This is a genomic window from Pseudomonas sp. NIBRBAC000502773 (genome assembly GCF_006517195.1).
GTDB lineage: Bacteria > Pseudomonadota > Gammaproteobacteria > Pseudomonadales > Pseudomonadaceae > Aquipseudomonas > Aquipseudomonas marginalis.
In genome coordinates this window covers 1198820-1310574 of sequence record NZ_CP041189.1, presented here as the reverse complement: position 1 = coordinate 1310574, position 111755 = coordinate 1198820, and the positions used below count along the sequence as shown (strand labels likewise).

107 protein-coding genes, 8 tRNA genes and 1 riboswitch (2 of these 116 running past the window's edge) are annotated in these 111755 nt (G+C 60.2%); of the genes, 71 read left to right on the top strand and 44 right to left on the bottom strand.

The annotated features are described in order from the left end of the window. Positions 1-183 carry the 5' end (the start) of a TetR/AcrR family transcriptional regulator gene (locus tag NIBR502773_RS05950; protein ID WP_141155634.1) on the bottom strand. 471 nt of this gene lie to the left of the window's left edge, so only the first 183 of its 654 coding nucleotides appear in the window; its start codon is at positions 181-183; its stop codon lies beyond the left edge, outside the window. A gap of 122 nt (positions 184-305) precedes the next feature. On the opposite strand from NIBR502773_RS05950, the gene NIBR502773_RS05945 reads away from it, so the two are divergent. Continuing rightward, entirely contained in the window at positions 306-1523 is a 1218-nt protein-coding gene (locus tag NIBR502773_RS05945; RefSeq protein WP_141155633.1) for an MFS transporter, read from the top strand. A 37-nt stretch (positions 1524-1560) separates the two neighbouring features. On the opposite strand, the gene NIBR502773_RS05940 is transcribed toward NIBR502773_RS05945, so the two are convergent. After that, positions 1561-2622 (bottom strand): SDR family oxidoreductase, encoded by a 1062-nt coding sequence (locus NIBR502773_RS05940; RefSeq protein ID WP_141155632.1) that lies wholly within the window; start codon positions 2620-2622, stop codon positions 1561-1563. 156 nt (positions 2623-2778) lie between these two features. Here NIBR502773_RS05940 and NIBR502773_RS05935 point away from each other — a divergent pair, with 156 nt between their 5' ends. Beyond that, the gene (locus NIBR502773_RS05935; RefSeq protein WP_141155631.1) at positions 2779-3576 is read left to right on the top strand and encodes a DNA/RNA non-specific endonuclease; all 798 of its coding nucleotides are present in this window, start codon (positions 2779-2781) and stop codon (positions 3574-3576) included. A 9-nt stretch (positions 3577-3585) separates the two neighbouring features. Here the strand turns inward: NIBR502773_RS05935 and NIBR502773_RS05930 are convergent, their stop codons facing one another. Genes NIBR502773_RS05930 through NIBR502773_RS05920 form a run of 3 tightly spaced genes read right to left on the bottom strand, consistent with a single transcriptional unit; the run spans position 3586 to position 4973 of the window. Continuing rightward, positions 3586-3765 (bottom strand): DUF1289 domain-containing protein, encoded by a 180-nt coding sequence (locus NIBR502773_RS05930; RefSeq protein ID WP_141155630.1) that lies wholly within the window; start codon positions 3763-3765, stop codon positions 3586-3588. A 33-nt stretch (positions 3766-3798) separates the two neighbouring features. Next, positions 3799-4701 carry a CDF family Co(II)/Ni(II) efflux transporter DmeF gene (dmeF, locus tag NIBR502773_RS05925; RefSeq protein WP_141155629.1) on the bottom strand — a complete coding sequence of 301 codons (903 nt, stop codon included), beginning with the start codon at positions 4699-4701 and terminating at the stop codon, positions 3799-3801. Next, positions 4698-4973 carry a metal/formaldehyde-sensitive transcriptional repressor gene (locus NIBR502773_RS05920; protein WP_027604004.1) on the bottom strand — a complete coding sequence of 92 codons (276 nt, stop codon included), beginning with the start codon at positions 4971-4973 and terminating at the stop codon, positions 4698-4700. The genes dmeF and NIBR502773_RS05920 overlap by 4 nt, the downstream gene beginning before the upstream one ends. A gap of 500 nt (positions 4974-5473) precedes the next feature. Here NIBR502773_RS05920 and NIBR502773_RS05915 point away from each other — a divergent pair, with 500 nt between their 5' ends. Next, positions 5474-6685 (top strand): YeeE/YedE family protein, encoded by a 1212-nt coding sequence (locus NIBR502773_RS05915; RefSeq protein ID WP_141155628.1) that lies wholly within the window; start codon positions 5474-5476, stop codon positions 6683-6685. Position 6686: 1 nt separating this feature from the next. On the opposite strand, the gene NIBR502773_RS05910 is transcribed toward NIBR502773_RS05915, so the two are convergent. Beyond that, a complete protein-coding gene (locus tag NIBR502773_RS05910) occupies positions 6687-6848 on the bottom strand; it encodes a DUF2986 domain-containing protein (protein ID WP_065923882.1) in 162 nt (53 codons plus the stop codon). Positions 6849-7012: 164 nt separating this feature from the next. On the opposite strand from NIBR502773_RS05910, the gene panB reads away from it, so the two are divergent. Continuing rightward, positions 7013-7828, top strand: a complete 816-nt coding sequence (gene panB, locus NIBR502773_RS05905) for a 3-methyl-2-oxobutanoate hydroxymethyltransferase (protein ID WP_141155627.1) — start codon at positions 7013-7015, stop codon at positions 7826-7828. On the opposite strand, the gene NIBR502773_RS05900 is transcribed toward panB, so the two are convergent. The 5 genes from NIBR502773_RS05900 to NIBR502773_RS05880 form a co-directional block, all read right to left on the bottom strand. Beyond that, a complete protein-coding gene (locus tag NIBR502773_RS05900) occupies positions 7816-9204 on the bottom strand; it encodes a PLP-dependent aminotransferase family protein (protein ID WP_141155626.1) in 1389 nt (462 codons plus the stop codon). The two genes, panB and NIBR502773_RS05900, sit on opposite strands and share 13 nt — an antisense overlap. 11 nt (positions 9205-9215) lie before the next feature. Then, positions 9216-10442, bottom strand: coding sequence for an MFS transporter (locus tag NIBR502773_RS05895; protein WP_065940441.1), 1227 nt, complete (start codon positions 10440-10442; stop codon positions 9216-9218). A gap of 206 nt (positions 10443-10648) precedes the next feature. After that, positions 10649-11167, bottom strand: coding sequence for a DUF2569 domain-containing protein (locus NIBR502773_RS05890; protein ID WP_141155625.1), 519 nt, complete (start codon positions 11165-11167; stop codon positions 10649-10651). 80 nt (positions 11168-11247) lie between these two features. Then, positions 11248-12288, bottom strand: coding sequence for an alpha/beta fold hydrolase (locus NIBR502773_RS05885; protein ID WP_141155624.1), 1041 nt, complete (start codon positions 12286-12288; stop codon positions 11248-11250). Positions 12289-12383: 95 nt separating this feature from the next. Further along, positions 12384-14246 carry a methyl-accepting chemotaxis protein gene (locus NIBR502773_RS05880; RefSeq protein ID WP_257228283.1) on the bottom strand — a complete coding sequence of 621 codons (1863 nt, stop codon included), beginning with the start codon at positions 14244-14246 and terminating at the stop codon, positions 12384-12386. Between the two features lie 611 nt (positions 14247-14857). Here NIBR502773_RS05880 and NIBR502773_RS05875 point away from each other — a divergent pair. The 3 genes from NIBR502773_RS05875 (at position 14858) to NIBR502773_RS05865 (ending at position 20770) form a co-directional block, all read left to right on the top strand. After that, positions 14858-15784, top strand: coding sequence for a DUF1837 domain-containing protein (locus NIBR502773_RS05875; RefSeq protein WP_141155623.1), 927 nt, complete (start codon positions 14858-14860; stop codon positions 15782-15784). A gap of 1 nt (position 15785) precedes the next feature. Then, positions 15786-18293, top strand: coding sequence for a DEAD/DEAH box helicase (locus tag NIBR502773_RS05870; RefSeq protein WP_141155622.1), 2508 nt, complete (start codon positions 15786-15788; stop codon positions 18291-18293). Positions 18294-18763: 470 nt separating this feature from the next. Continuing rightward, positions 18764-20770, top strand: a complete 2007-nt coding sequence (locus NIBR502773_RS05865; protein ID WP_141155621.1) for a hypothetical protein — start codon at positions 18764-18766, stop codon at positions 20768-20770. Positions 20771-21002: 232 nt separating this feature from the next. On the opposite strand, the gene NIBR502773_RS05860 is transcribed toward NIBR502773_RS05865, so the two are convergent. Together NIBR502773_RS05860 and NIBR502773_RS05850 are read right to left on the bottom strand one after the other, a co-directional pair. After that, the gene (locus NIBR502773_RS05860; RefSeq protein ID WP_141155620.1) at positions 21003-21347 is read right to left on the bottom strand and encodes a DUF6124 family protein; all 345 of its coding nucleotides are present in this window, start codon (positions 21345-21347) and stop codon (positions 21003-21005) included. Positions 21348-21790: 443 nt separating this feature from the next. Then, entirely contained in the window at positions 21791-22726 is a 936-nt protein-coding gene (locus NIBR502773_RS05850) for an alpha/beta fold hydrolase (RefSeq protein WP_141155619.1), read from the bottom strand. 96 nt (positions 22727-22822) lie between these two features. On the opposite strand from NIBR502773_RS05850, the gene NIBR502773_RS05845 reads away from it, so the two are divergent. From NIBR502773_RS05845 to NIBR502773_RS05830, 4 genes are all read left to right on the top strand, one after another. After that, positions 22823-23404, top strand: coding sequence for an ABATE domain-containing protein (locus NIBR502773_RS05845; protein WP_141155618.1), 582 nt, complete (start codon positions 22823-22825; stop codon positions 23402-23404). A gap of 94 nt (positions 23405-23498) precedes the next feature. Further along, a complete protein-coding gene (gene msrA, locus NIBR502773_RS05840) occupies positions 23499-24005 on the top strand; it encodes a peptide-methionine (S)-S-oxide reductase MsrA (protein ID WP_027604018.1) in 507 nt (168 codons plus the stop codon). Positions 24006-24142: 137 nt separating this feature from the next. After that, positions 24143-24622 carry a hypothetical protein gene (locus tag NIBR502773_RS05835; protein WP_141155617.1) on the top strand — a complete coding sequence of 160 codons (480 nt, stop codon included), beginning with the start codon at positions 24143-24145 and terminating at the stop codon, positions 24620-24622. A 12-nt stretch (positions 24623-24634) separates the two neighbouring features. Further along, on the top strand, positions 24635-24886 hold the full coding sequence (locus NIBR502773_RS05830) for a hypothetical protein (protein WP_141155616.1): 252 nt from the start codon (positions 24635-24637) through the stop codon (positions 24884-24886). A gap of 57 nt (positions 24887-24943) precedes the next feature. Here the strand turns inward: NIBR502773_RS05830 and csx15 are convergent, their stop codons facing one another. Next, a complete protein-coding gene (gene csx15, locus NIBR502773_RS05825; protein WP_141155615.1) occupies positions 24944-25363 on the bottom strand; it encodes a CRISPR-associated protein Csx15 in 420 nt (139 codons plus the stop codon). Beyond that, positions 25360-26886: a triacylglycerol lipase gene (locus NIBR502773_RS05820; RefSeq protein ID WP_141155614.1), complete on the bottom strand. Its 1527-nt coding sequence runs from the start codon at positions 26884-26886 to the stop codon at positions 25360-25362. The genes csx15 and NIBR502773_RS05820 overlap by 4 nt, the downstream gene beginning before the upstream one ends. A gap of 479 nt (positions 26887-27365) precedes the next feature. Here NIBR502773_RS05820 and NIBR502773_RS05815 point away from each other — a divergent pair, with 479 nt between their 5' ends. Together NIBR502773_RS05815 and NIBR502773_RS05810 are read left to right on the top strand one after the other, a co-directional pair. Further along, positions 27366-27668, top strand: a complete 303-nt coding sequence (locus NIBR502773_RS05815; protein WP_115486878.1) for a type II toxin-antitoxin system RelE/ParE family toxin — start codon at positions 27366-27368, stop codon at positions 27666-27668. 1 nt (position 27669) lies between these two features. Then, positions 27670-28059 carry an addiction module antidote protein gene (locus tag NIBR502773_RS05810; RefSeq protein WP_141155613.1) on the top strand — a complete coding sequence of 130 codons (390 nt, stop codon included), beginning with the start codon at positions 27670-27672 and terminating at the stop codon, positions 28057-28059. Positions 28060-28246: 187 nt separating this feature from the next. On the opposite strand, the gene gudD is transcribed toward NIBR502773_RS05810, so the two are convergent. Both gudD and NIBR502773_RS05800 read right to left on the bottom strand, forming a co-directional pair. Beyond that, positions 28247-29572 (bottom strand): glucarate dehydratase, encoded by a 1326-nt coding sequence (gene gudD / locus NIBR502773_RS05805; RefSeq protein WP_141155612.1) that lies wholly within the window; start codon positions 29570-29572, stop codon positions 28247-28249. A gap of 19 nt (positions 29573-29591) precedes the next feature. Next, entirely contained in the window at positions 29592-30953 is a 1362-nt protein-coding gene (locus NIBR502773_RS05800) for an MFS transporter (protein ID WP_115486879.1), read from the bottom strand. A 338-nt stretch (positions 30954-31291) separates the two neighbouring features. Here NIBR502773_RS05800 and NIBR502773_RS05795 point away from each other — a divergent pair, with 338 nt between their 5' ends. The 3 genes from NIBR502773_RS05795 (at position 31292) to NIBR502773_RS05785 (ending at position 35080) form a co-directional block, all read left to right on the top strand. After that, on the top strand, positions 31292-32002 hold the full coding sequence (locus NIBR502773_RS05795) for a FadR/GntR family transcriptional regulator (RefSeq protein WP_115486880.1): 711 nt from the start codon (positions 31292-31294) through the stop codon (positions 32000-32002). 13 nt (positions 32003-32015) lie between these two features. Next, positions 32016-32711 carry a tRNA (adenine(22)-N(1))-methyltransferase TrmK gene (locus tag NIBR502773_RS05790; protein WP_115486881.1) on the top strand — a complete coding sequence of 232 codons (696 nt, stop codon included), beginning with the start codon at positions 32016-32018 and terminating at the stop codon, positions 32709-32711. A gap of 311 nt (positions 32712-33022) precedes the next feature. Then, complete coding sequence (locus NIBR502773_RS05785; RefSeq protein WP_065940407.1) at positions 33023-35080, top strand: methyl-accepting chemotaxis protein; 2058 nt, start codon at positions 33023-33025, stop codon at positions 35078-35080. 153 nt (positions 35081-35233) lie between these two features. On the opposite strand, the gene NIBR502773_RS05780 is transcribed toward NIBR502773_RS05785, so the two are convergent. Then, entirely contained in the window at positions 35234-36355 is a 1122-nt protein-coding gene (locus NIBR502773_RS05780; protein ID WP_141155611.1) for a lactonase family protein, read from the bottom strand. A 126-nt stretch (positions 36356-36481) separates the two neighbouring features. Here NIBR502773_RS05780 and NIBR502773_RS05775 point away from each other — a divergent pair, with 126 nt between their 5' ends. From NIBR502773_RS05775 to NIBR502773_RS05765, 3 genes are all read left to right on the top strand, one after another. After that, positions 36482-37390, top strand: a complete 909-nt coding sequence (locus tag NIBR502773_RS05775; protein ID WP_257228193.1) for a hypothetical protein — start codon at positions 36482-36484, stop codon at positions 37388-37390. 259 nt (positions 37391-37649) lie between these two features. After that, a complete protein-coding gene (locus NIBR502773_RS05770; protein ID WP_115486886.1) occupies positions 37650-38108 on the top strand; it encodes a transposase in 459 nt (152 codons plus the stop codon). A gap of 97 nt (positions 38109-38205) precedes the next feature. Continuing rightward, positions 38206-39978 carry an OPT family oligopeptide transporter gene (locus NIBR502773_RS05765; protein ID WP_257228190.1) on the top strand — a complete coding sequence of 591 codons (1773 nt, stop codon included), beginning with the start codon at positions 38206-38208 and terminating at the stop codon, positions 39976-39978. Between the two features lie 29 nt (positions 39979-40007). Here NIBR502773_RS05765 and NIBR502773_RS05760 read toward each other — a convergent pair whose 3' ends face one another. The 3 genes from NIBR502773_RS05760 to NIBR502773_RS05750 form a co-directional block, all read right to left on the bottom strand. Further along, complete coding sequence (locus NIBR502773_RS05760; protein ID WP_141155610.1) at positions 40008-40634, bottom strand: glutathione S-transferase family protein; 627 nt, start codon at positions 40632-40634, stop codon at positions 40008-40010. 99 nt (positions 40635-40733) lie between these two features. After that, positions 40734-41993, bottom strand: coding sequence for a hypothetical protein (locus NIBR502773_RS05755; protein ID WP_141155609.1), 1260 nt, complete (start codon positions 41991-41993; stop codon positions 40734-40736). Between the two features lie 103 nt (positions 41994-42096). Further along, positions 42097-42477 (bottom strand): cupin domain-containing protein, encoded by a 381-nt coding sequence (locus tag NIBR502773_RS05750; RefSeq protein WP_027604035.1) that lies wholly within the window; start codon positions 42475-42477, stop codon positions 42097-42099. Positions 42478-42619: 142 nt separating this feature from the next. Here NIBR502773_RS05750 and NIBR502773_RS05745 point away from each other — a divergent pair, with 142 nt between their 5' ends. Beyond that, a complete protein-coding gene (locus tag NIBR502773_RS05745; RefSeq protein WP_141155608.1) occupies positions 42620-43342 on the top strand; it encodes a hypothetical protein in 723 nt (240 codons plus the stop codon). A gap of 98 nt (positions 43343-43440) precedes the next feature. On the opposite strand, the gene NIBR502773_RS05740 is transcribed toward NIBR502773_RS05745, so the two are convergent. Together NIBR502773_RS05740 and NIBR502773_RS05735 are read right to left on the bottom strand one after the other, a co-directional pair. Beyond that, positions 43441-43812 carry a hypothetical protein gene (locus NIBR502773_RS05740; protein WP_115486891.1) on the bottom strand — a complete coding sequence of 124 codons (372 nt, stop codon included), beginning with the start codon at positions 43810-43812 and terminating at the stop codon, positions 43441-43443. A gap of 60 nt (positions 43813-43872) precedes the next feature. Continuing rightward, complete coding sequence (locus tag NIBR502773_RS05735) at positions 43873-44826, bottom strand: hypothetical protein (RefSeq protein ID WP_141155607.1); 954 nt, start codon at positions 44824-44826, stop codon at positions 43873-43875. A 192-nt stretch (positions 44827-45018) separates the two neighbouring features. Between NIBR502773_RS05735 and NIBR502773_RS05730 the strand changes: the two genes are divergently transcribed. Both NIBR502773_RS05730 and NIBR502773_RS05725 read left to right on the top strand, forming a co-directional pair. Continuing rightward, a complete protein-coding gene (locus NIBR502773_RS05730) occupies positions 45019-45684 on the top strand; it encodes a hypothetical protein (protein WP_141155606.1) in 666 nt (221 codons plus the stop codon). A 14-nt stretch (positions 45685-45698) separates the two neighbouring features. Continuing rightward, entirely contained in the window at positions 45699-46385 is a 687-nt protein-coding gene (locus NIBR502773_RS05725) for a tetratricopeptide repeat protein (protein WP_177414144.1), read from the top strand. Positions 46386-46523: 138 nt separating this feature from the next. Here the strand turns inward: NIBR502773_RS05725 and NIBR502773_RS05720 are convergent, their stop codons facing one another. Continuing rightward, the gene (locus NIBR502773_RS05720; protein ID WP_141155604.1) at positions 46524-47675 is read right to left on the bottom strand and encodes a hypothetical protein; all 1152 of its coding nucleotides are present in this window, start codon (positions 47673-47675) and stop codon (positions 46524-46526) included. A 223-nt stretch (positions 47676-47898) separates the two neighbouring features. Between NIBR502773_RS05720 and NIBR502773_RS05715 the strand changes: the two genes are divergently transcribed. Then, positions 47899-48132, top strand: coding sequence for a hypothetical protein (locus NIBR502773_RS05715; RefSeq protein WP_074847337.1), 234 nt, complete (start codon positions 47899-47901; stop codon positions 48130-48132). 35 nt (positions 48133-48167) lie between these two features. On the opposite strand, the gene chrA is transcribed toward NIBR502773_RS05715, so the two are convergent. Continuing rightward, positions 48168-49376, bottom strand: coding sequence for a chromate efflux transporter (chrA, locus tag NIBR502773_RS05710; protein WP_141155603.1), 1209 nt, complete (start codon positions 49374-49376; stop codon positions 48168-48170). A 129-nt stretch (positions 49377-49505) separates the two neighbouring features. Between chrA and NIBR502773_RS05705 the strand changes: the two genes are divergently transcribed. The 4 genes from NIBR502773_RS05705 to NIBR502773_RS05690 all read left to right on the top strand — a co-directional run bounded on the left by NIBR502773_RS05705 (position 49506) and on the right by NIBR502773_RS05690 (position 52261). Next, complete coding sequence (locus NIBR502773_RS05705) at positions 49506-50078, top strand: nucleotidyltransferase family protein (protein ID WP_141155602.1); 573 nt, start codon at positions 49506-49508, stop codon at positions 50076-50078. A 68-nt stretch (positions 50079-50146) separates the two neighbouring features. Beyond that, complete coding sequence (locus tag NIBR502773_RS05700; RefSeq protein ID WP_065925072.1) at positions 50147-50587, top strand: TspO/MBR family protein; 441 nt, start codon at positions 50147-50149, stop codon at positions 50585-50587. Then, on the top strand, positions 50587-51513 hold the full coding sequence (locus NIBR502773_RS05695) for an alpha/beta hydrolase fold domain-containing protein (protein ID WP_141155601.1): 927 nt from the start codon (positions 50587-50589) through the stop codon (positions 51511-51513). The genes NIBR502773_RS05700 and NIBR502773_RS05695 overlap by 1 nt, the downstream gene beginning before the upstream one ends. Before the next feature lie 208 nt (positions 51514-51721). Beyond that, a complete protein-coding gene (locus NIBR502773_RS05690; protein ID WP_257228188.1) occupies positions 51722-52261 on the top strand; it encodes a hypothetical protein in 540 nt (179 codons plus the stop codon). Positions 52262-52504: 243 nt separating this feature from the next. Here the strand turns inward: NIBR502773_RS05690 and NIBR502773_RS05685 are convergent, their stop codons facing one another. The 4 genes from NIBR502773_RS05685 to NIBR502773_RS05670 all read right to left on the bottom strand — a co-directional run bounded on the left by NIBR502773_RS05685 (position 52505) and on the right by NIBR502773_RS05670 (position 56551). Next, on the bottom strand, positions 52505-53269 hold the full coding sequence (locus NIBR502773_RS05685; protein WP_141155600.1) for an ABC transporter ATP-binding protein: 765 nt from the start codon (positions 53267-53269) through the stop codon (positions 52505-52507). Continuing rightward, the gene (locus NIBR502773_RS05680) at positions 53266-54270 is read right to left on the bottom strand and encodes an iron ABC transporter permease (protein WP_141155599.1); all 1005 of its coding nucleotides are present in this window, start codon (positions 54268-54270) and stop codon (positions 53266-53268) included. The genes NIBR502773_RS05685 and NIBR502773_RS05680 overlap by 4 nt, the downstream gene beginning before the upstream one ends. Beyond that, positions 54267-55277: an ABC transporter substrate-binding protein gene (locus NIBR502773_RS05675; RefSeq protein ID WP_141155598.1), complete on the bottom strand. Its 1011-nt coding sequence runs from the start codon at positions 55275-55277 to the stop codon at positions 54267-54269. The genes NIBR502773_RS05680 and NIBR502773_RS05675 overlap by 4 nt, the downstream gene beginning before the upstream one ends. A 113-nt stretch (positions 55278-55390) precedes the next feature. After that, a riboswitch (cobalamin riboswitch) is annotated at positions 55391-55585 on the bottom strand. Between the two features lie 36 nt (positions 55586-55621). Then, positions 55622-56551 carry a DNA/RNA non-specific endonuclease gene (locus tag NIBR502773_RS05670; RefSeq protein WP_141155597.1) on the bottom strand — a complete coding sequence of 310 codons (930 nt, stop codon included), beginning with the start codon at positions 56549-56551 and terminating at the stop codon, positions 55622-55624. A gap of 129 nt (positions 56552-56680) precedes the next feature. On the opposite strand from NIBR502773_RS05670, the gene NIBR502773_RS05665 reads away from it, so the two are divergent. Both NIBR502773_RS05665 and NIBR502773_RS05660 read left to right on the top strand, forming a co-directional pair. Further along, a complete protein-coding gene (locus tag NIBR502773_RS05665) occupies positions 56681-57742 on the top strand; it encodes a M4 family metallopeptidase (RefSeq protein WP_027604052.1) in 1062 nt (353 codons plus the stop codon). 14 nt (positions 57743-57756) lie between these two features. Next, on the top strand, positions 57757-58062 hold the full coding sequence (locus NIBR502773_RS05660; protein ID WP_115486901.1) for a protealysin inhibitor emfourin: 306 nt from the start codon (positions 57757-57759) through the stop codon (positions 58060-58062). A gap of 2 nt (positions 58063-58064) precedes the next feature. Here NIBR502773_RS05660 and NIBR502773_RS05655 read toward each other — a convergent pair whose 3' ends face one another. The 3 genes from NIBR502773_RS05655 to NIBR502773_RS05645 all read right to left on the bottom strand — a co-directional run bounded on the left by NIBR502773_RS05655 (position 58065) and on the right by NIBR502773_RS05645 (position 61352). Next, the gene (locus NIBR502773_RS05655; RefSeq protein ID WP_108573820.1) at positions 58065-58421 is read right to left on the bottom strand and encodes a response regulator; all 357 of its coding nucleotides are present in this window, start codon (positions 58419-58421) and stop codon (positions 58065-58067) included. Between the two features lie 23 nt (positions 58422-58444). Further along, a complete protein-coding gene (locus tag NIBR502773_RS05650) occupies positions 58445-59887 on the bottom strand; it encodes an ATPase domain-containing protein (RefSeq protein ID WP_027604055.1) in 1443 nt (480 codons plus the stop codon). Positions 59888-59960: 73 nt separating this feature from the next. Then, positions 59961-61352, bottom strand: a complete 1392-nt coding sequence (locus tag NIBR502773_RS05645; RefSeq protein WP_141155596.1) for an aldehyde dehydrogenase family protein — start codon at positions 61350-61352, stop codon at positions 59961-59963. Positions 61353-61455: 103 nt separating this feature from the next. Between NIBR502773_RS05645 and NIBR502773_RS05640 the strand changes: the two genes are divergently transcribed. Continuing rightward, positions 61456-62328, top strand: coding sequence for a LysR family transcriptional regulator (locus NIBR502773_RS05640; RefSeq protein ID WP_098479026.1), 873 nt, complete (start codon positions 61456-61458; stop codon positions 62326-62328). Here NIBR502773_RS05640 and NIBR502773_RS05635 read toward each other — a convergent pair. Both NIBR502773_RS05635 and NIBR502773_RS05630 read right to left on the bottom strand, forming a co-directional pair. Further along, a complete protein-coding gene (locus NIBR502773_RS05635) occupies positions 62325-62534 on the bottom strand; it encodes a hypothetical protein (protein ID WP_016970937.1) in 210 nt (69 codons plus the stop codon). The genes NIBR502773_RS05640 and NIBR502773_RS05635 overlap by 4 nt on opposite strands. Positions 62535-62635: 101 nt before the next feature. Further along, the gene (locus NIBR502773_RS05630; RefSeq protein WP_027604058.1) at positions 62636-63832 is read right to left on the bottom strand and encodes an amino acid aminotransferase; all 1197 of its coding nucleotides are present in this window, start codon (positions 63830-63832) and stop codon (positions 62636-62638) included. Between the two features lie 343 nt (positions 63833-64175). Here NIBR502773_RS05630 and uvrB point away from each other — a divergent pair, with 343 nt between their 5' ends. The 13 genes from uvrB to NIBR502773_RS05565 all read left to right on the top strand — a co-directional run bounded on the left by uvrB (position 64176) and on the right by NIBR502773_RS05565 (position 75588). Beyond that, positions 64176-66191, top strand: a complete 2016-nt coding sequence (gene uvrB / locus NIBR502773_RS05625; protein ID WP_115486904.1) for an excinuclease ABC subunit UvrB — start codon at positions 64176-64178, stop codon at positions 66189-66191. A 133-nt stretch (positions 66192-66324) separates the two neighbouring features. Next, positions 66325-67806, top strand: a complete 1482-nt coding sequence (gltX, locus tag NIBR502773_RS05620; RefSeq protein WP_005789780.1) for a glutamate--tRNA ligase — start codon at positions 66325-66327, stop codon at positions 67804-67806. A gap of 147 nt (positions 67807-67953) precedes the next feature. Continuing rightward, positions 67954-68029 (top strand) — tRNA-Ala (locus tag NIBR502773_RS05615). A gap of 78 nt (positions 68030-68107) precedes the next feature. Next, positions 68108-68183 (top strand) — tRNA-Glu (locus tag NIBR502773_RS05610). Positions 68184-68233: 50 nt separating this feature from the next. After that, positions 68234-68309, top strand: a tRNA-Ala gene (locus tag NIBR502773_RS05605). A gap of 79 nt (positions 68310-68388) precedes the next feature. After that, positions 68389-68464 (top strand) — tRNA-Glu (locus NIBR502773_RS05600). Positions 68465-68645: 181 nt separating this feature from the next. Continuing rightward, positions 68646-69185 (top strand): TetR/AcrR family transcriptional regulator, encoded by a 540-nt coding sequence (locus NIBR502773_RS05595; RefSeq protein ID WP_115486905.1) that lies wholly within the window; start codon positions 68646-68648, stop codon positions 69183-69185. A 14-nt stretch (positions 69186-69199) separates the two neighbouring features. Continuing rightward, positions 69200-70033 carry an alpha/beta hydrolase gene (locus NIBR502773_RS05590; protein ID WP_141155595.1) on the top strand — a complete coding sequence of 278 codons (834 nt, stop codon included), beginning with the start codon at positions 69200-69202 and terminating at the stop codon, positions 70031-70033. A 39-nt stretch (positions 70034-70072) separates the two neighbouring features. Then, positions 70073-70507 (top strand): thioesterase family protein, encoded by a 435-nt coding sequence (locus NIBR502773_RS05585; RefSeq protein ID WP_115486907.1) that lies wholly within the window; start codon positions 70073-70075, stop codon positions 70505-70507. A gap of 55 nt (positions 70508-70562) precedes the next feature. Next, positions 70563-71522, top strand: a complete 960-nt coding sequence (locus NIBR502773_RS05580; RefSeq protein ID WP_141155594.1) for a tRNA-dihydrouridine synthase — start codon at positions 70563-70565, stop codon at positions 71520-71522. A gap of 488 nt (positions 71523-72010) precedes the next feature. Then, entirely contained in the window at positions 72011-73168 is a 1158-nt protein-coding gene (locus NIBR502773_RS05575; protein WP_141155593.1) for a hypothetical protein, read from the top strand. A gap of 98 nt (positions 73169-73266) precedes the next feature. Further along, positions 73267-74241 (top strand): hypothetical protein, encoded by a 975-nt coding sequence (locus tag NIBR502773_RS05570; protein ID WP_141155592.1) that lies wholly within the window; start codon positions 73267-73269, stop codon positions 74239-74241. A 72-nt stretch (positions 74242-74313) separates the two neighbouring features. Further along, complete coding sequence (locus NIBR502773_RS05565; RefSeq protein WP_141155591.1) at positions 74314-75588, top strand: hypothetical protein; 1275 nt, start codon at positions 74314-74316, stop codon at positions 75586-75588. A gap of 3 nt (positions 75589-75591) precedes the next feature. Here NIBR502773_RS05565 and NIBR502773_RS05560 read toward each other — a convergent pair whose 3' ends face one another. Together NIBR502773_RS05560 and NIBR502773_RS05555 are read right to left on the bottom strand one after the other, a co-directional pair. Then, positions 75592-78870, bottom strand: a complete 3279-nt coding sequence (locus NIBR502773_RS05560) for an EAL domain-containing protein (protein ID WP_141155590.1) — start codon at positions 78868-78870, stop codon at positions 75592-75594. A gap of 66 nt (positions 78871-78936) precedes the next feature. After that, positions 78937-79827, bottom strand: coding sequence for a LysR family transcriptional regulator (locus NIBR502773_RS05555; RefSeq protein WP_141155589.1), 891 nt, complete (start codon positions 79825-79827; stop codon positions 78937-78939). A 140-nt stretch (positions 79828-79967) separates the two neighbouring features. Between NIBR502773_RS05555 and leuC the strand changes: the two genes are divergently transcribed. The 19 genes from leuC (at position 79968) to NIBR502773_RS05460 (ending at position 98917) form a co-directional block, all read left to right on the top strand. After that, a complete protein-coding gene (gene leuC / locus NIBR502773_RS05550) occupies positions 79968-81386 on the top strand; it encodes a 3-isopropylmalate dehydratase large subunit (protein ID WP_027604068.1) in 1419 nt (472 codons plus the stop codon). A 10-nt stretch (positions 81387-81396) separates the two neighbouring features. After that, on the top strand, positions 81397-82041 hold the full coding sequence (gene leuD / locus NIBR502773_RS05545; protein WP_141155588.1) for a 3-isopropylmalate dehydratase small subunit: 645 nt from the start codon (positions 81397-81399) through the stop codon (positions 82039-82041). 130 nt (positions 82042-82171) lie between these two features. Next, on the top strand, positions 82172-82936 hold the full coding sequence (locus tag NIBR502773_RS05540; protein ID WP_141155587.1) for a class I SAM-dependent methyltransferase: 765 nt from the start codon (positions 82172-82174) through the stop codon (positions 82934-82936). A gap of 52 nt (positions 82937-82988) precedes the next feature. Next, entirely contained in the window at positions 82989-84071 is a 1083-nt protein-coding gene (gene leuB / locus NIBR502773_RS05535) for a 3-isopropylmalate dehydrogenase (protein ID WP_017530190.1), read from the top strand. 64 nt (positions 84072-84135) lie between these two features. Next, on the top strand, positions 84136-85248 hold the full coding sequence (asd, locus tag NIBR502773_RS05530; protein WP_027604071.1) for an aspartate-semialdehyde dehydrogenase: 1113 nt from the start codon (positions 84136-84138) through the stop codon (positions 85246-85248). A 247-nt stretch (positions 85249-85495) separates the two neighbouring features. Beyond that, a complete protein-coding gene (locus tag NIBR502773_RS05525) occupies positions 85496-86506 on the top strand; it encodes an aspartate-semialdehyde dehydrogenase (protein ID WP_141155586.1) in 1011 nt (336 codons plus the stop codon). Between the two features lie 163 nt (positions 86507-86669). Continuing rightward, the gene (locus NIBR502773_RS05520) at positions 86670-89231 is read left to right on the top strand and encodes a FimV/HubP family polar landmark protein (protein ID WP_141155585.1); all 2562 of its coding nucleotides are present in this window, start codon (positions 86670-86672) and stop codon (positions 89229-89231) included. Between the two features lie 140 nt (positions 89232-89371). Further along, positions 89372-90196, top strand: a complete 825-nt coding sequence (gene truA, locus NIBR502773_RS05515) for a tRNA pseudouridine(38-40) synthase TruA (RefSeq protein WP_027604074.1) — start codon at positions 89372-89374, stop codon at positions 90194-90196. Between the two features lie 64 nt (positions 90197-90260). After that, positions 90261-90893: a phosphoribosylanthranilate isomerase gene (locus NIBR502773_RS05510; RefSeq protein WP_141155584.1), complete on the top strand. Its 633-nt coding sequence runs from the start codon at positions 90261-90263 to the stop codon at positions 90891-90893. 243 nt (positions 90894-91136) lie between these two features. Then, positions 91137-92057, top strand: a complete 921-nt coding sequence (gene accD, locus NIBR502773_RS05505; protein WP_027604076.1) for an acetyl-CoA carboxylase, carboxyltransferase subunit beta — start codon at positions 91137-91139, stop codon at positions 92055-92057. Further along, entirely contained in the window at positions 92054-93361 is a 1308-nt protein-coding gene (gene folC, locus NIBR502773_RS05500) for a bifunctional tetrahydrofolate synthase/dihydrofolate synthase (RefSeq protein WP_141155583.1), read from the top strand. Before accD ends, folC begins: the two co-directional genes overlap by 4 nt. Then, positions 93345-94004: an SPOR domain-containing protein gene (locus NIBR502773_RS05495; RefSeq protein ID WP_065940368.1), complete on the top strand. Its 660-nt coding sequence runs from the start codon at positions 93345-93347 to the stop codon at positions 94002-94004. The genes folC and NIBR502773_RS05495 overlap by 17 nt, the downstream gene beginning before the upstream one ends. A 259-nt stretch (positions 94005-94263) precedes the next feature. Beyond that, positions 94264-94821, top strand: coding sequence for a CvpA family protein (locus NIBR502773_RS05490; protein ID WP_003192538.1), 558 nt, complete (start codon positions 94264-94266; stop codon positions 94819-94821). Positions 94822-94862: 41 nt separating this feature from the next. Continuing rightward, the gene (gene purF / locus NIBR502773_RS05485) at positions 94863-96368 is read left to right on the top strand and encodes an amidophosphoribosyltransferase (protein WP_027604079.1); all 1506 of its coding nucleotides are present in this window, start codon (positions 94863-94865) and stop codon (positions 96366-96368) included. A gap of 65 nt (positions 96369-96433) precedes the next feature. Further along, the gene (locus NIBR502773_RS05480; RefSeq protein ID WP_141155582.1) at positions 96434-97645 is read left to right on the top strand and encodes an O-succinylhomoserine sulfhydrylase; all 1212 of its coding nucleotides are present in this window, start codon (positions 96434-96436) and stop codon (positions 97643-97645) included. 11 nt (positions 97646-97656) lie between these two features. After that, a complete protein-coding gene (locus NIBR502773_RS05475; protein WP_027604081.1) occupies positions 97657-98421 on the top strand; it encodes an SDR family oxidoreductase in 765 nt (254 codons plus the stop codon). Positions 98422-98528: 107 nt separating this feature from the next. Then, positions 98529-98604: transfer RNA gene (locus tag NIBR502773_RS05470), tRNA-Val, on the top strand. A 55-nt stretch (positions 98605-98659) separates the two neighbouring features. Then, positions 98660-98736 (top strand) — tRNA-Asp (locus NIBR502773_RS05465). A gap of 104 nt (positions 98737-98840) precedes the next feature. Continuing rightward, positions 98841-98917: transfer RNA gene (locus tag NIBR502773_RS05460), tRNA-Asp, on the top strand. A 165-nt stretch (positions 98918-99082) separates the two neighbouring features. Here NIBR502773_RS05460 and NIBR502773_RS05455 read toward each other — a convergent pair. Next, positions 99083-100366, bottom strand: coding sequence for an FAD-binding oxidoreductase (locus NIBR502773_RS05455; protein ID WP_141155581.1), 1284 nt, complete (start codon positions 100364-100366; stop codon positions 99083-99085). A 184-nt stretch (positions 100367-100550) separates the two neighbouring features. Between NIBR502773_RS05455 and NIBR502773_RS05450 the strand changes: the two genes are divergently transcribed. Together NIBR502773_RS05450 and NIBR502773_RS05445 are read left to right on the top strand one after the other, a co-directional pair. After that, positions 100551-100627 (top strand) — tRNA-Val (locus NIBR502773_RS05450). A 163-nt stretch (positions 100628-100790) separates the two neighbouring features. Then, positions 100791-101231 (top strand): hypothetical protein, encoded by a 441-nt coding sequence (locus NIBR502773_RS05445; RefSeq protein ID WP_141155580.1) that lies wholly within the window; start codon positions 100791-100793, stop codon positions 101229-101231. Between the two features lie 30 nt (positions 101232-101261). Here the strand turns inward: NIBR502773_RS05445 and NIBR502773_RS05440 are convergent, their stop codons facing one another. Then, complete coding sequence (locus NIBR502773_RS05440; protein ID WP_257228320.1) at positions 101262-102602, bottom strand: DHA2 family efflux MFS transporter permease subunit; 1341 nt, start codon at positions 102600-102602, stop codon at positions 101262-101264. A 437-nt stretch (positions 102603-103039) separates the two neighbouring features. Here NIBR502773_RS05440 and NIBR502773_RS05435 point away from each other — a divergent pair, with 437 nt between their 5' ends. The 5 genes from NIBR502773_RS05435 to NIBR502773_RS05415 all read left to right on the top strand — a co-directional run bounded on the left by NIBR502773_RS05435 (position 103040) and on the right by NIBR502773_RS05415 (position 106637). Then, positions 103040-103756 (top strand): DUF969 domain-containing protein, encoded by a 717-nt coding sequence (locus tag NIBR502773_RS05435; RefSeq protein WP_065940364.1) that lies wholly within the window; start codon positions 103040-103042, stop codon positions 103754-103756. After that, positions 103753-104703 carry a DUF979 domain-containing protein gene (locus NIBR502773_RS05430; RefSeq protein WP_065927250.1) on the top strand — a complete coding sequence of 317 codons (951 nt, stop codon included), beginning with the start codon at positions 103753-103755 and terminating at the stop codon, positions 104701-104703. Before NIBR502773_RS05435 ends, NIBR502773_RS05430 begins: the two co-directional genes overlap by 4 nt. Before the next feature lie 7 nt (positions 104704-104710). Then, positions 104711-105316, top strand: coding sequence for a pyroglutamyl-peptidase I (gene pcp / locus NIBR502773_RS05425; protein ID WP_141155578.1), 606 nt, complete (start codon positions 104711-104713; stop codon positions 105314-105316). Between the two features lie 63 nt (positions 105317-105379). Next, entirely contained in the window at positions 105380-105826 is a 447-nt protein-coding gene (locus NIBR502773_RS05420; RefSeq protein WP_065927252.1) for an anti-virulence regulator CigR family protein, read from the top strand. Positions 105827-105959: 133 nt separating this feature from the next. Further along, positions 105960-106637, top strand: coding sequence for an HAD-IA family hydrolase (locus NIBR502773_RS05415; protein ID WP_141155577.1), 678 nt, complete (start codon positions 105960-105962; stop codon positions 106635-106637). Between the two features lie 19 nt (positions 106638-106656). Here the strand turns inward: NIBR502773_RS05415 and NIBR502773_RS05410 are convergent, their stop codons facing one another. The 3 genes from NIBR502773_RS05410 to csrA all read right to left on the bottom strand — a co-directional run bounded on the left by NIBR502773_RS05410 (position 106657) and on the right by csrA (position 107705). Next, positions 106657-106953 (bottom strand): hypothetical protein, encoded by a 297-nt coding sequence (locus NIBR502773_RS05410; protein WP_141155576.1) that lies wholly within the window; start codon positions 106951-106953, stop codon positions 106657-106659. A 101-nt stretch (positions 106954-107054) separates the two neighbouring features. After that, positions 107055-107300 carry a hypothetical protein gene (locus NIBR502773_RS05405; RefSeq protein ID WP_141155575.1) on the bottom strand — a complete coding sequence of 82 codons (246 nt, stop codon included), beginning with the start codon at positions 107298-107300 and terminating at the stop codon, positions 107055-107057. A 210-nt stretch (positions 107301-107510) separates the two neighbouring features. Next, a complete protein-coding gene (gene csrA / locus NIBR502773_RS05400; protein WP_003192511.1) occupies positions 107511-107705 on the bottom strand; it encodes a carbon storage regulator CsrA in 195 nt (64 codons plus the stop codon). 263 nt (positions 107706-107968) lie between these two features. Between csrA and NIBR502773_RS05395 the strand changes: the two genes are divergently transcribed. After that, positions 107969-108334: an SPOR domain-containing protein gene (locus NIBR502773_RS05395; protein WP_168209030.1), complete on the top strand. Its 366-nt coding sequence runs from the start codon at positions 107969-107971 to the stop codon at positions 108332-108334. A 30-nt stretch (positions 108335-108364) separates the two neighbouring features. Here the strand turns inward: NIBR502773_RS05395 and NIBR502773_RS05390 are convergent, their stop codons facing one another. The 3 genes from NIBR502773_RS05390 to NIBR502773_RS05380 all read right to left on the bottom strand — a co-directional run bounded on the left by NIBR502773_RS05390 (position 108365) and on the right by NIBR502773_RS05380 (position 110590). Next, positions 108365-109054 carry an endonuclease gene (locus NIBR502773_RS05390; protein ID WP_027604097.1) on the bottom strand — a complete coding sequence of 230 codons (690 nt, stop codon included), beginning with the start codon at positions 109052-109054 and terminating at the stop codon, positions 108365-108367. Positions 109055-109058: 4 nt separating this feature from the next. Next, on the bottom strand, positions 109059-109310 hold the full coding sequence (locus NIBR502773_RS05385; RefSeq protein WP_174562738.1) for a DUF1654 domain-containing protein: 252 nt from the start codon (positions 109308-109310) through the stop codon (positions 109059-109061). A gap of 191 nt (positions 109311-109501) precedes the next feature. Further along, positions 109502-110590, bottom strand: coding sequence for an asparaginase (locus NIBR502773_RS05380; protein ID WP_010209102.1), 1089 nt, complete (start codon positions 110588-110590; stop codon positions 109502-109504). Positions 110591-111143: 553 nt separating this feature from the next. On the opposite strand from NIBR502773_RS05380, the gene NIBR502773_RS05375 reads away from it, so the two are divergent. Beyond that, a protein-coding gene (locus NIBR502773_RS05375; RefSeq protein ID WP_141155573.1) for a sugar ABC transporter substrate-binding protein crosses the window boundary here: on the top strand, positions 111144-111755 show its 5' portion. The gene runs 348 nt beyond the window's last position; the window shows 612 of its 960 coding nt (coding positions 1-612); the start codon lies at positions 111144-111146; its stop codon lies beyond the right edge, outside the window.

The following is a 111755-nucleotide window of genomic DNA, read 5'->3' as shown; positions in this document are numbered from 1 at the left end:
GTCGAACAGCGCCTCCTTGGAACCGAACGCCGCGTAGAAACTCGGCGCGGAGATCCCGCCACCCAAACCCGCCTTGAGCTGGGCCAGGGAGGTGGCGTCGTAGCCATGCTGCCAGAACAGGTGCATGGCCTGTTCCACGGCGTGTTCGCGGTCGAAGGTGCGGGGGCGGCCCATTTGTGCCATGTCAGGTCTCCAGTGGGAAAACGAGATAAATACTAGTCGATACATAAGTCGTTGACAACGCGGGGTGGTCGCCCGCAACATTTATATCGATCAGTATCTAAGTCTTGCCCAAGGAGTTTCCCGTGACCCCCTCACTCAGCTTATCGGCCTCATCCGAGCGCCTGCCCATCGGTGCCTTGCTCGCCCTGGCGATGACGGGCTTCCTCTGCATCGTCACCGAAACCCTGCCCGCCGGCCTGTTGCCGTTGATCAGCGACGGCCTGGCGATTTCGCCGTCGATGGCCGGGCAGATGGTCACCGCGTATGCGCTGGGCTCGGTGCTGGCAGTGATCCCCATGACCATCGCCACCCGTGGCTGGCGCCGGCGCAATGTGCTGCTGCTGACCATCGTCGGTTTCCTGCTGTTCAACTCGATCACTGCGTTGTCGTCTCACTATGGCGTGACGCTGGTGGCGCGCTTCTTTGCCGGGGTGGCGGCGGGGTTGGCCTGGAGCCTGCTGGCCGGTTACGCCCGGCGCATGGTTGCGCCCCACCAACAGGGCAAGGCACTGGCGCTGGCGATGGTCGGCACGCCGATTGCGCTGTCGTTGGGGGTGCCGTTGGGTACCTGGCTCGGTGGCCTGGTGGGCTGGCGCACCACCTTCGGCCTGATGTCGGCCGTGAGCCTGATACTGATCGCCTGGGTGCTGGTAAAAGTCCCGGACTACGCGCCGCAGCCCGCCCATCAACGCCTGTCGCTGGGCAAGGTGCTGACCACGCCGGGGGTGCGCCCTGTGCTGGCGGTGGTGATCAGTTGGATGCTGGCGCATAACATTCTGTACACCTACATCGCACCGTTCGTGGCGCCTGCGGGGTTGGCGGAGCGCGTGGACCTGGTGTTGCTGGTCTTCGGGATCGCTGCGTTGGCGGGGATTTGGATCACGGCCAGATTGGTCGAGCCGTTATTGCGCAACACCGTGCTGGCAAGCCTGGCGAGCTTTGCGCTCATCAGCCTGGTGTTCGGCTTACTGGGAACGATGCCGCAGGTGATTTACCTCGGCGTGGCGGTCTGGGGCCTGAGCTTCGGCGGCGCCGCGACCTTGCTGCAAACCGCCCTGGCGGATGCGGCGGGGGACGGCGCGGATGTGGCGTTGTCGCTGAACGTGGTGGCGTGGAACAGCGCGATTGCTGGCAGCGGCGTGGCAGGCGGTGTGTTGCTGGACCGCTGGGGCGTGGCGGCATTTCCCTGGGCGATGCTGGTATTGATCGGCGTGGCGTTGTTGATCACTGCGGCGGCGCACGCCCATGGCTTCAAACCGGGGGCGCGCAGTACTGGCAAACCGAACGTTGCCGGCCACTGAAAGAAAAACAGCCGCCAGTGAATAGCGGCCAGTTTCTTCAAGGGATCAACCGCGCTTCACGCAACTGATCGAATACATCAAAAAATGCCTGGTCGCTGGCTTGGTAGGCGGTAAACCCCATCTTCCGGCTCTTGGACATATCGGTGACCACCTCGATCGGGCGCCCAAGGTCGGCATCGGTGTGCCAGGGTGAGACCAAGCGCCTGATGTCGGTTTCTTTCAACCCGTGTTTGGCCGCGATCTCGCTCCAGGCCGCCTGATCATCGGCCATCTGGTGCTCAAGCGGCGACGGTTTGGCCGGGAACTCTGCGGGTACAAGGCCAAAATAATCGGCGATCTGGCCCCACATCCATTTCCATCGAAACACGTCCCCATTGGTGACGTTGAACGCCTGGTTGGCGGCAGCGGGCGTAGTGGCCGCCCATAACTGTTGCTGGGCCAACTGCCGCGCATCGGTCATGTCCGTGAGGCTGTCCCATTGCACGCGGGAGCCTGGGAATACAAACGCACGACCGGTGTGTTTGCAGACACTGGCGTAGACGGCGAGGGTGGTCGCCATGTTCATTGCGTTGCCCACCGCCACGCCGGTGACGGTGTGCGGGCGATGCACGCTCCAGGTGAAGCCGTCCTTTTTTGCGGCGGCGAACACTTCGTCTTCCTGGGCGTAGTAGAAGTTCTCGACGTCCAGGCGGCCTTGCTCTTCGCGGAACGGGGTGTGCGGCAGGCTGCCCTTGCCATAGTTTTCGAACGGCCCTAGGTAGTGCTTCAAGCCGGTGACCAGCGCCACATGCTGCACGCTCCCGGCGGGGCGCACGGCGTCCAGCACGTTGCGCACCATGGCGGCGTTGACGCGGATGTTCTCGGCTTCGGTGGCCTGGCGCGACCAGGTCGTGATGAACACATGGGTGGGTTTCAGATCGGCCAGGGCCTGTTGCAGCGATGCCGGGTCCTGCAAGTCGGCGGCGACCGGAATCACCCCCGGCACCTGCGAGGGCTGACGGGACAGGGCTGCAACGTGCCATTGGTGTTCAAGCAGTAACTGGGTGATGGCGCTGCCAACGATGCCGCTGGCGCCCACGACTAATGCGGTCTGGGTCATAGGTTTCTCCCGAGGATGTAGGGTTCTGAGCCCCTGGGCGTAGGAGAGGTTCAACCTTATCCGTGAGTCTCGCGGCACCAAACACACGAATCAGGGTCCATAAGCCCCGCACGAACATTCGCGCTCATCCGTTACCCTCACCATAAGATTTAAAGCATGTACCTACGCACCATCGCAGTCGGGCTGTCGGCCCTTGTTTTGCTTTCTACCGCTGTAGAAGCCCGCAGTCTGGCAAACCCTTACACCCCCACCGAGCAACGCGCCTCATTCGATGGCTGCGCCGATCTCTTCCCTGGCGCTGCGCCGATCAAGACGGCCACCGTCCCGGCGTCGATGAAGCCGCTGGCGCTGTGTTCCGAGACGTTTGCGGTGCTCTACTCACAAACCAGCAAGACCCCACTGGTGGTGGTCGAACGCCTGAACACCAGGCAGTTGAAAAATGCCAAAGGCGAGGAGCGCACCAACCAGTTCTACGCCGACCCACGCATTCCCAAAAGTGGCCGTGCGGAGCTGAGTGACTACCGCAGCCAGCACCCGGCCATGGACCGTGGCCACCAGGCCCCGGCCGCCGACGCACCCAACGCGCGTGCCATGGCCCAATCCTTCGCGCTGTCGAACATGGTGCCCCAGGACCCCACCAACAACCGCAAGATCTGGAGCAAGGTCGAGGCCGACGTGCGCAAGTTCGCGGTGCGCGCGGGCGGTGACGTGTATGTGTTCACCGGGCCGCTGTTCGACCCGGGCTACAGCACCATCGGCGCCAACCAGGTCTGGGTGCCGACGCGCCTGTTCAAGCTGGTGTACGACGCCTCCAGCCAGCGCGCCTGGGCCTACGTGCTGCCCAACACCGAAACGCGCATCCAGAAGCCGATGGACTACGACACCTTCGTGAAAAGTACCGGGCTCAAATTGCTGGGCAACCTTCCGGTATCCGGGTCGGTGGGGCGCTCCTGATCAAGCGGCTTACCTGGCTTTTTTCAACGCTTTCAAGCGTTGGGTTGCACGTTGCACGGCGGCCATTTTCTCGGGGCGTTTCATGCGTTTCCACTTGCGGATCTCGTCCTTGCTGCGGCCACAGCTGACGCACATGTCGCCGCTGAGCTGGCAGGTGGAGACGCAGGGGTTTTCGATGTCTTTAGCCAAGGTGTCACCTGGAAATGGGGTAAAGGGGCGCACTCACGCCGAACGAAACTCAATGGTGAGGTGGCTCACTTCATGCACCGCCTTGAGACGCTCGCGAAGGGTGTCGGCATCCGTGGTGTCCTGGCCGAGCACACTCACAATCGCCGCGTGGGCGTCGGGGCCCACGCGCCACACGTGCAGGTCGGTAATCCTGGCGTCGCCGGGTTGTTCGACCAACGCGCGGATCTCGGCGGCGACGTGCTCATCGGTTTGATCCAACAGCACACCGGCGGTCACCCCCATCAGGCTCCAGGCCCAGCGCGCGATCACAATGGCACCGACGATACCCATCACCGGGTCCAGCCACACCCAGCCCAGGTAACGCCCGGCCAGCAAGGCGGCGATGGCGAGGACCGAGGTCAGCGCATCGGCGAGCACATGCACATAGGCGGATTTGAGGTTGTTGTCGCTGCCGTGGTGGTGCTCGTGATCGTGGTCATGGCTGTGACCGTGGCCCAGCAACAGCGCACTGACGATGTTCACCAACAGGCCCACGATGGCAATCAGGGTCGCGGTACCGAACTGCACCTCGGTGGGTTCCAGCAGGCGGATCACCGACTCGACGCCAATGCCCAGGGCCACCAGCGCCAGGATCAGCGCCGAGGCGAAGCCACCCAGGTCGCCCACTTTGCCGGTGCCGAAGCTGTAGCGTGGGCTGTGCGCGTGGCGTTTGGCATAGGCATAGGCTGCGGCGGCAATGCCCAAGGCGCCGGCGTGGGTCGCCATATGAAAACCGTCGGCCAGCAGGGCCATGGAGCCGGTGAGGTAGCCGGCGGCAATTTCCGCCACCATCATCACCACCGTCAGCATCACCACCCACAGGGTGCGCCTGGCGTTCTCGTCGTGGGCGGCGCCGAGGAACACATGGTCGTGGGCGTGGTGGGTCATGAGCGTCATTTGGCGTAGCGCCGAATCGCTTCGAGCAGTTCTTCGACACCCTTGCTGCGTTCTTCCTCGCTGAGGGAGGGATCGGCCACGTGCGCCCTGGCGTGTTCTTCGATGATTTCTTCCATCAAGCCGTTGATGGCGCCGCGCGTAGCGGCCACCAGGTGCAGGGTCTTGGCGCAGTCGGCGTCCGACGCCAGGGCTTTTTCCACCGCCTGAATCTGCCCGGCGATGCGCTTGACCCGTTTTATCAGGCTGTCTTTGTTGGCTGCGATATGGCCCACGGTATACCCCCCTACCTATAGTGCGGCGGAGTGTGTCATACCCCACCCCCTATACAAGGTGGCCGCAGCGAGAGGTTGTTGTGTAGCCAACTGGGACCCTGTGGTGAGCGGGCTTGTCGAATCGTCGCACCGCCCGCGTTGGGCTGCGCAGCAGCCCCAAAACCAGGCGCGGAGGAGTACCTGATACACCGCATTCATCTTCATCAGGGGCGCTTCGCACCCCAGCGCGGGACAAGCCCGCTCACCACAGGAATTCGGTCAGCCTGAAATTGTTTATGCAAGACTCAAGACTTTTGGTTAAGTTTTAACCCTTAAAAATCAATTGGTTATGTTGAATTTTAGAGGGGTTGTCGAGCCCTGGCGAGGCTGCGATGGCGGTGGCATCGCTTGCATCTACGTTGCCTGACACACCGCTATCGCAGCCTCGCTGAAGATCGACCACGCCCACAGGTTATACTCGCCCCTTCGCAATCACCCCTTCAAATCAAACCGAGATCCCCATGAGCACCTCTCTTTCCCTCACCCCTGCGCGCAAGCCTGTCGCGCCGCTGGTGGCCTTCGTCATCCTGGTGCTGGGCGCCTTGTTCCTGCAAAACAGCGTCGGTTCGCGCGAGGTGCTGTTGCTGGTGGTCGGCGCCGCGCTGGGCTTGACCCTTTACCACGCTGCCTTCGGCTTCACCTCCGCCTGGCGTGTGTTTATCAATGATCGCCGTGGCGCAGGCCTGCGGGCGCAGATGGTGATGCTCGCGCTGGCGGTGCTGCTGTTTTTCCCGGCGCTGGGGGCGGGCACGTTGTTCGGGCAACCGGTGGTCGGGCTGGTGGCGCCGGCCGGGGTGTCGGTGGTGTTCGGCGCGTTTATTTTCGGCATCGGCATGCAGTTGGGCGGCGGGTGTGCCTCGGGCACGCTGTTCACGGTGGGCGGCGGTAATGCGCGCATGCTGGTGACCTTGTTGTTCTTTATCTGCGGTTCGCTGATCGCCACCCACCATGTGGACTGGTGGTTTGCGTTGCCGGCATTCCCGGCGGTGTCCATCGTCAAGAGCTTCGGCGTGGTGCCGGCGTTGCTCGCAAGCCTGACCATGTTTGCGCTCATCGCGGCCGTCACCGTGCGCCTGGAAAAGCGCCGCCACGGCCAGCTTGAAGCCGGCGTGACCAGCGAACACCAAGGCCTGCGCCGCTTCCTGCGCGGGCCTTGGCCATTGGTGTGGGGCGCGATTGGTTTGGCGTTGCTCAACTACGCCACCCTGGCACTGGCCGGGCGGCCGTGGGGGATTACATCGGCCTTCGCGCTGTGGGGCGCCAAGGTGGCAAACGGGTTGGGTGTGGACGTGGCCAGTTGGGCGTTCTGGCAAATGCCGGGCAACGCCAAGGCCCTGGCTGCGCCGGTGTGGGAAGACATCACCAGCGTCATGGACATCGGCATCGTCCTCGGTGCGCTGTTGGCCGCCGGCCTGGCCGGGCGCTTTGCCCCCAGCCTGAAGATCCCGGCCCGTTCGCTGCTGGCCGCGGTGATCGGCGGCCTGCTGCTCGGCTACGGCTCGCGCCTGGCCTATGGCTGCAACATCGGCGCGTACTTCAGCGGTATCGCCTCGGGCAGCCTGCATGGCTGGGTGTGGCTGGTGGCGGCGTTTATCGGCAACGGCGTGGGCGTGCGCCTGCGGCCGTTCTTTTTCGCGGGTGAGCGTCGGCCCGAAGCGCTGAGCGGTTGCTGAGTTAACCCTCGGGGGACATGTCTGGCGCCTGGGCGGCCTCAGCCGCCAGCTTTTCCCGCTCGGCCTTGCTGATGTACTTATCCTTGGATTTCGGTGCCAATTTGGCGCTGGCCTTTTTGGCTTTGGCCTTGAACAGCTGTTGCAGTTTTTTCTGGCGATTCATGGGTTGTTACCTGGCGTGTACGTGCGCGGATGATACCAGCTTAAAAAACCGCGACGGCTGCCTGGGTCGCTTTTTAGCGCCGATCTGTGCATTGAATCGCCGCGCCTTTCGCCAATACTCGGGCCCCGCATTCCCCGAGTATTGAACGCGATAAGGAACACACCATGAGCCTGCACACCCGCACCAAACGCATGACCGTGCCCCAACTGGTCGCCATGAAAGGCCAGCAGAAAATCGTCTCCCTCACGGCGTACACCAGTTCCATCGCCAGGCTGATCGATCCGCTGGTGGACTTCATTCTGGTCGGTGACTCCACGGCCATGGTCGGCTATGGCCGGGCGTCGACCTTGAGCATGCAGCTCGAAGAAATCATCGGCCACACCCGCGCCGTGGTCGACAGCACGCGCCTGGCCTGTGTGATTGCCGACATGCCATTTGGCAGCTATCAGGAATCCCATGAACAGGCGTTCCGCAATTGCGCCCAGGTGTTGGCGCGCACCGGCTGCGACGCGGTCAAGCTGGAAGCCAACCAGGCGCTGGCGGGCACTGTGGCGTTCCTGGTGGCGCGTGGTATTCCGGTGATGGCGCACGTGGGGCTGATGCCGCAGTTCGTCAACGTGATGGGTGGGTTCAAGGCCCAGGGCCTCACGGCCGAAACCGGCGCGGTGATTACCGAAGACGCCCGCGCCAACCTGGAGGCGGGCGCTTTCAGCCTGCTGCTCGAGGGTGTGGCCGAAGGCGTGGCGCGGCAGATTACCCAGGACTCGGACAGGCCCACCATCGGCATCGGCGCCTCACCGGCCTGCGACGGCCAGGTGCTGGTCACCGAAGACCTGTTGGGCCTGGGCGGCGAGCATCTGCCGCGCTTCGTCAAGCAGTACGCCGATGTCGGCGCGGTGATCCGCGAAGCGTGCGGGCAGTTCGCCGAAGACGTGCGTCACGGCCGCTTCCCCGAAGCGCGGCATTGCTACGGGCTTTGACGGATCGCCTGGGCCAACAGCTGCACGGCCTGGGCGATATCCTTGCTCCAGTCGAGGGTGTAGCTCAGGCGCAGGTGATGCGGCCAGTTGCCGTGCAGGCTGAACAACTGCCCCGGAGCGATCACGACGCGCTGGGCCAGCAGGCGCTCGAACACGTGCCCCATGTCGACCGGGCGCCTGGCCTCCAGCCAGAAACTCGCGCCGCCATGGGGTTCGACCACGTGCCACTCGCCGTGCGTTTCCAGCAGGGCTTCCATGCGCGTCATCCGTTCCCGCAAGGCCGCGCGCAGCATCAGCAGGTGCTGGTCGATGCGCCCGGAGGTGAGCAGCTTGGCAATCGCTTTCTGACGGGTCGGCGACAGGCGAAACCCCCGCTCCAGGAACACCCGCTGCAACTGCGGCCCTTGCCCGCGACACAGCACATAAGCGTAGGGCGCCTCCGCGCCGATCACCTTGTCGAAGGTCGAGAACACCAGCAGTTTCTGCGGGTCGGCAAAGTCGCGATAGCGGGCGGCGGGCGGCTCGAAACACAGCTCGCCGTAGGTGTCATTTTCGAACAGCCAGATGTCCCGCTCTGCCAGCCAGCGGCAGATCTGATGTTTATCCTGCGCCGGCATCACGCCGCCCTGGGGCACGTTCACGCTGGATGACAGCACCACCAGGCGGATCGGCTCCCGCTCGAGCAGTGCCTGGAAGGCGGGCAGGTCGAAGCGCCCGCCCGCGCCGAGGGGCATTTCAATCACGCGGATATTCGCCGCCTGCAACTGGCGCAGCACCGCCCACGAACACGGCGACTCCACCAGCGCCAGCGTGCCACGCAACGCCAGGGCGCTGAGCGAGAGGTCCAGCACGCTGTGCAGGTCCGAGCCGATATACACCTGTTCGGCCTGCCAATAGCGGTGGGTGGATTGGGTGTAGCGCGCGGCCAGCGCCGCACGCAACTCGGGCTCGCCGAACGGCAGGTACAGCGGCGTGAGGGCGCGCGGGTACTGGCGGGCCAGTTCGCGCTCCATCATCAACAAGGGGTTTTCCAACGACAGCAGCATCGCCGGGGCGTCGCTGCTCAGGGCCAGCATGCCCGGCTGGCGGGCGTTGGCGAATACCTGGTCGAGCAAATCAGGCGAACCTTCGCTCAACAGCGGCGCCGGCACGGCCTGGGTGAAATAGCCACGCTTGGGCCTGGCCTGGACACGCCCCTCGTCCTCCAGCAGCGCATAGGCGTACTTGGTGGTCGATACCGACACGCCCAGGCGCCGGGCCAACTGGCGCAGGGACGGCAGTTGGCGTTCGCCTGCCGAAGGGCTCGCCTCGATCAACTCGACAAGGTAGCGGTACACCGCCTGATAGGCGAAAGAAGCGTCGTTGGCGGTATCCATGGTCCCTCGGTTTAGCCAGGCTGGGCCGCCAGGCTATTACTGATGTTGCGCCCCAGCACCAGCACTGTAACAAAACCGCAGCCCACCAGTGCCGTGGCCAGGCTCAACAGCACCGAGCTGCCCAGTTGGTCGACGATGCGCCCGCCGAAGAACGAACCCAAGGCAATGATCACCTGGAACAAGGCCACGAACAGCGGCATGCCGCGTTCGACATCCTTGGGCGCCACCACAAACATCCAGATACTGGCACAGGCCGGGAAGGCGCCGAAGGCGAAGCCCCACAGCCCGATCAGCATCGCTGCGCCGGTCATGCCGGTGGCGAAGTGGGGGAACAGCGCGGTGCTGGTGCCGATCATCAGCGCCACCAGCAACAGGGTGTGACGCACGCTGCGGTTGGCGGCGAAACCGGCAAAGATATTGCCGAACACCCCGGCCACGCCGAAGAGCAGCAACAGCGAACCAATCGTCGGCCCGTCGAAGCCGGAACTGTATTTGAAGAACGGCGCCACATAGGTGTAGGCCGCAAAGTGCGCCAGGCCGATCAACAGCACCGCGATCAACCCGATCCGCGCCTGTGGGTTGATAAACAACGCCGGCAGGTCACTGATGCGAATGGCCTTCTCCGGGGTGAGCCGCGGCAGCAGGAACACCTGCGCCAGCAGCACCGGCACGCCCAGCAGCGCGGTGACCAGGAACGTCATGCGCCAGCCCATCAGGCCGCTGAGCCAGGTGCCGACCGGCACGCCGAGCACGGTGGCCAGGGTCACGCCCATCATGATGATCGAGGTGGCCTTCGCCACGTCCACACCCCTGGGCGCCAGGCGCCCACTGAGGGCAATGGCCGTGGCCCAGAACCCGCCGATACTGATGCCCAGCAAGACACGGCCGAACAGCAGCAGGCTGAAGTCACTGGCAAAGGCCACCACCGAGTTGGCGATGATCATGATCAACGTCAGGCCGATCAGCAGGTAACGCCGGTCCATCGCGCCAATGCTCACCGACAGGAACGGCGCAGCGAGGGCGGCCATGATGCCGGGCAACGTCACCATCAGCCCGGCGTGGCCGGCACTGATACCGAGGTCGCTGGCGACGTCGTTGAGCACACCCACCGGCAGGAACTCACTGGTCACCAGGGCGAAAGCGCCCACCGCGACCGAGAGGATTGCCAGCCACTGCTGTTTGACGCTTTGCTGATTATGTTCGGGACGGCCGCTGGGGGCCTGGAGGGCACTTGGCATGATGCTGGGTTCCAAGGGGGATGTCGCCTGTGTCCAGGCGAAGGGGAAGAATTGGGAGGCGATTATAGGAATCGGGCCTGGCCACCCTATAGGCGAGCGGTTCGATAGTAATCATCAGTGCTATCGATGTGAGAGGGGCTGCGTAGTTCAGCGGCATCGCCTTGGCAGCCTGCCAGTCAGCCGGCAGGCGCTCGATGCTCACCGCGTCAAGGGCTGACGATGCCCGGCGCTTGCGCCGCAACCGGCCGGTGTTGGACAAACGTTGCCTTGACCCTTTTGGAGAACAGTATGTAGGGGACCCAGATTGAGGTGGACACCAATCCGCGGACGGTTTCCTTGGTCGTGTTGTAGTCGAATATGGGTTCATCCACCAGAACAAGCGAGCTGAACCATGCATCAAGTGGAACGTAAACAGCCGAGGCGATGAGCGTGACGATATAAACCTTGGGGAATAAATAATGTTCGCAGAAGAACAGGTAAACCAAATAGCCAAAGGCCGCGATAAAGACTGCATTGACGAGGGTTTCTGAAATCAGGATCGCGCCCCACAGGGCGTTAGTCATCGTCGTGCCGGATGAGGTGAGGAGACTGAACGAGCCATCTGCGAATATCGGGTAATACACCGCGATAAGGGCATAACCCAGGCGCGCCAAGGCTATAAACAGGCCCAAGCCAACCACGATCAACCAACCGCCAAGTCCCTTCGGGTGTTTACTTTCTTGCATGTTCGCTCCGCAGTTCAATAGCGTTAAAACGATAAATAGTCAGCCGTGGCTCGACACGTGCTCTAAGGTCGATGCCTGCTTTACTGTCGAAACGATCGGCGTAAAAACTCACTGATCAGCCCCACCACCTGCTGCTGAATCACCGCCCTCGGCCGGGCCCCCTCACCATCGCGGCAAATCATGCCGTCGCCTGGCGAACCCTCCTCAATCAGCGCCATGCCCCCCGGCTTGCAGATCGACATAAAGCTGAAGTGCGTAGCATCGGCGATCTCCACGTACTTCGTCATTGCTTCAGGCAGCCGCTTGACCATGTCGGCGGACTCCAGCTGCGGGTCCATATCCTCCGATGGCACGCCCCCCGCAATCACCAGCGCCGGTACCGGCAATGCAGCCAGGCTGGCGTCGGTGAAGCCGCGGGACAGGCCCAGGTCCAGGGACACGATGGCGGTGACGCGCTTGTCGCTCAAATCAGCGGCCAAGCGCGCTTTACCTTCTGGCGTGCCGGCGGGGTTCATCTCCTGGTAGCCGATGCAACCGCCGAGCTTGGGGTAAACGCTACAGTCGCGGCTGAACAGCTCGGGGTCGAAGCGCGCCCCGGCGATTTCCAGCACGGTCCAGCCGCCCAGGGAATGGCCCACGGCGGCGATCTGGCCTTTCGCGACCGCGCCAAATAGCTTCGGCTGAGCCAACACCGCGTCGATCACGCGGCTCAGGTCGGCCGGACGTTGCCATAACTGCGCGGCGGTTTGCGGGTTACGGTCTTTGGTGGTGGTGCCGGGGTGGTTGACCGCCGCCACGATGTAGCCCTGATGCGCCAGCGCACTCGCCAGCCAAACCTGCTTGCCCCAGTTGCCGCCATAACCGTGGGAGAGCACCACCAGCGGATGCTCACCGGCAGCCGGCGGCGCGTCGGGTACGGCGAGGGCACCGATGAACACCGCGTTGTCGGCGATCAGGGTGGGTTTGGCGGTGGTGGTAGCGGGGTACCAGACGACCAGCTCAAGTGGACGCTTGTCTTGTGCATCGGGCAGGGTGACGGTCTTGAAGCCGACGGGGTTTTCGGCGGCGAGGGCGGGAGCGGTCAGGCACAGCAATAGCAGGGCGGCGAGGGCGTTTTTCACGGTTGTTATCGTCCTTGATATGAGCGACGCATCATGCACTGAATCCCCCGTTCAGTGCCATGAGCCCCGCGCCATTTTTTACCTGCCGTTAGCGCCTACCCATGGGTCAACCCCGTCAACGTATCCGCAATGGTCTTGGTCCGTTGCGCCGTACCCTCCGTTGCTCGGCTCGACGCCTCCAGCACATCCAGCATCTCCCGCAGCGCACCCACCCCGGTGGACTGGTCTTCAATCTGCTGGGCCACCCGCTGGATCTCACTCGACAACAAGTCGATATCCACACCAATTTCCGCCGCATTCTTGCGCGTGATTTCCGCCAGCTTGCGCACCTCGTCCGCCACCACCGCAAAGCCCCGGCCCAGGTCGCCCGCGCGCGCCGCTTCAATCGCGGCATTGAGTGCCAGCAGGTTGGTCTGCCCGGCGATCTGCTGGATCACCTGCACAATCGACTGGATACGCAAACTCGACCCCGCCAGCGTGCGCGCCCCCTGCACCGCGACATCCGCCTGGCTCGACAGCCCCTCCACCGTGGCCCCGGCCTGGGCAAACACGCTGTTCTGCTGGCCAATCGTGCCCACCAGTTCATCCATCGAGGCGTGCAACTCGCCGGAGTAATGCTTGAGCTGCGAAGCGATGTCCTCCTGCTGACGCTCGGCCTGGGCCAACACCAGGCCCAAGTCGGCCAGGCCCTCGAAGACTGGCAGGATATTGCGGTCCAGGCCTCGGGTATTCAGGGTGTCGGTGAAGTCATTGTTCTTGAACGCGGTAATCTGCTTGACCACCACATGGTTCAACCCCGCCAGCTTCTTCACCTGACGCCGTAGGAAAAACGCCTTGAACTCGCCGTAATGGGCGATGAAATTGTCCACGTACTCATCACTGAAACTCGCACCCTTGGCCACCCGAAAGAAGAAAATCGCCGTCAGCGTCTGGTTCAGGTTCAGGCCCAGAATCTCCCCGAAGGTCGAAAACCCCGCCAACGGCACATCCCCAAAAATGCCGGCCATGCTGCCCAGCTCGGCGCCGTTGTTCAGCCGGCGCAGAATGCAGTCATTCAAAATCCCCGCCACCGGCTGGCCACCCTTGCCGCGCAGGAACTGCTCATAGTCCAGGCGCGTCGCCTCCCGCAACGGCGTACGCCGCACCATCACCAACTCCTCGCCCGGCGCCACGTCGCAAAACAACTGCACGATCTGCTGCTCATAATCGATGCGCGCGATAGACCGCACAAACAACTCACTGCCCACCCGAATCGCAAACGAATAATCCGCCAGCTTCGACTCCAACGCCTGGGGCGCGCAACTGAACGCATCACACAGCGCCTGCACCATGCTCTTGATATTGCCGCTGCTGTCGATCACCTGGTCAATGGTGCGGTCCTCCACCGACGCCGTCAGCACACTGAAGGTCAAATCCGCCGCCTTGAAATTCTGGCTCTTGAACACCCCAAACCGCACATGGGCCGCCGTCTTCAGGAACACAATCTGCGCATGGTTCTGATAACTGCGTTGGCCGTCATGAATCATCGTCTTCTGGAAATCCGACTTACCCCCGGCCGATCCCCCTACGAACAAACACGGAAACCGCCCCGACTCATACAGCGCCTCCATAAAAAACGACTCCGACGCCGACAACCCATCGAACACCACATACGCCAAGGTATCGCGATGATCGATCGACGTACGCACCTGCACCCGCTTGATATTCGCCACCAATTTGGCAATCCGCTCCTGCATCCCCAACCGCTTACCGCCACCGCGAATGTCCTCACACTCCAACGGCACCATCACCACCTCGGCCGAGGCGATCAGACTGTCGTCGAACAACTGCAACACAACCCGGTCCCAGCGCTCACCGGTGGCGCAATACAGCGAACCGGGCGCATTGCAGAGCTCGCCGGAGGTGGTGCACAGGCTGAGGGTGGACTGGGGGAAACGGCGCTTGAGCTTGGCGGCGATGGCGTCGATGTCCAGGTGGGGGAGATGAAACCGGTGATCAGGGTGGGGGTGATACGCAGGGCCGTGAGTGCGGCGTCCAGGTTGTTGGCGGTGCTGGTGAGGGTGGTGGTGCCTTGGCGAGCGGGCCGGGATTTTTTCAGGAGGGAGAGTGGGTTCATAGGGTGGGCTCGGTCGGGTGGGGATGCGGGGGTAGGCATGTGGTTAGTAGGGTTATCGGCAGGTTGGGTGGGGGCTGGAGGGGGATGTGACGGATGGACGCGGGTGGGAAGAGTCGGACCATGACATCAAATATGTCATTTGCATTCAGAAGAACGCCTCAACGATTCGATGAGTTTTGTCGATGTACTTGAACGTGAGCTTTGCTTTCGGGCGAGCGGTGATAAAGATCCACAAAAGATCGCTCTTGGTCGACTCCTACACTCACGCATTTGCTGACAAATGGCTGGCGGACTAACAGAAAACGGGATTTACTTGAGATAAAGAATGATGTCACTATGGCACCATTCTGGAGTGATAATCTGGTTTTGCTGTTTCGATTTTTAGCCGATTTGATTTTTTAATTAATGGGAATTAAATAGTAGTCAATATGATTTCCTTATGAGAGACAAGGAATGGTTAAGCTAAAGGATATAAATAATTTTATTGCTGTTGATTTGGAAGATTATAAGCAGTGCCTGGATTCTGTCGAGCATACCCAGGTAACTAAAAGCTTAAAGACAAATTTGAGGTTTCATCATTTAAAGTTTGATGGCAACGGGCGGCCTATGTCAAAGGCCTTAGCGGAGCTACTGTATCAATATATAATCCACTATTGTATTGCCGCTAAAAATAGACCCTCAGCTATTACTGCGAAAGAGTCAGCGCAGCTCATAAAAGAAGCACGCAAGCTCTTTCGGCACCCGGATATTACCGACGATAGTCCAGATAAAACCGGAGAGGCCGGAGAAGCTCTGCTATTCTTCCTTATGGAGGCAATAATCCAAGCTCCACAAATTGTTTCTAAAATGGAGCTTAAAACTAACAGAAAGCTTGAGGCTAATGGATCGGACGGCATACATGCAAGATGGAATGAAAAAGATGAAATCGTAGATTTTTATTTTGGTGAGGCTAAGTTATACCAAAAAATAGATGATGCAATTGCGTCAGCCTTAAAGAGTATTGAAGCGTTTCATGTTGATGAGATATACAAGCACGAATTTACAATGATAACTAAGCATTTTAAGTATGCTGATTCGGAAGTGCAAAAGGCCGTTACTGAGCATATAAAACTTGGCGAGCCTGGGCCGGGTGCGCGAGTCAATCACGCTTGTCTAATAGGTTATAATTGGGATGAGTATGATAACAAAAGTAATAAGAGTAGCAGAGAGCTCGCTCAAGAGTTTAAAGAGAAGCTCAAAGAAGCAACGTCGTTTATAGCGGCGCAACTTGATAAGAAGCTGGAAGGGTTTTCTAGAAAGCACCTTTGCCTAGAAGTGTTTTTTATTCCTTTTCCCTCAGTGCAAAACTTTCGAAATGAATTTAACGAAGCCTTAGATTAATATGGATATTAATGTAGAAGATTTTCAAGAAGATATTAATAAGCTTTTTGCCTATAGCACTCTGCATTTGCTCCCGGCCCGTAATGAGCCAAAGAAAATATCTTTAGCTGAGTCCAAAAGGCTTATAGGTATTGCTTCGATATTATCTATATCTGATGTCTCGGATGAATTGTCTCTTGCGTATGAAATTATAAGTCGGTTAATAGAGTGCGAATCAGATTATGAAGAAAATATAGCTCAGGCGGCAGATATTATTCTTTCAAGAATAGGAAATTTTCCTGGTCGAGATCTTCTAAGGAGCCGTTTTAGAGCTCTTGAGAATTTTTCACCAGCGCTAATTCTCTCTCTGGAAAGGCTCGCCAGGGAAATCGAAAATACGACCGAAGAAGGCGTAAAATTAACTGACTTTCAACATAGATTTTATATGGATCTGGAAAAGCAGAAGTCTCTTAGTATTTCAGCACCAACTTCAGCAGGGAAATCATTTATACTGAATCTCGATTTGGTGAGACGGCTAGGGGCTGGGAAAGAACATAATATAGTTTATATAGTGCCTACTAGAGCACTGATTTCCGAGGTTTCCGCTCGAATAAGAAAAACCATAAAGATTAGACAGATAGCTGGCACAATAGTAAGAACTGCTCCATTTCCTACAAAAGATAGTGCTCAGTTAAAAAGTGTGATTTATGTTCTGACTCCAGAGCGATTGCTAAGTCTTCTAAAACCGGAAAATAATAAGGCGAAAATAACTTCATTATTTGTTGATGAGGCTCATGAGATTCAGAAGGGTAACAGAGGCGTAATTCTGCAGAGTGCCATTGATCTTGCGCTTAGCCTGCATCATGGTGCTTCAGTTTTATTTGCAAGTCCTCTAATAAGTAATCCTGGTTATTTTCTGAGTCTGTTCGGGCGGCAAGGTGAGGGATCTTTTTTTACTGAGACGGTTTCTCCCGTTTCTCAAAATCTGTTACTAATATCTGAGGTCAGGAGTCAGCCAACGAAAATTAGTGTGTCTTTGTTAGTTGCAGATAAAGTTATTGATTTGGGCGTGACACCGATTAGTTTTAAATTTAGAGGGTCTAAATCTTTTCAGCGAGCAAGTTTTGCTAGTGAAATAACCCAAAGAAACGAATCTACTATTATTTTTGCTAACGGTCCCGGGGAAGCAGAGGCTGTTGCGGAAGAGTTAATCGCTATAAATAGAGGCTTTATTGCAACAGATGAAGTAAGGGACTTTATTAATTTTATACGATCTGAAATTCATGAAGAGTATCCTTTGGCTAGGACGCTTGAATATGGTGTTGCTGTGCACTACGGTGATATGCCTTCAATCGTTAGATCAGGTGTTGAAGACCTTTTTAAGTCGGCTGAAATAAATTTTCTATGTTGTACTAGTACTCTCCTGCAGGGTGTTAATCTACCTGCAAAGCACATAGTAATAGAAAATCCCTATAGTGGGAACAGTCCGATGTCGAGGTCGGATTTTCTCAATTTGTCAGGTAGAGCAGGAAGACTTTTACAGGAGTTCCATGGAAATATTTGGTGCATAAGGCCAAGTGAGTGGAGTGAGCAGTCTTACACTGGTGAAAAGCTGCAAGAAGTTAAATCGTCTATGTCCAAATTAATGGACGATGGCGGTAAAATTATTGAACAGCTACTTTCAGGTGGTGTTAGTGAGGAGTTTAAAAGTCTTGCTGAAGCGGGTTTTAGTCGTCTTTATCAAGAAATACAAAGTGAAGGAGAAGAAAAGGTAGTTTTAAAATATGAAACTAAAGAAAATGCTGAAACTTTAGCAAAGAATTTAGAGAGCTTGCGTAATATATCTATCACTCTGCCTCGAGAGTTATTGGATTCACATAGCAGTTTGAGACCAGACCACCTGCAAAATCTATACGACAAGCTTTTTAGCGCAGTTTACACAGAAGAGTTTTCTTTGATAAACCCTTTTATGAAGGGAGGTTATGAAAGAATGAATAACGCAATAAATATCATATCTGATGTTTTTGGCTGGGCTGAAAATCAGAGGTTCAGGAACGCTGTCGTTTATATAGCCCATCAGTGGGCAACGGGAGCGGCTATATCTGCTCTTATAAAAGATCGTGTTAATTATGTAAAAAGAGAAGATGAATCGGCAAGTGTGTCCGTAGTAATAAGGGCGCTCTTAAAGCTAATTGAGACGGAAGTTAGGTTTAAGCTTGTAAAATACTTTAGTGCTTTTGAAGATGTAATTAAATATTGCCTGCTTCAGAAAGGTTTTAGTCAGGACGATGCTAAGCAAGCAGCCTACCATACGTTTCTCGAGTTTGGTTCATGTTCTCCTGTTGAGTTAAGCTTAATGTCACTTGGTTTCTCACGGTTCACGGCCTTGCGGTTAAAAAGTGCTATTAATTGGGGGGATGCTGTCGAGATTGAAGACTATTTACTTCTTCTTGCTAAAGTAAATATTTCAAGTTTGAAAATGCCTAAGGTTTGTCTTAGAGAGATTAGTGATATTCTCGGTCAGCAATAGACGTGTCCAGCGAAAAAAGGAGACGGATTTATTTGATTAATAGATCTGTCACCTTTCACGAACGTTTATGCAGAAAAATTCAGCTTAATCCTCAGCAGTACTTAGGGATAATTAGGGTCAGACCACCATTAATTCAATTGTGGTCTGACCCTGTTTTCCATAAAGCGGACGCACCGCAGTGCTGAGACGGCATTTTTCCTCGAAGAGAAGCTGCTCATGAAAATCCTCGGCACTTTTAGTTAAGGTGCCGTCGCCCTGAAAGGATTAGCTTGCCTATCGAGCGTCACTGAGAGGTAAACAGCCGTACTGATGAATCTCAGCGAATGTTAGATGACGTCGAAGACCTTTTCTTCATGATGGCATTTTGGTGTATGATGCTGGTCTTATGACTACTCAAAGTTTTTATGTAGTTTCCCTAATAAAACCTTAAGTATCGGCCAAACACGGTCGTATTGATAAGATAAGAGAACATGGAAAGTCCACTAATCAACCTTGCACTACTTGAAGCTCTAAAGTCTGAAAAATTTACTGACGAAATTGATCTTTTTTTACCATTCGTCGCTGTAACAATACTAGAACTTGGGATGCCTACGGTTCAAGCTTCAGATATACAGTCGAAGTTGGCTGATTTATTTGGCTTTCGCCCGCCAATTTCCGCAGTTAGAGTATTGATGACCCGAGCAAAAAATAAAAATATTCTAATCAGAGAGAATCACGCTTATATACCTTGTGCAGAAAAAATTCATGAGTGGTCTAATGGATATGCCAAGAAAAAAGAAGACCTTGAAGTCTCACTTGGTAGCTTGAAAAGGGCTTTTGTCGAATTTACAGATGAAAAGTTTCAGAAGGATCTAACCCTGCCTAAAGCGGAGAGTCTGATTTTTCAGTTCATAGAGGAAAATGTTTCAGCAACTGTTAGTCATAGAGCTTACAATAAGGCTGAACTGGAAAATAGCATCAAGAACACAAATCATATTACTGCATCATTCATTAGCTATATACACAAAAAAGAACCTTCGTTGCTGGAGCATTTCGGCAGATGTGTTAAGGGTATGCTGCTTGCGAACTACCTTTATTTTGCGGACAAGCGAACCACAAAGAAGACTTTTGAAAAAATATCGGTATATCTAGACTCCCCGCTCGTGATTGGCTTGTTAGGTTTTAACGGGGCGCTTAATAAACAGGCTAATGAAGAATTCGTAGAGCTTTTGATTTCGCTAAAAATTAAAGTATGCATTTTTGATAAGACATTGGATGAAATTGAACGTCTTCTTTCAGCTTGGAAAAATGATATATCGAGGAAGGTTTTTGGACGTTTTAATACAAAAACGTTAGAGCTTCTAAGGTCCCAAGGTTACGACGAGGCTCGTCTAGACACAGAGATAAAAACCCTTCATCGGACTATTGAGAGTAAAGGGATCAGTGTGGTAATCGGCTTCGCCGCTAAAGAGCGATTCCAGTGCGACGAAGGCGCTCTAGAGCAAGCTATTGCCGAAAACTTTAAGAAGGATAAAAATCTTGAGCATGATACTGTTTGTATCTCACGTATTCATAACATGCGAGAAGGACGTTTTATTAGGGAACTTAGCGATACTTTTTCGGTGTTCGTCACAAGAAATACGGGACTAGCCAAGTTTGCTAATGGTTTTTTCAGCAAGAATAACTACTCCAGTCCTATTCCAGTTGTTGTATCTGAACAATGGATGACAATAATGTTCTGGCTTAAGAATCCTGACATCACAAGTAAGCTGGCTACTGACCAAGTTGTGGCGACTGCTTATAGCCTTCTTTACACGGATGACAAGTTTTGGGAAGCATTCTTAGATCGTCTCGATTCCATCAAGAAACGTGGAGGTATTTCTGAAGAGGATTTCGTGTTAGTTCGCTGGGACTCTGACCTTCTTCGAATGGTGCAAGATGTGTCTGTGGATGTTGGAGATGACTTTTCCGAAGAAGATGTTTTTGATATCGTAGACGGAATAAAACAAAAATACCTAATTGACTCCAAACAAACCATTGCCGAGCTTGAGCGGCTACAGGCCGAAGAAATCCAAAGGCTGCGAGCTCTTGCACTGGTAGAAATAGCTTCCGAGCGAGAAGCCGGAGATGCCGCACGCGCCGAGAAAGACAACATAGTTTTACAGCACAAAGCTCTTGAGAGTAGGATTCGAAAGTTTTCTCGATTCGTAGCGCGTTGCATATCAATCCCGACGTGCGTCACGCTTATAATTCTTCTAATAATTGCGAGTATTCAATCACTGCCCGCAGGAGTCCTCCCTCAATTTATGGAGGATCCAGAACTCGTTGGATTGTTTAAGCTCTCGGCAACTACAATAACTATTACATTTATAACTACCGCTGTCTGGGGAGTGTCAAGTTGGGTTTTCGGCCTGGACGTAAAAAAAATGAATAAAGCTATGGAGGATTGGTTAACAAATCGAATTCTCGCTCTTTTTTTGGGAAGGCCAGATAATTAATTCCAGATTTTCGCCATTTTCCCTCTGCTAGGCCCTCCTGACTATGCTTGGTTTTCTGGCTACGTTATGGAAACGTGACATTATCGCCATTGGTGTATGGTCATTATCGGATGATTAAAATTTAGGAAGTTAAGGTAAATTAAGGGGGCAGATTTATTTACCCCGCAAGACAATCGCCGAGTCGTCGTAAAAGTGGCCACAACGACTCAGCGACCTATCTAGTGGGTGGAGGTTAGCTTCCCGCTCCAGCCCCCTCCCGCTCCATCAATTTATCCACCAACAAAACCCCCAATTCACTCAACTGGTAAATCGCCAACGCCACATCCCGCTGCTTCCCCGTCAACTCATCCGACAGGTCCAGCAACAACGCAGTCACCGAAGAAAAAGTCTCATAGCTATTGGCAATCAGCACTTCACTGCTGACATCGTCCGCAACGCTGAACAGCGTAGTCGAAGGTGGAGGAGGCGGCCCTGGCGGTTCGGCGCCCGCGTTGAGGTAGTGATCAATAGCACGATGCGCCGCCTGATTCAGTTTCAGGTCGGGACCGTTCGGAGGGTTAGGCGTGACTTTGTACATAACGGAATTTCCCTGTCAGGGCCGACACCGTTTCGCTACTAAACGAAAGGGTGGCAGCTGTACGCAGGTTAGTAGACCGGGGAATTCCGCAAAGCCGGCGCACCCGAAGGTGCCCTGCGCACAGCCGCCATCAAGCACAGACGGGAAGTCTGGTGGATGAAGCTTGTGCACTAAGCGAAATTCGACCACGGGCTACTAAACCCGATCACTGAGTTGTCAGCGACCGGGCCACCTTAGAGACGCTCACTCAAGCGCACAAGCCGGCGGATTCTGACGCAACTGTAGGCAATGGAGCAAGGCGCTGCGGCTTGCTGTAGGACATGTCAACAACGTAGGAGCAAGCGTGCTCGCGAAGAATCTTGGAGCGCCGCGGGAAACCAGAGTCGCGGCGTTATCGTTGACGTTTTTCGCGAGCAAGCTCGCTCCTACATACGGTGCGTTGATTACTGGAGGTTCTTGTCCAGGAACGCCCGTATAACCGCAATGATCGCCTTTCCATGGGTTTCCAGCGCAAAGTGCCCGGTGTCATAAAAACGAATATCCGCCTTGGGGATATCGCGCTTCCACGCCTCGGCGCCGGCCGGCAGGAAGAACGGGTCGTTCTTTCCCCACACTGCGAGCAGGGGTGGCTGGTACTGGCGGAAGTACGACTGGAAGGCCGGGTACATCGCGACGTTGGAGGCGTAGTCCAGCACCAGGTCGAGCTGGATGTCGGCATTGCCTGGGCGGGATATTTGCAGCCCTTCCAGCGTGTAGCCATCGGGTGACACCGAGCTTTTGTCGGCCACGCCTTCCAGGTACTGCCACTTGATCGAGGCGGGGGTTGGGAAGTCGTGCAGGGCGTCACGGTTTTGTTGGGTCGGGGCGTGCCAGTAGCGTTGGATAGGGGCCCAGCCGGCGCCCAGGCCTTCTTCGTAGGCGTTGCCGTTTTGGGAAATGATCGCGGTCACTCGCTCCGGATGGGCGACGGCCATGCGCCAGCCTACGGGGGCGCCGTAGTCATGGACCATCAGTGCGTATTTATCGAGTTTGAGCTGTTCGGTGAACTGGCCGATGGTCTTCGCCAGTTGGCTGAAGGTGTAGGCGTATTCGCCGCGCGGCGGGGCTTCGGTGAAGCCAAATGCCGGCAGGTCCGGCGCGATGACGTGGTAACGGTCGGCAAGCTCGGGCATGAGTTCGCGGAACATGAAGGATGAGGCGGCGAAGCCGTGCAGCAGCAACACGGTCGGCGCGCTGGGGTCGCCCGCCTCGCGGTAGAACACCTTTACGTCGCCGACCTGCTCGTAGCGGTAATGCACTGTGTTGTCTGCATGGGCCGCGCCGCTGATCAGCAAGGAGGCGGTGAGCCCGGCAGCGGCCATGGCGTTGGACGTAGTCATGATGTGGCTTCCTGTGTAACCGTTAAAGTTTGTGTTTGAAGGTTATGTCTGGATTTGGTAACCTGTCAAACATATTTTATTGGTTACAGGCTGCCCATGAATCCGAACAGCACTGCTTCAGGCGCACTTTTTCTGGCTGACAACCTTGCCCTCGATTTCATCAACTCCGAGTACGGGGTGAGTGATCAGCGCCATGACTGCTTCGTCGATGATCACAGCGTTATGAGCTGGCTGACCCAAGCGGGGCTGTTGCCCGAGCAGCTTGACCCGAAGGCGCCGAGTGGGCTGCTGGCCCTCGCTCGCTCGCTACGCGCGAGTTCAAGGGCGGTGGTGAATGCGGCAATGACAGGCGTTCCCGTCGATCTCGCGGTGATCAACCAGGTGCTTGAAGCGGGCCGCCCGGTGAGCAGGCTGGAATGGGCGCAGGAGCAGAAGGCATTTCGGCTTGCCACGCGTCCTCGGGACAGCAGCCCGGCCAGCCTGCTTGGGCCGGTGGCTGAGTCGCTGGTGGGCTTGGTCACGAACGATAAGTTTGAATTCGTCCGCCAGTGCGAGGCCCACGACTGTGTGCTGTTGTTCCATGACCTGAGCAAATCACACCGCCGCCGCTGGTGCAGCATGGCGACCTGCGGCAACCGGATGAAGGTCGCGGCGTTTCGTTCGAGGAATAAACCTTGAGTCGATAGGGGGGCAGTTTTTCTTTGATTGAACTTGGTATTGCCCAGCATTGCCCCATAACTACCCCTGTCTCCATTAACCGCAAGGACAGACCATGACCAACCCAACCGAAACCGCCATCCTCGCCGGCGGCTGCTTCTGGGGCATGCAGGACCTGTTGCGACGCTATCCCGGCGTGCTGCAGACGCGCGTCGGCTATACCGGTGGCGATGTGCCGAATGCCACCTACCGCAACCATGGCAACCATGCTGAAGCGATTGAGATCGTGTTCGACCCGGCGGTGATTTCCTACCGGCAGATCCTTGAGTTCTTTTTCCAGATCCATGACCCGAGCACGCCGAACCGGCAGGGCAATGATCTGGGGCCAAGCTATCGTTCGGCGATTTACTACCTGAGCGAACAGCAACGGGAGATTGCCGAAGATACTGCGGCTGACGTGGATGCCTCCAACCTGTGGCCTGGGCCTGTGGTCACGGAAATTGAGCCCGCCAGGGAGTTTTGGCAGGCGGAGCCGGAGCATCAGGATTATCTGGAGCGGATACCCAACGGCTATACCTGCCACTTCATCCGGCCGAACTGGAAGCTGCCCAAGCGGGCGTGAGCGTGAGTAGCGGCGGGGGAAAGGTCGCGACAGGGGAGGTCGGCCTGCCCCCCATTTCCTCATTTCGTTTCTTTTGCCTTGAATCCACTGCCCGCCTTCTAGAGAATCCCCGCCTTTGGCTCGAAAGGAGGCGTGCGATGAAGTTCGAAGGGGCGTTCCAATACATGGGCAATCACGGGATCGTGTTCAACGTTTCGCAGATCACCCTCACCGACAGCGAGCGCGGACGCCTGCGCGAGCTGCATTTTGGCGAGGCGAAAAGTGCCCATTACGAGGTCAACAGCAAGGTCGTCGAGGTGTACGACAAGATGTTGGCCAAGAGCCTGCCGTGCGTGATGATGATCGGCATCTCCAAGCCACTGACGCGGCAACAGGGCGACACCCTCAATGCCCAGCGCACCAGGATCGCCAACCTGGCCGCCAGTGCCTTCGCCGGCGCCACTTCTGCTGTGGCTTCCCCTTACGTGGGTGTTCCTGTTGGCGCGGGTGTGCGCATGTATGCCAATGAAATCCTGCCCACCTATCATGCCGGCGACGTACTGGTCAGCATCGAAGCGCAGGTCAACGGCGGCATCGGCCCGCAACGCAGCGCCTCGACACTGATCATCAAGACCTGACGGGAGAAGCACATGTCTGACATTACCCAGCTGGTCCTGGCCCTGGTGCTGTTTTTTCTGCTCGATCGGTTTGTTAAACCGTACCAGCTTCGCACGTGGCTGGGGGTGCTGCTGGTGGTGGCGGGGGCGGTCGGCTGCGTGGCGGCGAGCCAGGTCCGTCCATGGGGGGCTGACTTGGGGTTGCTGTCGATCTTTGCGGTGGCGTTGGGGGTGGGGTTGTTCCTGAAGCGGCGGCGTCATCGGGGTCGGCTCCCTAAAGCCTGACCCCTCTAACCCCACTAGGGTATGGTCATTGACGGAAGGCGGGAGAGCGCATTTCGATCATTGTTCAGGGGGAACGTTGGGAAGGCCGAGTGATTTCGCCCGTTGTAACCTGAAACGACGTCCCGCCAAGCGGGTTTCTTGTGCGCTGATACCCGTTTCAAATCGCGGTAGGTAAAGGCCGCTGCTACTAAGCTCCAAGTAACATATTCTCGGAAAGTGACCGAGCAAACCATGAAGGAAGCTCACCAACAGAACAGCTAGCGTCGATTGCCCAGGTGGGATGATGGTCACGGCCTTAGTGCCGTCCAAGGTGGCTGGAAGCACAGAGAGGGCACTTTGTATTTGAGCAGTGATGGGCAGGTTGAAATCAAATTCGGGCCACTGACCATCGATTACTTTTTCAAAGTGCAAGGCCAGAACCGCCTCGGCTTCAGTGCTCAGCCGATGACCTGAGAAGTTGATAATTTGACCGGTCATTGCGCTGTCTCGAACATTTGCTCTATTCCTACCTTCATCGACTCGTGAACGATAGAGTCCTGAAATTGCTGTAAGTAATAGGAGGCTCCGCCTGAGCTTTTGGTGTTGTAAATCACTGATCGATCACCAAAAACGTACATTGAGGCTGTGTTTGGAATGCTTTGGGTTTTTTTGATGACAATTGAATCTTCGATTTTTACGGAGTTGCTCAACTGTTGCTTCAGCCAGTCCACTCCAGTTTTTTGTTTGTAGGTGCGATACGATATTATTTTCAGGTCTGTGCCGTCGCTGATTTTGGATTTGAGAAGATTTATTATGCGCTCAAGTTGGGCTTTGTGTTTGGGCTGGAAGTCGTCAGGGTGGTCGAACGAATGTAGGTAGATTCTCGCGTAAGAACAATTTTCGAGTTTTTCAGCGATGTGAGTGAACCATGTGGTGCTGTCTATTTGTTGACGTGCATATTGATCGGGTGATGATGCTTGGATTTTGAGTCTTATGTACTTTGTTTCTTCATACGCATGTTTGCTGAGTGTTGTGTCAAGTTTTCCTTGTTTTACCAGATCGCCAATACTGCTTAGTAGTTTCGCTTGAGCGTCTGTTTTGTCATGGGGGGCTGGAAGTAGAAGGGATACCAAATTGTCTAGAGTTTTTCCAAACTCATAATCCAGCGCCGCCAATATGCGGTTATTAAGTGATTCAATAGCGGCAACCTTCTGTTGCGCCTCCAGTAATTCAGGTGAGGGGGCAGCGCTATGGTTCAATGAGGCTGGGTGCAGGACTTTGGTCAGGAAGTTGCACAGCGCCTTGTGCTGCGGACTATCCTTGCTTTCCGGCTTGGAGATAGTGATATGGTCGGATTCGGGGATCTTCAAGGGATCACCAAAATAGCGATTGGCACTGTAGTAGGTGACAACTTGTTTGAATCTAACCCATTTTTTCGAAGCGAGAAGTTTGTGCTCGATCAGTTCTTTGCCGAAGACTTTTATTTTTGTACGCTCTTTAACGTTGAAGAAATCACTATCAAGACTTTGAAGCCAGTGATTAGATTCAATACTTTTTAAGCTCTGTCCTTGAGAGTGTCCCACTATTTTACTCAAAGGAGCAATGTAATTAGCATAGTGTGATCCGAGGGACGGGGACGCGACGAGAAATAGGCCGATGCTTTTCCCTTCAAAATCAATTTCACTTCTGACAATGCATCTACGTGCGATAATTCCGCCCATGCTGTGGCACACAAATACTATAATTTTGTGATTCTTAAACTTCTGGCTTGTTAAGTCATCCCTGAGCAATTGTGCCGCGTCGTCAATGCTATAATCGCCACTCCAAATATCGGATGGATAGTTGAAGGCAAAAATATCAAAGCAGTCAAATTCAGATTCTTTTGATATTAGCTTTGGCCAATAGACACCTGTTTTACTCGTCCAGCCTTTTTCATTGTTCGATAGCACTCCATGTAAAAATACGATGCAGCGCTCCAATCCGTTGTCTCTGATGGGTTCCAACGTTGGTTTTGTACTCATGCTTCCCTGCTCGTGAGATTAGAATGAGGAGAATCATAAACGGCGGGGCGTATGGATGCTAGCCAAGTGCCCTACCTGAATCATCAGCCTTTCGCCACACCTACCCGCCACTGCGCCGGCGGCAAAATCCCGTGGGGGAAACGGCGGGGCCAAGTGTTCGTAACGCGAGGAGGGCGGTGCACGCCAGATATTCAAAACGGGAGTCGACATGCTATGGACCTTGCAGAAAATGGTTCAGGCGCTGGGGGCCAGTGGTCTGGAGACGTCACCCTAACTCAGGGGAGGGGAGACGTTTTTAATACGAAAAATGGCTATCGATCTGTTCGGTGGTTCTATCGATTGTCCAGGGAAATAAGCGCTCACAGAAGCGCCCGGTTGTGTATGCGGGTGCTGGACTAGGATTTTTTCTTCCGGTTCTCTGCGGAACTAAAAATCCACTGGCATCTACAAAGAGTAGCCAGTAGGCTACAAAAAATTCTGTGACCAATCTGATCGGCAGGACGCCGGAGTTCGATACATGGCTCGACGGCATGAGCGATACTTATGGAAAAACCGCTGTCCTCACACGGTTAGACCGAGCCGAGGAAAATAATTTCGGCGATTGTGCACCCGTAGGCGATGGGGTGAGTGAAATGCGTGTGTTTGTCGGGCCCGGCTACAGAATTTACTTTGTGCGTACGGGCATCACCGCTTACCTGATGCTCTGGGGCAGTGATAAAACCGACCAGAACAGAGGAATCAAACGGGCAAAAGAGATCCTTGATGCCCTGAGAGGTAGATGAAATGAGCGAATCGAAATTTAAACCAGAGGACATGCCGATCCTCGATCTTGATACCTCCGGTACCAGCGTCTATGAAGCGTCGCGCTTCCTCGATAGCCCGGAAACCATCAGCGCTTATCTGGCGCAGAGCATGAAATCTCAAGACCCGCAGGTGCTCATGAAAGCGCTTGCCGAGGTCGCCAAGGCCCAGGGCGTAAACAAGGTGGCGGAGTCTGCGGGGGTTAATCGCGAGAGCCTATATAAGACGCTGAAAGGCGGTTCTAAAACGCGCTATGAGACGATTCAGAAGTTGATGCTGGCGTTAGGCGTGGAACTGACTGTGCAGCCGATTGCGGCGGTGGCAGTCAAGAAAACTGCAAGAGTAAAACGGGCTTTGGCCGGTAAACCCTGACGCGCGGTTTAGCGAGCGACCACAACCCTTGTAAAACACCGAGGACCCATGTGGGAGGGAGCTTGCCCCCGATGGCGGAGTGTCAGTCGATACATGGCTGGCAAACACACCGCAATCGGGAGCAAGCCCCCTCTCACATTGGATTGATGGTGTTCTGGAGACCGAGCCGCCCCCGGAACCCAGCGCTTCAGCGCACCAGGCAAGGCTGCTTGTTGTTATAACGCCACCCCGGAATCAGGAACTGCATCGCCACGCTGTCATCCCGTGCGCCGAGGCCCATGCCTTTGTACAGTTCGTGGGCCTTGGCCACGGCGTCCATGTCGATGTCCACGCCCAGGCCAGGCTTGGCCGGCACTTTCACATAGCCGCCTTCGATTTTCAGCGGTTCGCGGGTCAGGCGTTGGCCGTCCTGCCAGATCCAGTGGGTGTCGATGGCGGTGATGTCGCCCGGGGCGGCGGCGGCCACTTGGGTGAACATGGCCAGGGAAATATCGAAGTGGTTGTTGGAGTGCGAGCCCCAGGTCAGGCCCCACTCATGGCACATCTGCGCCACGCGCACCGAGCCTTGCAGGGTCCAGAAGTGCGGGTCGGCCAAGGGGATGTCCACCGATTGCAGTTGGATCGCGTGGCCCATTTCGCGCCAGTCGGTGGCGATCATGTTGGTGGCGGTTTTCAGGCCCGTGGCGCGGCGGAATTCGGCCATGACTTCGCGGCCCGAGTAACCGTTTTCGGCGCCGCACGGGTCTTCGGCGTAGGCGAGCACGTGGTGCTGGTCGCGGCACAGGCGGATGGCTTCTTTCAGTGACCAGGCGCCGTTGGGGTCGAGGGTGATGCGCGCATCGGGGAAGCGTTCGGCCAGGGCGGTGACGGCTTCGATCTCTGCATCGCCGCTCAATACGCCGCCCTTGAGCTTGAAGTCGTTGAAGCCGTATTTGGCGTTGGCGGCTTCGGCCAGGTGCACCACGGCCTCGCTGGTCAGGGCGGTTTCATGGCGCAGGCGAAACCACGCGTCATCGCTGTCGGCCTCGTTGCGGTAAGCAAGGTCGGTGGCGCTGCGGTCGCCGACATAAAACAGGTAGCCGAGCATTTTCACCGCATCACGCTGCTGGCCTTCGCCGAGCAGGGCAGCCACCGGCACTTCGAGGAACTGGCCCAGCAGGTCGAGCAGGGCGGCTTCCATGGCGGTGACGGCATGGATGGTGATGCGCAGGTCAAAGGTTTGCAGGCCACGGCCTGCCGAATCCCGTGAGGCAAAGGTGCTGCGCATCTGGTTGAGGACGCGCTGGTACTGGCCGATGGGTTGGCCGATCACCAGGCTGCGCGCGTCTTCCAGGGTTTCGCGGATGCGTTCGCCGCCGGGGACTTCACCGACGCCGGTGTTGCCGCTGCTGTCCTTGAGAATCACGATGTTGCGGGTAAAAAACGGTCCGTGGGCGCCGCTGAGGTTGAGCAGCATGCTGTCGTGACCGGCCACCGGGATGACCTGGAAGTGGGTGATGACGGGAGTATTCATGGCTAATTCCTAAAGAGGCTCAGAGAGATTTGCTGATGGCAGCGCCGGTGGGCACGGCGCCCGGCGAGGTCAATGCGGCAGCGGGCGAGGTCTTGGCGAAGAACACCAGGATTGCGGCGAGCACCGAGGTGCCAGCCAGGCCGTAGAGACCGCCCTGGATCGAGCCGGTGGTCTGCTCCAGGAAGCCGAAGGTGGTCGGTGCAACGAAGCCACCCAGGTTGCCGATGGAGTTGATCAAGGCAATCACGGCTGCGGCGATGCGCACGTCCAGGTAGCCCTGTGGGATGGGCCAGAACAGCGAAGACGCCGACTTGAATCCAATGGCCGCAAAGCAGATCGCCACGAACGCGAAGATCGGCCCGCCGGTGGTGGACATGAACATGCCTGCTGCGGCAATCAACAGCGCAGCCGCCACCCAGGCCTGCTGGAACTTGAATTTGCCCGACAGCGTCGCGAAGGCGTACATGGCGATGATCGAGATCAGCCACGGGATCGAGTTGAAGAAACCCACCTGCACATCGCTCAGGTCACCCATCTTCTTGATGATGCTCGGCAGCCAGAACGTCGCCGCGTAGATCGTCAGTTGAATGCAGAAGTACAGGGCGCAGAACAGCAGGATCTGGCGGTCCCTGAGCAGCTTGCCGAGGGTCGGCTTGACGCTGGTCAGGGCTTCACGCTCGCGCTGTTCCTGGTCGATGGCGTTGACCAGCGCATCCTGTTCTTCGCGGGTCATCCATTTGGCGTCGTGGGGCTTGGAATCGAGCCAGAACCACACAAAGAAACCGATCACCACCGAGGCCAGGCCTTCGATGGCGAACATCCATTGCCAGCCGTGGAAGCCGAACCCTTCGATCTGCAGCAGCGCGCCTGACAGCGGGCCGGAGATCAGCGAGGCCACCGCCGAGCCGCTGAGGAAAATCGCAATGGCCTTGCCGCGCTCAACCCCCGGCAGCCAGCGCGTGAAGTAGTAGATCACCCCAGGGAAGAAGCCGGCTTCGGCCACGCCCAGCAGGAAGCGCAGGATGTAGAAGTGGGTTTCGTTCTGGATGAACGCCATCAGCGTGGCGACGATGCCCCAGGTGAACATGATGCGGGTCAGCCAGATTCTGGCGCCGACCTTTTGCAGCAGCATGTTGGAGGGCACTTCAAAGAGCGCGTAGCCGATGAAGAACAGCCCGGCACCGAAGCCATAGGCGGCAGCGCCGATGCCCAGGTCATGTTCCATGTGCGTGCGCACAAAGCCGATATTGACCCGGTCGATGTAGTTGAGGATGAACATGATCACGAACAGTGGGAGCACATGGCCCTTCACTTTACTCACGGCGCGCGCGAGGACCGGATCACTTTCTGGTGCGGCAGATGCATGGCTTGAATTGTTCACAATTCAAAACTCCCCCTGATTGTTTTTATGCGGGTTTGCGTGTTTTGTTGATAGACATCATACAAGTTGGTTTCTGAGGTTCGCAATGCGGTCGTGAGTGATTTGTTCTTATAAGACCGTACGGTTATCGGGTATTTTGGTTATTTGCTTAATGTTTATTGGGGTTTTTGGTGGGGTAAAGAGGGCTGGCTGTCGCGAGTTCTTCAGGGTGACGATGATGAGGTAAGGCAGGTATCAGATTAGTTGTCATACAAGTTGGCTGGCTTTTGAATCAACCCCGCCTGGTGCCCGATCGGGATGTTAAGCTCCCTCCAGCCCAACCCCGTGGACCCGCAACGATGCCCATTGATAGTGGACCTCCCGTCCGTAGACGCTCCAACAACCTGGCCCAAGGCGTGCTCGACGCCCTGACCCAGCGCATCCTGCTTGGGCAGTTGAAGCCCGGTGAAAAACTGCCGTCCGAATCCACCATCGTGCTCGAGCATGGGGTGAGCCGTACCGTGGTGCGCGAGGCCCTGTCCAAGCTGCAAGCCTCGGGGCTGGTGGAGACGCGCCATGGCATCGGCACCTTTGTACTGGCGCAACAGGCCCAGCAAGGCTTGCGCCTGCATGTGGACACCGTCGCCAGCGTGCGCAACATGCTCGAGCTGCGCCTGGGCCTGGAAGTGCAGGCGGTGGCGCTGGCCGCCGTGCGCAGGTCCGACGCGCAGCTGGCCCACATGCGCGCCGCTCTCGACGACTACCAGGCCTCGCTGGCCAACAACGACAGCTGCGTGGATGAGGACAAGCGTTTTCACCAGTTGATCGCCGAAGCCACCGGCAACACGTTCTTCACCGAGATCATGCAGCACCTGGGCAATGCGATGATTCCGCGTACCCAGGTGAAGGGTGACGAGCGCGGCGGGGCGGACTTTGCCAAGCTCGGGCAACTGGCGAACCTGGAGCATGAGGCGATCTTCAACGCGATCAAGCGCCAGGATCCGGATGCCGCAAGGGCGGCGATGGTGTTGCATCTGACCAACAGCCGGGATCGATTTTCCGGCGAATAAAAAGGAACACAGGTTGAACGAACACACCTTGTCCATGCGCCTGGAGCGTGTGGCCGCGCAGGTGCCGAGGGGCGCGCGGCTGGCCGATATCGGCTCGGACCACGCCTACCTGCCGGTGGCCTTGATGCGCCGTGGCGTGATTGAGGCGGCGGTGGCGGGCGAGGTGGCGAGCACGCCGTTCCACGCGGCGCAGCGCACCGTGCGCGACAATGGCCTGGAGCAGCACGTCACGGTGCGCCTGGCCGATGGGTTGGCGGCGATAGAGCCGGCGGACGCGATCACCGCGATCAGCGTCTGCGGCATGGGCGGCGAGACGATCCGCGACATCCTCGACAGCGGCAAGGCCCACCTCAGCGGCCGCGAACGTCTGATCCTGCAACCCAACGGCGGCGAACAGCCGTTGCGCTACTGGTTGATGAGCAATGGCTACCGCATCCTCAGTGAGGAGCTGCTGCACGAAAACCGCTTCTACTATGAAATCATCATGGCCGAGCGCGCCGAACCCGTGGTGTATAGCGCTGAGGAGCTGTACTTCGGCCCCTTGCACCTGCAGGCCCGCAGCCCGGCGTTCCTCGCCAAGTGGCAGCGCGCGTTGCGTCTGAAAAAGGCCGCCTTGGCGGGCTTTGACCAGGCTCGGCAACGGGTGCCGCAGGCGAAGGCGCAAGCCATCGCCCAGCAGGTCCAGTGGATTACCCGACTGCTGGCGTAAATAGGCCGCCGGACTCCCTTCAAGTTCTCCCCATGGGCGGCCGATAGGCTGTGGTGATTGAGGGCGTTTCAGTGCGCGCCTCGGGTGGTCGTCTCCGCAGGTGACGATGCCTGTGTCGCAACTGGGTGCTTTCGCCCCATTTTCGAGCACGCCTCGGGCCGTATTGGCGCGTCGCGTGCCCTGTTTCAGGGCTGTGCAGCAGCGGCCCGTATCTTGCTAGTGCCAACCTAATCAATGACATGGCATTTTGCCGTTAGTCATTTCAAGGCTTCGCCTGCCGTCTAACGCGTGGGTTGTTTTTGGGAGTGGACATGCACAGCCTTTTATCACCCGGTATCCGCCTGCTCGGACGTTTCGGCTTCGCACGTAAGTTCCAGATCCTGTTCTTCCTGTTCATGCTGCCCCTGGCGGGCAGCCTGTGGATGATCGGCCAGGACTATCGCGACAAATTAAGCGTGATTTCCAACGAACAGTCCGGCGTTCGCCAGCTGCTGGCCCTGGATGCGCTGGACGGCCAACTGACGGCGCAACGTAACCTGGCGGCGCGCTGGAAGGCGGCGGACATCCTGCACGCCCCGACACCGGAAGCGAAGGCGGCGATGGATAACGTCGATGCCAATTTCCCGCTGATCCTGCAAAGCCTGCAAGCCCTCGGCGAGGCGTTGAAAACCCAGAACGCCAGCGCTGATGTCCTGGCCCGCTTCGAAGCGTTGCAGGGCACCGTCAAGGGCATGGATTCGTCATCGCTGCGCACCGTCGGGTGGTGGCCGGACGGCTACGACCGCTTCACCACCGCGCTTACGGCGATGCAGGCGCTGCGCGAACAGATCGCCCTGGACGCCGGGCTGATCCTCGACCCGTGGCTGGAAACCTACATGCTCATGCAGATGGGCACCCAGCACGCGCCCGACCTGATCGAGCGCATCGGTCGCATGGCCAGCGTGGGGCAGTCGTCCATTTCTTCGGGGCAATTCACCTTGCAGAGCCGTTTGCAGATGCGCGACTTGCGCAGCCGCATCGGCGATGCGCGCGACCAGTTGACCAAGGCCGCCTCTTCGCTCAAGGCCAAGCAGTTCGCGGGCATGGAACCCTGGACCGGACAGTACGACAACAGCCTGCAAGTGCTGGATAACGAACTCAAGGTGCTCGACGACGGCGTGTTTGGCGGCACCATCAAGCTCGACACCGCCGCCTTCGACCGCAGTGTCGACGCCATGCTCGGCAGCCTCGGCGCGCTGCGCAAGCAGTCGTTGACCTCTCTGGACGCGCGCCTGAGCTATTACCACGACCGTTCACTCAAGCAATTCATCCCGATGGCGGCGACATTCAGCCTGTTGGCCCTGGCGGCGCTGTACCTGTTCATGTGCCTGCAAGCCTCCATCCGTCGCAGCGCCAGTGGCATTACCACGCTGGCCGAGTCCCTGCGCGACGGCAACCTGTGCGTGGAAGTGGCGGTGGAAGGGCGCGACGAACTCGCTGCGATCAGCACCGCGCTGAACGTCGCGGTGGTGCAATTGCGCACCAGCCTGCTCGGCGTCAATCACGAAACCCAGCAGCTCGGCTCGGCGGTGCTTACCCTGAACTCGCAATCGGGCAGCACCCTCAGCGAAGTCGAAGACCAGCAGCACCAGATCAGCCAGATCGCCGCCGCTGCCACGCAGTTGGCCGCCACGTCCATGGGCGTCGCGCGCAGCTGCGAACAGGCCTCGGGCAGTGCCCAGCAGACCCGGCGCATCGCCGAAGACAGCAGCCGCGACAGCCAGCGCACCACCGCCAGCATCCAGCAGCTCAACCAGCGCCTGACCGACACCTCGGACGCCTTGCAGCAGGTCAGCCAGCAAGGCCAGCAGATTCAATCGGTGGTCGACACCATTCGCGGCATCGCCGAGCAGACCAACCTGCTGGCGCTGAACGCAGCCATCGAAGCCGCACGCGCAGGCGAGCAGGGCCGGGGCTTTGCGGTGGTCGCCGATGAAGTGCGCAGCCTGTCGCAACGCACTCAGGCGTCGACAGCGCAGATCGCCGGCACCGTCGACAGCCTGCGCGCCACCGTGAGCCAGGCGGTGACGCTGATGGGCGCCGCGTGCGAGCAGGCCTTGACCGATGCCGAGTCCGTCACCGGCCTGGGCACGCGCCTGGGCGAGATTGCCGGCGCGGTGCAGAACGTCACCGACACCCTGGCGCAAATCGCCACGGCGGTGGAGGAGCAGGCAGCGACGGCGGATGAAGTGAGCGGCAATATCCAGCAAGTCGACCAGGCCGCCGGGCGCCTGCTGGACGGCGCCCGCGCGGTAAACCGTGCGGCGGACACCTTGAGCAAGGGCAGCCAGGCGTTGAGTGATAACACCGCACGGTTTCGCCTGAGCTGAGGCCTGTACACCCTCAAGATCCAACCCTGTGGGGGTGTAGAACCGTAGACATCGTTTACATCTGAAACCGGGGACATCGTTTACACATTTGAGGCCTGGACGCGGGTCATACCTCGTCCAAGCCTCCCCAAGGGATAATCACACAGGTTCAGGTCAGTTGGCCGAGGTATGCAGCACCTCAATCCACAGCGCCCCCTTGCCCGACGCCGCTTCCCCCACCCGCTTCAACGCACCGTTGGCGCTGACTGCATAGGTGCCGACCTTGTCGCTTTTCTCACCGGTCACCAGCAGCCAATGCCCGTTGGGGGAGAACGCGATATTGCGCGGCTGCTTCTCCTCGACCGGGTAGTTGTCGACATAGCGCAGGCCGCCGGTGGCGGTATCCACCGCAAACGCCGACACCGAACTGCTGGTGCGCTCGCTCATCAGCAACAGCTTGCCGTCCGGCGACAGGCGCAGGTCGGCCGCCCAGATGCGCGGCGTCGGGTCGTCTTTCAGGTCATTGTTGCGCGCGTCACGCACTTCACCATGGGCCAGTTTCAAACGCTCGGGAATGCCATTGGCCACGCCGATCTGCGTCAGCGCGCCGGTGCTGTCATCGATGGCAAATGCGGTGACGGTGCCGCTCATTTCACCGACCACATACAGGTACTTGCCGTTGGCCGAAAACGCCAGGTGCCGAGGCCCGGTATTGGCCGGCACGCTCACGAAGCCGCTGCCAATCGGGGTGAGTGCGCCGGTGTTGGCATCGAAGCGGTATTGCAGCACATGGTCCGTGCCCAGGTTGCCGGCGTAGGCAAAGCGATTGCTGGGGTCGGTGCGCAGCGAGTGGGCATGCAGGCCGGTTTTGTAGGTGCGGATGGGGTCGGGCTTGTCGATGGGCTGGACGCTGAGGGTATCGGCACCGTAGGACGCCGCGAGCAAATAGCGCCCGGCGCGGTCGGTGGCCAGGTACGCCATGCTTTCGGCCAGCGGCGCCTTGGACTGCGGGGTCAGGCGGCCGGTTGTCGGGTCGATGCTGAAGCCCTGGACCTGAAACGGTTTGACCCGCAGGGCCGCGAACAAGGTCTTGCCGTCGGGACTGAGGGCCATGGGGTTGACCTGATCGCCGGCCGTCACTTGCTCGACCAGGCTCAGGGCGCCATTGCTTTCGTCGAGGCGGTACTGGGAAATCAGCCCGTCGCCGGGGCTGGAGATATACGCAAACGTGGCGGCGTGGGCGTGGGCACTGAAGCCGCAGACAACGGCGGCGGCCAGGAGCAGGGGTTTGTTCACAGGTGATCCTTTATTGTTATGGGTGTGATCAGTCATCGTATGACTGTGGGCGGATCTCGGCAATGATTGTTTTATCGGTGCTCGGGGCGCTGTATCTCTGCCCGCGCCAAGGGCATGATGCGCGGCATGAATAACGACCCCGTGGCACTTTACTGGCGCTTCAAGGCCCCCGATCCCGGCATCGGCCCGCGCGAACAGGCACCCATGCTCGCCCAGGAGCAGGCCTGGGCACGTGAGCATGCAGCCGGGCATCACTTCAGTTGGATCGAAGTGCTGCTGCCGCCGCTGTGCTTTGGTGTGTTCCTGCCCAGCCTGGTGTTCATGCTGGGCGTGTGGCTGTACGGGGCCGCGTTCGCGCCAGGGCTGGACGTGGACCGTGTCATCGGCGACACCTTTGCCTGGCAGGTATTGGCGGCGGTGGTCTTTACGGCGGCCTGGGGGCTGCGCAACTACCTGCGTGATACCCGCGATCCCATCAAGCGCTACTGGCAGGCCATGCCGGACCAGGGCGTGGTCGAGCTGGAGCGCCACAGGCTGGTGTCGGGCACCAGCCTGTGGGCCTCGGACTACGATCCCGACTGCAACGCCCTTATGCAATGGAAAAACGGCCAGCTCGAACGCACCCAGAGCAGCGGGGTGTCGCAGTGGATCGTCGCCAAGACCACGGCGGGCCACTGGCTGGTATTCAAGGACGAATACCCCGGTGACTTCACCTACAACCGGGTCGGCCGCATGCCGGCACCGGACAAACAACTGCAACCCTGCCAGGACCTGGCCTTTACCTTCGCCCCCGGCACCAACCTGATGCTGGGCCGACGTTTCGACGGCGAACCGCTGCCCTTGCTGGACACCGGGTATTGGCTGGCGGCCGATGAGCTCAAGCGCCTTACAGCAATCGCCCATCACTGGGCGTTTTTCCCGCCGGACCGCTATGGCGTGGTCAATCCCCGGAACGCGCCGTGGGTGCAGCAACTGTTGGACAAGGCACAAGCCGAAGGCGGGGCGGCCGGGGGAACGGGTTTTACGCCCGCATAGTGGTGAGCGGACTTTTTGTGGTGAGCGGGCTTGCCCCGCGCTGGGCCGCGAAGCGGCCCCATCAAGAACACCGCGTTTTTCCAGGTAAATCCGGATAACAGCTTCTGGGGCCGCTTCGCAGCCCAGCGCGGGGCAAGCCCGCTCACCACAAAAGCCAGGTCACTCCGGGCGGATACATTCAGTCACCCGATGACACTGGATCGCCAGCTACGGCGCGCTAGTGTTAATGCTCTTCAGGACGGTCCCCAGGAGCAACGGAATGCGCCCCACACCCCAATCTCATCGGCTGCGTCACGGTCGTTACTCTGAATACGGACGCAGTTACCTCATTACCGTTGTCGTGCATCACCGTCAGCGCCTATTCACCGACCTTTATCTGGGTCGTCTGTTGGTGGCCGAATTTCGGCAGGTTCATGAGCTGGCATTGGTCGACTCTCTGGCCTGGGTCATCATGCCTGACCACATTCACTGGCTGTTTGAGCTGAAGCAGAAGACGTTGCCCGACGTGGTGCGGCGTATGAAGTCGCGTAGCACGCTGACCATCAACCGGCGTCGTCAAAGCAAGGAGCGTGTCTGGCAACCCGGTTATCACGATAGGGCTGTCCGTGCGGAGGATGATGTTCGCAAAATGGCTCGCTACATCATTGCCAACCCTTTGCGGGCCGGGTTGGTGGCGCAGGTAGGGGATTATTCGTTATGGGATGCTGCATGGCTCTGATTGAGTAATTGATGGCGCAGTGGTTGAAGCCCGCTCACCATAAAAAGGTGTCCGCTTGCCGCATAGGAACCTTCAGGCCTTAAGGGGCTCACTTGTTATGTCGCCCTGTTCCCCAGCCGAAAGGAATCCGCATGCATGCCACCTCATCAACGGTCCCCCTTCATCCCCCGTCGAACACGAACTGAGCCTGCGCGCGGTCATCACCGGCACCGTGCTCGGTATCCTGCTGACCCCTTCGAATGTGTACGCCGGGTTGAAGATCGGCTGGTCGTTCAACATGTCGATCATTGCCCTGCTGGTGGGGTATGCGATCTGGCAGGGCCTGGCGAGGAGGTCGTCGGAGCAGCTGCCGTGGACGCTGCATGAGAGCAATATCAACCAGACCGTCGCCTCGGCCGCTGCTTCGATCATTTCCGGTGGGCTGGTGGCGCCGATCCCGGCCTATACCCTGCTGACGGGCAACCAGCTGGATGCGCTGCCGATGATCGCCTGGGTGTTCTCGGTGAGTTTCCTGGGCATCTGGATCGCCTGGTACCTGCGGCCTTCGTTGCTCAATGACAAGGCGCTGAAGTTTCCCGAAGGCATGGCCACCCTGGAAACCCTGCTGCATATTTACAACCATGGGCGCGAAGCGGCGACGCGTTTGAAGGTGCTGCTCAGCGCGGCGTTGCTGTCCGGGCTGGTGAAGTGGGTGGACACCTTTGTGTGGGCCTTCCCGCGTTGGTCGCCATCCGCCCAGCTGGAGCGCCTGACCTTCACTGCCGACCCTTCGCTGTTGCTCCTGGGTTTTGGCGGCATTATCGGCATTCGCGTCGGCCTGACCCTGCTGCTTGGCGCCTTGCTCGCCTGGGGCGGCCTGGGCCCGTGGTTGCTGGCGCAAGGCCTGGTGACCTTGCCGGCCGGCAGCAGCGGCCCGCAATTTGCGGCGTTGGTGGAGTGGTTGCTGTGGCCGGGAGTGAGCCTGATGGTGTGCTCAACCTTGGCGTCGCTGACGATTCGTCTGTGGGCGTTATACACCTCGACCAAGTCCGCCGGCGGGCAAGCCTGGAGCGTACCCAAACCCGGGCCGGCCGCTGGTTTTGTGCTGTCGATCGTATTGGTGGTGAGCCTGCAGGCGCTGTTGTTCGGCATCAACCTGTGGATGGCGTTGCTGACCATTCCCCTGGCGATCTGCCTGGCGGCCGTCGCCGCCCGTGTGGTGGGCGCCACCGGTATTCCGCCGATTGGCGCCATCGGGCAGTTGTCCCAGCTGAGCTTCGGCATCGTCGCGCCGGGGCAGGTGCCGATCAACCTGATGAGCGCCAACACCGCCGGCGGCTCGGCGGGGCAGTGCACCGACCTGATGAACGACTTCAAGGTCGGCAAGGCCATTGGTGCCACGCCGCACAAGCAAGTGATCGCGCAGATCCTGGGGATTTTCATTGGCAGCATCGTCGGGGTGTTTGCGTACCTGGCGCTGATTCCTGATCCGCAATCGATGTTGCTCACCGAGGAATGGCCGGCGCCGGCGGTCGCGACCTGGAAAGCCGTGGCGCAAACCCTCACCCATGGGCTGGATTCATTGTCGGCAAGCATTCGCTGGGCGATCGGTATCGCAGGGCTGGCCGGGGTGTTGCTGGGCGTGCTCGACAGCCTGTTACCCGCCCATCGCGCCCGCTACCTGCCCAGTGCTGCCGCGTTGGGGCTGGCATTTGTGCTGCCAGCTTCGGTGTCGCTGATGATGGCCCTGGGTGCGGTGCTCACCTGGCTGGTGAGCTGCCGCTGGCCGAGCCTCACCGAGCGGTTTGCGATTACCGCAGCGGCGGGGTTGATTGCGGGGGAGAGCATCACCGGCGTGGGCGCTTCGCTGTGGCAGATGGCGGCGCCTTAGCCGCTGTCATGCAGTCGAGGGCAAGCTACTCACTTGGCAAACGCATACTCCCCACCCTGTTCCAGCGCCTGGCGGTAAGCCGGGCGTGCCTGGAAACGCTGCACCCACGCCGCCAGGTGCGGGTACGCCGGCAGCTTGCCCTGGGCCTTGGCGATTTCGCCGATAAAGCTCATCTGGATGTCCGCGCCGCTCACGTCATCCCCCAGCAGATACGGCGTGTGTGCCAGCGCCTCGTTGAGGTAACCGAGGTAATTGGCCACTTCCGATTCGATACGCGGGTGCAGCGGTGCACCGGCATCGCCCAGGCGCCCCACATACAGGTTAAGCATCAGCGGCAGCATGGCCGAGCCTTCGGCGAAGTGCAGCCATTGCACGTACTGGTCGTAGGCGGCCGTGGCCGGGTCCGGCTGCAGGCGACCGTCGCCATGGCGGCGGATCAGGTAGTCGACGATGGCGCCGGACTCGATCACCACGTTGGCGCCGTCTTCGATCACCGGGGATTTACCCAGCGCATTGATCGCCTTGAGCTCCGGCGGCGCAAGGTTGGTTTTCGGGTCGCGCTGGTAGCGCTTGATCTCGTACGGCAGGCCAAGCTCTTCCAGCAGCCACAGAATGCGCTGCGAACGTGAGTTGTTGAGGTGATGGACAATGATCATGGGAACTCCGCGGGGCATGGGGTGTGTAGGAACAGACTGCTGCGACAACGTAGAGTGCCCTGAATCAGCGGGATGTTTGCTTGGCAACCGCCCCTTCGATCAACGCACCACCTCGAACGCCGTGTATTCATACGCCGAGCGCATTTTGCTCGAGGTCGTTGCCAGCGTCACGGCAATGCCCAGGTCTTCGATAAACGCGCGCGAGGTTTTGTAGTCGCCTTGCTCGCACTCAAGCTTAATGGCGTCGCCGGTCAACGAGGCAAACACCTGTCGGGCCGGGAAGCGCTGGCCTATCTTGCAGCTCACGGAGGTCTCGAGCGGGGTATCGGTCGGTTTGCCGGGCACGTTCGCCATGTGCAGGTTGGCGCTCAGCGTTTGGCCAGGCGTCCAACTGCTCGGAATACTCAGCTCGGCTTCGCGGGTCAGCAGCACCTGGCCGTCGCCCACGCCGTTCATCTTCGACTTCAACTGGATCAGGTCCGCCTGTACCAGGCGCTCGACATGGAAGGTGTCGCTGTAGATCTCATTCTTGTTCAGCAAGCCACCCACCGCCGTAAAGGTCACCGAGGTGGGGCTGTCGTTGCTGCCATCGCTTTTTTTCGACAGGTAGGTGTAGCTCAACGTCTTGAACTTCGGCTGCAGCAGGGCCGAGTCGAGGCGCTGGAGCACGCTGGCGGGGACGGCGACGTCGTTGATGCTTGGTTCCACGATAGTGCGCGGGTAGTCCACCGGTTGGATGTCCGGACGCGACCAGGCCAGCAGCGCCGCATCCACACCACCCTGCAACGAACAACTGATGCGCGATTGCGTGCCGTCGCTGCCTTCCGGCTCTACCAGCAGCACGCGCTCGACTTCGCGGGTGCCGGGCGCGACGCCGGGCCGTGGCTTGATGGCCTGCCAGCGGTCGCCGACCTTGAGCTCGCTACGGATGTAGGCGCCGTCGCCTTTTTGCAGGCGAGCCGGTTGGTCGAGCAGCGGGGCAAGGCGTTGGGCAACCTCGTCGATGTTACCTTGCACAACAAATCCCCAGTAATAGTAGAGCCCCAGGTTGCCAAGGTCGGTGGCCTCGTCGGCGTACGACAACAGCTTCAAGCCGGCGATGGGCGGCGTGCTGACCGGCACCGCGTTGGCCTTGCGGTCCGCGCGGTTGACTACCGCGATCCACGCGAAGTCTTTGTCCTGCTTGAGCGGTGCGTAGGCCTGCCAGGCGTCGCGGTGGCTGTTCAGGCGGCTGAAGAACGTCGCGTCGCAGCGGGTGAAGGCCTTGAACGTGTCGGTCAGCGCGGCGTCGTCGGCGTGGGCGATGGAAGGCAGCAGCGCAGAGGCGAGGAGGAGGGCGGCGGCGGTGGGCAACTTCATCGAGCGGGATGTCCGTATCGGGGGCGGGAGCTGGGCATTATCCAGAAATTACCCGCTAAAGGCTCGGTTCAATGACCGAGAGTATCTACACCCGCGCCACTTTTCAGATCCACAGATCATTCGTGGCCGTACGTTCGCCGCCTTCGTGGCCGGTATTCAAGATGCCTCGAGGCTCAATCATCATCAGCTTCGCCTCACCCTCGGCGGCAGTCCGATGTTCAACGCCACGCGGGACCACATACAGCTCGCCCGCCGCCACGTACACCGGGCCTTCCGGCAGATCGATACGCAGCGTCCCTTCGAGCACCAGGAACGCTTCGTCGGTTTCCGGGTGCGAGTGCCAGATGAACTCCCCTTCGATGCGCACCACCTTGAACTGGTAGTCGTTCATTTCGGCGACGACCCTGGGGCTCCACTGCGCGTCGATGAGCGATGCCTTTTGCGCGAGGTTTACCGGTTGTGCCGAGTGCTGTGACGTAGCCATGATCCATCCTCTGGTGGGTAAGACGGCCAGATTATCGAGGCCACGGGGCGCCTGGCTTGTACGATCCTGCAGGTTGGCCGCCTAAAGCTCGACCCTTTACCGTCGATAACCTGTATGAACCCGCCAATCATGGACCGATTAAATGGCTCTTTCCGTCAGCGCGGCCTATCTCCCGCCAGCCAACGTCAGCCTCGCACCTTCCGAGCAGAAACTCGTGGCCCAGCCCCTGACGGACGCCGCGAAAGACGCGTTGGCCAACGCCGCCCCGGCGGCCGTCTACCATCCCAGTGGATCAGCCAGCGCCCCCTTGGAACCGCTGGAGGTGGTCGACACCTGGGTCGGTCGTACCCAGTCGCGAGACTTTCCTCGCCGCGCTGAAATCTTCAACGGGGCGTTCAGTACGCTGAAGGCTTCCTTCAAGTCATTCGAGTCGGCGCTGTCGGCCACCGCCCCCGACTTGGCCGGCAAAAAATACGGCTTCACCGTCGAGGCCGATGGCCGCCTGAAAGTGCTGGATTCGGCCAGCCAGCTCAGCCGCTCGGATACCCAGCGGCTGACGGATTTGCTCAACCGATCCCTGGGCCTGAAAAGCGCAGCCATTGCCTACCGGAATGCTGCCATCGACACGGTGGACGCCGATTCGGTCTGGTCGGGCCTGGGGTTTTACAGCCTGACCAACGAAAACTTCGCCAAGACCCTTGATCTGGCGCCTCTACTCACGGATCACGACCCGTCGGACATCAAGGGGGGCAAGGACCGGACTTTTATCCAACAACTGCAATACAAAGGCGAGCGGGCGACGCAAGCGACGGAAGCGGCGATGTATGAGCGGCGTGGAGTGCAGCGGTTCAGTACGCAGGCGTGACCTGCCTGGTGGGGTAAAAATGCAGCCGTGCAGCGACCATCGCGAAAGCCCGCAGATGCCATGCCCACTGGTACAACCGGCGCCAGGAAGACGCGCACTCACACCTTGGCCGTATGCACCTTGGCCAGGCGCACGCGCCAATCGCCGTCATGACGCAGGCGGCATTCTTCCTCGGAGTCGACGTGTACGCAGCGCTCCATGGGCGCGCCGTGCACGTCGGCGTCGTTGAGTGCAGCGGCGGTCAGCTCACGCATGCGTGTGTCTGCCCCTGTCGAGAGGGCGTGCTCCTTGCTGGCGCGGCTGTCGAACACCCAGATCACCCGCAGGCTTTGGGGGAAGGCGCTGTAGTCGACGGTGTGGGTCAGCCAGTCGAAGCCGGGGATTTCAGTCTTGGCGGTTTCGCAAGCGTCGGTGAGGGCGGCGATGAGACGGCGGTCGAGGCGGGCGGTTTCGCGATGGGTCAGGGGCATGGAGATTCTGCAGGGGGGAAACGCCTGAGAATAGCAGCGTGCGCAAGTGGGTGGCAGTACTCATCTGGGATTGGCTTTCAGCCGGCCCAGTATCGCCGTGCGCAGGCAACCCCAGGCGATCAACCCGATAATCAGCACCTCGGCGATGCCGACAAGCAGATTGAATGAAAAAACCATCGGTTGCTCAGCCCAGTAAAAACTTGTCGACCCCGTTCGAAGCCCGCTGACCCGCAGCCGTCCGGTCAACAGCGCACGCATCAATGCGATCACGTGAGTCAACTCCAGCACCGCCAGGAACGCTCCCAGCAGGGTGAGCAGGGCACGGGCGGGAAGGCTGAGTTTCTCGCTCGATTCGTCTGAAGACGTGAGCTCTTTCGCCTTCGGCTTGACCCCCTTCACCGCTCTGGCGCGGGTGGGAGCGGGCCTGTAGGCGGCGGTCGCCCTGGCCGCCGAATCGACCACGACCTCGGTGGGCACCGGCACGTTCAGGTAGTCGGCCAGCTCACGCAGCCACCTGTCGGTGCGTTGACTGCCCGGCACCACCGGCACGTTGTCGGTGGTCAAACGCTGCTCGCTGCCATCGCGCATCACCAGCCACAGCTGGGTATAGACCGGCTCGGCCTGTGGGCGGCGGCGAAGTTCGAGGGCATGGGGGGCATTGATGCTGAACACCGACTGCACCCGTTCGCGGCCGCCGAAAAAGTTACGGGTGCGGCGCGTGCCTTCACCGTTGTGCCGCGATAACAGCAAGGTCTCGCGGGTGCCGGTGTACACCATCAGCAGCAGGCCAAGAGCAGGAATCAGCAGCAGGCCGAGCACGATCAGCAGTGAGGACAGTGGGTCCAGGTCTGCCAGTGGCGAGTGTTCAGCGCTGAACCCAAACACGACGAAGGCCAGCGGCAGGATGAAGGCCATTGCGCCGGTCAGCAGCACGAATGCGCTTTGCACCCGATTGCGCGAGTGGATGTGCAGGTCACCCTGGGCGGTGCGCTCGAAGCGATGGCCGATCAACATGCAGCTCTCCTGGTGCGCCGTTTTTAAGGTTGCTCGAAAGTCTGTGACAGGCGGTGCATGTCGCAGCGCAGGATAGCTTATGCCGGACAGGGCCGGACCAGCGGCACACGGGTATTCTCCGGCAGGCCCGTATTGCTAAAGTTTCCCACTCACCCGCCGACAGCTGTTGTTCCTACTTCACGGATGATTTTAATGTTCCGCTCTCTTTTTTCCGGCGTTGCATTGCTCGCCGTCGCCTGCACTGCCCACGCCCGTACCGTCACCACGCCCGAACAACTGCTGACCGAGTTCTCTCGTTGCGATGCGCATTTCTTCGAGAGCCTGCGCGATGCGCGCTTGCCAGCAGGTACCTTGCGCCTGAGTGACTACGGTTCGGTCAAGGCACCGACCATCATGAGCCCGCTGCAGGAAGGTGGCACTTATCAACACTTCGAAACGCCCCTGATCGTTAATGGCGTGCGTATGGTCGGCTATTACAACCAGGCCCAAACCATCAAGGACGTCGGCAATTTTCTGTTCTGGGGTTTTGTAGCCGATGGCTCGCCGCAAGAGGTGGCTGCAAAGCTCAAGCCGCTGATCGTTGATAACGCACGTTTTGTCAGTCAGGGCAAAGCCATTACCCGCGCCGAAATCCGCCGTGTCGGTGACCCGATCGGCCAATGGCGCACCGAAGGGCTGACCGGTCCTGGCGTCGCTACGCCGTTTGGTTTCGTAGACCGTGTGCTGATGGTCGACGCGGGCGACACGTCACCGTCGCTCGTGGGACACACCACCGTGTTCTGCTCGCTGCAAGGCACCGTGACCGCGCCGCTCCTGCAGGTCTATCGCCCTGACCTCAACGCTCATCTGCTCGACTGACAAGGATGCTGATCATGAATACTCGCTGGCTCGCACTGATTGCCTGCTCCGCCCTCCTCACCGGTTGTGCAGGGATGCAGAACCCGCAAAAAGCCAACCTTGCCCACTGCGCCAACCAGTTAAAGGCGTCCAAAGCCGAAAACTACCCCCTGGTGCTGCAGGAAGGTGATCTATGCCTGCAGAAAGCTACGCTGCCTGCCTCGCTGCATAGTTTGATTTATGCGGTGCAGGCCGACGCCTACCTCAACCTCAAGCGCTTTCCCGAAGCCTTGGCCGCCAAGGAGAAATCCATGCAACTGGTGGTCAAGCCTGAGCCGCGCGCCTACCTGGACTTGAGCGCCATGTATCGCGCCGCGGGTAACCCGAAAAAAGCCCTTGAGCTCGTGCAGTACAACCTTGACAACGGAATGGGAGAAGCAGGAAAGGGGACCGGCTTCAATATGCCGACCTACTATCATCTGGGCCTCGCACTGACAGACCTGGGTCAGTACCGGGAGGCCGCCGAAGCATTCAGTACCGGCCTTCAGCGCCAGCCGGACTACGCCTGGGCCTATTATGCGCGCGGGATCGCGTACGACCATTTGGGCAACAGGGAAGACGCCAAGGCCGACTTCATGAAGTTCTCGCAGATCGTCGACAAGAAGTACCTGGAGCAGGAGAACAAGGCCAAGCTCGCGGAGTACAAGATTTCCATGCCGTGATTGGAACACCCGCTTAGGGGCGAATGTGCACGGGGTGGCCAGGCTCTGTTGTTCATCTGTGCTGCGAATGGTTGGGGGGCTGCTGCGCAGCCCAACGGGAGCAAGCTCCCTCGCCACAGGGGGGAGCGTTTGCCTTGGTCAGTTCGCTGCAGCTGCCGCATGCTTCTTGGCCCGTAGCGCCAGGCAGCGGTCGTATTCAGTTGTGAAGGCTTGGTTCGGTGTGTCGTTGGCGTGAGTCAAGCGCACCACTCGGATGATGCTCCGCATATCTTGGGCATCCTGGCCTTTGAGGCCCCTGGCATCCACCAGGTATTGCTCGGCTTTTTCGATGGAAAAGCCTTGGTTGTTGGCGTCGGTGGCGACTTTGTTCATGGCGGAATATTTGTAGCATTGCTGCACGTCTTCGTTGCGTTGGTTATCCCAATTCACTTGCTCGGGCGTGCGGGCGGCCAGGGCTTGTTGGCGGACGGCTTCGTCGCGTTGGGCCTTGAGTCGTTTTTCCTCGCGGACGGCGGCTTGGTCGGCGAGGCTTTTTGCGTCGCGGGCGTCTTCGGCGGCTTGGTAGGCCTTATCTTGCTCGGCCTTGCGCGCCCATGCCTGCCGGTCGATCTCTGCGCGTCGGGCGTCTTCGCTGGTTTGTTCGGCGTTGGCCTGCACGCGATGCTGGCTGAGGCGTGCGGTGCTGGCAATGTAGGGTTGTTCTTTTTGCAGCGCTTCCAAAAACGCCTTGAACGCACCGACTTGCTGGCGTGAAGGGGCGGCCTCGCACATTTTCATCAACACACCCAGGTCCTGCGCCAGGAAGTGCTTGGACACATCGACCAATTGCGCATGCACGGCGGGGTCGTTGCGGGTGATGACCATGTCGGGAGCCATGATGCGCAGCAGGTTTGAGACCGTGGACGGGTACAGGAAGGTGCTGGCGACCGCGCAGGTCTGCACTGTGGCGTTAAAGTTTTTGTCTTGGATCTGTTCGATGGCCGAAGTGCGGTAGTTTTCGATGTTTTTCAGCTGCAGGGCGTCGGTGTCGTACAGGCTGACGGGAACGCCCATGTCCTTTTCCAGGATGTCGGCGTAGATCCGGGCAAGCCGGTGCAGGGTTTCAAAGTTGTCACCACCGACCGTGGTAGACACCAGCGTGGCGTAGCGGTACTTGCTTGCGTCGGTGAGGCTGGTTTTCAGGGTGCCGAAGTTGTTTTTATCGGAACTGTAGAGCCCGGCGCTGGCGGTGGCTGGCATGAACGCGAGCAGCAGCAGGCTGGCGGCGAGCAGTGTCTTGAATGGCGGCATTGCCTGTCCCTGGTCTTTGTTGGATGAAGTGTGCGGGGCCCGCGCGATGACGCGAGGCCGGGGTGATGCATGATAGCTAAATGACATGGTGAAGGCGTCTTGAGTTTAAAGGGGGCATCAGGCTCACCCGGAAAACAGCCCCTTGCGGCGTATAACGGTCTACCATGCCACCCCCGGCAGTGGTTCCACGCGCTACCGATCTCTCTCTTTCAAGGTATCGCCCATGTCCATCGACCAAATCAGCCTTCCCAAGGGTGTAGGCCCTCACGCCATCAAGCTGCTTGACGCCATCACCGGCGCGTCCACCCCCGAAGAACTCAACCGTGCCGGCGGTAAGGCGGAAGGTTTTGTGTTGGGACTGGAGTCCACCAAGGCCATCAAAAGCCAAATCGCCGAGTCGTTGTATGTGGCTTACGACGATGCGGCGGGTCATCGGGCGGGTGAGTTGAAAGGTTGATCATCAGCCGGAGCACGGCACGGTGGCTGCGCGGCTCACACCGTAAGACTTAATAACCATCCCGCCGCGCCGCTTCCTACAACCACCAGCCACGTTGGCAGTTTCCACACCATCAGCGCCACCAGGCCAATCAGCGCCAGGGCGACGTCCTGGGCGGTGAAGATGGCGCTGGTCCACACCGGTTGGTACAGCGCCGCCAGCAACAGGCCGACCACCGCCGCGTTCACACCCGCCAGCGCGGCTTGGGTGCGCGGGCTGCGGCGCAGGCTTTCCCAGAAGGGCAGTGCGCCCAGCACCAGTAAAAACGACGGTGCGAAGATCGCCAGCAGGCAGAGCAGGCCGCCGAGCCAGCCGTTCGGCGCTTGGGCCATCGAGGCGCCGAGGAACGCGGCGAAGGTGAACAACGGGCCGGGCATGGCTTGGGCGGCGCCGTAGCCGGCGAGGAACACGTCGTTGCTCACCCAGTGGCGGGGCACGACTTCGGCTTGCAGCAAGGGCAGCACCACGTGGCCGCCGCCGAATACCAGCGCGCCGGTGCGGTAGAAGGCGTCGGTCACGGCCAGGGTTGGGTTGGGCATCAACTGGGCGAGGATCGGCAGGCTGGCCAGCAACAGCACAAACAGCGACAGCCATAGCGCCCCGGCGCGACGGCTGATGGTCACGGGCAGGGCGTCGTGCGCGGTGGGCGGTGTGGGCTTGAACAGCAGCATGCCGGCCATGCCCGCGATGAGGATCACGCCGACCTGGCCCCACGCCGATGTTTGCAGCAGGGCCACGCAGGCGGCGAGCAGCATCACGGCCACGCGCGGGGCGTCGGTGCACAGGTTGCGCGCCATGCCCCACACGGCCTGGGCGACCACGGCGACGGCCACCACTTTAAGGCCATGCAGCACGCCGGGCGGGATGGCGGTGCTGTGCCGGGTGATGCCCAAGGCCAACAGGATCAACACCACGACGGACGGCAAGGTAAACCCGAGCCACGCCGCCAATGCGCCGCCATAGCCCGCGCGTGACAGGCCGAGGGCGATGCCGACCTGGCTGCTGGCGGGGCCGGGCAGGAATTGGCAGAGCGCGACCAAATCCGCGTAACTGCGCTCGCTCAGCCAGCGCCGCCGGGTCACGAACGCGTCCCGGAAATAACCCAGGTGCGCAATCGGGCCGCCAAAGGAGGTAAGGCCCAGGCGCAGGAAAATCAGGAACACCGACCAGGGGCTTTCGCGGTGATCTGCGGGGGAGTGGGCCAAGGCGGGCGGTCTCGGTGAGGGCAGGGCATCGCGGCACCTTAGCGAATTTTGATGACGTGAAGAAGCGGCGCCAGCGCTCAATGTTGTACCGTTGCTCCCCAGGACCGTACCGATGATGAAGGAGCCCCCATGACATTGACCGTCGACACCCTGCTCGAACTGGCCATGGCCAACCCCATCAACGCCGAAATCACCGCGCGCCTGCCTGACCTAGGTGTGGATCAGTGCATGCTCACGGCGGGCTGCCTGTTCCAGGCGGTGTGGAATCATCAGGCGAATCTGCCGGCTGATCAGGGCGTGAAGGATTACGACGTTTTTTACTTCGACACCGACCTGTCCTACGAGGCGGAAGACGCGGTGATTCGTGCGGCGGATGAACTGTTCAAAGACCTGGGCGTGAATGTCGAGGTCAAGAACCAGGCGCGGGTGCACCTTTGGTACGCTCAGCGCTTTGGTCGGCCTTACCCGCAGTTGCAGTCGGCGCGCGACGGGGTCGACCGTTATCTGGTGGCCGGTACGTGCATCGGCTTGGAGGTTGCCACGGGCGACGTGTATGCGCCGTATGGGTTGGAGGATGTGGAGTTGGGGATTTTGCGGATTAATCCACTGCATCCGGAGCAGACGTTGTTTGAGCAGAAGGCGCGCAGTTATCAGGCGCGGTGGCCCTGGCTGAGGATTGTCGGGTTGGAGATGCCGGAATGAATTGGCGCTGAACTTTTAGGTAGGTGTCGCACGTCCAAGCTTCAAATCACTCCCGCCAAGGACAGACGATGACCTTCTTTATCTTCCTGCTTGCCTGCGCCGCCGCCGCCAGTACCGGCGTCATTTTCAAACCCGGCGCCTGGTACGAATCCCTCGTCAAACCCAGCTTCACCCCACCCAATTGGCTGTTCCCGGTGGCCTGGACGATCATCTACCTGCTGCTGGCCTGGGCCGGCTATCGCTTGAGCCTGATCCCCGGCAGTCAAATGGTGCTGGCGCTGTGGGCTGCGCAAATTGCCCTGAATACCCTGTGGACACCGGTATTTTTCGGCGCGCATCGCCTGCTGGCCGGGATGGTGATCATCGTGTTGCTGTGGATCACCGTGGCGGCGATGGTGGTGCTGGCCGTGCGCCTGGACCTGATCACCGGCCTGATCCTGTTCCCGTACCTGGCGTGGCTGTGTGTGGCGGCCGCTTTGAATTTTTCGATCCTGCGTAATAACCGCTGATGGCTCGCCAACCGTGGCCCGCCAACGAGGCGGAACTGGCGCAGATGCGCCGCTTCAATCAGAAGCTCGCCTGGCTGCCGCGCTTCAAGATCCGCAATCGCGTTACGCCGCGTTTGATCCAGGCGCTGTTGCGCGTCAGTCAAACGCTCAAGCGTGCCATACCGGCTGAAAGCCGGATGGTCGCCGACGTCCCGGTGCGCATCCTGCGGCCAAGCGGCAAGCCCAAGGGCGTGGTGCTGGATATCCACGGCGGCGGCTGGGTGATCGGCAATGCGCAGATGGATGACGACCTCAACCTGGGCATGCTGCAGGCGTGCGACGTGGCGGTGGTGTCGGTGGATTATCGGTTGGCGGTGGATACGCCGGTTGAAGGCTTGATGGAAGACTGCCTGAACGCCGCACGTTGGTTGCTCACGGATGATGAGTTTGCCGGGCTGCCGGTGATCGTCGTCGGTGAATCGGCCGGTGGGCATCTGGCGGCGGCGACATTGCTGGCGCTCAAGCAATGGCCGGAACTGCTCAAGCGCATAAGCGGCGCGGTGCTGTATTACGGCGTTTATGACCTGGCCGGTACACCGAGCGTACGCGCGGCCGGGCCTGAAACGTTGCTGCTGGACGGGCCGGGGATGGTGGAAGCGTTGCGCATGCTCACGCCGGGGCTAAGTGATGATGAGCGCCGACAGCCGCCGTTGTCGCCGTTGTATGGCGACTTTGAAGGGCTGCCCCCAGCGTTGATGTTTGTCGGGGAATTGGACCCGCTTAAGGATGACACGCTGCTGATTGCCGAGCGGTGGCCCAGTGCTGAAGCACACCTGCTGCCGGAGTCGGCCCATGGGTTTATTCATTTTCCGGTGGCGATGGCGGATGGGGTGTTGGCCTATAGCCGACAGTGGATCACTCAGTGCATTGATGGCGAACAGGCATAACTGTATAGGCGCCTCTCTAAGGCTCACCCATTCCTCTGTGGTGAGCGAGCTTGCTCGCGTTGGGCTACGAAGCAGCCCCAAAACCAGCCAGTGCAGAGTAAGCCCGCGTCCCACAGAAAGCACCGATTCACCACTACCGCCTTATCTTTTATCAGCAGGCCGGGTACCCTCTTTTCTCCACACATTCCCCCCAAGCCAAGGAAAGCACGTGAAGGTTCTTCAAGGAGCAATCGGTCTATCGGCGTTGTATCTGCTGGCAGGCTGTGGTCAGGTCACCGAAAAAACACTGACGTTCGACGTGCCCTATGGGATGTATGAAACCGTTCTGCGCCAGAACGTCACCGGAACAGGCCAGTTGACCTGCAAGGTCACCACCGACAACCAGGACCGCGGCGAAAAGTGGGTGCCGTCGGTGATTCTCGCGGCGGCCGAGGACGCTGCCGAGGACGACACCCTGTTTCTTTCCAGCTACACGCCCGCCGACAGCGACCAGCGCTTGTTCCAACTGCGCACCTTCAACAAAGCCAAGCCGGTCATCGACACCTTCTTCCATCGGGCCCCCGACCAACGCGGTGTGTATATGTTGCGCCTGACCTGGCAGGCGGACGGCGCCATTGGTTATCAGGTCGCCAGCGGTGGGGCCTGGGAAGAGAGGAAGCTCGTGGACAAGCCCGGTTTTTCCGTGCGCCACGTAAGCGTACATGCCTCCGGTATGAAGGGCAGCGCTGTGTGTGAGTTGCGTGAGTGAACGCGCTGACGTTGAGGCCGGCGACGGTGACCGATCTGCCGTTCTCCCTGTGGTGAGCGGGCTTGTCCCGCGTTGGGCTGCGAAGCAGCCCCGAAACCAGTCTCTACAGAGTGTCTGATACAGCGCATTCCTCTTGACTGGGGCTGCTACGCAGCCCAACGCGGGCAAGCCCGCTCGCCACAACAGCCTATCTACCACCGCCCCTCCCACAATAGAGTCTCGGGTGAAGTGGACATGTGCTGTTCAGTTAGACCGCAACCGCAGTATCTGCGCCCCATCAAACGGGTCCGTCAGGTAATGCGCCTGCACCCCGAATGTCTCCTGTAGTCGCTGTGGCGTCAGCACCTCCAGCGGCTTGCCCAGCGCGACCAGGCGCCCACGGTCCAGCACGGCCAGGCGATCGCAGGTCAGCGCCTGGTTCAGGTCATGCAGGGCGATGAGGGTGGTCACCGGCAAGCCTTGCACGCCTTTCAAAATCGCCAGTTGATGCTGGATATCCAGGTGGTTGGTCGGCTCATCCAGCAACAGGATCTGCGGCCGTTGCGCCAGGGCGCGGGCGATGTGCACGCGCTGGCGCTCGCCGCCGGAGAGGCTGCGCCAGGCGCGGTGGCTCAGGTGGGTGGCGTCCACATCATGCAGGGCCTGGCGCACGATGGCGTCGTCGTCGCCGGACCATGGGCTCAGCGCCGACAGCCACGGTGTACGGCCCAGCGCCACGGCGTCGAACACGCGGATGGCGTCGTCGGTGTCGGCCTGTTGCTCTACCACCGCCAGCTGTTGGGCGATGGCGCGGCGGGACAGGTCGCCCAGGCGCTGGCCGCCCAGGTGCACGTCGCCGCTGGCCGGTGTGCGCAGGCCGGCGAGCAGTTTGAGCAGGGTGGATTTGCCGGAGCCGTTGGGCCCGACGATCCCCAGGGTTTCCCCCCGCTGAACCTCCAGGTGAATATCCTGCAGCAACTCCGCCTCACGCACCTTGAAGCCCAGGCCGGTGCAACTCAGTACGCTCATCGCGCATTCCTCCGGCCAATCAGGATCAGCGCAAACACCGGCGCGCCCACCAGCGCCGTCACCACGCCGACCGGGATCACCTGGCCTTTGATCAAGGTGCGCGACAACACATCGGCCGCAATCAAAAATAACGCGCCGCCCAGCGCACTGGCGGGCAGCAGGCGCGAATGTCCGGTGCCGAACAGCAGGCGCACCGCGTGGGGGATCACCAGACCGACAAAGCCGATGGAGCCGACAATCGACACCATCACCGCCGTCACCAGCGCCGCGCACCCCACCAGCACAACCTGCACACGGCGCACCGGGATGCCCAGAGACGCGGCCGAATCCGTGCCGAAGGTGAACGCATCCAACGCGCGACGATGCCACAGGCACACCGCCAGGCCGGTGACCGCCACCGGCACCGCCAGCCACACCGACGGCCAGCGCACGCCGCTGAGGTTGCCCAGCAGCCAGAACATGATGCCGCGCGCCTGTTCGGAACTGGCGGACTTGGTGATCAGGAACGCGGTAAGTGCATTGAACAGCTGCGACCCGGCGATGCCCGCGAGGATGATCTGCCCGGTGCCGCTGGACGAACCGCTGGCCCGCGCCAGCAGGATCACCAGGGCAAACGCCGCCATCGCGCCGACAAAGGCGCCGGCCGACAATGAAATCAGCCCGCCGCCCACGCCCATCAACGCCACCAGCACCGCGCCGGTCGAAGCCCCGGCGCTGATGCCCAGCAGGTACGGATCGGCCAACGGGTTGCGCAGCAACGACTGCAAAATCACCCCGCAGGTGGCCAGCCCCGCACCGCAGGCGGCGGCCACCAGGGCACGGGTGAGGCGGTAGTTCCACACCACGCCTTCATCGATCGGGTCCAGCACGTAACCGGCCGCCCACAGTTTGTTGGCGAGCACCTGTAGCACCACCTGCGGCGAGATGGCGGTTTCGCCGATGGCCACGCCGGCGAGCACGGCGATCAGCAATAGCGCCAGGGCGAGTAAGGTCCGGATCATTGCGGCAGGTCGTAGCCGTCGATGGCCGTGGCCAGGTGTTCAAGGCCGTCGAACATGCGGATGCTGGCCTGCAGCGCGAGAGCGTCGAGGATGATGATGCGGTTGTTTTTCACCGCGTCCATGTTGCGCGTGACCGGGTCGCTGCGCAGGAAGGCGAGTTTCTTTTCATGGTCATCGGCGGGGTAGCGGCGGCGGTCCATGCGGGCGATTACCAGGAAGGTCGGGTTGGCCTTGGCGAGGGTTTCCCAGCCGACGGCGGGCCATTCTTCATCGGATTGCACCACGTTGTGCAAACCGAGGGTTTCGAGCATGAACTCCGGAATGCCCTTGTGGCCGGCCACGTAGGGGTCGCTGGCCAGTTCGGCGCTGGAGAACCACACCAGCGCGCTGGCCTGCTTGAGGCCTTTGCTCTGCACGGTGGCCACGGATTTGGCCAGGCGCGCCTGGAGTTCATCGTTCAACTGTTGGCCGCGATCCTGTACATCGAAAATCTGCGCCAGCTGGCGGATGCTCTTGTAGATGGTCTCGATACGGAAAGGCTCCAGCCGCGTGCCGTCGGCGCCCACCAGGTTGTCCTTGCCTTCGCAGTCGGAGGGCAGCAGGTAGGTGGGAATCTTCAGTTCGTGAAACTGCTCGCGGGTGCCGACCACGCCTTGCGGGCCTACCACCCATTCCAGCTCGGCGGCCACCAGTTGCGGGCGCTTGGCGATCACCGCTTCGAAGCTGGGCTCGTTGTTGGCCAGGCGCTCGATGCGGTCGTTCTGCGCCTTGAACTGCGGCAACACGCTGTTGAACCACAGCGAGGTGCCTACCACGCGGTCAGCCACGCCGAGGGCATAGAGCATTTCGGTGGCGGCCTGGCCGATGGTCACGCTGCGCGCGGGCGCCTGCGGGAAAGTAAGGGTGCTGCCGCAGTTTTCCAGGGTCAGCGGGTAATGCGTGGGGGCGGCGTGGGCCAGGGCGCAGAAACCCAGGCCGCTGATCAGGGCGGTAACGCGTGGCAGCATGAGGCGATCTCCGTGTGAACCGTACGTGGAAACAGGGGAGGTACGGTTCGGAAATACGCCCTCGAACGCTGCCGAACGGGCAGGCAAGGAGGTCCTTCCCGGACACCCCGCCGGTTAGTGATTACTGGGCCGGCAGGTCTCCTGACTGATGCGTCGTCGCCACGCTCCGGCCTTCCCGGACGCGGTCCAGTGGCAGTGGGGAGCAGGCTCGGCACCTACAGTTGCGGGGGCAGTTCCGATTGACGCGGTGTACCGCGCTTCGGATTCCCTATTAGTCCCGTTCGGGAACCGGCGCGGTATGGTAGTTGATTAGGGCCAGGCGATACAGCCCGAAGGGCGCCCGGTCAGAGACGAATATCCTCGGGGCCGCGGATCAGCGCTTCAATTCGCGTGCCCGTGGCGCGCTCTTCGTTGCTGAAACCGTCGTAGTCCGCCAGGTTGGCGAAGCGGATACCGGTCAATTGTTCGATCTGGATCACGCTGCGCTGGTAGGTCCTGACCTGGCCGAACATCAGGTCGAGCTGACCCAGCTCGCGGCTTTGGTCGATCATGTAGGCGCTGGCGGAGGGCTTGCCGTCATCGCTGAGGTAGGCCACCACTTTCCAGAACGCCTTGGGGATTCTGATACCACGGTAAAGGCGGTCGTCGTCGGCGAACACCGGGCCGCTGAACACCGTGGCCCGGGCTTTCCAACGTTGCGTGTTATTGAGGATGTAGTCCTCCAGTTCAAGCCAGGTCTTCTGGTTGAACCCGCTCATCTGCGGCGAGCAGTTGGTGAAGTGGAAGGTGTCGAGGTTGGCGGTGTTTGCCGCGTCGCCCCAGTTGGGATCCTGGCGCCGTACCAGGTGGCCGCGGTCCAGGCCATTGCTGGCATAGAGCTCTTCACCAACCTGGGCGCTGATCGGCAGGCGCCCATCGTAGGCCCAGGTGTCGTTGCTGCGGACTATCTCCACATGCTGCCCGCCATCGATATTGACGCCCACGTAGAGCGCCAGTCGTCGGGAACGGGACATCGTCACCGAGAAATGCGTGTAGTCCAGGCGCAGCGGTTGGACGTCGTCCGCCAATGCCTCAGCGGCGGTGGGCCAGGGCACCGCGAAGCTGCTGAGAAAATCCTCGGCGTAGCCGCGTCGGTCCTGTAGGTCCTTGGCCGCGGTGACACGGGGCGTCGCCGCCCGGGCTTCCATCAGGGTGGGATTGGTCGCGATCAACGGGCGCAGATCGGCGAGTCGTGGGCGGTGCGCAAGATCGATTTTGGCTTTGCGGGCTGGCATGGGTAAGTCCTCCTTGGATAAACACGACTGCAACATAGATTGATGACAATTGATGACACGGGTTAACCCTGGGGGGCTATCCTCAAACGGTTACCGGAGCTACACCATATGCCAACAGGGAGCCAGCTAATGTGTGATCGCCACCACCGCAACCCGATTTTCTGCCTGATCCCACCGTACATGCTCGACCAGATCGCGCGTCACGGTGATAAGGCCCAGCGCGACATCGCGCTGCGCACCCGCGCCAAGGACAGCACGTTCCGTTCGCTGCGCATGGTCGCAGTGCCCGCCAAGGGGCCGGCCCACATGGCCCTGGTCATGGGTGCCGGCAAACGGCGCTCGATCTACAGCGCCGAAGGCACCGACAGCCTGCCGGGCAAGCTGGTCCGCGGTGAAGGCCAGCCCGCCAGTGGCGACGCCGCCGTGGACGAAGCCTATGACGGCTTGGGTGCCACGTTCGATTTTTTCGAAGAGGTGTTCGACCGCAACTCCATTGATGACGCCGGCATGGCCCTGGATGCCACCGTGCACTTTGGCCAGAACTATAACAATGCGTTCTGGAACTCGACCCAGATGGTGTTTGGCGACGGCGATGGGCAGTTGTTCAACCGCTTCACGGTGGCCCTCGATGTGATTGGCCATGAATTGGCCCACGGCGTCACCGAGGACGAGGCCAAGCTGATGTATTTCAATCAATCCGGCGCGCTGAACGAGTCACTCTCGGACGTGTTCGGCTCACTGATCAAGCAGTATGCGTTGAAGCAAACCGCCGAAGACGCCGATTGGCTGATCGGCAAAGGGTTGTTCACCAAGAAGATCAAAGGCGTCGCCCTGCGTTCGATGAAGGCCCCCGGCACCGCGTTCGATGACAAGCTGCTGGGCAAGGACCCCCAACCAGGGCATATGGATGATTTTGTCCAGACCTACGAGGACAATGGCGGGGTGCATATCAATTCCGGCATTCCCAACCATGCGTTCTATCAGGTGGCGACCCGGATTGGCGGGTTTGCCTGGGAGCGCGCAGGACGTATCTGGTATGACGCGCTGCGCGATGCGCGGTTGCGGCCAAACTCGGGGTTTTTACGTTTTGCGCGTATAACCTACGATATCGCCGGTCGTCTCTACGGCGCGAATAAGGATGAGCACAAGGCGGTCAAGGAGGGCTGGAAAGCGGTTGGCATTAACGTCTGACGTGAGGAACAGCCATGCAAATTTCGATCAAGGAAAACGGCGGGCCGGCGTTTTTTCCGGGTTTGACCCAGCCTCGTACGGTGGAGTTGAACACGTTGCCCGAGCCGGACCAGCAGGAGTTGCGGCAACTGATCGAGGCTTCAAACTTCTTTCAGTTGCCGCAGAGCACCACGCCAGAGCCCGGAAACCCGGGCCAGGTGCACTACACCCTGACCGTGAAGGAAGGCCAGCAGGAACATACGGTGTGCGTGCTCGCGCCGGTGAAGTCACAGGCGCTGGATGGGCTGGTGCAGTGTGTGCGCCGGCATATCCGCAGTTGAGGTCACCCCAGCAGTTCCTTCACCTTGGTAATGAGCTTGTCGATGTCGAACGGCTTGTCCAGCACCGCATCGAACAGGTCTGAGCGCTGCATGCCGATATGGGCCTGCGCGCCGCTGATCAGGATAATCGGCAGGTGCTTGACGGCCGGCAGTGCACGGACCGCTTCGGCGAACTCCTCACCGTCCATCACCGGCATCATGAAGTCGGTGATGATCAGCGACGGCCGTTCTCGCTCCAGCACCTCCAGCGCCTTTTTCCCATTGCCAGCTGTGACGACCATGAACCCCTCATCTTCCAGTGCATAGGCAAGGATATCGGCGATCAAGTACTCGTCATCGACGACCAGGATGGTGGCCATGTCAATTCAACCTACCCAAAGACTTAAAAAGCTGAACCAGGCAGCGCTGAATTGGATGCAACTGAGGGGGCATTTGTTGAAACCTTTCTTAAGTCAACGGCTTGGTCACGGATCACCACCTCCAATAATGAGGGGTCATAAAAGCTGTCTCTGACCTTAAGAATGGAAAGCGTCCTTCTAAGTTCAGACTGAATCTCGAAGAAACGCATAAGCATGAGGTTGTCGGCAATGCTCGACAGTTCAGACGCGGGGGAAGTGACCTCCGCGCCGAACAGATCATGCATCTCCCACGTGGCGAAGACCGTGACGCCCCTGGCGCGCAGTTCGTTCATCAGTGCGCTGTAGAAATCGGTGATCCGTGCCGGGTTGTTGGAGACGCGGGTCATGCCGCTCAAGCTGTCGATGAACAGGCGCTTGATGCCCTTTTCCTCGACCAGGCGCAGCAATCGCGCGCCAAGCCCGTCCAGCAGGCCTTCGGTGGTGGGCTGCCAGGCGATGGTCAGTGCGCCGCTGTCTTCCATCTTCTGGATATCGATGCCCAGGGATTGGCCTTTGAGCCGCAGGCGCTGAGGGCTTTCGTAGAAGCCGAAGTGCAGGCCGGGGGCGTCTACCGTCGATTCCGAGAGGAACTTGAGGCCCAGGGTGGTCTTGCCGATGCCCGACGGCCCCATGACCAGGGTCACGCTGGAACTGTGCAGCCCGCCGCCGAGGATGCCGTCCAACGAGTCGATACCGCTGGCGATGCGCGTCAGGTCGGCGCTGTCGGGCGCGGACGGCCGGCCATAGAGGCTTTCCAGGCGGGGGTACACCACCAGGCCGTCGTCGTTGATTTCACACTCGTGCAGGCCGGTGAGCGCGCCGCTGCCGCGGGTCTTGCGCAACTGGATACGGCGCACGGAACGGGTGCCGAACAGTTCCTCGCCCATTTCGATCACGCCATCGACCATGGTGTGCTCGGGGCTGCCGTCATCCAGGCGTGAGCTGGTGAGGAACAACACCGTGCAACCGGCGAAGGCGGCATGCCCTTGCAGTTCGGAAATGAATTTTTTCGTGTCGATCGGCGAGTCGGCCTTGGAACGCGCGTTCAACAAGCCGTCCACCACCATGACAGTGGCCCTCTGCCTGCTGATCTCACGCCTGAGCAGCTTGACCACTTCGTCGAGGCCTTCGTTTTCCAGGGTGTCGAAGGCGCTGACAAACTGGATTTCGGCGCCGACACGGGAGGCGTCAAAAAAGCTCAGGGTAGAGAGGAACTGGAAAAGGCGGTCGTGGGATTCCGCCAACAGCGTGGCAACCAGGACTCGGCCGCCATTGCGCGCGTGATGAAACCCCAGTTGGTTGGCAAGGATGGTTTTACCTGAGCCGGGGCGGCCCTGAATGATGTAGGACGCCCCAGACACCAGCCCTCCCTTGAGCAGAGCGTCCAGCCCTTCGATTCCGCTTTGAAGGCGATTTAGCTTTTCCACAGTGCGATCCTGACCCTAAAAACATGCTGTTAAGCCGAGTGGACAGAATGCTAACGCCATTTGTTCACTGCTGCTACTTGCGATCCAGCCATACGGTCTGCGCATTGCAGAATTCGCGCAGGCCAAAATGCGACAACTCGCGCCCGAACCCGCTCTTCTTCACGCCGCCAAACGCCACCCGAGGGTCGGACACGCTGAACGCATTGATGAAGATCCCGCCGGTGTCCAGCTGGTTGGCGATGTCGCGGGCCTTGGCCGGGTCGGTGGTGAAGAGGCTGGCGGTGAGGCCGAACTCGCTGTCATTGGCCAGGGCCACGGCGTGGTCGGCATCGCGGGCGGTGATGATCGACGCCACGGGGCCAAACAGTTCCTGCTTGAACGAAGTCATCTGGTCGGTAACGTCGGCCAGTACGGTCGGCTCATAGTAGTTGGCGGCACCGGCGACTTTGTGGCCGCCCAGCAGCAGGGTGGCGCCTTCTTCCAGGGTGGCCTGGACCTGGCCGTGCAGCTCGTCGCGCAGGTCGAAGCGCGCCATCGGGCCGACGTAGGTGCTGGCCGAGGTCGGGTCGCCCATCACCAGCGCGCGGCTGGCTTCGACGAACTTGGCGGTGAAGGCGTCCACCACACCGGCCTCGATGATCAGGCGCTTGGCGGCGGCGCAGACCTGGCCGCTGTTCTGGAAGCGGCCGATCACGGCGGCCTGCACGGCGGCGTCGAGGTCGGCGTCGTTGAGCACGATGAACGGGTCGGAGCCGCCCAGTTCCAGTACGCATTTCTTCAGCGCGGCACCGGCCTGGGAGCCGATGGCCATGCCGGCGCGTACGCTGCCGGTGAGGGTGACGGCGGCGATGCGCGGGTCGGCGATGGCGGTGGAGACGCCGTCCTGGGTCACGTTGATCACTTCGAACAGGCCTTCAGCGAATCCGGCCTTCTGCAACGCCGCTTTCATCAGGTAGGCGCTGCCCATCACGTTCGGCGCGTGTTTGAGCACGTAGGTATTGCCGGCGAGCAGGGTCGGCACGGCGCCGCGCAGCACTTGCCATACCGGGAAGTTCCACGGCATCACGGCGAGGATCGGGCCCAGCGGGCGGTATTCGATCCGGGCGCTGCCGTTGTCCACCAGGGTGGGTTCCGGGGCCAGCATGGCCGGGCCGTGGGCGGCATACCACTCGCTGAGCTGGGCGCATTTTTCGATTTCGGCGCGGGCCTGGGTGATGGGCTTGCCCATTTCCAGGGTGATCATCTGCGCCATTTCTTCGGCTTGATCGCGCAGTGCGCCGGCCAGGGCCAGCAGCAGTTCGGCGCGCTGGCTGACCGGCTGGCGGCGCCAGGTGCGGAAGGCTGCGGTGGCACGGTCGAGGGCGGCGTCCAGTTGCGCGGCGTTTTCGTAGGGATAGCTGCCGACTGTTTCGCCGGTGGCGGGGTTGATCGACAGGGCGTGGGTCTGGTGGGAAATAGCGTTCATGGCACCGTCCGGCTGAAAGAGTGGAATGGGTTCAGCGTACGGGGATGCATGTTTTCTGGAAACTGAATAATATTAAGCAATACATTCACGATTGGAGAATGACTTGGACCTGGTGCAGCTGGAAATCTTCAAGGCCGTTGCCGAGCAAGGCAGCATCAGCGCCGCCGCACAGTTGATTCATCGGGTGCCGTCGAACCTGACCACGCGCATCAAGCAACTGGAGCAGGATTTGGGCGTGGAGTTGTTTATCCGCGAGAAGAGTCGCCTGCGCCTGTCGCCCGCCGGGTGGAATTTCCTCGGTTATGCGCGGCGTATTCTCGACCTGGTGCAGGAAGCCCGCGCGACGGTGGCGGGGGAGGAGCCCCAGGGCGCATTTGCCCTCGGCTCCCTGGAAAGCACGGCGGCGGTGCGCATCCCGGCGCTGCTCGCGGCGTACAACCAGAAGCACACCAAGGTTGAATTGGACCTGAGCACCGGGCCTTCAGGCACGATGATCGAGGGCGTATTGTCGGGACGGCTGGCGGCCGCGTTTGTGGATGGGCCGGTATTGCATGCCACCCTGGAAGGCGTGGCGGTGTTCGAGGAGGAGATGGTGGTGATTGCGCCGCTGCACCACGCGCCAATCACGCGAGGGCAGGATGTGAACGGGGAGAGCATCTACACCTTCCGCTCCAACTGTTCCTACCGGCACCATTTCGAGCGCTGGTTCGCACAGGACGGCGCGGTGCCGGGGAGGATCTTCGAGATGGAGTCCTACCACGGCATGCTCGCCTGCGTCAGCGCCGGGGCCGGTCTGGCGCTGATGCCACGCAGTATGCTGGAAAGCATGCCGGGGTTTACCACGGTGAGCGTGTGGCCGCTGACGGACAGTTTTCGCACCCTGCATACCTGGCTGATCTGGCGCCGGGGTACGGTGTCGCAGAGTTTGAACAGTTTTGTGAAGTTGCTGGAGGAGCAGGGTGTGGCGTCGGCCTAGCCGCCGAACTGGAACGTGCCCATGGCCAGCTTGGCCATGATTGCCGTCGCGCCCAACTGCACCAGCCACAAGGCCAATCCACCCAGGAACACCCCGAGCGCCACCTGCAACACCAGGCTTTTCTGGCGCTTGGCTTGGGGCGCGCGCGGGGTGTAGTCGTGCAATTCGTCGCGGTCGGCGCGCAGGTCCAGGTCGTCGTTTCTCATAGGGCTCTCACAGCAAAGGGGCAATCAGGGTTCAGTCTAGTGGGTTCGCCAATAAAAAGGGGGAAGCCATCGGCTTCCCCCTTCGTATGACGCCGTCAGGCTTATAGAACCTGAACAATCGCCTTTGTTACCGCAGCAATGTTCGACTGGTTCAACGCCGCCACGCAGATACGCCCGGTATCCAGCGCGTAGATACCAAACTCGCTGCGCAGGCGGGTGACTTGCTCAACGGTCAGGCCGGAGTAGGAGAACATCCCGCGCTGGCGACCGACGAAGCTGAAGTCGTGGCCCGGGGCAGCCTTGGCCAGCTCGGCAACCATCTGCTCACGCATGCCACGGATGCGCAGGCGCATCTCGGCCAGTTCGGCTTCCCACTGGGCGCGCAGCTCAGGGTTGTTGAGCACCGCGGCAACAATCGCTGCGCCGTGGGTTGGCGGGTTGGAGTAGTTGGTGCGGATCACGCGCTTGACCTGGGACAGGATGCGCGCGCTTTCTTCCTTGGAGTCGCCGACGATGGACAGCGCGCCCACACGCTCGCCGTACAGGGAGAACGACTTGGAGAACGAGCTGGAGACAAAGAAGGTCAGGCCCGATTCGGCGAACAGGCGCACGGCCGCGGCGTCTTCGTGGATACCGTCGCCAAAGCCCTGGTAGGCCATGTCGAGGAACGGTACCAGGTTTCGGGCCTTGACCACGTCCAGCACGTTCTGCCAGTCGGCCGGGCTCAGGTCGACGCCGGTCGGGTTATGGCAGCAGGCGTGCAGCACCACGATGGACTGGGGCGGCAGGGCGTTGAGGTCTTCGAGCAGGCCGGCACGGTTCACGTCGTGGGTGGCGGCGTCGTAGTAGCGGTAGTTCTGCACCGGGAAGCCGGCGGTTTCGAACAGGGCGCGGTGGTTTTCCCAGCTCGGGTCGCTGATCGCAACGACAGCGCCTGGCAGCAATTGCTTGAGGAAGTCTGCACCCAGCTTCAGGGCGCCGGTGCCGCCTACCGCTTGCACGGTGGTGACGCGGCCAGCGTTCAGCAGTGGCGATTCAGCGCCGAACAGCAGGGTTTGCACGGCCTTGTCGTAGGCCGCGATGCCGTCGATCGGCAAGTAGCCACGGGCGGCGTGTTGCGCCACGCGAATGGCTTCCGCTTCGGCAACGGCACGCAAGAGTGGAATCTTCCCCTCCTCGTTGCAGTAAACGCCCACGCCAAGGTTGACCTTGGTGGTTCGTGTATCGGCGTTGAATGCTTCGTTGAGGCCCAGGATTGGATCGCGTGGTGCCATTTCGACAGCGGAGAACAGGCTCATTTTTGCGGCAGCTCTATGGGAGAAGGGAGGGACGTGTCGCGCTCCAGCCGAATGCACTAGAGCGGTGCACAAACGGGGAGCTAGTATAGAGGCCATCACCGCTGAGGGCGACAACCGAAACGGCTTTTCGGCCAAGTTTTTCGGTTTATTTGCCGACCGTTAGTCTTATTGCAACATGGATCAATGACGGCAGGCGGGACGGTTGCCTTGAAACCCGTCACATTCGCCACCACTTCTACAGCTATCATGGTTTTTTCCTACGGCCTGCTCTGAAACTTCGCGGGTTGTGGTCTTTTTCGTCCCCGACGGGTTTACAGTCTGGGGTGACTTCAAGAGGTACGTTATGTCGGATTTCCAACTAGTCACCCGCTTTGAACCTGCCGGCGACCAGCCCGAGGCCATTCGCCAGATGGTCGAAGGCATCGAGGCCGGCCTGGCGCACCAGACGCTGCTCGGGGTGACCGGTTCGGGCAAGACCTTCAGCATCGCCAACGTGATTGCGCAGATCAACCGCCCCACGCTGGTGTTGGCTCCGAACAAGACCCTGGCCGCGCAGTTGTACGGCGAGTTCAAGGCGTTCTTCCCGAACAACGCGGTGGAATACTTCGTTTCCTACTACGACTACTACCAGCCCGAAGCGTATGTACCGTCCTCCGATACCTTTATCGAGAAGGATGCGTCGATCAACGACCATATCGAGCAGATGCGGCTGTCGGCGACCAAGGCGTTACTGGAGCGCAAGGACGCGATCATCGTCACCACGGTGTCGTGCATCTATGGCCTGGGCAGCCCGGAAACCTATTTGAAGATGGTGCTGCACGTCGACCGCGGCGACAAACTCGACCAGCGCGAGCTGCTGCGCCGCCTGACCAGCCTGCAGTACACCCGCAACGACATGGATTTTGCCCGTGCCACCTTCCGCGTGCGTGGCGATGTGATCGACATCTACCCGGCAGAATCCGACCTGGAGGCGATTCGCATCGAGCTGTTTGACGATGAGGTCGAGAGCCTGTCTGCCTTCGACCCGTTGACCGGCGAGGTGATCCGCAAGCTGCCGCGCTTCACTTTCTATCCGAAAAGCCACTACGTGACCCCGCGCGAAACCCTGATGGGCGCCATCGAGGGTATCAAGGTCGAGCTGGCCGAGCGCCTGGAGTACCTGCGTGCCAACAACAAGCTGGTGGAAGCCCAGCGTTTGGAGCAACGCACGCGCTTTGACCTGGAGATGATCCTCGAGCTGGGTTACTGCAACGGCATCGAGAACTACTCGCGCTACCTCTCGGGCCGTGACTCCGGCGCACCGCCGCCGACCCTCTACGATTACCTGCCCGACGACGCTCTGCTGGTGATCGACGAGTCCCACGTCAGCGTGCCGCAAGTGGGCGCCATGTATAAGGGCGACCGCTCGCGCAAGGAAACCCTGGTGGAGTACGGCTTCCGTCTGCCTTCGGCACTGGATAACCGGCCGATGCGCTTCGACGAGTGGGAAGCCATCAGCCCGCAGACCATCTTTGTCTCCGCTACGCCGGGCAACTACGAGGCCGAGCATGCTGGTCGTGTGATCGAGCAACTGGTGCGTCCCACCGGCCTGGTCGACCCGGAAATCGAAATCCGCCCGGCGCTGACCCAGGTCGACGACTTGCTCTCGGAAATCACCAAGCGCGTGGCGCTGGAGGAACGGGTGCTGGTCACCACGCTGACCAAGCGCATGTCCGAAGACTTGACCGACTACCTCGCCGACCACGGCGTGCGCGTGCGTTACCTGCACTCGGACATCGACACCGTGGAGCGCGTGGAAATCATCCGCGACCTGCGCCTGGGCACCTTTGACGTGCTGGTGGGCATCAACCTGCTGCGCGAAGGCCTGGACATGCCGGAAGTGTCGCTGGTGGCAATCCTCGATGCGGACAAGGAGGGCTTCCTGCGTTCCGAGCGCTCGCTGATCCAGACCATCGGTCGCGCGGCGCGTAACCTCAATGGCCGGGCGATTCTCTACGCGGACCGCATCACCGGTTCCATGGAGCGGGCGATTGGCGAGACGCAACGCCGTCGCGACAAGCAGATTGCCTTCAACCTGGAAAACGGCATTACGCCCAAGGGCGTGTTCAAGGACGTTGCCGACATCATGGAAGGCGCCACCGTGCCGGGCTCTCGCAGCAAGAAGCGCAAGGGCATGGCCAAGGCCGCCGAGGAAAGCGCCAAGTACGAAAACGAACTGCGCTCGCCGAGTGAGATCACCAAGCGGATTCGCCAGTTGGAAGAGAAAATGTACCAGTTGGCGCGGGACCTGGAGTTCGAGGCCGCGGCGCAGACCCGCGATGAAATTGGCAAGTTGCGCGAGCGACTGCTGGCGGTTTGATTGGTGGTGACTTGACCGGCCTCATCGGGGACTTGCCCCCGATGGCTGCGCCTCGGTTTTCCAGAAATCACCCAGGCTGTTACCATTCGCCCCTTGTTTCAATTTCAGTTATATCGCCCATTCGAGACCTGCCATGACCACCGTCCGCACGCGCATCGCGCCATCGCCTACTGGGGATCCCCACGTCGGCACTGCCTACATCGCCTTGTTCAACTACTGCTTTGCCAAGCAGCACGGCGGTGAATTCATCCTGCGGATCGAAGACACCGACCAACTGCGCTCTACCCGTGAGTCGGAACAGCAGATTTTCGATGCCCTGCGCTGGTTGGGCATTACCTGGGCCGAAGGCCCGGACGTCGGCGGCCCGCACGGTCCGTATCGCCAGAGCGAGCGCAGCGACATCTACAAGCAGTACACCCAGCAGCTGGTCGACATGGGCCATGCGTTCCCATGCTTCTGCACCGCTGAAGAACTCGACCAGATGCGCGCCGAGCAACAGGCCCGTGGCGAAACCCCGCGCTACGATGGCCGCGCATTGCTGCTGTCGAAAGAGGAAGTGGCTGCCCGCCTGGCCGCCGGTGAACCTCACGTTATCCGCATGAAGGTGCCGAGCGAAGGCGTGTGTGTGGTGCCGGACATGTTGCGCGGTGACGTCGAGATCCCGTGGGACCGCATGGACATGCAGGTGCTGATGAAGACCGACGGCCTGCCGACGTACTTCCTGGCCAACGTGGTCGATGACCACCTGATGGGCATCACCCACGTATTGCGCGGTGAAGAATGGCTGCCGTCGGCGCCGAAGCTGATCCTGCTTTACGAGTACTTCGGTTGGGAACAGCCGCAGCTGTGCTACATGCCGCTGCTGCGTAACCCGGACAAGAGCAAGCTGTCCAAGCGCAAGAACCCGACCTCGGTGACGTTCTACGAGCGCATGGGCTTCATGCCCGAGGCGATGCTCAACTACCTGGGGCGCATGGGCTGGTCGATGCCGGACGAGCGCGAGAAGTTCTCCCTGCAGGAAATGGTCGATAACTTCGACCTGTCCCGTGTGTCCCTGGGCGGCCCGATCTTCGATATCGAGAAACTCTCGTGGCTCAATGGCCAGTGGCTGCGTGATCTGCCGGTGGAAGAGTTCGCCAGCCGCGTGCAGCAATGGGCGTTGAACCCGGAATACATGATGAAGATCGCGCCGCTGGTGCAGGGCAGGGTGGAGACGTTCAGCCAGGTTGCACCGTTGGCCAGCTTCTTCTTTGCCGGTGGCGTTAACCCGGATGCCAAGTTGTTCGAATCGAAGAAACTCTCTGGTGACCAGGTTCGTCAATTGATGCAACTGATCCTGTGGAAGCTGGAAAGCCTGCGCCAGTGGGAGAAGGACGCGATCACTGCGACGATCCAGGCGGTGGTGGAATCCCTGGAGTTGAAATTGCGCGATGCCATGCCGCTGATGTTTGCCGCGATCACTGGGCAGGCCAGTTCGGTGTCGGTGCTGGATGCGATGGAAATTCTCGGCCCGGACCTGACCCGTTTCCGCCTGCGCCAAGCCCTTGATTTGCTTGGTGGTGTATCGAAGAAAGAAAACAAAGAGTGGGAAAAACTGTTGGGCGCTATCGCTTAAGCAGTCCGTTGCAGCGACGAAACCCAGGTTTTCCGGGGTTTCGTCGGTAAGTGATTGTTATCCCGGCAAAAAATTTTGGAAAATGTTGAAAATAAATTTGACACCTTTCCAAACCGCCATTAAGATTCGCCCCGTCCTCACCGATGAGGGGCTATAGCTCAGCTGGGAGAGCGCTTGCATGGCATGCAAGAGGTCAACGGTTCGATCCCGTTTAGCTCCACCAATCTACAGGTTCAAGGTCTGGCCACACCGTCCTTGAATCGATCAGCTCTCAGCGCTGGTCAGATGTACAGAAGGTTTTGTCCCCTTCGTCTAGTGGCCTAGGACACCGCCCTTTCACGGCGGTAACAGGGGTTCGAGTCCCCTAGGGGACGCCAGTTTCAACAAGCAGTTCGAAAGGCCTGCTGCGCCGCGAGGCGAAAAATCCGGGGCTATAGCTCAGCTGGGAGAGCGCTTGCATGGCATGCAAGAGGTCAACGGTTCGATCCCGTTTAGCTCCACCAATTTACAGGTTCAAGGTCTGGCCACACCGTCCTTGAATCGATCAGCTCTCAGCGCTGGTCAGCTGTACAGAAGGTTTGTGTCCCCTTCGTCTAGTGGCCTAGGACACCGCCCTTTCACGGCGGTAACAGGGGTTCGAGTCCCCTAGGGGACGCCACGATTACCCGCTCTGCGGGATTTTTAAGGGTCATTCAATTATTGAATGGCCCTTTTGTTTGTCTGGCGTTTGGCCAATTCTCTCCCCCATTCCCTTTGCTTTGCTGACCAGTGGTCATGCTTGTCGCTTGCTAAATATTATTATGGTAATAATATTAAACCCATGAAAGTCGGAGGCAACGATGAGCGATAAAAAAGCGCAAACCCGCGAACGTATTCTGCAAGCCGCCAGCACTGCATTGACCCAGCGTGGTCCGGCCGAGCCTAGCGTGGGCGAAGTCATGGGCGCGGCGGGGCTGACCGTCGGTGGTTTCTACGCGCACTTTGAAAGCAAGGACGCCTTGATGCTGGAGGCGTTCACCCAGTTGTTGGCGCGGCGGCGTGCATCTATCGACGATATGGACGCACAGCTGACGGGAGAAGAGCGCAGGGGCCTGGTGGCGGCGTTTTATCTGTCACGCAAGCACCGCGATTCTACAGTCCAGGCATGCCCGATCCCGGCCACCGTGGGCGAGATGGCGCGGCTGCCGAACGCCTTCCGCGAGGCGCTGAGCGAGCATGTGGAACTGATGGCGGCCCAGCTTGCCGCGAGTCCCGAAGACACTGACAAAGCCTTGGCTGATATGGCGTTGATGATCGGCGGGCTGGCCTTGGCACGAGCCCTGGGGCCGGGCGAGTTGTCGGACCGAGTGTTACGCGCGGCCAAGTCGGCTGTGCGCTAGAAGAGGGTGCAAGGATGGGCGCGTTAACCTGGATTCGTCGCTTCAACGGCACGCTGGGGCACCTGGCGCCGCAAACGGTGGCCAACAAGATGCGGCGTGCCTTCATGACGCCGCGCGACCTGCCGCCACGTGACTGGGAGCTCCCGCTGCTGGCGCAATCGGAGCGCATCACCTTGCGTTTCGGCTTGTCGGCCCTGCGCTGGGGCCAAGGCCCTGCGGTGTTGTTGATGCACGGCTGGGAAGGTCGTCCGACCCAGTTCGCCAGCTTGATCACCGCGTTGGTAGGCAACGGTTACTCCGTGATTGCCCTGGACGGTCCGGCCCATGGGCGTTCACCGGGACGGGAGGCTCACGTGCTGCTGTTCGCCCGCGCTATGCTGGAGGCGGCTGCCGAACTGCCACCGCTGCACGCCGTGATCGGCCATTCCATGGGCGGCGCCAGTGCGATGCTGGCAGTGCAGTTGGGGCTGCGTACCGAGGCGTTGGTGAGCATCGCCGCCCCGTCACGCTTTCTGGATGTGCTGCGCGGATTTACCACGATGGTTGGTCTGCCGGCGCGGGCACGCTCGGCCTTTATCCAGGAGGTGGAGTTGACGTTCGGCATGCCGCTCAAGCACCTGGATGTGGCGCACTACCAGATGAACATCCCCGGCCTGATCGTGCACGCCGAAGACGATACGTTTGTTCCGGTCAAAGCGTCTCAAGCCATCCACGAAGCCTGGTTCGACAGCCGTCTGCTGCGCCTGGAGCAGGGCGGGCACCAGAAAGTGCTGGCCGATCCCCGGGTGATCGAGGGCGTGCTGGCGCTATTGGCCGGCTGTCGTCTACAGGACCGGCAAACCGCCTGATACACTGCTCCCGCCGACATCAATCGACTGGAGCAAGGCATGGGCTGGGATTTGGCAACGCCGTTTATCATCGATCTGCAGGTCGCACCTGAAGACATTGACGGCCTGGGGCACGCCAATAACGCGGTGTACGTGTCCTGGCTGGAGCGCTGCGCCTGGCGCCATTCCCAGCGCCTGGGGCTGGACCTCACCGAGTACCGCCGCCTGGACCGTGCCATGGCCGTGGTGCGCCATGAAATCGATTATCTGGCGGCAGGCTACGAAGGCGACGAGTTGCAGTTGGCCACCTGGATCGTCGATTGGGATCAGCGCCTGAAGATGACCCGTCGTTTCCAGCTGGTACGCCCGCGTGACGGTGCGACCTTGCTGCGGGCGCACACCACCTTTGTCTGCATCGAATTGTCCAGCGGCAAGCCCAAACGCATGCCGGCCGAATTTCTCGACGGTTATGGTCCCGCCCTGACAGGGGGTTAACGGTTGCCGCGGGAAACCCAGTAAACTGCGCCACGATTTTTGTTGAGTGTTTTCCATGCAAATTGCTTTGGCGCCCATGGAGGGGTTGGTCGACAACATCCTGCGGGACGTGTTGACCCGCGTGGGCGGTATCGACTGGTGTGTGACCGAGTTCATCCGCGTCAACGACCGCCTGCTCACCCCGGCGTATTTCCACAAGCTCGCCCCGGAACTGCTGCACGGTGCCCACACCGCAGCCGGTGTGCCGTTGCGCGTGCAATTGCTCGGCTCCGACCCGGTTTGCCTGGCGGAAAACGCCGCCCTGGCCTGCGAGCTGGGTTCCGAGGTGATCGACCTGAACTTCGGCTGCCCGGCCAAGACCGTCAATAAGTCCCGCGGCGGTGCAGTGCTGCTCAAGGAGCCAGAGCTGCTCAACCAGATCGTCGAACACGTGCGTCGTGCGGTGCCTGCCCATATCCCGGTCACCGCCAAGATGCGTCTGGGTTTCGACAGCCCGGATGGCGCGCTGGTGTGCGCCACGGCCCTGGCCGAAGGCGGTGCGGCGCATATTGTGGTGCATGCGCGTACCAAGACCGATGGCTACAAACCGCCCGCCCACTGGGAGTGGATTCCACGGGTACAGGAGGTGGTCAAGGTGCCGGTGTTCGCCAATGGCGATATCTGGAGCGTCGAAGACTGGCGGCGCTGTCGGGAGATCAGTGGTGTCGAAGACATCATGCTCGGTCGCGGCCTGGTGGCGCGCCCGGACCTGGCCCGGCAAATCGCCGCCGCGCGTGCAGGGGACGAAGTGGTGGAAATGACCTGGGCGCAAATGCAACCCATGCTTCAAGACTTCTGGACCCAGTCGGTAGCACAACTGACCGAGCGCCAGGCCCCCGGCCGGTTGAAGCAGTGGCTGGCGATGTTGACGCGCAACTACCCCGAAGCTGTAGCGCTGTTTACCGCCTTGCGCCGCGAAACCGAACTGGGGCAAGTCAGTCGTTTGTTGGGTATGGATACGCCTGCCGCTGCCTGATCTATAACGATACTGTTGATCACCTGCCGATGGTTCAAACAAGGCTCTTTATCGAAAGATAAGGAGCCTTTTGCGTTGCGGGATTTTTGAGTTGTGACTGAGTTGTTCTGAAAACTTCCGTAGTTATTCGTGCGACAGCTTAATTATGACTGATGATTTTTTGTGCCCGCTAACTATCACAGAACAATAGTTAATGGTGTCGTTAAGTATGTCTCCTAATTGCATGTCTGACGCTTTATTAACAGGTGTGTCACGCGAGTGTGACGTCGACGTGCGCTGAATCAGGCTTTTCCTGGAGTTGCCATGAGGCAAAGTCTGAAAGTGCGTGTTGGTTTCCTTATGTGAGGTGCGATTTCTGGAACTCGATAGCCTCAGACTCCACGAAAGTAGTGACTTTGAGGCAACGCTGTTGTCTTTCAGTCCACCTAAATTTCATTGCTGTCCCAGGCATTTAATGGCCGAGATGGCGCTGACGAAGGAACTTGCTTATGTCTCTCTCGATCAATAATTCACCTTCTATAAAACTTGATACGGCACGCGATGAAGTGCCGTCGTCAACACTCCCAAAGTCCAGCGTGCCATTGAGTACCTCCAAGACGGATTCAGCATGGACTTCATCTGCACTTTTTCCTGACAATGCCCGAACGACTCGGGGTGAAATGATGATCAGCGCGGGGGCGCTTTCAAAGTTGTTCGACATGCTTGAGCAAGTCTTCAAGTCCATGCGTGAGGTTATTTTAGGAAAAAATGTAACCCCTCAACCCGCTATCCCCTCCGATAAGGCACTCAAGGCCACACCGGATTCGTCTGACCCGCTGAAAATGAAGGCAGATGCAGCCACGTTACCGAAGGCCTCGTCGGATTCGGCTGACCCACAGAAGATGAAGGCAGATGCAGGCACGTTGCCAAGGACCACGTCGGCTTCGACAGACCCACAGAAAGTGAAGGTAAATGCAGACCCGTTGGCGAAGACCCCGTCGGATACGACGAGCGAACTGAAAGTGAAAATTGACGACGGGTTGCTTCCAGGGACGTCACGCAAGCCCACGTCACATGTTTCGCCGGCGGTACCCGTGCCCAGCGTCAACGTGAGTAACGACTCGAATGCGCAGGTAAAGGTGGAGCTCAATATTGGTCGTTGTCACTGTCCTGACACTCCCGTCGAGCACGACAGAGGCAGGCTCAAGACCGTGCCCGACGCGGCGCCCAATCCTGTCCCGATGCCCAAGGCCGAGGTGACTCCACAACCCGAAGCCCGGGTGCCGGACACCAAGCCCGGCGTGCAGCCCAAGCCCGCGTTGATACCCAAGGCCGAGGTGACTCCACAACCCGAAGCCCGGGTGCCGGACACCAAGCCTGGCGTGCAGCCCAAGCCTGCGTCGATACCCAAGGCCGAGGTGACTCCGCAACCCGAAGTCAAGGTTCCGGGCAGCCATCCTGGTGTGCTGCACAAGCCTGAACCGATGCCCCTTCCCGGGGTAGTACCGCAACCCGGCACGAAGATCGTGCCCCCGACTGATACCAAGCCGACGGTCACTCCAGATCAGCCAAAGCCTGAGTCTGACGTGACCAGTCCGGGCCCTGCTGAAAAAGATAACGACCTCAAAGGGTGGAGTTTTATCAATCGTCGTCGGCTGAAAACCTGACGCCAGGCATCGCACTTCAACTTCTTCGATAAATAAAAACGGTGTTTCTCCGGGGAGCTTAACGTCCGGAGAAACACTAAGAAAGTGGAGAGAAAACCATGTCGTATTGCTCGATTGATAACATTGCACGCGTAGTGGATGTTCGGCAGGTGTTGAACAGCGATTTGTCGGCGCCTGCCAACGAACTCATGCCTTCATACCGGTTTAAACCTGTCGAGCCTGTCAAAGCCGCTGTCTCTACTCCTCTCGGCGTACCACGAAGTAACACGGCAGTAGGGGCGGACTCAAATCCAGCAGCCAGCCTTGTTGCGTTGTTTACTTCATTTTTCACGCAGTTGTTTAACCTTCTCTCGAATAAAACGGATAAGGTCGTTCCCGAGAACACACCGCTGCCCCAAGTTACTCCAACGGTCGACCCACCGGCTCCGCCAGAACCGCAACCGCAACCGCAACCGCAACCGCGACAAAATTTCCCTATAGCAAACTTATCCGATAAGCGAAATGGCGCCAAGCCGGACAATATCTGGAGTGGGTTTCGCCAGGGGCCGGATGGTAACTGTGTCACGGTATCGGCCATTAAGGCGGCCATGTACAAGTTCGGCCAAAGTCCAACGGATATCTATAAAGAGGTGGTCAAGACGAACAATGGTTATCGGGTGACGATGCGCGACGACTTTGTACTTAACTTGACGGATCAAGAGTTGAAGGTTGGCGCCGCAGGTTCGCTCTTTATCGGCTCCGATAAAGGCATGCTCAAGGACGCGCAATTTCTGTTCGCTGTCAGCGCCAAGCGTGCGCAGATGGAAAACAACGACGGCTGGGCGAGCCGCAGTTATCGCGCAGCAGTGCGAACATTGAACGATGGGGAGGATGATGATGGGCCGGGTGAGGGCTTCCTGCGTTTGGGGCTGCGCAAGCACATGAAGAGGGTCAACGTACGTGACCTCGCCAAAGGCCAGTTGGGCATGTGCAATCGTGCCCGTCATTCGGTGGCCGTGATCAATGGCCGCGAAGAGATTTATGGGCGCCAAGGCTCGGCGCCGACACGTGGGGTCGCCATCGCGCTGGTGTGATGCGTGTGTGCAAGGCGTGCAGCCAGGGCCTCTGGCTGCACATTTCCAGTCCAGTCTTGAGTGAGCAGTCCCATGAACACTTTGATTGAGGGTCGTGGCCCGGTCATGGCCAATCGGCCGTATGAGTACGTTTCAAGTATTTCCAACACCAGGGCCGGGGTGAAACTTGATGATCCCGTGAATGCATTCAATGCCGCCGAACGTCGATTTGGCGAAAACTATGACTGCAGTACCCATGCGGCCGTTATCAAAATGATGATGATGACATTCGGTCGACACCCCACTGATGTATTCAATGAGGTCGTTCCCGCAGGTGACGGGTATGCCGTCACCATGAAAGACCAATACAACGTGCATGTTTCACAGGCGGAACTTGAACGAGCGGCACAGGCTTGCAGGTTCACAGGGCGGGACCCCGAGGCGGTGAAACACGCCAGCTTCATGTTCGCGGCCTTTGTGAAACGCAAGCAGCTGTCAGGTGGCTATGGGACGTTCGATGCCGCCCTGGCGAAGACCCTTGAGGGTGAGACAAGCAAGCGATGCCTGGAGGGCATGGGCGTGTATGGTTTGTCGCGGTCCGTAGAGGCCAGCGATATGGTTGGCAGGGAGGCTGCCTGGGTACGGCAAACCCATGCCTTTGGCGCTGCGGTGGTGGTGAACGGCGTCGTGTCCAACTATGGCCGGCAGGGACCGGCCGAGGGTGGTTACGGGTATGTGCTGTTTGATGATCGCCAGGTTCCATCGCACCCAGGTGTGGAGGTTTCCCTCGTGTCAGAAAGCATCAGGCATGCGGATATCTGGAGCGGTTTTTATCAAGGTGCAGAGGGCAATTGCGTCACGGTGTCGGCAATCAAGGCCGCCATCACGCGATTCCCCGACGGCATCTATACGGCCATCCACAGGACACCCGATGGCTGTGAGGTGACGATGCGTGATGGCGTCCGGCTGCGGTTGACGAATGAGGAGCTGAGGCAGGCAACCGCAGCCTCGAATTTTCTCGGCAGCAATCGGGTGTTGCTCGATTACGCCAACTTCCTCTACGCCGTCAGCGCCAAACGCGCGCAAATGGAAAATAACGATTTCCGTGCCCGGCAAAGCTATACGGTCGCTCTGGAAACCCTTAATGACGGTGAAGCTCCAGACGAGGCACTCCTACGCCTGGGCCTGTTTGGCTACATGCGTAACAGCACGGTAGACGAGTTGGCCCAGGGCGTGATCGGGACGATGGAAGACGGTTGGCATTCCGTGGCGGTGGTCGGTGGCGCACTGGACCTGTATGGGCAAAAGCACGCGCTGCACACGTCGCCCTGGAAACGCAGGGCGTTGAGCGCGCTCAAGCTGGTGTGAGGCTTAGCCCAGCAATCGCCTGAACCCCTCGATCGGCAGTGGCCGACTGTGCAAATACCCCTGGAACAAATGGCAGCCCAGCTTTTGCAGGAACGCCAATTGCTCCGGGGTTTCCACGCCTTCGGCAATCACCGTCAGGTTCAGGCTGCGGGCCATGGCCACGATGGCGCGGATGATTTCGGCGTCGTTGGGGTCATGGGTCGCGTCGCGTACGAAGGACTGGTCGATCTTCAGCGCATCCACCGGCAGGCGCTTGAGATAGGTCAGCGATGAGTAGCCGGTACCGAAGTCATCCATGGCAAAACTGACACCGAGCTTCTTCAGGCGGCGCATCTTCGCCACGGTGTCGTCCAGGTTCTGAATCACGATGCCTTCGGTGATTTCCAGTTTCAGCAGGTTGCAGGGCAGTTGATGCCGCTTGAGGCTTCGCTCCACCCGTTCGACAAAGTCGTTCTGGCGAAACTGCCGGGGGCTGATGTTCACGCACAGGCTGAAATTCAGCGGGTCCACCAAGCCTTCGGCAATCAGCTCTGCAAAGGCGGCGCAGGCTTCATCGAGGATCCAGGTACCCACTTCGAGGATCAGGCCGCTGTCCTCCAGGACCTTGATGAATTCGGACGGCGACTGCGCGCCCAACTGCGGATGCTGCCAACGCACCAGGGCCTCGGCGCCGACGATCTTGTTGCCGCGCGCGTCCACCTGGGGCTGGTAATGCACGCTGAACTCGCCGCGTGACAGGGCCAGGCGCAGGTCGGTTTCCATGCGCAGGCGCTCGCTGGCGGCCTTTTGCATGCTGTTGTGGAACATCTGCGTGGTGTTGCGCCCCGAATCCTTGGCCCGGTACAGGGCGATGTCGGCGCGCTTGAGCAGGTCCGCCGGGGTCGTGCCATGGTCGGGAATCAACGCCACGCCGATGCTTGGCGTGACCTGCAGGCGATGGCCATCGAGGAACATCGGCTCCGAAAGCAATTCGCGCAGGGTATCGGCCAATTCCTGCACCTGGGTGCTGACTTGCGTGCGCGTGCCATCCAGGCCGCTGAGCAGTACCACGAACTCATCGCCGCCCAGGCGCGCCACGGTGTCCTCCATACGCACGCTGGCCTCCAGGCGCGCGGTGACGATTTTCAGCACGGTGTCGCCCACCGGGTGGCCGAGGGAATCGTTGATGTGCTTGAAATGGTCGAGGTCGAGAAACAGCAGGGCACCGCGCAGGTTATGGCGCTTGAGCAAGGCGATCTGTTGGCTCAGGCGATCCATCAGCAGCGCACGGTTGGGCAGGTTGGTCAGCGGGTCGTGATAGGCCAGGTGACGGATCTGCGCCTGGGCGTTTTTCAGCAGGCTCACGTCCCGCGCGGTCAGCAGCAGGCACGGGGTTTCATTGAGGGTGATCGGCTCGACCGAGACCTCTACCGCCAACACGTCGCCGCGTTTGTTGTGCCAGAGCATTTCCAGGTGAGGGATGCGCCCCTTGATCTGCAATTCGGCCAACAAGGCGGAACGCTGGTTTTCATCGGCCCAGATGCCGATCTGGTACAGCGTCAAGCCAATGGCTTCTTCGGCGCGGTAGCCGGTGAGGCGGCAGAAGCCGTCGTTGACCTCCACATAACGGCCGGTGTCGCGCTCGGTGATGGAGATGGCGTCGGGGCTGGAATGGAAGGCCTTGGCGAATTTTTCCTCGCTGGCCTTCAGCGCGGCCTCCGAGCGTTGTTGCTGGGTAATGTCGCGCAAGGTGGTGACGATGCACGGCTGGTCGCCCACTTTGATCAGCCGGCTGGAAATCATGCAGGTCAGGATCTGGCCGTTCCTGTGGTGCACCACGATGGCCACATTGCTCAACGCCTGGTCGCGAATCACCTGTTCGATACGCTGCAGGCGCTTGCTTGACTCGTCCCACAGGCCGATCTGCTCGGCGCTCTTGTCGATCACCTCGGCCGCCGTCCAACCAAACGTCTGGGTGAAGGCGGGGTTGATCTCGATGAACGCGCCACTGTCCAGGCAGGTCACGCAGATGGGATCGGGGCTGGCCTGGAACAGGCTGGCGAACTTTTCTTCGGAGGCGGTCAGGCGTTGTTCGCGTTCCACCTGGTCGGTGATGTCCAGCAGGGTGCCGGCCATGCGCAGCGGCGCCCCTTGCTCGTCGCGGTAGAGGCGGGCGCGGCTTTCCAGGTAGCGCGAGCTGCCGTCGTCCAGTGGCACGCGATAAGTCAGTTGATAATTGCCGGCCGGGCCTTCGCGCAGGGTGCGATAAGCGTTGCGCATGTTCTCGCGCTCTTGCCTGGGCATGCCCTCGAAAAACGCCTCGAAGGATTCATGGAAGGGCTCGGGCGGCAGGCCGTGCAGTTGAGCGGCGCGGGCCGAGCCGTAGAGCATGCCGGTGGGGATATGCCAGTCCCAGGTGCCCAGTTGTGCCGAGTCCAGGGCCAGGTCCAGGCGCTCCTGGCTGTCCTTGAGGGCATTTTCGGCGTTTTTGCGCTCGGTGGTGTCGAGAAAGGTGCTGATCAAGTAGGCCTCGCCCTCCAGTTCGACCTTTTGCGCGCTGAGGGTGCCATCGTGGATCTGGCCGTTGCTGGCGCAGAACTGCACTTCCATGGTGATGGGTTCGCCTTTGCGCTGGGTGGCCTGGACCAGTTGCGCACGTTGTTCGGGGTGGCGCCACAGGCCCAGGTCCAGGGTGGTGCGGCCGATGGCATCGGCCACCGGCCAGCCGAAAAGCATCTCGAAATACTGGTTGGCTTCGCTGATCAGGCCGTCGCGCTGACGGGTCAATAACACCATGTTCGGACACAGGTGAAACAGCGTGGCGAAGCGTTTTTCGGAATGGCTGAGGGCGTGCTCCCGCTCGCGCTGGCGGGTGGTCTCGCGGATTACGCCGATCATGCGGCGCCGACCGGCCTTATCCGGTGCCAGGCTGCCGTTGATCTCCAACCAGTGATACGTGCCGTCCGGCCATTGGATGTGATGGTGCATGGCCTGCTCGAACGGCTCGCCGGCCAGCACCGCATGAAAGGCGCGCACCACCCGGGAGCGATCCGACGGCGCCAGCAGGTCGAGGTAGTCCAGGTCCTTGGGCAATGGTTGGCGCGGGTCGAAGCCGAACAGCGCCTGGGTGCCCCGTGACCAGCTGATACGCCCCGTGTCGATTTCCCAGCACCACGCGCCCAGCCGGGCCGCATTGAGGGCTGCCAGCAGTTGCGGGGCGCTGTCCCAGCTTTGTTCCGCCTGCTGGGGGTCCAGGGCGTAGATGCGGGGCAGGGGAGGTAGAGGGTCGACAGGGTTGCGCATTATCAAAGGGCCTTGGCTCGATGGGCAAACAGCGCGGTTTTATTCACAACCTGGGGCCGCACGGCGTCATACCGGTATCACTGGCAGATCCACCTGTGCATCCAACAGGCTCATGAACGCCCGCGCAGCGTTCGACAGTGTCCTTTCGGTGTGCACGATATAGCCTAGCTGGCGACTGAGTTGTATGCCCGGCAAAGCGATACTCGCCACCTGCTCATCGAGCATGGTGCGCGGCAACACGCTCCAGGCCAGGCCGATGGAGACCATCATCTTGATGGTCTCCAGGTAGTTGGTACTCATCGCGATGTTCGGCGTAAGGCCCTGGGCCTCGAACAGACGGCTGACAATATGGTGGGTAAAGGTATTACCGCCAGGGAAAACCGCCGGGTGGCCGGCAATATCGGCCAGACTGACCTCGCGGTTGCCGGTAAGGCTGTGCTCCGGCGCCACCACGAAATCCAGCGGGTCATCCCACACCGGCGTGGCGCGTACCAGGTGATGGGGGGCGGGCGCCAGGGTGATCACCGCCACTTCGGCGCGGCCGTGGAGGATTTCTTCGTAGGCCACTTCCGAATCGAGAAACTGAATATCCAGGGCCACGTTCGGGTATTCCCGGGTGAAGGTGCGCAGGATCGGTGGCAAACGATGCAGGCCGATGTGGTGGCTGGTGGCCAAAGTGAGGCGGCCGCTGACTTCTCCGGTGAGGTTGGTGAGGGCGCGGCGGGTGTCGTCCAGCACGTTGAGAATCTGATAAGCGCGCGGCAGCAAGGCCCGGCCGGCTTCGGTCAAGCCGACTTCACGGCCCAGGCGATCGAACAGTCGCACCTTCAATTGCTGTTCCAGGCCGGCGATGCGCTTGCTGATGGCCGGCTGGGTCAGGTGCAGGCGCTCACCTGCACCGGAGAAGCTGCCGGTCTCGGCGATGGCAATAAAGGCATTGAGGTTGGCCAGGTCCATGGGTGTATTCCAGTTGGTAATCCAAAGCATAAAAAATATGAATTTGAGTTATTTAATGTAGCGCCATACCATCAGCCTCACAAGCCAAAGGGTTATTGAAAAGCCCGGCGCATAGAAACACCGCTGATGAGGACCGACTGATGGCCGGCAAAACGCTTTACGACAAGCTTTGGGATTCCCATGAAGTGAAACGGCGCGACGATGGCTCGTCGCTGATCTATATCGACCGTCACATCATCCATGAAGTGACCTCGCCCCAAGCGTTCGAAGGCCTGCGGCTGGCCGGGCGCAAGCCTTGGCGCGTCGACTCGATCATCGCCACTCCGGACCACAACGTACCGACCACCCCGGAGCGCAAGGGTGGGATCGACGCCATTGTCGACACCGTGTCGCGCTTGCAGGTGCAGACCCTCGACGACTACTGCGACGAATATGGCATCACCGAATTCAAGATGAATGACGTGCGTCAAGGGATCGTCCACGTGATCGGCCCGGAGCAGGGCGCCACCTTGCCGGGCATGACCGTGGTCTGCGGCGACTCCCACACCTCCACCCATGGTGCGTTTGGCGCCCTGGCCCACGGCATCGGCACCTCGGAGGTGGAGCATGTGTTCGCCACCCAGTGCCTGGTCGCGAAGAAAATGAAGAACATGCTGGTGCGTGTCGAAGGCACCTTGCCCTTCGGCGTGACCGCCAAGGACATCGTGCTCGCCGTGATCGGCAAGATCGGCACCGCCGGCGGTAACGGCCATGCCATCGAGTTCGCCGGCAGCGCCATTCGCGACCTGTCCATCGAAGGCCGCATGACCATCTGCAACATGTCCATCGAAGCAGGTGCCCGCGTGGGCATGGTGGCGGCGGACGAGAAAACCGTTGAATACGTGAAGGGGCGCCCATTTGCACCGCAAGGCGCCGATTGGGACGCCGCAGTTGAAGCCTGGAAAGACCTGGTGTCCGACGCCGATGCGGTGTTCGACACCGTGGTTGAACTCGACGCTGCCCAGATCAAGCCGCAAGTCAGCTGGGGCACCTCGCCGGAAATGGTCCTGGCCGTCGACCAGAACGTGCCGGACCCGGCGCAGGAGGCCGACCTGGTCAAGCGCGGCTCCATCGAGCGCGCCCTGAAGTACATGGGCTTGAAGGCCAACCAGGCGATCACCGACATCCAGTTGGATCGCGTGTTCATCGGTTCCTGCACCAACTCGCGGATCGAAGATCTGCGCGCGGCGGCGGTGATCGCCAAGGGCCGCAAAGTCGCCTCGACCATCAAGCAGGCCATCGTGGTGCCAGGCTCGGGCTTGGTTAAAGCCCAGGCTGAGGCCGAAGGCCTGGATAAGATCTTCCTCGAAGCCGGTTTTGAGTGGCGTGAGCCGGGCTGCTCGATGTGCCTGGCGATGAACCCGGACCGCCTGGAGTCGGGCGAGCATTGCGCGTCCACCTCCAACCGTAACTTCGAAGGGCGTCAGGGCGCCGGTGGCCGTACCCACCTGGTCAGCCCGGCCATGGCCGCCGCTGCTGCCGTCAACGGTCGTTTCATCGACGTTCGCGAATTGATCTGAGGAAAACCCGATGAGAGCTTTTACCCAACACACCGGTTTGGTCGCGCCGTTGGATCGTGCCAACGTCGACACCGACCAGATCATCCCCAAGCAGTTCTTGAAGTCCATCAAGCGCGCCGGTTTCGGCCCCAACCTGTTCGACGAATGGCGCTACCTGGACGTGGGCTACGCCTACCAGGACAACTCCAAGCGCCCGCTGAACAAGGACTTCGTGCTCAACGCCGAGCGCTACCAGGGCGCCAGCGTGCTGCTGGCCCGGGAAAACTTCGGTTGCGGCTCCAGTCGCGAGCACGCGCCGTGGGCCCTGGAAGAATATGGCTTTCGCAGCATCATCGCGCCGAGCTATGCCGACATCTTCTTCAACAACAGCTTCAAGAACGGCCTGTTGCCGATCATCCTGACCGACGAAGAAGTCGACGAACTGTTCAAGCAAGTGGAAGCCGATGAGGGCTACCAGCTGACCATCGACCTGGCTGCGCAAACCGTGACCCGTCCGGACGGCAAGGTGTACCACTTTGAGGTGGACGCCTTCCGCAAACACTGCCTGATCAACGGCCTGGACGATATCGGCCTGACCTTGCAGGACGGCGATGCGATTGCCGCGTTCGAAGCCAGGCACCGGGCGAGCCAGCCCTGGTTGTTTCGTGACGCATAAATTGATGTAGGCAGGACCGGCTTCATCGGGGGCAAGCCCCCTCTCACAGGGGGAGCGCATTCCAAATGTGGGAGGGGGCTTGCCCCCGATAGGGCCGGTACCAGCAACACACCCCTTGAAGGATGCCACCATGACCAGCACCGCCCACACCCAAGTCGTGCAAAAACAATTCGGCGAACAGGCGTCTGCCTACCTGAGCAGTGCCGTGCACGCCCAAGGCACCGAATTCGCGCTGCTCCAGGCCGAACTGGCCGGGCAGGGCGATGCGCGGCTGCTGGACCTGGGTTGCGGTGCCGGTCATGTGAGTTTTCATGTGGCGCCATTGGTTAAGGAAGTCGTGGCCTACGACCTCTCCCAGCAGATGCTCGATGTGGTGGCCGCCGCTGCGCAAGATCGCGGTCTCACCAATATCAGCACCGTAAACGGCGCCGCCGAGCGCCTGCCGTTTGCCGATGGCGAATTCGACTTCGTGTTCAGCCGTTATTCGGCGCACCATTGGAGCGACCTCGGCGTGGCCCTGCGCGAAGTGCGCCGCGTGCTCAAGCCGGGCGGCGTGGCGGCGTTTATCGATGTCTTGTCACCGGGCAGCCCGTTGCTGGACACTTACCTGCAAACCGTCGAAGTGCTGCGCGACACCAGCCACGTGCGTGACTACTCCGCCGCCGAATGGATGCGCCAGCTCAGCGAAGCCGGCTTGCACGTACGCAACAGCAGCCGCCAGCGCCTGCGCCTGGAATACACCTCGTGGGTCGAACGCATGCGCACACCGCAAGTGTTGCGCGCCGCGATCCTGGAGCTGCAGCAGGCGATGGGCCAGGAAGTGCGCGATTACTACGAGATTCAGGCCGACGGCACCTTCAGCACCGACGTGCTGGTGGTCTGGGCCGAACGCTGATTAATTTTCCCGGCCTGCCCACGGGCAGGTCGCTCGATGAAATGAGGAACCCATGAGCAAGCAGATTCTGATTCTCCCTGGCGACGGTATTGGTCCGGAAATCATGGCCGAAGCGGTCAAGGTCCTGGAGCTTGCCAACAGCAAGTACAGCCTGGGCTTCGAATTGAGCCACGACGTGATCGGCGGCGCTGCCATCGACAAGCACGGCGTGCCCCTGGCCGACGAAACCCTGGACCGCGCCCGCGCCGCCGATGCCGTGCTGCTTGGCGCCGTGGGTGGCCCGAAGTGGGACAAGATCGAGCGTGATATCCGCCCTGAGCGCGGCCTGCTGAAAATCCGCGCGCAGCTGGGCCTGTTCGGCAACCTGCGCCCGGCGATCCTCTACCCGCAACTGGCCGACGCGTCGAGCCTGAAGCCGGAAGTGGTGGCGGGCCTGGACATCCTGATCGTGCGTGAACTGACCGGCGGTATCTACTTTGGCTCGCCACGGGGCGTGCGCGAGTTGGAGAATGGTGAACGCCAGGCCTACGACACCCTGCCGTACAGCGAGAGCGAAATCCGCCGTATCGCCCGTGTCGGTTTCGACATGGCCCGTGTGCGTGGCAAGAAGGTCTGCTCGGTGGACAAGGCCAACGTCCTGGCCTCCAGCCAACTGTGGCGCGAAATCGTCGAAGAAGTGGCCAAGGACTACCCGGACGTCGAACTGAGCCACATGTACGTCGACAACGCCGCCATGCAACTGGTCCGTGCGCCGAAGCAGTTCGACGTGATTGTCACCGACAACCTGTTCGGCGACATCCTGTCCGACCAGGCGTCGATGCTCACCGGTTCCATCGGCATGCTGCCGTCGGCGTCCCTGGACACCAATAACAAGGGCATGTACGAGCCTTGCCACGGCTCGGCGCCGGACATTGCGGGCCAGGGCATTGCCAACCCGCTGGCGACCATCCTGTCGGTCTCGATGATGCTGCGTTACAGCTTCAACCTGAGCGACGCTGCGGACGCGATCGAGAAGGCCGTGAGCCTGGTGCTGGACCAGGGCTTGCGCACCGGCGACATCTGGTCGCAGGGTTGCACCAAGGTGGGTACGCAAGAAATGGGCGACGCAGTAGTCGCCGCGCTGCGGAATCTGTAATCTCTCGGGCCCGCTTGCAGTTGTTGCTGCAAGGCGGCCCACTTTTTAACAAGGTGTAGTTGCGATGAAACGTGTAGGTCTGATCGGTTGGCGCGGTATGGTCGGTTCCGTGCTCATGCAGCGGATGCTGGAAGAGCAGGATTTCGATCTTATTGAGCCGGTGTTTTTCACCACTTCGAACGTAGGTGGCCAAGGGCCGTCCGTGGGCAAGGATATTGCCCCGCTCAAGGACGCCTACAGCATTGAAGAGCTGAAAACCCTCGACGTGATCCTCACCTGCCAGGGTGGCGACTACACCAGCGAAGTCTTCCCCAAGCTGCGTGAAGCCGGCTGGCAGGGTTACTGGATCGACGCCGCCTCGAGCCTGCGCATGCAGGACGACGCCGTGATCATCCTCGACCCGGTCAACCGCAAGGTCATCGACCAGCAGCTGGATGCCGGCACCAAGAATTATGTGGGCGGCAACTGCACCGTCAGCCTGATGCTGATGGGCCTGGGCGGCTTGTTCGAAGCCGGCCTGGTCGAGTGGATGAGCGCCATGACCTACCAGGCGGCGTCCGGCGCCGGCGCGCAGAACATGCGTGAGTTGATCAAGCAGATGGGCGCGACCCACGCCGCCGTCGCCGATCAACTGGCCGACCCGGCCAGCGCGATCCTCGACATCGACCGCCGTGTGGCCGAAGCCATGCGCAGCGATGCCTACCCGACCGAGAACTTCGGTGTGCCATTGGCCGGCAGCCTGATCCCGTGGATCGACAAAGAGCTGCCGAACGGCCAGAGCCGCGAAGAGTGGAAGGCCCAGGCCGAGACGAACAAGATCCTCGGCCGGTTCAAGAGCCCGATCCCGGTGGATGGCATCTGCGTGCGCATCGGCGCCATGCGCTGCCACAGCCAGGCGCTGACCATCAAGCTGAACAAAGACGTGCCGATCGCCGATATCGAAGGGCTGATCAGCCAGCACAACCCCTGGGTCAAGCTGGTGCCGAACAACCGCGACATCAGCATGCAGGAGCTGAGCCCGACCAAGGTCACTGGTACCCTGAATGTACCGGTGGGCCGTCTGCGCAAGCTGAACATGGGCACCCAGTACCTGGGGGCGTTCACCGTCGGCGACCAACTGCTGTGGGGCGCGGCCGAGCCGCTGCGTCGCATGCTGCGGATTTTGCTGGAGCGTTGATTTCCTGCTGTTGAAGAACCCCGCGGTCTGGTGACAGTCGCGGGGTTTTTTATTGTTCTTTCGGGCGCTATCGGGAGCAAGCCCCCTCCCACAGTGAACAGCATTTCAACGTTGGCGCTTGGTTGAATGTGGAAGGGGGATTGCCCCCGATAGCACCATCAGCCACTCCACCAGCCCCAGGTTAATTGCCTCACTCCCGGCCACCCGGTAAAGTGCCGCTCCCCCCGCAATGCCCGAGGCAGCCCCCATGACCCAGACCTTTGAAATTGCCGTGATCGGTGCCACCGGTACGGTCGGCGAAACCCTGGTGCAGATTCTCGAAGAGCTGGCATTCCCGGTGGGCACCCTGTACCTGCTGGCGGGCAGTAATTCTGCTGGCGCGTCGGTACCGTTTCGCGGCAAGAACGTACGGGTCAAGGAGGTCGACGAATTCGATTTCAGCAAGGTGCAACTGGCTTTCTTCGCCGCAGGCCCAGCAGTCACCCTGAGCTTCGCGCCCCGTGCCACGGCGGCGGGTTGCTCGGTGATCGACTTGTCGGGAGCCTTGCCCGCCGAGCAGGCGCCCCAGGTGGTGCCGGAAGCCAATGCCCACGTCCTCGACGGCCTGAAAAAACCGTTCCAGCTCGGCAGCCCGAGCCCGTCGGCCACCAACCTGGCGGTGGTGCTGGCGCCGTTGCGCGGCTTGCTGGACATCCAGCGTGTTGCTGTCACTGCCAGCCTGGCAGTGTCTGCCCAAGGCCGGGAAGCCGTCAGCGAATTGGCACGTCAGACCGCCGAGCTCCTGAACGTGCGCCCTCTGGAACCTAAGTTCTTTGACCGGCAAATGGCCTTTAACCTGTTGGCACAGGTCGGCACGCCAGACGCCCAAGGTCATACCGCCCTGGAAAAGCGCCTGGTTCACGAACTGCGCGCAGTCCTGGAATTACCTTTGCTAAAGATTTCCGCAACTTGCGTTCAAGCCCCGGTGTTTTTTGGCGATAGCCTGACTGTGTCATTGCAATTGGGCGCGGCGGTTGATCTTGCCGCCGTCAACCGCGCATTGGAGGCCGCGCCGGGTATCGAACTGGTAGAAGAGGGTGATTACCCTACAGCCGTGGGCGACGCAGTGGGCCAGGATGTAGTCTACGTAGGCCGGGTGCGCGCTGGCGTGGATGATCCGGCTGAACTAAATCTGTGGCTGACGTCAGATAACGTACGCAAGGGCGCCGCCCTTAACGCCGTGCAGCTGGCGCAGTTGTTGATAAAACGCCTTGCGTAAAAGATACTTGGCGGCAATTTGTAGATTGATTCTAACCAGGCGCTATGCTTGGCCCCAAGCAGGAACAATTGCGCGTCGGTGACCTATCGGCTCGCCATGCCTTATGGCAAGCGGTTACCAACCTTCTCGCAGGCCGGGGAGTGTTCAAACAAAGGATGAGGCTATGGTTCAAGTTCGCAAACTGGTGTTAGCAATAGCGGCCGCCTCGGCGCTGTCCTCCGGTATGGCGCAGGCGCTGCAGCTGGGGGAAATGACCCTTAAGTCGAAGTTGAACCAGCCGTTGTCGGTGGAAATCGAATTGCTCGATGTCGGTGGCCTCACGGCGTCCGAGATCACCCCGAGCCTGGCCTCATCCCAGGCATTCGTGGACGCGGGCGTCGATCGCCAGGCGTTTCTCGATGACCTGACGTTTACCCCGGTCATCAATCCCAGTGGCCGCAGCGTGGTGCGCGTCACCTCCAGCAAGCCGCTGCCGGATTCCTACGTACGTTTCCTGCTGCAGGTGCAATGGCCTAATGGCCGCTTGATGCGCGACTACAGCGTGTTGCTCGACCCTGCCAAGTTCGACCAGTCGGCTTCGACCTCCGCAGCACCTGCACCGCGCGTGGGAACGCCCTCCCGTACTGCGCCCGCTGTGAGCACGCCGGCCCAGCACACCACCACCTCCCGCGACACCCTGTGGGAAATTGCGCAGAAGCACCGCAATGGCGGCTCGGTGCAGCAGACCATGCTGGCCATTCAGGCCCTCAACCCCGACGCCTTTGTCGACGGCAATATCAACCGCCTGAAAACCGGCCAGGTGCTGCGCCTGCCGGACACCGTACAAAGCACGGCGTTGCCGCAACCTCAGGCAATCGCCGAAGTGAGGGTACAAAATGCCGCCTGGCGCCAGGGTCGGCGCGGGGCGACCAATCAGGCGGCCGGCAAGCAGCAACTGGACGCCACCAAGCGTGCCCAGGCCGGCAATGCGCCGTCGACCACCAATACCCAGGACAACCTGAGCCTGGTCTCGGCTGAAGCAGCCAAGAAAGGCGGCAAGGGCAAGGCCGGCGACAGCCAGGTCCTGAGCGACAAGCTGGCGATGACCCAGGAGCAACTGGACACCACTCGCCGCGATAACGAAGAGCTCAAGAGCCGTGCCGCAGATCTGCAAAGCCAGTTGGATAAACTGCAAAAGTTGATTCAACTGAAAAACGATCAACTGGCCCGTTTGCAGGCAGAAAAAGGCGACCCGGCCGTAGCGGCGACGGCAGCGATGCCTGCACAGCTGGCAAGCGACCCGGCCGCCACGCCGGCAGCACCCGCTGCACAGACCGCCGCGCCAACGCCAACCCCTGCTGCGCCGGCACCTGAAGCGGCTAAACCGGCCGCCGCACCTGACACCACCGAAGGCAAGTTCAATGAACTGCTGACCAACCCGGTTGTCCTCGGTGTGATCGGCGGCGCGGCTGGCCTGGTGGTGTTGCTGCTCCTGCTGCTGTGGGCGCGCCATCGCAACGCCCGCCGTGAAGAGGAAAAGCACTTGCGCATGGCGCGGGCGCTGGCTGAAGAGCCGGAATTTACCTCGAACATCGAACAGGACCTGCCGTCGGACAGTTTCGAAGGCCTCGAAGTGCCGCCGCCGAACGTCAAGCTGGCAGCGGCTCCGGCACCCGCTCCAGTGGTTGCGCCGGCGGTGGCGGTTCCGACGGTTGCCTCCGTGCTCGCGCCGCTGGCCGCTGCCGTGGCCCCGCAAAACGCCAACGATGCCCTGGCGCAAGCCCAGTCCCATATCGACCGTGGTCACCTGAACCAGGCCGCCGATGTGCTGGAACAAGCGATCAAGCACGAGCCTAAACGCAGCGACCTGCGGTTGAAGCTGATGGAGGTCTACGGCCTGCAAAGCGACAAGGACGGTTTCGTGACCCAGGAGCGTCAACTGGTGGCCAATGGTGAGAACCATGCCCAGGTCGAGCAACTCAAGTCGCGCTTTCCTGCGATGGCGGTATTGGCGGCGGGCGTCAGTGCCGCGGTTGCCGCCGCGGCCCTCGACGCTCAGTACGTCAAGGACCTGCTGGAAGACAAACCGGCCGTCCCAGCCGCCGAGCCCGATGCACTCGACACCGATTTCGACCTGAGCCTGGATGAGCTGGAGGCGGCTTCGCCAGCCAACCTGGACGACGAACAGACGTTTGCAGCGCTCCTGGAACAGCAATCGGCGTCCAAGGTCGACAAGGAAAACCTGTCGGACTTCGACCTCGATCTGCAGCCGAATACCCCGGCGTCCGAGCAGTCCGACGATGACTTCCTTTCCGGTCTTGAGGACCAGATGAAGGATGTGTCGGCAGTGGAGCCGCCGACGCTGACCCCATCGGCGCTGGATGACTTCGATTTGCCGGAGGATTTCGACCTGTCCCTGGCGGACGAACCAGGCGAAGCCGCCAAGCCGGATGCCTTCGCTTCGGAGCTGGACGATGTCAACGCCGAGCTGGATCGCCTGTCCCAAAGCCTGGAGAATCCGCCCATCGAACCCTCCTTTACCGCCGAGGACGCGGCGCTGGGTGGGGATGAGCCGGAGTTCGACTTCCTGTCTGGCACGAATGAAGTCGCCACCAAGCTCGATCTCGCCCAGGCCTATATCGACATGGGGGATGCCGACGGCGCGCGGGACATCCTCTCCGAAGTGCTCACCGAAGGTGATGAAGCGCAGCGCGGCGAGGCCAAGGAAATGCTCGGCAAAATCTGAAGGTTGATGCCGGTGCGGTGTGGGAAGGTCAATCCCTAACAAAAGCGCACGCCACGCATCTGCCGCATTTATAATGGCCGCCTTCGCGCAACTCATCAGGCTCTCAGTTCTTGGCAAATATAGATAACCCGGCCGCCGAAATGGCGGCCGCTGGCTTTTACCGCATCGCCCTCGGCGTGGAATACAAAGGCTCGCGCTATCGCGGCTGGCAGCGTCAGGCGTCAGGCGTGCTAACGGTGCAGGAAACCCTGGAGAAGGCGCTGTCGAAAGTGGCTGACTCCCCGGTGTCATTGATGTGCGCCGGACGTACCGATGCCGGTGTGCATGCCTGCGGCCAGGTGGTGCACTTCGATACCCAGGCCGAACGCACGATGAAGGCCTGGGTGATGGGCGCCAATATCAATTTGCCCCATGACGTCAGCGTCAGTTGGGCCAAGGTCATGCCTGCGCACTTTCATGCGCGCTTCAAGGCGATTGCCCGGCGTTATCGCTATGTGATCTACAACGACCAGATCCGTCCCGCGCACCTCAACGAAGAAATCACCTGGAACCACCGCCCGCTGGATGCCGAGCGCATGGCCGAGGCTGCGCAGCATCTGGTGGGGGTGCATGATTTCAGTGCGTTCCGCGCCGGCCAGTGCCAGGCCAAGTCGCCTATCAAGGAAGTCCACCATCTGCGGGTGACTCGCCACGGCAAGATGATTGTGCTGGACATCCGCGCCGGTGCCTTCCTGCACCATATGGTGCGTAACATTGCTGGCGTATTGATGACCATCGGCACTGGCGAACGCCCGGTGGAATGGGCCAGGGAAGTACTGGAAAGCCGCATCCGCCGCACGGGCGGCGTCACGGCGCATCCGTTTGGCCTGTACCTGGTGGACGTGGAGTACCGCGACGAGTTCGAGCTGCCGCAGCGTTTCATCGGGCCACACTTCCTCACAGGGTTCAGTGAACTTGGCGGCTGACGCCCGGAAAAGCTTTTGTTACCATCCGGGACTTTATCGGTCCAACCCCTGAGGTTTCTACGACATGCCTGCCGTTCGCAGCAAGATTTGCGGGATTACCCGCATAGAAGACGCGCTGGCGGCAGTCGAGGCGGGGGCGGATGCCATTGGCCTGGTGTTTTATGCCAGGAGCCCGCGGGCGGTGAATGTGTTGCAGGCGCGGGCGATCATTGCGGCGCTGCCGCCGTTCGTGACCACCGTGGGCTTGTTCGTCAACGCCAGCCGCTGCGAACTCAACGAAACCCTGGATGCCGTGCAGCTGGATATGCTGCAATTTCACGGCGACGAAACCCCGGATCAATGTGAAAGCTACCAACGCCCGTATATCAAGGCGTTGCGGGTCAAGGCGGGTGACGATATAGCGAGGGCCTGCGCTGCCTATTCCGGCGCGCGTGGCGTTCTGTTGGACACGTATGTCGAAGGCGTACCCGGTGGTACCGGCGAAGCGTTCGATTGGTCGCTGATTCCTGAAGGATTGAGCAAGCCGATCATCCTGGCCGGGGGGCTCAACCCTGGGAATGTCGGTGCGGCGATTCAACAGGTCCGGCCGTATGCCGTGGATGTCAGCGGTGGGGTAGAGCAAGGCAAGGGCATCAAGGATCACGACAGGATTCGCGCATTCATGCAGGCGGTGCGCAACAGCTGTGGCGGGATGTGACGGCTGGCAGTCTGCCGCCGTCCATAACTACCACTGTGTAAAACAGCCCGGCGCCGCCTGAGGGAGGCCCGGAAATGAAGTGGCAACCTGCGCAGGCAGGCTGTCTGGAAGGCTGAGGATGCAGGCTGGAAATGGCAGGTCGAACGTCTGACCCCGTCCAGCCTGCGTCATCGCCACATATGAATTTAGCTCAAGGGCATACGCGGGGCTGTGTTCAAGCCACCGGTACTGGAGAAAGAAAGCATGAGCAACTGGTTAGTAGACAAACTGATCCCTTCGATCATGCGTTCCGAGGTGAAGAAAAGCTCGGTTCCTGAAGGTCTGTGGCACAAGTGCCCATCCTGCGACGCGGTGCTGTACCGCCCCGAGCTGGAAAAGACCCTGGATGTTTGCCCCAAGTGCAACCACCACATGCGTATCGGCGCCCGCGCCCGCATCGACATCTTCCTCGACGCCGACGGCCGTAACGAGCTGGGCGCCGACCTGGAGCCGGTCGACCGTCTCAAGTTCCGCGACGGCAAGAAGTACAAGGACCGCCTGACCGCTGCGCAAAAGCAGACCGGTGAGAAGGACGCGTTGATTTCCGTCAGCGGCAAGCTGCTGGGCATGCCGGTGGTGGTGTCGGCGTTCGAGTTCTCCTTCATGGGCGGCTCCATGGGGGCCATCGTCGGCGAGCGTTTCGTGCGCGCGGCCAACTACGCCCTGGAAAACCGCTGCCCGATGATCTGCTTCGCCGCCTCCGGTGGTGCGCGGATGCAGGAAGCGTTGATCTCCCTGATGCAAATGGCCAAGACCTCTGCGGTGCTGGCGCGTCTGCGCGAAGAAGGCATTCCGTTTATCTCCGTGCTGACCGACCCGGTCTACGGCGGCGTTTCCGCCAGCCTGGCGATGCTCGGCGACGTGATCGTCGGTGAGCCAAAAGCCTTGATCGGCTTTGCCGGCCCGCGCGTGATCGAGCAGACCGTGCGCGAAAAACTGCCGGAAGGCTTCCAGCGCAGCGAGTTCCTGCTGGAGCACGGCGCAATCGACCTGATCATTCCGCGCGGTGAGCTGCGTCCACGCCTGGGTAGCCTGCTGGCGCAGATGATGGGCCTGCCGACACCTGTTTACGTCGCGCCTAAAGTCGAGCCGATCGTTGTGCCGCCGGTGCCTGCGAACCTATGACCCAACGTACCCTGGGCGAATGGCTCGCCTACCTCGAGCAGTTGCATCCGTCCGCCATCGACATGGGCCTGGAGCGCTCGCAACAGGTAGCGGCCCGCCTTGGGTTGGGCCGGCCGGCGCCGCGTGTGATCACGGTGACCGGCACCAACGGCAAGGGCTCTACCTGTGCCTTTGTTGCCGCGCTGCTGCAAGCCCAGGGGCTGAAAGTCGGCGTGTACAGCTCGCCGCACTTGCTGCGTTACAACGAGCGGGTGCAACTCAATGGCGTCGAAGCCAGCGATGAGCAACTCTGCGAAGCCTTTGCCGCACTCGATGCCGGGCGGGGCGAGATTTCCCTGACTTACTTCGAAATGGGCACCCTGGCGGCGTTCTGGCTGTTCGAGCGTGCGCAGCTGGATGTGGTCGTATTGGAAGTGGGCCTGGGCGGGCGCCTGGACACCGTAAACGTGGTGGATGCCGACCTGGCGCTGGTCACCAGTATTGGCGTGGACCATGCTGACTACCTGGGGGATACCCGCGAGTCCGTGGCCTATGAGAAGGCCGGGATTTTCCGCCCGGGCAAGCCTGCGCTGTGCGGTGACCTGGATCCGCCGCTGCCCTTGTTGGACAAGGTGCGTGAGCTGGGCTGCCCATTCTTCCTGCGGGGCCGCGAATTCAATCTTGAAATCGGTGACCGGCACTGGCAGTGGTGCGGGCGGGATGCCCGTGGGCAGGCTGTGGAGCTGCGTGATCTGCCCTTGCTGAATCTGCCGATGGAGAATGCCGCACTCGCGCTGCAAGCCTATCTGTTGCTGGACCTGCCTTGGCAGGCTGAGCAGATTGCTGCGACGTTGCTGGCGACCCGCGTGGTAGGGCGCCTGGATCGCCGGGTGTTCGACTGGCATGGCAAGCACCTGAACCTGTTGCTGGATGTGGGGCATAACCCCCATGCAGCGCAATACCTGGCAAAACGCCTGGTGCGCACGCCGCCGGTCGGTCGTCGCCTGGCTGTATTCGGCTTGCTCGCCGATAAGGACCTGGAGGGCGTGGTTGCACCGTTGCTGGACAGTGTCCAGGCTTGGGCGGTAGCGCCGCTGGATACGCCGCGCAGTCGTCCGGCCCATGAGCTTGAGATCGTGTTACAGAACCTTGGTGCGCCGGTGGCGTCGTATGCAAGCGTGACTGCTGCCCTGGAGGCGCAGTGCGCGGTGGCGACGGCCGAGGACGAGATTCTGTTGTTCGGATCATTTTATTGTGTTGCCGAGGCGCTTGAGTGGTTGGCCCGGCGCTCCACGGAGGAAGCTGCACATGGCATTACTGGATAGCGCATACAAGCAGCGAATGGTTGGAGCCCTGGTGCTGGTGGCATTGGCGGTGATTTTCCTGCCGATGCTGTTTTCCCGCCAGGACGAGCAGCGCCAGGTGGTTGTCGAGGCTCCGGCTGCGCCCCAGGCACCGGCAGTGCCCCAAGTGCAGGTGGAGCCGGTGGTGGTGCCTGAGCCGCAGGCGTTGCCCGAAGAAGAGCCGGTGCCGACTGACGATGAGGTGGCTGCGCAGCAGGCGCCGTCGATGCCGGTGCAGCCAAGCGTGCCGGTGGTCAAGCCGACACCTGCTCCGGCGGTCGCCGCCAAGCCGGCGACGCCTGCGCCTGCGCCCAAACCGGTGGTGCCGCAGCCTGCCGCGCCGGGCAAGCCGGATGTGGGTCAGAGCCGTATCGATCCTAATGGTCTGCCGATCAGTTGGTCGATCCAGGTGGCCAGCCTGGGCAATCGCGAAGGCGCCGACGCCTTGCAGAAGAAGCTGCGTGCCCAGGGCTACAACGCCTATATCCGTAGCGCCGACGGCAAGAACCGCGTGTTTATCGGGCCGCTGATCGAGCGCGCCGAGGCCGACCGGCTGCGGGATTTGCTGGACCGTCAGCAGAACCTGAAAGGCTTCGTCACACGCTTCCAGCCTGAGCGCGGCTGAGCCCGTATCGGTTTAAACCTGAAGTCCAATCAAATGTGGGAGGGGGCTTGCCCCCGATAGCGGTGGATCAGTCAGCACTATGCAGTGATTGATAAGCCGCAATCGGGGGCAAGCCTCCTCCCACATTGGTTTTGTGGTGAGGTTGAAATGTGATCGGCCCGCCACAATCTATTGATTTGCAAAGCAGCCGCAATCACAGCTTACCGACAGCCCGACGCTCTGCTAAAATGCGCCGCCTTATCCGTCCGTAGGCTCAAACGTGCCATTTACCTGGGTTGACTGGGCGATCGTTGCAATCGTCGCCATCTCCGCTTTGATCAGTCTAAGCCGCGGCTTCGTAAAAGAAGCACTGTCGTTGCTGACCTGGATCATCGCAGGAGTCGTAGCCTGGATGTTCGGCGGTTCATTGTCGGTCTACCTGGCCGGATACATCGAGACACCTTCGGCTCGCGTCATCGCGGGCTGCGCCATCATGTTCATCGCCACGCTGCTGGTGGGGGCAATGGTCAATTATCTTATTGGCGAGTTGATACGTGTCACCGGCCTCTCCGGGACCGATCGATTTCTCGGCATGGCCTTCGGTGCCGCGCGTGGCGCGTTGCTGGTGGTCGTGGCGGTCGGGCTGTTGAGCCTGGGGCCGGTACAGCAGGATTCGTGGTGGCAGGAGTCGGTACTCGTGCCAAAATTTCTATTGGTTGCAGATTGGTCCAAGAACCTCATCTTGGGGTGGAGCAGTCAGTGGCTGGCCAGCGGAATCAGCGTACCCGCTGATCTTCCGTTCAAGGAACATCTCTTGCCGGCCAAAACGCCGCAGTAAGTTGTGTTCAGTCAAGATTCATTAAGTAGGGGTTGCGTCGCATGTGTGGCATCGTCGGTATCGTCGGTAAGTCGAACGTCAATCAGGCGCTGTATGACGCGCTAACCGTCCTCCAGCACCGCGGCCAGGACGCTGCCGGTATTGTGACCAGCCACGACGGCCGGTTATTCCTGCGCAAGGACAATGGCCTGGTACGTGACGTGTTCCATCAGCGTCACATGCAGCGCCTCGTCGGGCACATGGGCATTGGCCATGTGCGTTACCCGACTGCCGGTAGCTCGACGTCGGCCGAAGCTCAGCCGTTCTACGTCAACTCGCCTTACGGCATTACCCTGGCGCATAACGGTAACCTGACCAACGTTGAGCAACTGGCCAAGGAGATTTACGAATCTGACCTGCGCCACGTCAACACCAGCTCCGACTCGGAAGTGCTGCTCAACGTGTTCGCCCACGAGCTGGCCCAGCGCGGCAAGCTGCAGCCGACCGAAGAAGATGTGTTCGCCGCCGTGATCGACGTGCATAACCGTTGCGTCGGCGGTTATGCCGTTGTGGCGATGATCACCGGCTACGGCATCGTCGGCTTCCGTGACCCCCACGGTATTCGCCCGATCGTGTTCGGCCAGCGTCACACCGATGAAGGCGTCGAGTACATGATCGCGTCCGAAAGCGTATCCCTGGACGTGCTGGGCTTCACCCTGATCCGCGACCTCGCGCCGGGCGAAGCGGTGTACATCACCGAAGACGGCAAACTGCATACCCGTCAGTGCGCTGTCGCGCCGAAACTTACCCCGTGCATCTTCGAACACGTCTACCTGGCGCGTCCGGATTCGATCATCGACGGCGTTTCGGTGTACAAAGCGCGCCTGCGCATGGGCGAGAAGCTGGCCGACAAGATCCTGCGCGAGCGTCCCGAGCACGACATCGACGTGGTGATCCCGATCCCGGACACCAGCCGTACCGCTGCGCTGGAATTGGCCAACCACCTGGGCGTCAAGTTCCGCGAAGGCTTCGTGAAGAACCGTTACATCGGTCGCACCTTCATCATGCCGGGCCAGGCGGCGCGCAAGAAGTCGGTGCGCCAGAAGCTCAACGCCATCGAACTGGAATTCCGCGGCAAGAACGTGATGCTGGTGGACGATTCCATCGTGCGCGGCACCACCTGCAAGCAAATCATCCAGATGGCCCGTGAAGCCGGTGCGAAGAACGTGTACTTCTGTTCCGCAGCGCCTGCCGTGCGTTACCCGAACGTGTACGGTATCGACATGCCGAGCGCCCACGAACTGATCGCACACAACCGTACGACCCAGGACGTGGCCGATCTGATCGGCGCCGATTGGCTGATCTACCAGGACCTGCCGGACCTGATCGAAGCGGTCGGCGGTGGCAAGATCAAGATCGAGCAGTTCGACTGCGCCGTGTTCGACGGCAAGTACGTGACCGGTGACGTCGACGAGGCCTACCTGAACAAGATCGAGCAGGCGCGTAACGACTCGTCGAAGATCAAGACCCAGGCGGTCAGCGCGATCATCGATCTGTACAACAACTGAGTAGACACCGGCCCTGAGGGGCCGGTTTTGTATCTTAAATAAAGAATTGAGTAAGGAGTCGCAGCATGAGTCAGGAATGGGATGCCGGTCGCTTGGACAGCGACCTCGATGGCGTAGCTTTCGATACCCTGGCTGTGCGCGCCGGCCAGCACCGTACCCCGGAAGGTGAACACGGTGACCCGATGTTCTTCACCTCCAGCTACGTGTTCCGCACGGCGGCCGACGCCGCTGCGCGCTTTGCTGGCGAAGTGCCGGGTAACGTTTATTCCCGCTACACCAACCCGACTGTGCGCGCGTTTGAAGAGCGTATTGCGGCGCTGGAAGGTGCAGAGCAGGCGGTGGCAACGGCCACCGGCATGGCGGCGATCCTGGCGGTGGTAATGAGCCTGTGCAGTGCCGGCGACCACGTGCTGGTGTCGCGCAGCGTGTTCGGTTCGACCATCAGTCTGTTCGAGAAGTATTTCAAGCGCTTCGGTATCGAAGTGGACTACGTGCCCCTGGCGGATCTGTCCGGGTGGGGTGCGGCAATCAAGTCCAACACCAGGTTGCTGTTCGTCGAGTCGCCATCCAATCCGCTGGCCGAGTTGGTGGATATCGCCGCGTTGTCCGAAGTGGCTCACGCCAAAGGCGCGATGCTGGTGGTCGACAACTGTTTCTGCACGCCGGCCTTGCAGCAGCCGCTGAAGCTCGGCGCGGACATTGTGGTGCACTCAGCCACCAAGTTTATCGATGGCCAGGGCCGTTGCATGGGCGGCGTGGTTGCAGGCCGCAGCGAGCAGATGAAGGAAGTGGTGGGCTTCCTGCGCACCGCCGGCCCGACCCTGAGCCCGTTCAATGCCTGGATCTTCCTCAAGGGCCTGGAAACCCTCAGCCTGCGTATGAAAGCCCATTGCGCCAACGCCCAGGCCCTGGCCGAGTGGCTGGAGCAGCAGGACGGTATCGAAAAAGTGCATTACGCCGGCCTCAAGAGCCACCCGCAGCACGCATTGGCCCAGCGCCAGCAGCGTGGTTTCGGCGCCGTGGTGAGTTTCGAAGTGAAGGGCGGCAAAGAGGGCGCCTGGCGCTTTATCGATGCGACGCGCCTGATCTCCATCACGGCCAACCTGGGCGATAGCAAGACCACCATTACCCATCCGAGCACCACCTCCCACGGACGCCTGGCGCCGCAGGAGCGTGAGGCGGCCGGTATCCGGGACAGCCTGATCCGCATCGCGGTCGGCCTGGAAGATGTCACGGATCTGCAGGCTGACCTGGCTCGCGGGCTGGCTGCCTTGTGATCGAGTGGTCCCTGGAGGCCGCGGCGGCCAGTAATGGGCGCGTCGCCCTGGTGACGGGCGCGGCGCGGGGTATTGGCCTCGGGATTGCGGCGTGGCTGATCAGCGAAGGCTGGCAGGTGGTCTTGACCGACCTCGACCGCGAGCGCGGTTCCAAGGTGTCCAAGGTGCTGGGCGAAAACGCCTGGTTTATCACCATGGACGTGGCTGACGAGAAACAGGTGGCCCAGGGGGTCGCCGAAGTCCTGGGGCAGTTCGGTCGCCTGGACGCGTTGGTCTGTAACGCTGCGGTGGCCGACCCACACAATATCACCCTGGAAAGCCTCGACCTGGCCTACTGGAACCGCGTGCTGGCCGTTAACCTGAGCGGGCCGATGTTGCTGGCCAAGCATTGTGCGCCATACCTGCGTGCCCATGGCGGGGCCATCGTCAATCTGGCCTCGACCCGGGCTCGTCAGTCTGAACCGGATACCGAAGCCTACGCGGCGAGTAAAGGGGGGCTGTTGGCCCTTACTCACGCCTTGGCGATCAGCCTCGGGCCGGAAGTGCGGGTGAATGCGGTCAGCCCTGGCTGGATCGATGCCCGCGATCCTGCTGCACGGCGTGCCGAGCCTTTGACCGATGCCGATCATGCCCAGCATCCGGCGGGCAGGGTGGGTACGGTAGAGGACGTGGCAGCGATGGTGGCGTGGTTGCTGTCGCGCCAGGCCGGGTTTGTCACCGGGCAAGAGTTTGTGGTGGACGGTGGCATGAGCAAGAAGATGATTTACAGCGAGTAGGACAGGTAGCCGTCTTGAAGCCATTTTGTCTTTTTCAGAAAAACTTCAAGCAGGCTATTGACTTAGGTCCGCTACCTGCGTAAATTTCGCGGCCTCAACGAAGCAAAGGGTGATTAGCTCAGCTGGGAGAGCATCTGCCTTACAAGCAGAGGGTCGGCGGTTCGATCCCGTCATCACCCACCACTTCTTGAGAGTTTTGCCTTCGGGCAGGACGCAACGTTAAAAGTTGCACCGACGCGCAGCGGTAGTTCAGTCGGTTAGAATACCGGCCTGTCACGCCGGGGGTCGCGGGTTCGAGTCCCGTCCGCTGCGCCATATTTTCCAGGTTCGATTTATCGAGCTTGAGGTTGAACAGCCAAGCTGATCAATCAGATGTTCAAGGGCGGTTGAGGCGGTTTGCTCGGCCGGTCAAGCGATACGCAGCGGTAGTTCAGTCGGTTAGAATACCGGCCTGTCACGCCGGGGGTCGCGGGTTCGAGTCCCGTCCGCTGCGCCATATCTGCCTCAAGGCCCGCTGAACGCCTTGGAGCACAAAGCAAGCCACTGGCTACTTTGATCCGATAGCAAAGACCCTGGTCGAAAGACCGGGGTTTTTTGTGTCTACAATTTGGCAATTTGGGAATTTTTTGCGGGAGCCGGCGAACCGGCTCCCATTGATTTGTCAGAAGCCCAGCTTATCCCGCAGCCCGTAATACCAGGCCCCCAGTGCCGCAAACGGTGTGCGCAACAGTTGCCCGCCCGGGAATGGGTAGTGCGGCAGGTCGGCAAACGCATCAAAGCGCTCTGCCTGGCCTCTCAGCGCTTCCGCCAGGACCTTGCCCGCCAGGTGGGTGTACGTCACGCCATGGCCGCTGCAGCCTTGTGAGTAGTAGATGTTGTCGCCCAGGCGACCAACCTGCGGCAAGCGCGACAGGGTCAGCAGGAAGTTGCCGGTCCAGGCGTAGTCGATCTTCACATCCTTGAGTTGCGGGAAGGCCTTGAGCATCTTCGGGCGGATGATTGCTTCGATGTTCGCCGGGTCGCGCGCGCCATACACCACGCCACCGCCGAAGATCAGGCGCTTGTCACTGGTGAGGCGATAGTAGTCGAGCAGGTAGTTGCAGTCCTCTACGCAGTAATCCTGCGGCAGGAGTGTCCTGGCCAGGTCATCCCCGAGTGGCGCCGTCGTGATCACCTGGGTGCCGCAGGGCATCGACTTGGCCGCCAGCTCCGGCACCAGGTTGCCCAGGTAGGCATTGCCCGCGACGATGATGAACTTGGCCCTGACCTTGCCTTCGGCGGTGTGAACCACCGGGTTGGCGCCACGCTCGATGCGCACCGCCGCCGATTGTTCGTAGATCGTCCCGCCCAGGGACTCCACGGCTGCGGCTTCACCGAGTGCCAGGTTGAGTGGGTGAATATGGCCGCCACTCATGTCCAGCAGTCCGCCGACATAGTTGTCACAGGCCACGACCTCGCGAATGCGGCGCTGGTCCAGCAACTCCAGCTGTGTATGGCCGTAGCGCTCCCATAAGCGTTTCTGCGACTCCAGGTGGCCCATGTGCTTGCTGTTGAGTGCCGCGAACACGCCGCCGTCCTTGAGGTCGCACTGGATCTGGTACTTGGAGACCCGCTCGCGGATGATCCTGCCGCCCTCGAACGCCATCTGCCCCAGCAACTGCGCCTGCTGGGGGCCGACGCTGCGCTCGATCACATCAATGTCACGGCTGTAGCTGTTGACGATCTGCCCGCCATTGCGGCCTGACGCGCCAAAACCCACCTTGGCGGCTTCCAGTACCGTCACGCGAAAACCGTTCTCCAGCAGGAACAGCGCGCTGGACAGGCCGGTATAGCCGGCACCGATCACGCACACATCGGTTTCGACGTCGCCTTGCAACATTGGGCGTGGCGGAACGGCATTTGCGGAAGCGGCGTAATACGACTGGGGATAGGGGGTGTTCGCCATCCTGGAACCTCTGTTTTATATTTTTTACGAGTGCCCTGATCCTACCTGAGTTGAAAATTGCCTGCCAGCCACCCCAAAAAGTGCGGTGCGTCGGCTGCAAATAAATAATTCGCATATTCATAGGGTTAGCTGCAAAAAAGATGTTGACACCCCTCCGGAATTCCGTAGAATGCCGCCTCACAGCAGGCACGTAGCTCAGTTGGTTAGAGCACCACCTTGACATGGTGGGGGTCGTTGGTTCGAGTCCAATCGCGCCTACCAAACAAAATCCGCTCTGCTGGGCGGTCGCGAAGGGCTCACCGAAAGGTGGGCCCTTTTTTGTTAGTGCGATTTATTACTACCCGAAAATCTTCCTACCCCCACCTAAAGTAATCGACCCCCAGGCCGATAGAGATCGCAAATCTCTTACTCTCGGACACTTGGCATGCTTATCAACATCAGCACTACCGCCTCCGTAGCAAGCACCCCAAGCACTGTCAGCTCGACGGCTGTCGCGACCAAGGAAAGTACAAGCAGCGCAGGCGGCACGACCGTCAACATGCACGCTGATTCCAATGGTGCGGCAGGTGTAAGTGGCGGTGGCGGTGGCCAAGCCTCCTCGCTCTCGAAGGAGTCCGATACCGTCAAAGAATTGAAGAAGCAGATCGAGCAGTTGCAAAAGCAGCTTCAAGCGCAGCAGCAAGCCTTGCAGAAAGCTCAGTCCAGCAACCAGAGTGCAGAAGCCAAAGCGGCGGCAGTAGCGGCGGCGCAGATGCAGATCGCCGGTACTGCGGCGGCGTTGCAGACAGTGACTTCCGCACTGTTGCAGGCAGTCACCGATGAGGGCAACAGCACGTCGGGTTCGATGGTCAGTACCACCGCCTGATACTGGCAACAGTGTGTTGAGTCGCAGCCTTCACTGTCGATTCAACACACTTTCTCCCGCTCCCACCGTCAAGCGATATACATCCACCAGCGCCCACGTTCCCAGCAGCGCCACGCCGACGAACGCCACGCGAAAATCCCCGACCTGTGCCTGCATCTCATGCCCCTGCAGGGTCATGGATGCCCGTAGCAGCAGCGCCGCCACCGTTACGCCCATCCCCATGGCCAGCTGGAATGACATGCTGAACAGCGCCGACGCCTCACTCATGCGCGGTTTGGGCACATCCGCAAAGCCGATCGAGTTGTAGCAGGTGAACTGCATCGAGCGGGACAACCCTCCCACAAACAACACGGCCGCGATCAGTACAAATGGGGTCTGCACCGTGAAAAGCGCGCAGGCGGCTATCGACACCACACCGATTACCCCGTTCACCAGCAAGACTTGGCGAAACCCATAGCGGCGCATGATGGCCGTGGTGAACGGCTTCATCGCCAGATTGCCGGCGAATACCGCCAGCACCAGCAAGCCTGCGTCCACCGGGGACAAGCCAAAGGCGATTTGAAACAGCAGCGGCAGCAGGAACGGCAGGGCGCTGATGGCCAGGCGAAACAGCGAGCCGCCATAGATGCTCACGCGAAATGTATCGATGGACAGGGTCTCGAGCGGCAATAACGGGTCGCTGGCATGGCGGCAATGGTGAATGGCCCACACTGCCAGCGCGATGCCTGCCGCGACCAGCACGGCGCCTGGAATAAGGCGTTCACCGGTCTGGTTACTCAGCCATTCCAGCCCACCCAGCAGGGCCACACAGGCGCCTGCCAGCAGTACAAAACCCTTGGCATCGAACTGGCGCACGCTGGCTTCACGGTCTTCCGGTACCAGCCACAGTGCGGCGGCCAATGCCAACACACCCAGCGGCAGATTCACGTAGAAGATCCATGGCCACGATGCATGCGTCACGATCAACCCACCGGCCAGCGGCCCCAGAATCGGCGCGACCAGGCCGGGCCAGGTAATGATCGCAATCATCTTCACCAAGTCTTTCTTGTCCGTATTACGTAACACCGCCAAGCGTCCTACGGGCACCATCAATGCGCCGCCGATGCCCTGCAGAACGCGGGCGAACACGAACATCTCAATACTTTGGCTGAGCCCGCAGAGCAGCGAGGCGAGGGTGAACAGGATGATTGCGCCTGCGAATACCCGGCGCGCACCAAAGCGGTCGGCGACCCAGCTGGACAGCGGTATGAAGATCGCCACGGCGAGGATATAGGCGGTGATGCCGATGTTCATGTCGACCGGTGTCACCCCGAAGGCGGTCGCCATGGTCGGTAGCGCGGTGGCGATGACCGTGGCGTCAAGGTTCTCCATGAAGAAGGTTACGGCGACCACCAGGGCGATCAGACTGGTGTGTAGACTGAGGCGGTTTTGCGCGGCGGAATCTGGAATGGCTGAGCTCACCGGTGCTGCCCTCTTTCAGTGAACGGTTTGATGAAGAAGGCCGACCAACTGCCCGATGCGCCGCGCACGATAAACGGGCGGCGTTAAGATGAGCGAATCCTTCATGGCCTGTCCACGTCTGTTACTCGTGGGCTACTCAATTACCCACAAAATTTATTGGTTTGCAGCAACAATTTTTCTTGTTGGACACCTCCTGCTCCCAGGCAGCACAGTTGCCGCCACTGACGCTCGCCCTGACGGGCCAACAATAAAAAACCGAGCCGACTGCACGCCACTTCCTGCTGTGAACCCTTTGTTCACATCCTGCTGTAATGGCGCCGCAGCGCGCACTTAAGGACTTCTCCGCCATGCAAACTGTTGTGAACTTATGGCCGTTGATCGGCGTACTTGTGATCGTGGTTGGCTTTGTTTTGCGTTTCAATCCGCTGTTGGTGGTCACCGCCGCAGCTATCGCCACCGGGCTCGCTGCCCACTTCCCGCTGGAGAAAATCCTCGCCACTATGGGGGATGGTTTCCTACAGACTCGCGCCCTGCAATTGATCCTGTTGTTGCCCCTCGCTGTCATCGGTTTGCTGGAGCGCCACGGCTTGCGCCTGCACGCGCAGAACTGGATTGCGCGGTTTGAGCGCGCCACGGTCGGACGCCTGCTGATCATCTATCTGTTTGTACGCGAATCCACCGCAGCCATGGGCTTGACCAGCCTCGGCGGGCACCCGCAGATGGTGCGCCCGCTACTGGCACCGATGGCCGAAGGCGCGGCGGAAAAGCGCTACGGCAAACTGCCGGACAAACTGCGTCACAAGGTGTTGGCCATGTGTGCGGCCACCGATAACGTCGGCCTGTTTTTTGGTGAGGACATCTTCGTCGCCTTTGGTGCGATTGCGTTGATGCATACCTTCCTGCTCGGTTCGGGGATTGATGTGGAGCCGCTGCACATTGCGGTGTGGGGTATTCCTACGGCGATTTGCGCCTTTATCGTTCACGCGATCCGACTTCATCGGTTTGACCGAAGACTGACCCGCGAGATGACGACCGCCGTGACCCCAGTGGAGGCCGCGCAATGATCATCTCTATCCAATACCTGTACTGGCTCGCCGGGGTCCTGCTGCTGATCACCGCCGGCATGATCCTGTTGGATCGAACCCATCCCAAGCGCTGGTCCAGCGCACTGTTCTGGCTGCTGTTCGCCATCCCGTTCCTGGTAGGGGAGCGCCTGCCCTCGGTGGTGGTCGGTGCGGGAGTGGTGGTGATGGCACTGATCGCCGGCCTGGGCGGCGTCGGCCGTGGCACCCATGCTGAGTTGCATGACAAGGCTTCGCGCGCCAGTGCCGGCCGCCTCGGGCACAAGCTGTTTATCCCGGCGCTGGCGATCCCCCTGACCACCGTGATCGGTTCGGTTTTGCTCAAGCACACCGAGATTGGCGGCGTACCGCTGTTGGATCCGAAAAACACCACCTTTGTGTCCCTCGGCATCGGCTGCCTGATCGCCCTCGGCCTGGCGTGCTGGCTGACCCGTGATACCCCGGTGCAAGCCTTGCGCGAATCCCGGCGACTCACCGAGGCCCTGGGCTGGGCCATGGTGCTGCCGCAGATGCTGGCGATGCTTGGCCTGCTGTTCAATGAGGCCGGTGTCGGCACGGCTGTCGCCCATGTCACCACCACCTACATCAACCTGGATTTCAAGTTGGTGGCGGTCATGGTGTACGTGCTGGGCATGGCGCTGTTCACGGTAATCATGGGCAATGGCTTCGCGGCGTTCCCGGTGATGACCGGGGGCGTCGGCGTGCCGGTGCTGGTGGGTATCTACGGCGGTAACCCGGCGGTGATGGCCGCCATCGGTATGTTCTCCGGCTACTGCGGTACGCTGATGACGCCGATGGCGGCCAACTTCAATATCGTGCCGGCGGCGTTGCTGGAGTTGCCGGACAAGAACGCGGTGATCAAGGCGCAACTGCCGACCGCGTTGATGATGCTGGTGGTCAATATTGTCCTGCTTTATGTGTTGATGTGAGGCCAAGATGCGAACTGTATTGCTGACGGGGTTCGAGCCCTTTGATCAAGACCTGGTGAATCCTTCCTGGGAGGCGGTGCGCCAGTTGGATGGCGTGCAACTCGACGATGATGTGCGCATTGTTGCGCGCCGATTGCCCTGTGCGTTTGCCACGGCGGGTGAGTGCCTGCTCCAACTGATCAGTGAACTGCTCCCGGCGATGGTCATCGCCACTGGGTTGGCCTCCGGGCGCAGCGAAATATCCCTCGAGCGAGTGGCGATCAACATCAACGATGCACGCATCCCCGATAATCTGGGGGAGCAGCCCATCGACACGGCGGTGGTGGTCGGCGGCCCGGCGGCGTACTTCTCGACTCTGCCTATCAAGGCCATGGCCAGGGCGGTGCGCGAAGCAGGGATTGCGGTGTCGGTATCGCAGACGGCGGGTACATTCGTGTGCAACCAGGTGTTCTACTGCCTGCAGCACGAACTCGCGGGCACCGGTGTACGCAGTGGTTTTATCCACGTGCCGAACCAGCTTGGAGCGGGCCTGGTCGATGGGCTGCGCATCGCGGTGTCGACGGCGTGGAATACCCCGGTGGATGTGCTGGAAGTGGGCGGTCAGGTGAGTTGACGTCCCACGGGGTGCGATAACCTCGACTACAGTTCAGCTACATTCCTGTGTTGGATCATCGCCATGATCAAGTGCCCGAAATTCGTGTCTGTTGCGCTTTCGCTTGTGTTGTTTGCTGCTGGTGGTATGGCCCTGGCTGATCCAGGCAATGGCAAGGGGCAAGGCAACGATAAAGGCAATGGTCACGGCGGACAGGGGCATGACAAGCCCAAGGGCAAAGGTGCAGCAGGCAGTCGCGGCCCCAGTGTAGACCGTGGCAGCGTGCTGAATGTGTTGGGCGGTTATCGCGACTACTGGAGCCCGGGGCCCGCCTTGCCGCCTGGCATCCAGAAGAACCTGGCCCGCGGCAAGCCGCTGCCGCCGGGCATTGCCAAGAAGCTGGACGGGCGTTTGTTGGGCCGCTTGCCCCATTACGATGGGTACGAGTGGCAGCAGGCGGGCACCGACTTGATACTGGTGGCCATCGCGACGGGCATCATCTACGAAGTCCTCAATGGCGCCCTCGATTGAGCTGGCGGTGTCGCCCGCATGGCGATCGACGCCGCCGCGTTATTGCCGGCGTTGTTGGCGTTTACAAGCCGCCGGGTGATCCGTAGATTGCATTGCGTCGATTATTCGTTTCAGCTCACGAGGAAACCCCGCAGTGTCCATCCGAGGTTCAGCCGTATTTGCCCGCCCTTACCGCGCTTTTCTGTTCGATATGGATGGGACTCTGCTCAATTCGATTGCCGCCGCCGAGCGGGTATGGAGTATCTGGGCTGAACGCCATGGGCTGGAGGTGGCGACGTTCCTGGCCACCATCCATGGCGCCCGGGCGATCGACACCATCACGCGCCAAGCCTTGCCCGGCGTCGACCCGGAGGTTGAAGCGCAGTGGATTACCGAGGCTGAAATCAATGATGTGCAAGGTGTCGTTGCGATTGCCGGGGCCGTCGAGTTTCTGAACCGCTTGCCCGGCGATCAGTGGGCGTTGGTCACCTCTGCACCCAGGGAACTGGCGATGCGTCGACTGCAAGCGGCGGGTATTACGCCGCCAGCGGTGCTGGTCACGGCTGAAGACGTGGCTATCGGCAAGCCGAACCCTGCGTGTTATGTGCTCGGTGCGCAGCGCCTGGGGGTGTCGACGCAGGATTGCCTGGTGTTTGAGGATGCAGCGGTGGGCATCCGTGCAGGGGAGGCGGCAGGAGCGGATGTGATGGTCGTGACTTCGACGCACCTCAAGCCTATGGCGACGGAGCATCCTTCGATCGATGGGTATGAACAGCTGCAGGTGCAGCGCAGCGCTGATGGCTTGCTCTACTTGGCGCGTGCGACGGGCTGAAGCAGCAAAACCGAACCGGCTACCGGCTTCGGCCTGCTTCGCGGGTGGCTGGGTCAGGCGACGCCTGCATTCGATCACTGCGCATGCCTTGGCGTGACAGCACCATCTCCCTGAGAATCTCGTTGGCGAGCCGGGCAATCGCTTCGGCACCGCGATAATGCGCGCGCACGATTCCGGTGATTGCAAAGTGATCGGTTTCCGGACCGCTGAGCACGGCCGAGAGGGTGCCGTCGGCGTGCAGGGTACAGGTGACCGTGTAGCTGGGCAGGCGGGCTGCCAATTCAGATTCGATTTGGGTTTTAGTGAGCGTGTCCATCTGTACCGGCACCTTCTACTGACTGTGCAAACACACCCAAGGATAGGTCCTGCTGCGAGGCTGTAAATACCAGCGATCTGAAAGCGAATCGGGGGTGGGCGTCAGCGTACGGTTTTGCGCACGACGCGTTGGCACAACTTGCGCTGCACGGCCATCTGGATGGGCTTGAGGCAGAACATGAACAGGTAGCCACACAGCAGGAGTACCAGGTCCAGCCGCGAACGGGGCGCTTCGGCGCCCTCTATTTCAAGCTTCAGGCCATATTCCAAGCCGACAAAGACCAGTCCCGTCAGCAGGGCGATCATCCAGGATCTGGAAAAAAATGGCTGGGCGCTGCCTGGCATCATCGACGTGCTCCTAAGTGCACACGGATGGTGGGATATCAGTCAGAGGATTCGGTTGCAGGGGGGCAATAAGTTCCAGGTGTGAAGATAGTTTCATCTTGAGCATGGATGCACATGCGGCAAAAAGCGCTTCGCGCAACACAGACAAAAGCAGTCCGAGGAGGTTTTCGCCAGCCGTTACAGTGAACGAAAGGGCTGGCTACTGAGGGCGCTTCAAGGCGTCTGGTTTTTGTCCGGAGCGGTCAGGCCGGCCTGGATGCGCTGGTAAATCTCCTCGCGATGCACGGCAACATCCTTGGGTGCGTTGATGCCGATTCGTACTTGCTGGCCGCTGACGCCCAGGATGGTGATCGTAATGTCATCACCGATGTTTATGCTTTCACCGACTTTGCGGGTGAGTATAAGCATGGACTTCTCCTTGATTACTTTTAAGGACACATGTTTCAGACAGGGCAGGTGTCGTATGTGTGTAGCTTACTGCTAAGCGCGTCCCTGTGACTGCCTCTTTTAGGACGCATAGAGGCGACATTAATTCCCATGGCGGCATCATACAGGTCTGGGATACATCATTCGCATTGTTTAAGCCAACGTTTATGACGGCCAGAATAGACAGTGAATGATAAAGTCGCCTCTTTATCCGTTGAAGGAGCAGGGCAGTGCGTAAAGTAGCGATGGCAATTGCGGTGTTGGTATTGGCCGGTTGCGGTGAAGGCAAAAGCGTCGATGCCCCCAAGGCCAAGCCTGCCGTAAGCGAAAGCCAGCCACAAACCGGCGCGATTGCTGCCCAGGAATGGGACCTGCGAGTAGGCCCGCCGGACCATAAGCTGCAGGCAATCACCGACCTGACCGCCTGGTTGCTCGAACACGGGTTCAGTTTTTATATCGTGAAGGTCGACGGCAAGGACGAAGTGCTGCTGGGGCCATTTGCAACCAGGGCCGAGGCCGAGGCCAAGCAGACGCTGCTCAACGAGAAGATGGCGCGGGCCAAGAAAAGCGACACGGTGTCCGAGATCATCGAGCACAAGGCCGCGCAGTAACAGCAGATCGGGCGGCAGTGCCGCCCCTGTTCAACCGCAGGCTTTCAGGTTAACCGGGCCGACAAACTCATTGCCGCGCCCCATCACGCACGCCACCGTCTGGTTCCGCTGACGCTCCCAGGCTTGTACCGGATAGGTCTTGTTCCAGGCTTCGTACAACTGGCGATCCTGTTTCGACAGGCGCAAGCCGTACTGCTTGCTCATATAGAAATACGTGCGCGCGATCATCCCGCGAATGGACGGGCGCGGCATGACCTTCTTGGCCTTGAAATCCACCTGGGTCAGGCACGAACCGTATTGCCCGCTTTGCACCGGCAGCCAGCCAAAACTGAAGTTACTTCGATCTCCATTGACCTCGCCGATGCTCGGCACCAGGTTGTGCAGATCCGCTTCGGCACGCTTGAATACGTCGTCATGGCGGGTGCAGTTCTTGCGTCCACCGTCCTGCCAGCACTGGCGCTGATGTCCGATCTGCCAGGCCGGAACAATGTGCTCCCACTCGATGCGCGCGGCACGGTTGGCGTTTTTGCGTGGGATGTAGCCGCAGGCTTTCAGGTCAACGCGGTTGCCGGTGTATTTGCAGCCGCAATAGAACTCGGTGGATTGTGGCGCGTACAACTTCCAGGCAACCTTTTTGGCTTCGCTGAAGGTTCGGGGCGCCTGAGCATGGGCAGTGACAGCAAAAAGCAGGCAGCACACAGCAATAAAACGGGCACTCATTGAATCAATCTTCCTTCGGCACAACCCAGAAAATCTGCACGCCGCCGTCATCCCGATAGGCGAGGGTGACGTTGTCGTTCTCCGCGATTTCCTCCAGCAAGCGCTGCCACTCGTCTTCTGGCTCGTCCGGCAAGCGGAAGATCAAGGCTGCCTTGGCTTTTTGGGCGTTGGTGGAGTTGATGATCTTTTGCACACGAATGGCCAGGCGTTCGTAGGCATCAGGTGGGGTTAGGGCTGCGGAAGAGGACTTTGCCACGGAGTGTTCCTTAATAAGCTGTACGTGCATACAGTATTTAACTGTAGGCAATTTCGCAACTGCTTAAAATTCAATAAGTTCGTCTGACGGCGGTTTAGGCGAGTTGGTGTAAGGCGGGGAGGTGTTGGTTGCGGGATTTACACATGAAGTAGAGGCGGGTAAACCCGCCTCTACAGAGATGCCAGCAGGAATCAATATTCCCAGAACATCCGTTGCAGTTCTTTGCTGTCCTGGGTCTTGGTCAGGGCGACCATCGCCAGAATCCGTGCTTTCTGCGGGTTCAGGTCAAGAGCGGCGACCCAGTCGTATTTATCGTCCGGCTGTTCGGCATTACGCAGCACCATGCCCCCGGCATTCACGTGGGAAGAGCGGATGATCTGCACACCTTGCTTGCGCAATTCCACCAGCGCAGGAACCACTTTGGACGACACCGAACCATTGCCGGTGCCGGCGTGGATGATGGCTTTGGCGCCAGCCTGGGCCAGTGCCTTGTAGGCGGTGTCGCTCACGTTGCCGTAGCCGTAGGCGATTTCAACATCGGGCAAGCTCTTGATGTTCTTGATGTCGAATTCCGAGTCCATGGTGTGACGCTTGGCCGGCAGGCGGAACCAGTAGGACTTGCCTTCAACGACCATGCCCAGCGGGCCCCATGGGCTCTTGAACGCCTCGGTCTTGATATTGATCATTTTGCTGACGTCGCGACCCGATTGGATCTCGTCGTTCATGGTCACCAGTACGCCTTTGCCGCGTGCGTCCTTGCTGCCGGCCACGGCTACGGCGTTGTACAGGTTGAGCATGCCGTCGGCCGACATGGCGGTGCCTGGGCGCATGGAGCCGACCACCACGATAGGCTTGTCGGTTTTTTCCACCAGGTTCAGGAAGTAGGCGGTCTCTTCCAGGGTGTCGGTACCGTGGGTGATCACGATGCCGTCCACGTCCTTGCTGTCGGCCAGTTCGGCGACGCGGCGACCCAGTTGCAGCAGGTTCTCGTTGTTGATGCTTTCGGACGCAATTTGCATCACTTGCTCGCCACGCACATTGGCGATCTGGCTAAGCTCAGGAACACCGGCGATCAATTGCTCTATACCGACTTTGGCAGCCTGGTACGTCGCACTGTTGGCGGCGCTGGCGCCCGCGCCGGCAATGGTGCCGCCGGTGGCGAGGATCACCACGTTGGACAATTTGGTCTTGGATTCAACCTCCTTTGCCTGGGCGGCAACGGGGAACAGCAGCAGAAGGGCCAACGCCCCCGGAACAAAATTCTTCAATGCAGATTTCATTATTTTTCTCTCTGGTTTTTGATGAGTGCTGTAGCAGGTTCATCTAGAACACCTGGGCAGTGCTGAAGGCCTCCAGGCGCTGTGTAGGAGCAGGATCTGTACCATGCCGAATATGTTCGAGCATATAAATTAACTTGTTGATATATATAAGTTTTTATTAATTGAACGATGTGGTTTTGCTTGCTGGATGTCCGGCTTTCCGAACAACCTGAGGTGTGGCGTTCGGTTGTCCGAAAGTTATGACGAAAGAATCCTGAGTGCCGCGCCAAAACCTGTCGTTTCAGAGAACGACCGAACGTGGCAGATGTTTAGGAGCGGCCTTCGCAGGACGGGAGAGCCGGGGCTGTAGGTCTTGCATGAAAGGCCATGTTCTACCGTTGACAAATCTCGACAAGGTTCTCATAGTTTGGCTAACGCAAACGTTTGCGAGATGTTTCACGAGACCCTCATTAGAGTCTCCTGTCAGCTCGTATCAGCCACCCGGGTGGGAGGGCCGCCGAAGTACACTTTGGTGCACGCGTTGCTCACAATAATCATAAGATCGGAGTGAACCATGAAGCTGCCATTCGCTGGACGTCTTCTTGCTGTCGCTGTGCTTGCTGCCGCATCCGCCGCCTTACCTTTCTCCCCTGCATTCGCTGCTGACGCTGCCGCCAAACCCAAGGTCGGCCTGGTGATGAAATCCCTCGCCAACGAATTTTTCGTGACCATGCAGGACGGTGCCAAGGCGTATCAGAAAGACCATGCCACCGATTTCGACATGATCACCAACGGCATCAAGGACGAAACCGATACCAGTGCGCAAATCGGTATCGTCAAGCAGATGATCCTGTCCAAAGTCAATGCCATCGTTATCGCGCCTGCTGATTCCAAGGCACTGGTAAAAGTGCTGGAAGATGCCTCTAAGGCCGGGATCAAGATCGTCAACATCGATAACCGCCTGGACCCGGACGTGCTGAAAAGCAAAAAACTCGATATCCCCTTCGTCGGCCCCGACAACCGCAAAGGCGCCAAACTGGTGGGCGACTACCTGGCCAAGCAGCTTGCTGCCGGCGACAAGGTCGGCATCATCGAAGGTGTACCGACCACCACCAACGCCCAGCAGCGCACCGCAGGCTTCAAGGATGCGATGGGTGCTGCCGGTATGAAGATAGTTTCCACCCAA

Bases quoted from the DNA above. Each gene is read 5' to 3' on its own strand.
- NIBR502773_RS05940 (WP_141155632.1), bottom strand. From the start codon at position 2,622: ATGACCCAGACCGCATTAGTCGTGGGCGCCAGCGGCATCGTTGGCAGC.
- NIBR502773_RS05935 (WP_141155631.1), top strand. From the start codon at position 2,779: ATGTACCTACGCACCATCGCAGTCGGGCTGTCGGCCCTTGTTTTGCTT.
- dmeF (WP_141155629.1), bottom strand. From the start codon at position 4,701: ATGACGCTCATGACCCACCACGCCCACGACCATGTGTTCCTCGGCGCC.
- NIBR502773_RS05915 (WP_141155628.1), top strand. From the start codon at position 5,474: ATGAGCACCTCTCTTTCCCTCACCCCTGCGCGCAAGCCTGTCGCGCCG.
- NIBR502773_RS05910 (WP_065923882.1), bottom strand. From the start codon at position 6,848: ATGAATCGCCAGAAAAAACTGCAACAGCTGTTCAAGGCCAAAGCCAAA.
- panB (WP_141155627.1), top strand. From the start codon at position 7,013: ATGAGCCTGCACACCCGCACCAAACGCATGACCGTGCCCCAACTGGTC.
- NIBR502773_RS05900 (WP_141155626.1), bottom strand. From the start codon at position 9,204: ATGGATACCGCCAACGACGCTTCTTTCGCCTATCAGGCGGTGTACCGC.
- NIBR502773_RS05895 (WP_065940441.1), bottom strand. From the start codon at position 10,442: ATGCCAAGTGCCCTCCAGGCCCCCAGCGGCCGTCCCGAACATAATCAG.
- NIBR502773_RS05890 (WP_141155625.1), bottom strand. From the start codon at position 11,167: ATGCAAGAAAGTAAACACCCGAAGGGACTTGGCGGTTGGTTGATCGTG.
- NIBR502773_RS05875 (WP_141155623.1), top strand. From the start codon at position 14,858: ATGGTTAAGCTAAAGGATATAAATAATTTTATTGCTGTTGATTTGGAA.
- NIBR502773_RS05870 (WP_141155622.1), top strand. From the start codon at position 15,786: ATGGATATTAATGTAGAAGATTTTCAAGAAGATATTAATAAGCTTTTT.
- NIBR502773_RS05865 (WP_141155621.1), top strand. From the start codon at position 18,764: ATGGAAAGTCCACTAATCAACCTTGCACTACTTGAAGCTCTAAAGTCT.
- NIBR502773_RS05860 (WP_141155620.1), bottom strand. From the start codon at position 21,347: ATGTACAAAGTCACGCCTAACCCTCCGAACGGTCCCGACCTGAAACTG.
- NIBR502773_RS05850 (WP_141155619.1), bottom strand. From the start codon at position 22,726: ATGACTACGTCCAACGCCATGGCCGCTGCCGGGCTCACCGCCTCCTTG.
- NIBR502773_RS05845 (WP_141155618.1), top strand. From the start codon at position 22,823: ATGAATCCGAACAGCACTGCTTCAGGCGCACTTTTTCTGGCTGACAAC.
- msrA (WP_027604018.1), top strand. From the start codon at position 23,499: ATGACCAACCCAACCGAAACCGCCATCCTCGCCGGCGGCTGCTTCTGG.
- NIBR502773_RS05835 (WP_141155617.1), top strand. From the start codon at position 24,143: ATGAAGTTCGAAGGGGCGTTCCAATACATGGGCAATCACGGGATCGTG.
- NIBR502773_RS05830 (WP_141155616.1), top strand. From the start codon at position 24,635: ATGTCTGACATTACCCAGCTGGTCCTGGCCCTGGTGCTGTTTTTTCTG.
- csx15 (WP_141155615.1), bottom strand. From the start codon at position 25,363: ATGACCGGTCAAATTATCAACTTCTCAGGTCATCGGCTGAGCACTGAA.
- NIBR502773_RS05820 (WP_141155614.1), bottom strand. From the start codon at position 26,886: ATGAGTACAAAACCAACGTTGGAACCCATCAGAGACAACGGATTGGAG.
- NIBR502773_RS05810 (WP_141155613.1), top strand. From the start codon at position 27,670: ATGAGCGAATCGAAATTTAAACCAGAGGACATGCCGATCCTCGATCTT.
- gudD (WP_141155612.1), bottom strand. From the start codon at position 29,572: ATGAATACTCCCGTCATCACCCACTTCCAGGTCATCCCGGTGGCCGGT.
- NIBR502773_RS05795 (WP_115486880.1), top strand. From the start codon at position 31,292: ATGCCCATTGATAGTGGACCTCCCGTCCGTAGACGCTCCAACAACCTG.
- NIBR502773_RS05785 (WP_065940407.1), top strand. From the start codon at position 33,023: ATGCACAGCCTTTTATCACCCGGTATCCGCCTGCTCGGACGTTTCGGC.
- NIBR502773_RS05775 (WP_257228193.1), top strand. From the start codon at position 36,482: ATGAATAACGACCCCGTGGCACTTTACTGGCGCTTCAAGGCCCCCGAT.
- NIBR502773_RS05770 (WP_115486886.1), top strand. From the start codon at position 37,650: ATGCGCCCCACACCCCAATCTCATCGGCTGCGTCACGGTCGTTACTCT.
- NIBR502773_RS05765 (WP_257228190.1), top strand. From the start codon at position 38,206: ATGTCGCCCTGTTCCCCAGCCGAAAGGAATCCGCATGCATGCCACCTC.
- NIBR502773_RS05760 (WP_141155610.1), bottom strand. From the start codon at position 40,634: ATGATCATTGTCCATCACCTCAACAACTCACGTTCGCAGCGCATTCTG.
- NIBR502773_RS05755 (WP_141155609.1), bottom strand. From the start codon at position 41,993: ATGAAGTTGCCCACCGCCGCCGCCCTCCTCCTCGCCTCTGCGCTGCTG.
- NIBR502773_RS05750 (WP_027604035.1), bottom strand. From the start codon at position 42,477: ATGGCTACGTCACAGCACTCGGCACAACCGGTAAACCTCGCGCAAAAG.
- NIBR502773_RS05745 (WP_141155608.1), top strand. From the start codon at position 42,620: ATGGCTCTTTCCGTCAGCGCGGCCTATCTCCCGCCAGCCAACGTCAGC.
- NIBR502773_RS05740 (WP_115486891.1), bottom strand. From the start codon at position 43,812: ATGCCCCTGACCCATCGCGAAACCGCCCGCCTCGACCGCCGTCTCATC.
- NIBR502773_RS05735 (WP_141155607.1), bottom strand. From the start codon at position 44,826: ATGTTGATCGGCCATCGCTTCGAGCGCACCGCCCAGGGTGACCTGCAC.
- NIBR502773_RS05730 (WP_141155606.1), top strand. From the start codon at position 45,019: ATGTTCCGCTCTCTTTTTTCCGGCGTTGCATTGCTCGCCGTCGCCTGC.
- NIBR502773_RS05725 (WP_177414144.1), top strand. From the start codon at position 45,699: ATGAATACTCGCTGGCTCGCACTGATTGCCTGCTCCGCCCTCCTCACC.
- NIBR502773_RS05720 (WP_141155604.1), bottom strand. From the start codon at position 47,675: ATGCCGCCATTCAAGACACTGCTCGCCGCCAGCCTGCTGCTGCTCGCG.
- NIBR502773_RS05715 (WP_074847337.1), top strand. From the start codon at position 47,899: ATGTCCATCGACCAAATCAGCCTTCCCAAGGGTGTAGGCCCTCACGCC.
- NIBR502773_RS05705 (WP_141155602.1), top strand. From the start codon at position 49,506: ATGACATTGACCGTCGACACCCTGCTCGAACTGGCCATGGCCAACCCC.
- NIBR502773_RS05700 (WP_065925072.1), top strand. From the start codon at position 50,147: ATGACCTTCTTTATCTTCCTGCTTGCCTGCGCCGCCGCCGCCAGTACC.
- NIBR502773_RS05695 (WP_141155601.1), top strand. From the start codon at position 50,587: ATGGCTCGCCAACCGTGGCCCGCCAACGAGGCGGAACTGGCGCAGATG.
- NIBR502773_RS05685 (WP_141155600.1), bottom strand. From the start codon at position 53,269: ATGAGCGTACTGAGTTGCACCGGCCTGGGCTTCAAGGTGCGTGAGGCG.
- NIBR502773_RS05680 (WP_141155599.1), bottom strand. From the start codon at position 54,270: ATGATCCGGACCTTACTCGCCCTGGCGCTATTGCTGATCGCCGTGCTC.
- NIBR502773_RS05675 (WP_141155598.1), bottom strand. From the start codon at position 55,277: ATGCTGCCACGCGTTACCGCCCTGATCAGCGGCCTGGGTTTCTGCGCC.
- NIBR502773_RS05670 (WP_141155597.1), bottom strand. From the start codon at position 56,551: ATGCCAGCCCGCAAAGCCAAAATCGATCTTGCGCACCGCCCACGACTC.
- NIBR502773_RS05665 (WP_027604052.1), top strand. From the start codon at position 56,681: ATGTGTGATCGCCACCACCGCAACCCGATTTTCTGCCTGATCCCACCG.
- NIBR502773_RS05660 (WP_115486901.1), top strand. From the start codon at position 57,757: ATGCAAATTTCGATCAAGGAAAACGGCGGGCCGGCGTTTTTTCCGGGT.
- NIBR502773_RS05655 (WP_108573820.1), bottom strand. From the start codon at position 58,421: ATGGCCACCATCCTGGTCGTCGATGACGAGTACTTGATCGCCGATATC.
- NIBR502773_RS05645 (WP_141155596.1), bottom strand. From the start codon at position 61,352: ATGAACGCTATTTCCCACCAGACCCACGCCCTGTCGATCAACCCCGCC.
- NIBR502773_RS05635 (WP_016970937.1), bottom strand. From the start codon at position 62,534: ATGAGAAACGACGACCTGGACCTGCGCGCCGACCGCGACGAATTGCAC.
- NIBR502773_RS05630 (WP_027604058.1), bottom strand. From the start codon at position 63,832: ATGAGCCTGTTCTCCGCTGTCGAAATGGCACCACGCGATCCAATCCTG.
- uvrB (WP_115486904.1), top strand. From the start codon at position 64,176: ATGTCGGATTTCCAACTAGTCACCCGCTTTGAACCTGCCGGCGACCAG.
- gltX (WP_005789780.1), top strand. From the start codon at position 66,325: ATGACCACCGTCCGCACGCGCATCGCGCCATCGCCTACTGGGGATCCC.
- NIBR502773_RS05595 (WP_115486905.1), top strand. From the start codon at position 68,646: ATGAGCGATAAAAAAGCGCAAACCCGCGAACGTATTCTGCAAGCCGCC.
- NIBR502773_RS05590 (WP_141155595.1), top strand. From the start codon at position 69,200: ATGGGCGCGTTAACCTGGATTCGTCGCTTCAACGGCACGCTGGGGCAC.
- NIBR502773_RS05585 (WP_115486907.1), top strand. From the start codon at position 70,073: ATGGGCTGGGATTTGGCAACGCCGTTTATCATCGATCTGCAGGTCGCA.
- NIBR502773_RS05580 (WP_141155594.1), top strand. From the start codon at position 70,563: ATGCAAATTGCTTTGGCGCCCATGGAGGGGTTGGTCGACAACATCCTG.
- NIBR502773_RS05575 (WP_141155593.1), top strand. From the start codon at position 72,011: ATGTCTCTCTCGATCAATAATTCACCTTCTATAAAACTTGATACGGCA.
- NIBR502773_RS05570 (WP_141155592.1), top strand. From the start codon at position 73,267: ATGTCGTATTGCTCGATTGATAACATTGCACGCGTAGTGGATGTTCGG.
- NIBR502773_RS05565 (WP_141155591.1), top strand. From the start codon at position 74,314: ATGAACACTTTGATTGAGGGTCGTGGCCCGGTCATGGCCAATCGGCCG.
- NIBR502773_RS05560 (WP_141155590.1), bottom strand. From the start codon at position 78,870: ATGCGCAACCCTGTCGACCCTCTACCTCCCCTGCCCCGCATCTACGCC.
- NIBR502773_RS05555 (WP_141155589.1), bottom strand. From the start codon at position 79,827: ATGGACCTGGCCAACCTCAATGCCTTTATTGCCATCGCCGAGACCGGC.
- leuC (WP_027604068.1), top strand. From the start codon at position 79,968: ATGGCCGGCAAAACGCTTTACGACAAGCTTTGGGATTCCCATGAAGTG.
- leuD (WP_141155588.1), top strand. From the start codon at position 81,397: ATGAGAGCTTTTACCCAACACACCGGTTTGGTCGCGCCGTTGGATCGT.
- NIBR502773_RS05540 (WP_141155587.1), top strand. From the start codon at position 82,172: ATGACCAGCACCGCCCACACCCAAGTCGTGCAAAAACAATTCGGCGAA.
- leuB (WP_017530190.1), top strand. From the start codon at position 82,989: ATGAGCAAGCAGATTCTGATTCTCCCTGGCGACGGTATTGGTCCGGAA.
- asd (WP_027604071.1), top strand. From the start codon at position 84,136: ATGAAACGTGTAGGTCTGATCGGTTGGCGCGGTATGGTCGGTTCCGTG.
- NIBR502773_RS05525 (WP_141155586.1), top strand. From the start codon at position 85,496: ATGACCCAGACCTTTGAAATTGCCGTGATCGGTGCCACCGGTACGGTC.
- NIBR502773_RS05520 (WP_141155585.1), top strand. From the start codon at position 86,670: ATGGTTCAAGTTCGCAAACTGGTGTTAGCAATAGCGGCCGCCTCGGCG.
- truA (WP_027604074.1), top strand. From the start codon at position 89,372: ATGGCGGCCGCTGGCTTTTACCGCATCGCCCTCGGCGTGGAATACAAA.
- NIBR502773_RS05510 (WP_141155584.1), top strand. From the start codon at position 90,261: ATGCCTGCCGTTCGCAGCAAGATTTGCGGGATTACCCGCATAGAAGAC.
- accD (WP_027604076.1), top strand. From the start codon at position 91,137: ATGAGCAACTGGTTAGTAGACAAACTGATCCCTTCGATCATGCGTTCC.
- folC (WP_141155583.1), top strand. From the start codon at position 92,054: ATGACCCAACGTACCCTGGGCGAATGGCTCGCCTACCTCGAGCAGTTG.
- NIBR502773_RS05495 (WP_065940368.1), top strand. From the start codon at position 93,345: ATGGCATTACTGGATAGCGCATACAAGCAGCGAATGGTTGGAGCCCTG.
- purF (WP_027604079.1), top strand. From the start codon at position 94,863: ATGTGTGGCATCGTCGGTATCGTCGGTAAGTCGAACGTCAATCAGGCG.
- NIBR502773_RS05480 (WP_141155582.1), top strand. From the start codon at position 96,434: ATGAGTCAGGAATGGGATGCCGGTCGCTTGGACAGCGACCTCGATGGC.
- NIBR502773_RS05455 (WP_141155581.1), bottom strand. From the start codon at position 100,366: ATGGCGAACACCCCCTATCCCCAGTCGTATTACGCCGCTTCCGCAAAT.
- NIBR502773_RS05445 (WP_141155580.1), top strand. From the start codon at position 100,791: ATGCTTATCAACATCAGCACTACCGCCTCCGTAGCAAGCACCCCAAGC.
- NIBR502773_RS05440 (WP_257228320.1), bottom strand. From the start codon at position 102,602: ATGGAGAACCTTGACGCCACGGTCATCGCCACCGCGCTACCGACCATG.
- NIBR502773_RS05435 (WP_065940364.1), top strand. From the start codon at position 103,040: ATGCAAACTGTTGTGAACTTATGGCCGTTGATCGGCGTACTTGTGATC.
- NIBR502773_RS05430 (WP_065927250.1), top strand. From the start codon at position 103,753: ATGATCATCTCTATCCAATACCTGTACTGGCTCGCCGGGGTCCTGCTG.
- pcp (WP_141155578.1), top strand. From the start codon at position 104,711: ATGCGAACTGTATTGCTGACGGGGTTCGAGCCCTTTGATCAAGACCTG.
- NIBR502773_RS05420 (WP_065927252.1), top strand. From the start codon at position 105,380: ATGATCAAGTGCCCGAAATTCGTGTCTGTTGCGCTTTCGCTTGTGTTG.
- NIBR502773_RS05410 (WP_141155576.1), bottom strand. From the start codon at position 106,953: ATGGACACGCTCACTAAAACCCAAATCGAATCTGAATTGGCAGCCCGC.
- NIBR502773_RS05405 (WP_141155575.1), bottom strand. From the start codon at position 107,300: ATGATGCCAGGCAGCGCCCAGCCATTTTTTTCCAGATCCTGGATGATC.
- csrA (WP_003192511.1), bottom strand. From the start codon at position 107,705: ATGCTTATACTCACCCGCAAAGTCGGTGAAAGCATAAACATCGGTGAT.
- NIBR502773_RS05395 (WP_168209030.1), top strand. From the start codon at position 107,969: ATGGCAATTGCGGTGTTGGTATTGGCCGGTTGCGGTGAAGGCAAAAGC.
- NIBR502773_RS05390 (WP_027604097.1), bottom strand. From the start codon at position 109,054: ATGAGTGCCCGTTTTATTGCTGTGTGCTGCCTGCTTTTTGCTGTCACT.
- NIBR502773_RS05380 (WP_010209102.1), bottom strand. From the start codon at position 110,590: ATGAAATCTGCATTGAAGAATTTTGTTCCGGGGGCGTTGGCCCTTCTG.